Below are 115,343 nucleotides of genomic sequence, written 5' to 3' on the forward strand. Positions count from 1 at the left end.
TGACCGCGCTCGACTACTTGCACGGCGAGGGCCTGCTGTACTGCGACATGAAGCCGGACAACGTGATCCAGGGCGAGAAGCGGATCAAGGTCATCGATTTCGGTGCCATCCGGAAGATCTCGGACGACGAAAGCCCGGCCGTCGGAACCGAGCACTATCAGGTGACTCCACGAGAACGGGTGAAACAGGGGCTCACCGTCCGGTCCGACATCCACACCGTCGGCATGACGTTGCGGGAACTCTTCCAGGCCAGCGACGGCTGGTCGGTCACCCCCGATGCACGCGGCGTCCGGTTCGGCATCGAATCGTTCATCTGTGTCCTCGACCGCGCGACCGCTCCCTTCGAGCAGCGATTCGCGACCGCGCGCGAGATGCTCGTCCAGCTCGACGGTGTGCTCAGCGAGATTCTTTCCTTGCGGGACAGACTGTCCCGGCCCCCGGGATCGTCGTTGTTCACCGAAGGGGCGGTACTGCTCGACGCGGGACTCGGCCAGGCGCCACCACTGGAGCACTGGACACGGAGGACACGCGTCTCGCTCGGCGAACGACCGGCCGCCGCGGAGATCGCTGTCGGCCTGCCGCTGCCGCGTGAGGATCCGGAAGACCCGCAGGCTAACTTTCTCCGCGCGGTCCGTGCCCCTGACGCGGCGCGATTGCTGAAGAAACTCGACAAGGTGCCCGGTTCGGTCGAGGTCGAGTTCCGCCGGTGCCGAGCGCGCCTGGAACTCGGGGCGACCATCGAAGGCGCGTTGGCGGTGGCGGAGGCCGAACGCCTGCTCGGCGAGCGTGCCGCGCACGACTGGCGAGTGACATGGCACCGGGGTCTGATCGCGCTGGGCACGGGTGACTTCGCCGCGGCCAAGGAGAAATTCGCCGCCGTGTACCGCGACATCCCCGGTGAGGAACCGCCGAAACTCGCCTTGGGCCTCTGCGAGGAGCACCTCAACGGCGCGGCCGCCGCCGAGCGGTACTACGACGCCTTGTGGGCGCGGGACCGGTCCCAGGTCAGCGCGGCGTTCGGGCTCGCGCGGGTCCGGCTGCTGCGGGGCAACCGCGCCGCCGCCGTCGAAATCCTCGACCAGGTTCCGGAATTCTCGCGCTACGACGAGGCCGCGCGGATCGCCGGCGCGCGGGTGCTGTCCTCGCCGATGCCGGGGACCGGCGACCTCCCGTCGTCGGCCGAACTCGATGACGCGGTCGTCCGGCTGTCCGCTTTGGACCTCGACGGCGACAGCCTCGACAGGCTGGTGACGGCCGTGCGCGAGACCGCGCTGGCGGCGGTGCTCACCGGACAGGACGGGATCACCGACGGCGAGATCCTGCGGTCCACCGAGACGGGTGCCCGCACGCTCCTGGACAAGTCGTACCGGCGGCTCGCCCATCACGCGCCGGCGCCCGGACCGCACGACGTCCTGATCGATCTCGCCAACTCGGTGAGACCGGTGACGCTGGTGTGAAAAGGGAGCGAGCGATGAGTGGGGAGCCGACCCTCGGCCTCGAGGTGCACCAGAACAAGTTGCTGGCCGTGGGGGACCGGGCGATGACCGCGATCGTCCGGGTCGTCTCACGCGGCGGCGAAGCGACCGTCACCAGGACGGCCGCCGAGGTCCTGATGATCGACTGCTCCAGTTCGATGCGCTTCCCCAGCACCAAGATCGGCGAGGCCCGGCGAGCCGCCGCGGCCGCCATCGACGTCCTCCCCGATGGTGTTCGCTTCGCCGTCATCCAGGGGACCGACCGGGCGACGATGCTCTACCCGGCCGCGGACGGCCTGGTGACCGCTTCCGAACAGACCCGGGCGGAGGCACGCGCCGTGGTCGAGCACCTCGCGGCGGTCGGTGGCACCGCGATGGGGGCCTGGCTCGCCAAAGCGCGCGACCTCTTCGAAGGCGTCCCCGACGCCGTCCGTCACGCGATCCTCCTTACTGACGGCCGCAACGATTCGCAGACCAGGGCCGACCTGATGAGCGTGCTGAACAGTTGCGAGGGCCGGTTCGTCTGCGACGCCAGGGGAATCGGCGACGGCTGGGAGCCAGCCGAACTCACCCAGATCGGCCGGGTGCTGCGCGGGAACGTCGACTCCGTCGTCGAGGACGCCAGGCTCACCGAGGACTTCCGGCGCCTCGTCGAGAACGCGATGACGAAGGTGCTGCCCGAGGTCCGGCTGCGCGTCGGCACCATGCCGTTCAGCAGGCTGCGGTCGGTCAAGCAGGTGTTCCCGGACGAGTACGATCTCACCGACCGGTGCCAGGAGATCGCCGTCCGCGAGGTGGAGCTCTCGCTCGGTTCGTTCGCGAGCGACGAGACGCGGGACTACCAGCTGATCCTGGACCTCGATCCCGATCTCGAACCCAGCCACGGACAGGACCGTCAGCTGGCGTGGACCGAACTCGTGCCCGTTCCCGGGGCCACGACGGAGGAGGACGCGCTGGCCATCGCGGGGCGGTGGACACACGACCCGATCCCACCGACGCTGATTCACCCGATGGTCTCGAAGTACGCCGCGCAGGCCGATCTCGGCGAGGCGTTGACCGCCGGCGGCGACGCCTACGCGGCTGGTGACCGGGACGGGGCCGAACGGGAGTGGGGCCGGGCGGCCGCCTTGGCCGGCGCCGCGGGTGACGAGGAGACGCTCGGCCGCCTCGCGGGAGTCGTGGAGATCGTCGACGTGGAGAAGGGCGTCGTGCGCCTGCGCCCGGACGCGACCCGCAGCCACGCGTTGCACGTCGTCATCCCCTCGAGGGTTTCGGAAATCGCTCCTCGGCAGGAAGATCAGCCGATGCTCGAACCCGATGGCGCGCCGCCGGTCGCCTGTCCCGTCTGTCCCGCGCTGTCTCCCGCCGGGGCGAACTTCTGCGTCGGCTGTGGAAGACCGTTCGACGGGGCGGATTCGTGACGGCGACCCGGGTGCGGCTGGTCCGGCTCCGCACCGCCCTGCTGGCGCTCACCCTCGCGGTGCTGGTGCTCTCACTGTGGGCGTTCCACAGTGTCCAGAGCACCGCGGAGACCGTCCGCGACCGGACGTCGCAGGCGGTGCTCGAAGTGACCGCCGCGCGGGCCGCGCTGGTGGCCGCCGACGCCGCCGCGATCACCAGTTTCGCCTCCGGTGAGGCGAAACTCGTCGGGCCGGGCCAGGAGTACGCGAACCAGTTGGCTCTGGCGAGCCAGAGCCTCGCGCGGGTCGCGGAGTTCAACCAGGCGGGCGAGTCCGGCGGCAACGCGTTACAAGTGGTGGAAAGCCAGGTCGCGGCCTACTCGGGGTCCATCGGGCAGGCCGACGTGCACATCCGCCAGCCGGACGCTCCTGTGCTGGGTGCGGTCGACCTCTGGACCGCCTCACGGCTCCTGCACGCCCCTGGCGGAGCCCTTGACGAGCTGGAATCGTTGCAGGCCGGGCAACGTGAGGCGCTGAACCGGCAGCTGTCGTCCACCGGGGTGAGTCTCGCGACGCTCCCACTGTGGCTTCTGCCCGTCCTCGCCCTCCTGGTGCTGCTGGTTCTCACCCAGCTGTATCTGAAGAAGCGCTTTCGCCGCGTGGCGAACCTCCCGCTGCTCGCGGCGACCGTGCTGGTCGCCGCCGTCGGGGTGGCCTTGGTGTTCACCCTGGTCAGCCGCGACCGGCTGGACTCGGTCGGGGAGCGGCTCGACGGCGTCGCCGCGGCCCGGGGCGCGCAGATCCAGGCGGCCGACGACGCGGGCCAGCGACGGCTCGCCGACCTGCTGACCGAGTACTGCGACGAGGAGCAGGGATGCGGTGTGACCGCCGACGAATTCCGGGCGAGGGCACGACAGACCTCCACGGTGGCGACCGGCAACACCCCGGTGGCCACGGCGGGGGTGAAGGCCGTGGCAGCCGACGCCGTCGGTGCGGCCGAATCCGGCGGAAGGGAGTTCCTGATCCCGGCGGGCACCCTGCTCGCGGGCGGACTCATCCTGCTCGGACTGCACGCCCGTATCGAGGAATACCGGTACCGCCCGTGAACCGGCTGCTGGCGTTGCTGATGACGTTGTCGCTGGCCGTGGGCGGTTGTTCAGTGTCAGCGGACGGCGGAACGGTCGTTTTGCTCGGGCCGTGGACCGGGGACGAGGCGAACGCGTTCCGGCAGGTGCTAGACGCCTTCACCGCCGACACCGGGATCAAGCACCTCTATCAGGGCACTCGCGCCGCCGATCAGGTGCTCGCCGCGGACGTCCAGCGTGGTACGCCGCCGGACGTCGCCGTCCTGTCCAGCGCCGGAGTGCTGGCGAAATACCAGAAGACGGGAGATCTGCTGCCCCTCGCCGACGACCTCTCCGCGACAATGGCGGGTTCTTTCAGCCCGCAATGGGTCGCCCTGCAGAAGATCGGCACCGACAAGCTGTACACGGTCACCGTGAAGGCCGATCTCAAGAGCGTGATCTGGTACAACCCGGCCAGGCTGACCGGGATCCGCCCGACGACGTTCGACGGTCTCCGCACGTACTCCGCCGGGCTGACGGCCGCGGGCGGCACGCCGTGGTGTGTCGGGATGGGCGCCCCACCCACCTCGGGCTGGCCGGGAACCGACTGGATCGAGGACATCCTGCTGCATTCGGCGGGGCCGGAGAAGTACTGGCGGTGGGCGTCCGGGAGTCTGAAGTGGACATCACCGGAGGTCAAACAAGCATGGCTGGACTGGGGTTCTCTGCTCGAGCCCGCCGGGATCCGCGGCGGCACCGCGGCCGCGCTGCTGACCGACTTCGGTGACGCGGGCAAACCGATGTTCACCGAGCCGCCGGGCTGTGTGCTCGAACACCAGCCGTCGTTCATCGTGAGCCGGTATCAGAATTTCAAGCGGGCTGACGGCACGTCGCCGAGACCGGGCCTCGATTTCGATTTCCTCGACTTCCCGGGGCGCGACGTCTCGGAGGTCGCCGCCGACCTCGCCGGGATGTTCCGGGACACCCCACAGTCGCGGAAGCTGATCGAATATCTGGCTTCGGAAAAAGCCCAGCGGATCTGGCCGTCCATTTCCCGCGCGAACGCGTTCTCCGCCAATCGGAAGCTCGGCCTCGACGTTTATCCGGACCAGGTGAGCAGGAGGATCGCGGACACGATCACCTCGGCTCCAGCCTTGTGTTTCGACGCCTCCGACCTGATGCCGCCGACGATGACCGGCGCGTTCTACCGCGCCGTCCTGGAATACCTGAGCAACCGGGACCGGCTGGACATCCTGTTGAAGCAGCTCGACGACGTCCAGAAGAGCATCCAGCCCGGCGAGTGGTTGAAGATCCAATGTGGACAGTGAAGGAGTACCGGTGAACGACCTGGCGCGGTTCCCGCTCGAAGGCGGCGGTTCGGTGGTCGTCGAGATCGACCCGGTCCCCGGCACCTCCCGGGTCTCCCGGCGTGACGACCTGGTCGAGGACGCCAAAGGCTCGTTCGAGGCGGCGCTGGCGAACGTGAAGGACGCGGCCGCGGCGGCACTCGACACCTTCCGGTCGATGACGAGGGGACCGGACGAGGTCGAGCTCAAATTCGGCGTCAAGCTGACCGCGCAGGCGGGCGCCGTGATCGCGAAAACGGGGCTGGAAGGGAACTTCGAGGTCAAGCTGAAGTGGGTCCGGGACCCGGAGACCCGCTAGCGGCCGAGGCCCCGGATCAGCACCATCACCGATTCCCGGACATCGGCCCGTGTCCGCTTCGGCTGGAACACCTGCCAGTCCAGCGCGACCACCAGCATCGTGCCGAACAACCCGGCCGCGGCCGTCTGGATCTGGACGCCGTCGGGCAGCCGCCCGGCGGCGTCCAGCCGGTGGAGTTGATCGCGCACGATCGAGATGATCTCCTCGCGCAGCAACGTCAGCGTCTCGTGCCACGTGCCGGGCGTCCGCCACATCTCGCTCACCAGGATTTGCGAAAAACCGGGGTATTCGGCGATGAACTCCAGCGCACCGTCCACTTGGGACTCGATGACGTCCATCGGGTCGCCGTCGCCGGTGGCCGCGCGCAGGCGGTCCGCGAGCACCCCGACGCCGTAGCGCAGCAGTGCGTCGACGAGACCGTCTTTGCTGCCGAAGTTGTAGTAGACGGTGCCCTTGGCGACCTTCGCCTCGGCCGCGATGTCGTCCACCGTCAGCCCGACGAGGCCGCGGCTGGCGGACAGCCGCAGCGTCGCCTCGAACAACTTCTGCTTCGTCGCCTCACCCCGGGTGGTCACAACGCCAGCTCGGGTTTCAGCGCCGAAACCGTCCAGGTGCGCCGTTTCCGCGCGGCCAGCGTCGAAACCAGGATCGCGCCGACGAGGTACGCGACCAGGACACCGATGTCACCGAGGATCTTCATCGACGCGCCACTGTAGAGCAGGTGCCGGAACCCGTCGATCGCGTAACCCATCGGCAGCACGATGTGCAACGGGTACAGCGCGTCCGGGATCGTCTGCCACGGGAACGTGCCGCCCGCGCTGACCAGCTGCAGCACCAGCAGCACCAGGCCGAGGAACTTCCCGACGGCGCCGAAGAAGGCGTTGAGCGCGTGCACCACGGCGGTGAAGGTGAGCGACACCAGCACGGCGAACCCGATCGCGCCCAGCGGATGCGCGACGTCGATGCCGACCAGCCAGGTCACCGCGCCGAACAGCACGATCACCTGCGCGATCCCCAGCAGGGCCGAGGCGAGCCAGCCGCCGAGCGCGACCTTGAACGGTGACGCGCCCGCGGTTAGCGCGCGGGTGGAAAGCGGGCGCAGCAACAGGAACAGCACGAACGCGCCGATCCAGGTGGCGAGCGAGATGAAGAACGGGGCGAGGCCCGCGCCGTAGGTCCCGGCCGAGGCGACGCCGGACGAGCTGACCGCGACCGGGTCGGCGATCGTGTTGGCGGTGGCCGCGCGAGTGGGGTCGTCGGGGTTCGGGATCTCCTTGAGCCCGGCGGCGAGGCCGTCACGCAGCTGGACCGCGCCGTCGGCGAGCTGGTTCGTGCCGGTGACCGCGGACTTCTCGCCGTCGTTCAGCTTCGCCGCGCCGTCACGGATCTGGTTCGACGCGTCGGCCGCCTGTGCGATCCCGCTGGTGAGCTGCGGCGTCGCCGAGGCCAGCTGGTGCGCGCCGTCGGACACCTGGCGCGCGCCGGACGCGAGCTGGGTGACCTGGCTGTTCGCGCTCTGGATCTTCGTGTTCGCCTGGTCGACGGGCGACCGGAGGGTGTCGAGGCGGCTCAGGATCTCCTGGACCTTCGCCTCCGGGATCTCGGCGTTCCGCAGGTCCTGCGCGAGCTGGGTGCGGTAGCCGTCGAGCTTGGTCTGGATGTCCCCGGACGCCGTCGCCGCGAGCGAGGCCGCGTCGGCGACCTTCTGGTTCCCGTCGGCGACCTGACCGGCGCCGTCGGCGAGTTTCTGCGTCTGGGCGGGCAGCTGGGCGGTACTGGATTTCAGGGTGCCGAGCCCGGTCGCGAGCTGGGAGCTGCCGGAGGCGAGCTGGGACGCGCCGTCGGCGAGCTGCTGCTGGCCCGATTTGAGCTTGCCCGCGCCGTCGGCGAGCTGCGAGGCGCCCGTCGACGCCTCCTGGATCTTGCCGTAGATCGTGGAGAAGCCGACCAGGAACTTGTCGGCCGCCTCGCTGCCGACCTTTTCCGCGATCGTCTTGCGGACCTGTTCGGCCACCTGTTTCGCGATGGTGCCCGACAGATAGTTGTTGGCGTCGTTCGTGGTCAGCGTGATCGTCGCCTGCTGGGGCTGGAAGTTGCCCGAGGACAGCAGCGCCGTGGAGAAGTCGCGCGGGATGCCGATGGCGAACGAGTAGGTGTCGTCGCGGACGCCCTTGGCGGCCTCCTCCGGGGAGACCTCGTGCCACTGGAACGTGCCGGACTTGACCAGCTCGTCGGTGACTTCGCGGCCGACGTTGCGTTCCGCTCCGGCCGAGTCCTTCGCACCGGCGTCGGAGGTGAAGACGGCGGCGGGCAGCTTGTCGAGGCGCGAGTACGGGTCGAAGTTCGCGTAGAGGTAGAAGGACGCGTAGAGCAGCGGCACCAGGACGAGCGCGGCCATGGCGAGCTTCGGCAGGGTGCCGCTGCTCAGCCGGCGCAGCTCGTTGGCGGCGATCCGGACGGGGTTCATTCCTGGTCTCCTGAAGTCTTTTCAGTCTCTTCGGTTTCGTCCGGCTCCGCCTCTGGTTCGAGAGGCGCGCAGCGCACGGGGTCGGGCTGCTCGAGGGCGCCGCAGAGGGCGGGCGTCTCCGGCAGGGCCGAAACCGGGGTGGTGGCGGTCAGCACGATGACGGCGAGGCCGCGTTCGGCGTGCTCGCGGGCGAGCCGGGCCCAGCTGTCGACGTCGCTGGTGTGCCTGTCGGGGGTGTCGAGCACGAGGACACCGACGTCCTTGCGGCCCGCGGCGAGCGCGGTGAGCAGCCGGGTGCGCGTCACCGCGGCGATGTTTTCGAAGCGGGTGGTGGCGAACGCGGCGGCGTCGTGCTCGGCCAGCCAGCTCGCGACGGCGGCCTTGTTCGACGGCCGCTTCGCCAGTTCGAGTTCCTCCCCGACGACGACCTGCAGCGACAGCGCGCCGTCCGGCTCGCTCACGCCGGGCGCGTCGACGACCGCCACGACCTTGTGCGGGTCGCCGCCCTCGACGGTCACCGTCCCGGTGGCGGGCTTCAATCTGCCTGCCAGCGCCAGCCCGAAGGCCGTGACGCCCACTCCTGGCTCGCCGTGCACGATCGCCAGCTCACCACCCGAAACGGTGAGTGAAGTAGGCGACAGCAACGTGCCGTGGGGTCCGGTGACGGACACCCTGTCGGCTTGAACCCGCACGAAGAACTCCCAGGTCGGTGACTCGCGGAACTTTTGAACTGACTGGTCAGTTCAAAAGTTAGCCCTGACCTGGGAGGTGCACAACCGTGCGGGGCCCACGTCACACGCAAGGGTGACGAAACCACCGCAAACCGGACGGTTATCGCAGGGCCGAAGCGGGGTGGACCTCCCAGGACGTCCACAGTGGACGATAACCCTGCCGGTGCCAGAACACCGAAGAAAGCGGGTTGGTCGGGTTGTAGTAGAGGTAGGTGCCGTCCGCGCCGTCGGCGGAGAACTCTGTGTGCACCACGGACATCAAGGTCCGCCCGAGTCCGTTCCCGCGCAGGCCGGGCACGGTGACGACGTTGTTGACGTAGCCCCAGCGGCCGTAGGGGAGGAGTTCCGCCTCGGCCGACCCCGGTGACGACGTGATCCAGGCGGCGTGCGCGAACGCGACGGTCGCCCCCTCCCGCTCGGCGAGCCACAGCAGCGGGGTGTCCTTGCCGAGGGCCCGTTCCAGGGCCGGGGCGAGCAGTTCGGCGGCGTTCGAGCGCTGCCGGGTGGCGACCTGGCCGATGTAGTCGTGCGTCGACACGGCCATCGCGAGCACTTCCTCGAAGTCCTCCGTCCGTGCCCGGCGGATGGCCACCCTGTCGTCGGCCGCGGCGTCGGGATGGCAGCCGGTGCGTACGGCGAGCGCGGACATCGGCACCAGCCCGTGGTCGAGGAAGGCGCGGATCGCCTCGGCGTCCCGGCTCGGCCAATTGACCACGCAGGACGAATCCTCACCGGGGGATTCGGCGTCCATCCACGTCCGCCACGCGCGCAGCAGCACGTCCATGCCCTCGGTACCGGTGTTCCCGATGAACGGGAACAGCTGGCGCACGTCGGCGGCGGACCAGAGCAGGGGGATGTCGTCCGGGCCGTGCAGCTGCCGCTGGACCACGCCGGTGACCTGGACACCCGCCGCCGTGGCGGCGTCCACCCGCTCGCCGGCGATCGGGGCGGGGGCGGCTTCGGGCAGCAGCCGGTCGACCACCGCGAACCGTGCCCGGTGCGCGTCGAACAGCGTCTTTTCGATTTCCATCCCGCCCCCAGGGTCGACCGCGCCGGTCACCGCTACCGCAGGGCACTGGCGGGGCTCGCCGCCCACGTCGTCCACAGAGGACGATAACCCTGCCGGTGCCAGAACACCGGGGAAAGCGGATTGGCCGGATTGTACGAGACGAAGGTACCGCGCGACGACGGAGAGAACAGCTCGTCGTGTGCCACGGCGGTCAGCGCGCGCCCGATCCCGCGCCCCCGCGCGGCGGCGGTGACCGCGAGCGTGCCGACGTAGCCCCACTCGCCGGGCGGCAGCCGTCCCGCGAGCGCGTCGCCCGCTGCCGGGGAGCGCTTTCCGCCGGTCACCATCCCCACCGTGACGCCTTCCTCTTCGGCGATCCAGACGCGGCCGCCGAACTGCAGCCCGCGCCGGACCTCCTCGGCGAGCAGGGCCCTGGCCCCGGGGCGGACGACGCCGTGGCCGACGAACGAGGTGTAGCGAAGTTCTTCGAACCGCAGCGCGACGATCTCCTCCAGATCGCCGCCGGAGGATTCCCGGACGGTCACGCCGGGCACGGCGTGCGCCTCGCCCAGCGCGGGCGCGCGGACGGCCAGCGCCAGTTGCGGCGCGAGCCCGTGGTCGAGCAGGGCCCGCGTGACCACGACGTCACGGCTGGGCCAGGTGACCGTGCACGACGAATCGGGTTCGGGGTCGGCGAGCGCGATCCGCTCGCGCCAGGCGGAGAGCAGCGCGCTCATGCCCGCGCCGGCGTCGCGGGGAAGGATCGCGGTGAGGATCTGCAGGTGCGCCGGGCTCCAGAGCCGTTGCCAGGAGCCCGTCGCGAACCGCACGTGCGCGATCGTCCCGGCGGCGCCACCTGCTTCGACGGGCTCGCCGGGAGGGAGCGGCGGCGGCGACGGGAGCAGCGGGTCGAGCGCGGCGAACCGCGCCCGCTGCAGCGCCGCCGTCGAGGTCATCCCCGCTGGGTGCAGAAGATCGCGGTACCGGGGAAGAGCTTGCCGCGCAGCGGGCTCCACTGCCCCCACGTGCGGGAGTGGCCCTCCGGCCAGGCGGGCTCGATGAGATCCGTCAGCGCGAAACCGGCGTCGGCTAGCGCGCGGACGTAGTCGCCGAGAGTGCGGTGGTACTCGACGTAGGTCGCGACGCCCTCCTCGTCGACCTCGACGTAGGGCGTGCGGTCGAAATACGGCTGGGTGACGGTGAGGCCCTGCGGCCCGGGGTCGTCGGGGAAGATCCAGCGCATCGGATGGGTCACCGAGAACACCCAGCGGGAACCCGGCCGGAGCACCCGGTGGACTTCGGCGAACACGACGTCCACCGACGCCACGAACGGGATCGCGCCGAAGGCCGAGCACGCCGCGTCGAAGCTCGCGTCGGCGAAGGGGAGCGACTCCGCCGTCGCCTGCACGAGCGGGACGGCGAGACCGGTCCGCTCGTTGCCCTCCCTCGCGTGGCGGAGCATGCCCGCCGACAGGTCGGTCGCCACCGCTTCGGCGCCCTGCGCGGCGAGCCAGCGCGAGGACGCCGCCTGTCCACAACCGACCTCGAGGATCCGCTTGCCGCCGACTTCACCCAGGAGTGCGACATCGGCCTCGCGGACGCCCTCCGGGCACCAGACGAAGTCCGCGTCGCCGAGGAACCCGCCGTGGGTCGCTTGGTAGTCGTCGGCGTCGGCGTCCCACCACGCCAGGTTCGCGGCCGTCGCCTCGGGCGCCGAGACCGCCCGATAGGCGACCCCCGCGGTGCCGAGCCGCTCCTCGGCCTGCGCGTGCCTTTCGGCCTCCGGCTGCTGCTCGGTGGCGGACTGCTGACTCAAACCGATATCCTTTCCCCAGGTCAGGGCTTCGCAGGACAGCTTATCCGCCCGGCGTGATCGCGGTAGCGACCCTGATTGTGCCGTGTACAGGGGGCCGCGTAGGATATCTGTTAGCGCAGTGGGTTCGCGCTACTCTTTCCCCCGGTTCGCTCAGCGTCCGGGTCAGGGGGTCGCGTACCGGATGCGGTGATGCTCGCGGTCGTTCCCTGTGGACGTTTGCAGATGTGGTCGCCTCATGCCGGAAGAGCCCATGGTGCCCTAACCGCAAACCCACTACTTCCCATCCACCGGAGCAACCCGCCTAATGACGACCGACACCGCCACCGCCCCGACCGCCCCCACTGGGGCCCCGCAGGTCGCTATCAACGACATCGGGTCGGAGGAAGATTTCCTCGCAGCGATCGACAAGACGATCAAGTACTTCAACGATGGCGACATCGTCGAAGGAACCATCGTCAAGGTTGACCGTGACGAGGTCCTGCTCGACATCGGCTACAAGACCGAGGGTGTCATCCCCTCGCGTGAGCTCTCCATCAAGCACGATGTCGACCCGGCTGAGGTTGTCACCGTCGGCGATGAGGTCGAAGCCCTGGTCCTCCAGAAGGAGGACAAGGAAGGCCGTCTGATCCTGTCCAAGAAGCGTGCGCAGTACGAGCGCGCCTGGGGCACGATCGAGGAGCTCAAGGAGAAGGACGAGCCCGTCAAGGGCACCGTCATCGAGGTCGTCAAGGGCGGCCTCATCCTGGACATCGGCCTCCGTGGCTTCCTGCCCGCGTCGCTGGTCGAGATGCGCCGTGTGCGCGACCTGCAGCCGTACGTGGGCCGTGAGCTCGAGGCGAAGATCATCGAGCTGGACAAGAACCGCAACAACGTGGTCCTGTCCCGCCGTGCCTACCTGGAGCAGACCCAGTCCGAGGTGCGCAGCGAGTTCCTCAACGCGCTCGCCAAGGGCCAGGTCCGCAAGGGCGTCGTGTCGTCCATCGTCAACTTCGGTGCCTTCGTGGACCTGGGTGGCGTCGACGGCCTGGTGCACGTCTCCGAGCTGTCCTGGAAGCACATCGACCACCCCTCCGAGGTCGTCGAGGTCGGCCAGGAGGTCACGGTCGAGGTTCTGGACGTCGACATGGACCGCGAGCGCGTCTCGCTGTCGCTGAAGGCGACCCAGGAAGACCCGTGGCGTCAGTTCGCCCGCACCCACGCGATCGGCCAGATCGTGCCGGGCAAGGTCACCAAGCTCGTTCCGTTCGGTGCGTTCGTGCGCGTCGAAGAGGGCATCGAGGGCCTGGTGCACATCTCCGAGCTGGCCGAGCGCCACGTGGAGATCCCGGAGCAGGTCGTCCAGGTCAACGGCGACGTGATGGTCAAGGTCATCGACATCGACCTCGAGCGTCGTCGCATCTCGCTGTCGCTGAAGCAGGCGAACGAGGGCGTCACGCCGGAGACCGAGTTCGACCCCACTCAGTACGGCATGGCCGCCGAGTACGACACCGAGGGGAACTACATCTACCCCGAGGGCTTCGACCCGGACACGCAGGAGTGGCAGGACGGCTTCGACAAGCAGCGTGAGGAGTGGGAGCGTCAGTACGCCGAGGCTCACACCCGCTACGAGGCTCACATGAAGCAGGTCGTCAAGGCCGCCGAGGCCGACGCCGAGGCAGCCGCCGACGCCGCGACCGGTGTCACCAGCAGCAGCAGCGACTCGGGCGAGCAGAGCTACACCTCCGCTCCGGCCGAGGCTAAGAGCGGTGGCACGCTGGCCAGCGACGAGCAGCTCGCGGCTCTCCGCGAGAAGCTGTCGGGCGGCGCGTGATCCAGGCGCTCAGCCACTAGCTGACAGACAGCGGCCCCGGTCCATCACGGACCGGGGCCGCTGTCTTTTCCGCGTTTCGTCCTCTGGTTGCGGTCCTTGCACGCGCAACTACCGCAAGTAGAGGACTACTTGCGGTGCGGGTGGGACGGGGGTCAGGAGGTGGCGGGCCGGACGGCCGGCACCCAGATGCGTTCGAGGGCCGCGGCGCGCGCCCTGCGGCGGAGTCCGGCGAAACTGTGCCTGGCGGGGACCATGAGCGCGCTCAGCCAGGTGCGCCGGTATTCAGTGAGGGCCTCGGCCACGGGACGATGGAGGACACAGTGCACCAGGCCCGGCGATCCGAGCCGGTGCCTTCCAGCGTGCTTGCCGTCTGCCATCGTTCCTCCGTGTGGGCTACCTTCGCCGCGCACGGTACGCAATCGAGCCCCCAAATCCGCGTAACCGACCGGCGTGTCACTCGAAATGGTTGAGTCGCGCGTCACGATGATCTTGCCTTTTGCACCCTTCTGTGCCGGACGTGCCGTCTTGGTGACCCTGCGCGGTCGTGCCTGGCAGCGCCACTAGGCTGATCGACATGCTGCGTGTGGGCCTGACCGGCGGGATCGGCGCCGGAAAATCGACGGTGGCGAACCGGCTTTCCGAGCACGGCGCCGTCCTCATCGACTCCGACAAGATCGCCAGGGAGGTCGTCGAACCGGGGACACCCGGGCTCGCCGAGCTCGTCGAAGCGTTCGGGGACGACATCCTCGCGTCCGACGGTTCGCTCGATCGTGCCGCGCTCGCCGCCAAGGCGTTCGCCGACGAGGAGTCCCGCAAGCGGCTGAACTCGATCGTCCACCCGAGGGTCGGCGCCCGCACGGCCGAGTTGATGGCGGGAGCGGCGCCGGACGCGATCATCGTCCATGACATCCCGCTGCTGGTCGAAGGCGGCCTCGCGCCGATGTACCACCTCGTCGTGATGGTCGACGCGCCGGAAGAGGTCCGGGTCCGCCGCCTGGTCGAGGCGCGGGGGATGGCCGAGACCGACGCGCGCGCCAGGATCAAGGCGCAGGCCACGACCGATCAGCGCCGGGCGGTGGCCGACGTCTGGTTCGACAACAGCGGAGCGCCCGACATCGTGCTCGCCGACGTCGACGCGCTGTGGGCGGACAGGCTGACCCCGTTCGAGGCGAACGTGCGGCTACGCAAACCGCGAGCGCCGATGTCGCCGAAGATCGCCCAGTACGACCAGACGTGGTCCGCGCAGGCCGAACGGGCACTCGCGCGGATCCGCGTGGTGGTGGGGGACAACGCCGTCCGGGTCGACCACATCGGTTCGACGTCGGTGCCGGGGCTGCCCGCCAAGGACATCCTCGACCTCCAGCTGACCGTGTCCACCTTGGACAAGGCCGACGAGCTGTCCGAAGCGCTGTCCGACGCCGGATTCCCGCGCGCGGAAGGCGAGTGGCTCGACGACGCACACGGCGAAGAAGGGACCTGGCCGAAACGGTTCCACTTCGGTGGCGACCCGCGCCGTCCGGTCAACCTGCACGTCCGCTCCCAGGAGACGCCGGCCTGGCGGCTCGCGCTGCTGTTCCCGGAGTGGCTGCGCCGCAACTCCGACGAGCGTGACGCCTACGCCGCGGTCAAGAACGCCATGGCCGCGAAGCACGCCGGCGACGGGACCGTCGAGCGGTACACCGACGAGAAGCAGGTCTGGGTCGACGCGGCCTTCGCGCGGGCCGACGCGTGGGCCGGGTCGGTGGGTTGGAAGCCGTAGGTCACACGCGGAATTCCCGCAGGCCGGGCCACGCCGTCGCCCAGGATTCGGTGTGGCCGGTGACCAGCCAGATCGGCATCCCGCGGCTCACGTTGGGGACACCGAGCTCGTTGTCGACGTGGGAAACGATCCGGGCTTCGGTGAACGAACGCAGCAGCCGCGCCGGATCGGGTCCGACGAACAGTACGCTGTCCGCGGTTTCGGGCGGGCGGCCGAAGTACCAGAAGCCCCGGCTGGGGCTGTACACGGCGGGCAGTCCGTAGTCGGCGCCGTACCGGTCCAGCGCCCCGGCCTGCCAGTACCCGGCCGTGACGAGCGTGGTGCGCGCTCGCTGCTCCGGGGGGAGCCGATGATAGGCGTCCGCGACCGAACGGGCGAGGTCCGGCCAGCCGATCTCCTCCAGCGCGTACGCCGGACGCGGGACCTCGCGGCCTTCCGCGAGCCAGGCGGCGGGCCAGACCGGCAGTGCGTACGGAAGGGTGTACAGCGCGGAAAGCAGGAACACCGGCCAGGTCGGGATCCAGCGGAACCACGCGGATGGTTTCAACTGTCCGAAGTGGACGGCCGCACCCGCCCACAGGACGCCGAACATGCCCGCCGCGTAGTAGTACCGGCCGTTGGACAGGATGAACAGCGCGATCACCCCGACGGCGGTCCAGCCGAGGAAACGGTACTCGCGCGACTTGGCCGAGAACAGCAGCACCCACAGTCCATAAAGGACGCCCACGACACCGATGCCGAGCCCGGCCCCGGTCAGCAGGGCGGGCAGGAACCCGGCGCGGCCGCTCCAGCCGCCGGTGGTCTCGTGCGCGATGACGTCGCCCATCTCCAGTTGCGGCCAGCCGTTCGCGGCCTGCCACCACAGCGTGGGCGCGAGCGACAACGCGGCGATTCCCGCGCCGATCCAAAGTTTCGGCCTGCGCAAGAGATCCCGGGGCCCGAAGACGAGGATCGCGACCCCGGCGGCGACCCAGAACGTCGCGACGAGGAGCTTGACGTTCAGCGCGACGGCGGTGGCCACGCCCAGCCACAGCAACAGGTTGTCGTCACGCGTCCGCATCCACCGCACGAGCAGCCATGCGATGAGCGTCCACAAGGCCGGGTCGATCGTCGAGGTCGCCAGGTAGTGCCCGCTCCCGATGAACTGGCCGCAGATCGCGTACGCGGCGGCCGCACGGGTCTGCGCCCGGCGGTCGCCGCCCATCTCGTAGGCGATGAGCCCGGTGAACACGACCCCCGCGGCCGTCGCGAGGACGGCGGGGAGCCGGAACACGAAGACGTTGCCCGGCGCGAGCCAGTCCATCAGCATCGCCAGGAAGGGGAGCACCGGTGGCTGATCGGCGTAACCCCAGGCCAGCCGCTTGCCCGCGGAGCGGAAGTACAGTTCGTCGCCGAAGTAGCCGTACCGCCACGCCGTCGCCAGCAGGACCGCCGCGGTCGCGGCGGCGAGCAGCGCCACCGGGAGCCGGGCGAACGCCGTGCCGGACGCGGTCGGTGTTTCGGCCGCGCTGGCGGCTTCCATCCATTCCTCGCAGATCCTTCGGGTGCCGGTCCTCTCGCACCCTAGCCGCCACCGGCGTGGCTCGTCGGTCGTGAGAGGACCGGTGAGGCTCAGAATCCCCAGTCCGTGAGTCTCGGCCACACCTCGTCCCAAGCCCCGTTCCGTCCCGTGGCCAGCCAGATCTTCATGCCCTGACTCGAATTCGGCACCCCGGCACGGTTGTCGAGCGCACCGACCTCACGCACCTGCGTGAAGTACGGCACAAGCACGGAAGCGTCGTTCCCGACGAACAGGACGTCCCGTGCCGATTCCGGCGGCCTCGGGAACGTCACGTAGCCGCGGTTGGGGCTCGACGGCGACGGAAGCCCCAGCTCCGGTCCATAGTGGTCGATCGCACTGGCCTGCCAGTACTTCGCCGCGATGACACCCGTACGGGACGGATCGGGAACGGCGCGGTACGCCCGCGCCACCGACTCCGTGATCTCCCGCCAGCCGATCTCCTCGTCGGCGAGCATCGGCCGCGCCCAGGCCGGGGTGCTCGCGACCGACGACAGCGGGAGGATCGGCAGCGTCTGCGGGATCGTGAGCACCGCCGCCAGGACATAGACCGGCCAGGTGGCGATCCAGCGCCAGTACTTCGACGCCTGACCCGCTTCGATCTCCACCGCGGCGGCCGCGAACAGCGGGGCGAACATCCCCGCCGCGTAGTAGTAACGCCCGTTCGCCAGCAGGAACAGGGCGAGTACGCCGAGCGCGGTCCACCCCAGGAACCGGTATGACCGCAGGCTTTCGGAGCGCAGCAGCCGCCACAGCCCGTAGCAGACGAGGACCATCCCCACCGGGACGCCCGCGCTCATCACCAGCGTCGGAACGAACGTGGCCCGCCCGCCCCAGCCTGCCGAGACCTCCTGGGAGATCGCCGCGCCCATCGTCAGCTGCGGCCAGCCGTTCGCGGCCTGCCAGACGAGCGTGGGGGTGATCATCGCGACGGCGATCAGCGCGCCGAACCAGAGCGCCGGACGGCGGAGGAGATCACGCGGCCCGAAGACCACCGCGGCGGCCAGCGCGACGACCCAGAACGCCCCGACGAGGAACTTCGTGTTCAGCGCGAACCCGGTCACCACGCCGCTCCAGAGCAGGAGCCCGTCCGCGCGGGTCCGCACCCACCGGACGAGCAGCCAGATCAGCAGCGTCCACAGGAACGGGTCGAGGGTGCTGGTCGCCAGGTAGTGCCCACCGCCGAGCATCTGGACGGACACCGCGAAGGTCGCCGCCGCGATCACCTGCGCCTTGCGGCCGCCGCCCAGTTCCCTGGCGATCAACGCGGTCAGCACGACTCCGGCGACCATCGCCAGCGTCGCCGGGATCCGCAGGACGAAGGGTGAATCGGCGCCGAACGTGTCCATCAGCCGGGCCAGGAGCGGCAACAGCGGCGGCTGGTCGGCATACCCCCAGTCCAGATGCCGGCCCGCCGCCAGGAAGTACAGCTCGTCGCCGAAGTAGCCGTAGCGACCGGCCGTCGCCGTGAGTACCGCCCCCATCGCCCCGGCGATCGCGAGCACCGGCTTCCTGGCGAACGGCGCGACCTCCGTGCGTTCTCGTTCCCTGTACCGCTCTCGGAGTCCCTCGGCCTCGACGACCACGGGTATCCGCCCCCTCTCGATCGGTTTCGCTCGTGATCGAGGGTCCCGTGAGGCAACTCCTCCGGTAATCGTCCGGCTGGTCAGGGTCCGTTCATCCTAGGGATGAGTCAGGATCAACCGATCGGTGGATGTGGACCGGTCAATGCCGCCGCCAGCCGAGCGTGATGTCCTTTGTGGACAGCCAGTGGCGCAGGTCGTGACCGTGGGCGGCCAGCCCGTCCACGGTCCTGTGGCTGACACCGAGCGCGCGTTCGCCGTCGTCGGCGGAGAGCAGCCCGGTGGTGACCGCGGCGAGGAGTTCGTCGGTGTCGATCACCTCGACGGACTTCTTGTCCCGCAGGACGAGGTCGAGATAGAGGTCGGTGGCGACCCAGACGCCGTCTTCACGACGGATGTCGACGACGTCGAGGTAGAAGTCCTGATCGCGTTCGTGGCCGGGGTTGAACCAGAAGTCGGTGATCCGCAGGCCGAGATCCGGCAGCAGCCAGGACTCGAGGTAGCGGAACTGCTTCCGCCCCGGAGCCGGTCGCGCCATGTAGAGGCCGAAGGGCTCCTCGCGGTATTCCTCGACGTCCCTCACGACGCCCTTGGGATCCGTGTTGGTCTTCGCGGCCGGATCGAAGTACTCGACCTTGGGCGGGTGCAGCGCGGTCATGCGCCCATCTTGGAAGGCCCCGGCGCCCGCGGCCACCACCCAACCGGGTGGACGATCACGGTTTCGTGGTTTCCCCGGAGTAAGGCGCCGGGGCCGGATAGGGTGCGCTGGTTCCGCCATAGGGGTGAGTGGGAGACAACGCATGTTCGGGATCATCAGGCCGTGCCGCCATCGGCTTTCCGCGGGTCTGCACGCGGATTGGCTCGCTCATCTCTGCGGTCTTTGCCTGGCGTTGCGCGACGAACACGGACAACTCGCCCGAATGGTGACGAACTATGACGGCTTGATCATCTCGGCGCTCGTCGAAGCCCAGTCACCGCGTGCGGAGGGACGGCGCGACGCCGGTCCTTGCCCGCTTCGGGCGATGAAGGGAACGTCGGTCGCGAAGGGGGACGGCGCCCAGCTCGCGGCGGCGGTCTCCCTGGTGCTGGCTTCGGCCAAGATCAGTGACCACGTCGAGGACCGTGACGGCGCCTTCGCACGACGCTCCGTCGCTCTCGCGGCGAGGCGGGTGGCGACGCGCTGGGCGGACCAGGGGAGCCGCACGGGCATCAGGGTCGGGTTCGACACGGCGGTCCTCACCGAGGCCGTCGACAGGCAGGGCGAGATCGAACGCGCCGTCAGTCTCGGTGATTCGGCCGTGCTCGCCACCGAACCCGCCGAGTTGGCGACGTCGGCCGCGTTCGCGCACACCGCCGTGCTGGCAGGCCGTCCGGAGAACGCCGCGCCGCTGGCCGAGGCCGGACGCTTGTTCGGCAGGGCCGCGCATCTGCTCGACGCCGTCGAAGACCTCGCCGTGGACGAGGCCGCCGGCGCCTGGAACCCGCTGACGGCCACCGGGACCGGGCTCGCCGAGGCGCGGCGGCTATGCGACGACGCCGTGTTCGGTGTCGAACTCGCCCTTCGCGAGGTGAGGTTCGATCAGCCCAAGCTGGTGCACGCGTTGCTGGTGCACGAACTGCGTCAGGCGGTGCGGCGGGCCTTCGGGCATGGATCCCAGCAGCCCCCGCCGGGGTGGATCGGTCCCGGACCTCAGCCGCAACAGCACCCCCACCAGCCGTACCCGGCTCACCAGGGCGGTTACCAGCCGCCGCCTCCGCCGCCGGGCGCTCCCGGTGGTGGAGGCCCACCGCAGGAACCGCCGAAGAAGCGGAAGCACGGCGGCCCGCCGACCGACGGCCAGGGTGGTTGCTGCTGGACGCCGAAGTTCCGGGTGCCCGCCCAGCCGAGAGGGTTCTTCTTCGGCTGCGCGGTGGCGACCTACATGTGCTGCTCGTGCCAGTTCTGCTGCCGGGACCCCTTCCCGGGGGCGTGGAGCGGGAAGCCGCACGAGGCCTGGTGCAACAACTGTGACGGTTGTGACTGCTGCAACTGCTGTGACTGTTCCTGTTGAGCCGACCAGGCGAAACGGAAACTGTCGGACCCAGCGCCTACTCTGGTCCTCGTGGCTTTCGCAACCGAACACCCCGTACTCGCCCAGTCGGACCACCGGCCCGTCACGGACATCCCCCGGACCGGCGGCCGGTTCGAGGTCGTCAGTGACTACAAGCCCGCCGGTGACCAGCCGGCGGCCATCGACGAGCTCGAACGCCGGGTCAACTCGGGCGAGCGGGACGTCGTGCTGCTGGGCGCGACGGGTACCGGTAAGTCGGCGACGACGGCCTGGCTGATCGAGCGCGTCCAGCGCCCGACGCTGGTGATGGCGCCGAACAAGACGCTCGCCGCGCAGCTGGCGAACGAGCTGAGGGAGCTGTTCCCGCACAACGCGGTCGAGTACTTCGTCAGTTACTACGACTACTACCAGCCCGAGGCGTACATCGCGCAGACGGACACCTACATCGAGAAGGACTCGTCGATCAACGACGACGTCGAGCGGCTGCGGCACTCGGCGACGATGAACCTGCTGTCGCGGCGCGACGTCATCGTGGTCGCGAGTGTCTCGTGCATCTACGGCCTCGGTACGCCCCAGTCGTATCTGGACCGGTCCTCGGAGCTGAAGGTCGGCGAGCAGCTCGACCGGGACGTCTTCCTCCGCGCACTGGTGGACGTGCAGTACACCCGCAACGACATCGCCTTCGCCCGCGGCACCTTCCGCGCCCGCGGCGACACGGTCGAGATCATCCCGGCGTACGAGGAGCTGGCGATCCGCGTCGAGTTTTTCGGCGACGAGATCGAGAAGCTGTACTACCTGCACCCGCTCACCGGCGACATCGTGAAAGAGGTCGACGAGGTCCGCATCTTCCCGGCCACGCACTACGTCGCGGGCCCGGAGCGGATGGAGAAGGCCATCCACGGCATCGAGGCCGAGCTGGAGCAGCGGCTGGCCGAGCTGGAGAAGCAGGGCAAGCTGCTCGAGGCGCAGCGGCTGCGGATGCGTACCGCGTACGACATCGAGATGATGCGCCAGGTCGGGTTCTGCTCCGGCATCGAGAACTATTCGCGGCATATCGACGGCCGCGAGGCGGGGACGGCGCCCGCCACGCTGATCGACTACTTCCCGGACGACTTCCTGCTGGTCATCGACGAGTCGCACCAGACCGTTCCGCAGATCGGCGGCATGTTCGAAGGCGACATGTCGCGGAAGCGGAACCTGGTCGAATTCGGGTTCCGGCTGCCCAGCGCGGTCGACAACCGGCCGTTGACCTGGGAGGAGTTCACCGACCGGATCGGGCAGACGGTGTACCTGTCGGCGACGCCGGGGCCGTACGAGATGGGGCAGGCGGGCGGCGAGTTCGTCGAGCAGGTCATCCGGCCGACCGGCCTGGTCGACCCGAAGGTGGTCGTGAAGCCCACCGAAGGCCAGATCGACGACCTGGTGCACCAGATCCGCGAGCGGGCCGAGAAGGACGAGCGCGTCCTGGTCACCACGCTCACCAAGAAGATGTCCGAGGACCTCACCGACTACCTGCTGGAGCTGGGTATCCGGGTGCGGTACCTGCACTCCGAGGTGGACACCCTGCGCCGGATCGAGCTGCTGCGGCAGTTGCGGGCGGGCGACTTCGACGTGCTGGTCGGCATCAACCTGCTCCGTGAGGGCCTCGACCTCCCCGAGGTTTCGCTGGTCGCTATCCTCGACGCGGACAAGGAAGGCTTCCTCCGCAGCGGCACGTCGCTGATCCAGACGATCGGCCGTGCGGCGCGAAACGTGTCGGGCGAAGTCCACATGTACGCGGACAAGATCACCGACTCGATGCGGCACGCCATCGACGAGACCGATCGCCGCCGCGAGAAGCAGGTCGCCTACAACGAGGAACGCGGCGTCGACCCGCAGCCGCTGCGGAAGAAGATCGCCGACATCCTCGACCGCGTCTACAGCGAGGCCGAGGACTCGGAGGAGACGGTCGCGGTCGGCGGTTCGGGCCGGAACGCGTCGCGCGGCAAGAAGCCCGAGCAGGGCGACAGGGTGCGCAGCTCCGGGATGCTCGTCGACAAGGACGTCTCCGGGATGCCGCGCGCCCAGCTGGCCGACCTCATCCAGCAGATGACCGAGCAGATGATGCAGGCCGCGCGCGACCTGCAGTTCGAACTGGCGGCCCGGCTGCGGGACGAGGTCTCGGACCTGAAGAAGGAGCTGCGCGGCATGGACGCGGCCGGCATCAAGTAGCCGCGACCAGAGGACCGAACGAGAGGGACCACGTGGTGGTGCCGAAGGCCGATGGGAAGGCGTTCGCGTTCATCGGCCAGGAGCACCCGGTCTCGGTCGCGGTGAAGTGCGGCCGTCGTCGCGAAGCTCCCGAAGGTCGGGCGCCCCACGTGACGCGACAGGCACGTGGTCATTCGCCGTCGACTCTGAACACCATGTCGATCAAGGCGGGCGGTCGTCCGCGGAGAACCCAGAGGGTGAGCGAAACCGCCGCGACATAGCGGGGAATCCGCCATCTGTGGCTGCCGTGTCGCGAATATTCCGGCCTGGGGACGGCAGGTGCGGTGACCGGATTCGCGCTTTCTTATTTCCCTCGTCCATCGGAAACGGGAAACCGTGGGCATGATCGCTGCGCTGAGGCGAGGTTCGTCGATATCGTATGGCCCTGGGGTTTCCAACGTTGGATGCGTGGCAGGCCGAGGCGATTCGGTCCTGATCTGGTACTGGGGTTTCCGCCGTACTTCCGGCGGTTCGGCGCCGCGCGATGACCGCGGCTGACAACAAGGTGGTCAGGTGACGCTCGTCGACGGCTACGGTCCGATCTCCGAATTCGGGTGGAAACGACTGGGTACCGACATCGTGCACAAGAATCGATGGTTCGAGGTTCGAGCGGACGACGTGATCCGTCCGGACGGGGGCCGTGACGTCTACTCGCATGTGGTCGCGCCGAATTCGGTGACCGTATTGGCGCTCGACGGCGCGGATCGGGTGGTACTCACCAGACAGTGGATCTACACGCACGGTTCGGTCCAATGGCGGCTGCCGGGAGGAGGGGTCGAGCGGGACGACGCCGGTCCGCTCGCCGCCGCTCGCCGCGAACTCGCCGAGGAGACCGGATTGCGGGCGTCCTCTTGGGAACCGCTGGGCTTGATCCACAGCGCTGACTCGTTGAGCAATCATGTCGATCGGATCTTCCTCGCGACCGGATTGACCTGCCATGGGCAATCTCTCGGGCCGGGCGAGGCGGATCTGATCGTGACGAGGCTGCCTTTCGGAGAAGTACTCGATCTAGTCGGATCGGGTCAGTTGCCGCACGCGGGGAGCGCGCACGCGGTGCTGGCCATGGCGCTGCGGATGTCGCGGTGACGTTTCCCGTTGTCCTGGCCGGTTGCCACGGGGAAGCCCGTTCTGCCCCTCGTCCCGGCATGTCATCGTCGAATGACAGATCGAGTCATCGAGAGAGGTGCAGGCGATGCGTTCGTTCCTTACCTTGGCCGTGGCGGTCAGGATCGCTGTAGCGTGCTTGCTGGTCGGGTTCATTCTGGGCATCTATGCCGGCGGGGTTCCGGTCGGGCCGCGTTGACCGGAGGAGAGGTCGGATCTTGGGAACGGCGATGGCACGCCAAGTCGTCCGCGCGGGCACCGTCCTGTGGCGGGTGCACGACCGGGACACCTCGGCGGAGAACCTGCCAGCCGAAGGCGCGGTGTTTTCGGCGGATCGAGGCTGCGCGGTGATCCAAAGCCTGCTCCCGGACCCGAAGTTCACCTCGGAAGGGCGCCGTGTCCTGTCCGGAAGGGATCTCGACGGGAAGGTCCTGTCCGCCGTCAAGACGACTCGAGAGCTTCTCGTCTCCTTGACGGAGTCTCCGGTGCTCGATCTCGGACTCGTCCGCGACGACGTGGACGGTGCGAGATGGCCGTCTTCGCAGGCCTGGCCGGAACATGAGTTGTGGTTGTCCGGCGTGCGGACGAAGGCGGGGACGTTCTCGGGTCTGCCGGACGACTCGTTCGGTCTGGACACACCGGATGGCGTGCGGCGGTTGAAGGAACTGCTGACGCCGTACCGGATCCGCGTTCACGCCCGCGCCTCCAAACCGATCGTGTTCATCAACTACCGGACCGCCGGTGGCACCGAGGAGATCATGCGTCTCGACGACGAACTCCGCGGCCGCCTCGGTGACGACGCGGTGTTCCGGGACCATCGGAGCCTGACCGCGGGCGACGATTACGCGGGCAAACTGATCGAGTGCGTCCGGGCGGCGCGGGTCCTGCTGGCCGTCATCGGCAGGCGATGGGAGAACACGTATGACGCGGACGGGCGGAGACTGGTCGATGACAGCAGTGACTGGGTCCGCCGAGAGATCGCCGAAGCCTTCCGGGTCGGTGTCTTCGTGGTTCCGGTCATCGTCGGAGTGCGTGACGGCCTGATCCGGGAGGAACTGCCGGAGGAGATCCGGCGGCTCGCCGACTTGCAGTTCATGCACTTGCGGCATCGCAGTACGGATGCGGACGTCAAGAACTTCGTCGACGACCTGTTCGAACAGGTGCCGATCCTGAAGAGGAGGTGAGCAGTGCCGGGAGAACCGGGTTTCGGCGCTGAACTGCGCAGGCGGCGGGAGGCGGAAGGGATCTCCCTCACCGAGTTGGGGGTTCGGGTCCACTACAGCAAAGGCCACTTGAGCAAGATCGAATCCGGGCAGAAGGCGCCGACCGTTCAATTGGCGCGTTTGTGCGACGCGGCGGTGGGCGCGGAGGGCGAACTGCTCCGGCTCGTGGCGGACGGCGTCGCGGCACCCGTCAGGGAACTCGACGCGGTGGAGCGAGATGGCTGGACCTTGGGTGTGACGCCAGGAGGCGCGGGCTTCTTCGTACCGGGAGGAGGACAGGTACCGAAGGAAACCGAGTTCGGTATGACCTTCGGCGACCGGGCCACCTACAGCGGGGATGTGACCACGCTCGCCGAAATGTTCTGGAGCCGGTTCGAGACCGCGCGCCGCCTCGGCCAGGTGGCCGGCCCCGCGGTCGTACTTCCCGGTGTCATCGCCGATACCCAGACCCTGCGGAGCCTGGCGGGCAATGCCTCGAGAGAGGATCGCCCGGTGCTCTGGCGGCTGGCGGCGCGCTACGCCGAATTCGCCGGTTGGATGACACAGGAGGCAGGCGACGACCGGATGGCGCTCTGGTGGACCGAGACCGCGGTGCGGATGGCCGGGCTCGGTGGTGATCACTCGCTCTCCACTTACGCGCTGGTTCGGCAAGCCGACGTCGCGTTGCACGCCGCGGACGCGCTGGCCACGATCTCCCTTGCCCGTCAGGCCCAGCTCGACGAGCGGATCCCGTCACGTATTCGCGGTTTGGCCGCGCAGCGGGAGGCACAGGGACACGCGCTGGCCGGGGACCACGCGGCCTGCCGTCGCGCGCTGGACGTGTCCGCCGAATTGCTCGGTGCCGCCGAGGCGCGGGACGGCACTCCCGAACTGGGAACCACGCATACGCCGGACCTGAGTGTTCTGGTGGGGGGCTGGTGTCTCTACGATCTCGGACTCCCGGCGGAAGCGGCTGAAGTGCTCGATCGAGGAGTGACGCGCTTCGCCCCCGATGCGCATCGCAGCCGCGCACGCTACGTCACCCGTGCCGCCCTCGCCTACGGCACGGCGGGAGAACTCGACCGGGCCTGTGAGCTCATGACCTCCGTGCTCGATCACCTGCACCTAATCGACTCGGCCACGATCCGGCATGATCTCAGGCAGCTGACCCAGGTGCTGGCTCGACGGCAGAATCACGCGGTGGCGAGAGAAGTACGACAGCGGCTGGTGACTGTGCTGCGGGCGCCGGGCGGTACGCCCGCGAGGTGACGGCCGAGCGTTGCCGAGGACAGGCGTGAGGCGGTTCAAAGCCAGCCGTGTTTCGCCGCCGCGACTCCGGCCGCGAAACGGTTGCCGACGCCGAACTTTTCGTAGATCGCCTTCACGTGCCGCCGGACCGTCGTGGCGCTGATTCCGAGCAGCCGGGCGATCGCCTCGTCACCGTGTTCCGGCAGCAGACCGAGGATCCGACGCTGGATCAGGGTCAGCGGGCCCGAAGGCTTGCTTGCCGACCAGAGCAGGTCGAACCACTCCGCGAGCAACTCGAGCAGGAGCGGCGATTGGATGACGAAGGCAGCGGGGGCACCCTGCCCGACTGCGGAAAGCGCCGCGATCCGGTCGTCAATGTGAATCATTCGAAAAGGAAGGTGTTCGCGAACGCGGAATTCTCCTGAGGGGTTGGCCAGGTGCAAGCGCATCGCCACCTCGCCGCCGTCCCGCACAAGAGTCTGGTGTCGAATGCGGGCGGCGTTGTCCGACGGGAAGAAAACGGATTCCCCTGGTGACACGATGCGCACTCGACGCTCGGCCTGACGGTGAAGTTCGGCGAATGTCGCGTCGATTTCGGTGCTGTCGGCGAGTCCTCGCAGGTCGTCGGGGTCGATGGGCCTGTGGGGCATGGTGGCGGCCGATCTTGTCGCGGTCACTACGGACTCCTGGTGGGGGTTTGAGGTCCGCGGCCCCCCTCCCTGGGCCGCGGACATCCTCAGCATCGCGCACTCGGGGCGCGCTGAGCGCGGTTTTCTGTTTCCCCTGCGGCGGGCGACAGGAAACGATCTTCGGCAGGCTCGGACGGCGGTAGTCTGCTACCACAAAAGCCCGGTCGGGGGAATGGTAATTACTTGTCATCGAGGCGTTTTGATTGGCGATACGTCAACACGGCGATGGCTTCGGTATTCGGGTAAGGCGAAATCCGGCAGGCTTCCGCTGAGCGGTAACGTGTCGCGGCAGTCAGCGACTTGGAATGCTGAAAGGTCTGATCGCGAGGGAAGAAAGGGGCGACCGGCGTGAGTGACGCGGGTGTGGACGAAGTGGCAGAGGACGTGGTGGCCGATGCCGAGGAGGGCCTGCCCGGTGCCGAGCGCGAACCCGCGGATCTGGCCAGGCTGGTCGATGTCGTTTCCCGGCTGGGGACGGAGATCGAAGCCCATCACGCCCGTGCGGCGGCTCGTGAACGGGTCATCGACCAGCTGCACGCCGAGGTCGAACGTCTTCGTGTCGGGGAGCAGGGAGTCCTGTTGCGGCCGGCGATCACCGATCTCCAGAATCTGCGGGCCGATCTCCTGCGGCAGGTGCGTACCCTGCCCGCGGAGTTGAGCAGGGAACAAGTGATCCAGTTGCTGGAATCCTTCGCGTTGACCACGGAACTGGCCTTGGAACGGTGCGGTAGCGAACCATTCAGACCGGAAACCGGGGCGAAGTTCTCGCCGCGTGAACATCGCGCCGTACGGGTGGTGACGGCGTCGAGCGCCGATGAGGACGGGACCATCGCCGAGGTCATCGCGGACGGTTATCGCGATCTGGCGAACGACAGGGTGTCCACCGCGGCGAAGGTGCACGTCCGCCGCTGGGAACCCTCGGAGGATCAGGCCGACGGAGCGGAAAAGGCCGGCAAGGCGAACGAGAACGAACTGGAAGGAAGCATGGATGTCTGACGGGAGCCTCCGGGTCTTCGGCATCGACCTCGGAACCACCTACTCGGCGATCGCCTACGTCGACGAGAGCGGCCGGACGACGGTGTGCCGTAACACGGACAACCTCGAAACCATCCCCTCGGTGGTGTATTTCGAGAACGAATCGAACGTGGTCGTCGGCTCTGTCGCCAAGGAGTCCGCGGTCACCCAGCCGGATCGGGTCGTCTCGCTCGTCAAGCGCGAGATGGGGACCAAGGCGGTGTTCGACTTCGACGGCAAGTCGCACACGCCCGAGTCGATCTCGGCGTTGATCCTCAAGCAACTGGCACAGGACGGCGCCGAGTACAGCGGCGGCGAGGTGGACAAGGTCGTCATCACGGTTCCGGCCTACTTCGGCATGCTGGAACGGGATGCCACCAAGAACGCCGGGAAGATCGCCGGTCTCGACGTGATCGGCATCGTTCCCGAACCGGTCGCGGCGGCGCTGCACTACGAGGCGACGACCGGAGCGCGGGACAAGACGGTCCTGGTCTACGACCTCGGTGGTGGAACGTTCGACACGACGGTCATCCGTGTCTCGTCCGACGAGATCGAGGTGATCTGCACGGACGGGGACGACCGGCTCGGCGGCGCCGACTGGGACGCGCGGTTGCGGGACCACCTGCTGACTTCGTTCGCCGAACAGGTCCCTCCCGGCATCGACCCGGAGGACGACGAGGAATTCCTCCAGTCGCTGTCCACACTGGCGGAGAACACCAAGAAGCAGCTGTCCAAAGTGGATTCCAGGCCGGTGGCGCTTCGCGGTGCCGGTGCCAGCGCCAGGATCGACGTCACGCGTGCTCAGTTCGAAGAGATGACCAAGGATCTTCTGGACAAGAGTGTCGACATCGTCCGGCGCACGCTGGACACCTTGCAGGACAAGGCTCCTGGAGCGAAGGTCGACGAGGTTCTGCTGGTCGGCGGTTCGACCAGCATGCCCGCGGTCGCCGAACGGCTGCGCGCGGAGTTCGGCTGGGAAGCGAAACTGCACGATCCCCACCTCGCGGTGGCGAAGGGCGCGGCTCTCTACGCACTCGGCCGGGTCGTCCACAAGGAACAGGAAGAGGCACGCGAGAAGGCGAGTTCGGCCGCCGACGCGGATGACCGGGCCGCTGACGTGGTGAGTGATCTCGAAAGCCGCACCGGTATCGCCGCGGGGACGCTGACCAGCCTGGCGGACAAGCAGACCCGGAACGTCCTCCCGAAGGCGTTCGGCGTCAAGCTCCTGGACACCGGCGACCCGGACTGGGAACGCAAACCCGAACGCTTCTACGTCGAGCATCTGGTGCACGCCAACGACGCGTTGCCGACCGGGCCGCAGACACTCTCGGCGCGCACGGTCGTCGAAGGCCAGCAGGAAATCGAGGTCGAACTCTACGAGCAGTCCGGCGCACGGCCCGGTCCCGAGATGGAAGAGAACAAATTCCTCAACGAGGGCAAGGGGAGCATCACCGGGCTCCCGCCGTTGCCGAAAGCCTCGCCGCTCGAGATCGAGATGAAGGTCGACGAGGAGGGCTTGCTCGAGGTGAACGCCACCGAACCGAGCACAGGAAAATCCCTGCGTATCGAAGTCAGGGTGAGTGTGCTCTCCGAAGAAGAGGTCCGCGAAGCGACCAGCACCGTGTCGGCTCTCACGGTCTCCAGCTGAGATGGCCGCGCCGTTCGATCCCAAGGCCTACGAACAGGCCGTCGTCAAACCGCTGCGCGGATGGTCGGGACGGGAGTTGCCGGATGATCTCCTCGCCCGGTACGCGATCGATCTCGGGATGTCCGACCAGGAGGTGGAGCGGCGGCTGCGTGAGGTGCGGTCCCGGTGGAACAAGGGACTCAGCAGCGCCGGGTTCTCACAGAAGGTCTACCGCGCGTTTCTGAAGGCCGACGAGAAACTCCAGCAGGAGCACGGTGCGAAGTTCTCGCGGATCGCGTGGTGGCAGACGTATGCGGCGGACCGGCAAGGCGCGAACCAGGAACAGGTCGACGATCTCGCCAGGACGTTGCGGGAGCACGTCGGCGACCTCGGGTTGATCGCGCCGGGTCAGCTCGACGCGACCGTGCGCGCGGCCTACGCCTCCCTGTCGCCGGACGAAGTCGACGAGGCGGTGGCGAAGGCGGGCGTGCGCCGCAGTACGCCGGTCGAACTGCCGAAAGCGAGCGGACTGCTCGACACGACCTATCGGCATCTCAAGGATCACTTGATCGACGCGGCCAAGAGCAGCGTGGTGGAGCTGCTGCACGATGACGCCTCGCCTTTCCGCTTGCTCGACGAGCCGGTGGATCTGTCGATCGCCGTGGTGAACCGGGCGGTCGAGCGGGAGAACAAGCGGGCGGGAAACCAGGGCGCGCGGCAGGCGCTCGGGATCCTCGCCACCGCCGCCAAGGACGGCGACCTGCGGAAGCTGGCGCTTTTCCACCTCGTCGACGACGTCCGGCGGCAGCACGGGCACGGCGTGCCGCCCAGCGCCTTGCTAAAGCAGCTGCTGCAGACGCGCTGGGATCGCGACGAAGCGCGCCTTGCCTTGTTCAGCGTGCTCAACGAATCGGCTCGGGCGCCGTCGGGAAACCTCGGCTCGATCCGCGAGTTGCTGGAGCAGGGCAGGTTGCTCGCGGCCCAGCAGATGCTCTCCTCCCTCTCCGGCGCGGAGGACGCGGCGGCGGCCACCACCCTGGTCGAGCGGCAACTCGGCAAGGTGCGGGAACTGGTGGCCGGAGCGCGTGACGCCTTGCGTGAGGGTGCCGAGGCGGACGCGGTTCACCGGCTGCGGCAAGCTGTCGCGCTAGCGAGTGACGACGAGGACCTGCGCGCGGAACTGCGCCGTATCCCGCCGGAACCGGTTCTCGGCATAACGGCCCGCGAAGACGGCGTGACGCTTCGGGTCTCGTGGCGTCCCGCCGCGAGCCACGGCGAGGGGACCCGCTACCGGCTCGTCCGCAAGGAAGGGCGGGTACCCACGGATCCCGACGACGGCGTGGTCATCGCGGTCGAGGCAGGCAGGACGGTCGCGGTCGATCGGAAGGCTCCCGCGGGAGTGCCGGTCGGATACGCCGTGTTCGCTTCGACCGAAGGAAGCCCGTGGTCCCGGCCTGCCGGCGTGGCGGCCGAGGTTCTCCCCGGTGTCGGTGATGTCGGGTTGTCGTTTTCGGACGGCGTGGTCGAAGGCCGATGGATCGTCCACCCCGACGCCGTCGGAGTGGACGTACTTCGCGGTGACGGCGTCGCCATCGTCACCACTGGACGGACTCAGTTCCGGGACCGGACCGCGCCGGAGGGGCGAGAGCAGGTCTACACCCTCGTCGCCCGCTACCGCCGCGGTGACGGCACCGAGGCCGTGTCGGCTCCGGTGCGGGTTCGCACGACGGCCGACGGCCGCCCGCTTCCGGTACGGGCGCTGAGTATTCAGGCGGCCGAGGGTGGGACGGGCCCGCGGGTGAAGCTGGCCTGGAAAACCCAAGCGGACACCGAAGTCATGATCCGCCGGGCGGTCGCGCCGTGCCGATGGCAGTTCGGCGACATCGTTCCTTTGGCGGATCTCGACGACTACGGCGAAGAGGTCGTCGGCAGCCGCGACGAGAACGACGGCTGGCAGCTGCTCGTCGCCGATGTTCCGACCGGCCGCTTCCACTATGTCGCGTTCACCATCGCGCCGGGTGGCGCCATCCGCGGGCACGACGAGGCGCTGGGGATAGCGCTGCCCGTCTCCGGCTTGCAGCACCAGCGGCTCGGTGACGCTGTCCTCTTCGCCTGGGAATGGCCGGAGCAGGTCGGCACCGCGGAGGTTCGCTGGCTGGCCGGTGAGGAGTCCGGGAAGCAGTTGCTGACCCGGCAGCAGTATCAGACCGGCGGGGGCTGCCGGGTCCCGTGCGGGCCGGTCGAGGTGCGGGTGAAGGTCCGCACGAAGGTGCTGACCGAGGGCGGCGAGTGCACCTCGGCGGCCGTCGAACTGGTCGTGCCCGCTCGTCCTCCGACGGTGCGCTACACCGTCGACATGACCAGAAAGCCCCTCGTCGGCGGGGGAACGGTGAAGGTGCTGCTGCGGTCCGATCAGGAGATTTCGCGGTGCACGGTGATCGTCGTCGCCGCGGAGGGCCCGGTGATGCCGAGACGTCCGGCGGACGGTCGTGAGCTCATCCGCGGCGAGCGAGCGCTCTCCCCGGATCACGACGTCGATCTGATCACCGCACTGCCGCGGTTGCGGAAGCCTTACTGGGTTCGCTGTTTCGTCGACACCGCCGGTGTCCACATCGTCGATCCTCCCGTCAAGCAGCTGAAGGTGTCCTGATGTCCAAAGTGGCCTGCCCCTACTGCTACCACCGGATCGATCTCGGCAAGTTGAGGTTCCAGTGCACCGGCCGGGCCTCGCCGGGCCGCGATCGCTGCAAACGTGTCGTCGACCAGGACCGGCAACAGCTCACCGGGTTCGGCTCGGCTTCGCTGCCGACCTTCCCGCCGCCCGAATCGCGCAATCCGATCCCCGCGCGGACCGCCCCCTGCCCGGACTGCGGAACTTCGACCGGGATCAGAGCTTGCCCGGTGTGCCGGACGCCGTTGCCCGCGAACTTCGCGGACAGCCGTAGTCCCCTGATCGGCATGGTGGGCGGCAAGAACGCGGGGAAGACCGTGTACACCACGGTGCTCGCGCACGAGTTGCGGAACAACATCCGGCGCAGGTTCGCCGCGGACATCTGGTTCGCGGGCGATCAGCAGGGCGGTATCGGTTCGGTGAGCGACTGGCTCGCCGACTACGAGCAGGCCTTGTTCGGTGACAGCAGGCTGTTCGAGTCGACGGCCAGCGCGGCCGACGGGATCAAGGTGCCGCTGGTCTTGCAGTGGCGTCAGCCGAGACGCAGCTTCGGCCGCGAGGTGCACAACACGACGACCCTGTCGTTCTACGACGCGGCAGGCGAGGACATGACGACCCAGGAGTTCGTGAACGCGCAGGCGTACCTGACCTCCGCGGACGGTCTCATCGTCCTTCTCGATCCGTTCCAGCTCAAGGGCTCGCTCGACCGGATCGCCGTGCCCGACGCCAGCAGGCGGGACACCGAGCCGCCGATCAACGTCCTCACCCGCATCACCGAACTGCTGCGCAGCAGTCAAGGGGTGAGCGCACGCCGGAAGATCACCACCCCGATCGCGGTGGTGTTCTCGAAGTTCGACGCCTTCTTCCCGATGCTCGGTGAAGGACATCCGCTGCTGTCGGTGCCGCCTCCCGGCGCGAGGTACGACGAAGCGCACGGCAAGGACACCGACGAACATCTGCGTGCCCTGCTGACCGACCTCGACGCGGACGACATCGACGCCCATCTTCGTTCCCACTACAAGAAATACCGCTACTTCGCGGTTTCTTCGCTCGGCGCCGAGCCGGACTACGACCACAACCGGGTCGATCCGCGCGGCGTGCGCCCGTTCCGTGTCGACGAGCCGTTGTTGTGGCTTCTCGGGCTGTTCAAGGTCGTCGAACGGAGTACCTCTTGAACGAGACTGAGCCGAGCCGGTTCGACTCGCTGTACTACACCGACTGCGTCCCAGGACAAGGATTGCGCGGTGGCGCCGGATTCCAGTTCCAGGCGGTGTCACCTGGTGTGTCACACGACACGATGTCGTTGGTCCAGCGCACTTCGCTCTACGAGGCGCCGGTCGCGTGGATGCGCGAGCAGCGGGATGTCGCGGACTACCCACCCTCGCTGACCCACGTTCACGCCGACGGCGTGTACGCGACCGCGCGGGGACGCTATCTGGGGACGGAGGCGAACGGGGTCCGCGAGGGCAATCAGTTCACGCACGCCGTCGCGACGACCGACCCGGACACCTACGGGCTGGTCCGGCCGGCGCAGCTGTGGGAAGCGTCCTGGTGGGCGGAAAAGCCCGCGCCGACCACGAAATGCGAACCGGTGGCGGCGGACCCGGAGGCCGGGCACTGGGGGATAGACGCGCTCCGTGAATGGGTACTCGGCCGTCCTGACGGAGAGGAGCGGCTGCTGGCGGTCCACTCCGCGTTCGACCTCGTTCACGAGCCCGGTGGGCGGCGTGTCCTTTTCGTCGGCGCGGACGTGACGGAGGTCGTCGGCTGGATCGCCGCAGGCACCGTGCTCATGGCGCAGCGACGCGCGCTGAGGCTCGGGTTTCGGGTGTTCGCGACGAATCCACGCCAAAGCAGGCACGATGTGCTGGCGGTTCACGACGACTGGGCCGGTTCGTTCGGCGATCCCGCACGGGACAACGGTTTCGCCGTTTTCAATCTCACCACCGGTCGCCATTCCGAGATCGAGCCCACCGAGAGCGCCCGGTTCTGGGTACCGCGTTTCCTGCGGGAAGACCCGTATGACGTGGTCGACGCGATCGAACTGGCCCAGCGCTTCGCCGTCAAGGAGGCGCGACCGTCCACTTCGGACCGGCTGGTCGCGGTGATCGCGGCACTCGGCGAAACAGCGGCGGGCGAGGGCCGTGCGGGCGATCTCGTGCGCTGGCTGGCCGACTGTCCGCTGCCACAACCGGAGGAGGTCGTCCAGCCGGTCGTCGAGGCCGTCCTCGCGGCCGAGCCGGACATCACCGCGCTGCGCGCGCTGCCCGAAGCGACGGAGTGGCACGGAGTCGGACGTGAGCTCGCCGACCGCGGGGTACGCGCGCTTTTCCAAGCCGAACTGACCCAGATCACCGGTGTGCCCGTCGGCGGCGAGGACGCCGGTTCGCCGACGGCGATCGCCGAAGCGGCCGCGAACATCGTCGGGCCCGAGCGAATGAACGAACTGCTGCTGCTCTGCACCCGATTCGACGTGACGCCCAACGTCGGCGGCTTCGTCGAGAGTGCCCGCCGATTCACCAAATGGTGGTTGGGGCACAAAGAGTCCCGGATCGACCCGCACCGGTGGTCCTGCGGTGAGCAGATGGTCGATCTGCTGCGCGACGAACTGGCGGCCCGGCTGGAGGAAGCCGACGGGACCTACTATCGCGACGACATCAAGCAGGTCTGGTGGGAGATCCTGGTGGAGACCGTGACCGAGGTCTCCACGACATTGGACAGCGAGATCACCGCTTCGGCCATCGCGGAGACGGTGGATCCCGACTATCGCACGAGAATGATCGCTTACGTGTTGAACAGTCTCCGGACCGCGGAGCCGGACACGCGAGGGCATCTGATGTGGCGAGCGACCTTCGCCTACACGCTTCCCACGATCACGGAGCTGTCCTCTCTGCTGAAGATGCTCGCGCCCGGGCCGTTGGCAGGGTGGCTCGGGGAAGCGGTCGGGGAAGCGCTCGACGACGTGGTCCGTTCACCGCCTTCGGCCGCGGAATTGGACGTCCTCGCGCTCGCCTATGCACACGGTGACCTTCCCGGGCGCGGCCAGTTCGCCGATTTCGCCAGGCAGGACAAGGGATTGAAGGACTGGCTGGCGGTCGTTTCCAGCGGCCGTCCGCCACGAGCTTCGGGTCTACGGCAGGTCACCGAACCGATACTGACCGCCCGCGCCGACGAGATCGCCGCCGTGTTCCTCGACCGTTTGCCGATAGGTGAAGCGGGCAAACTCCTCGAGCGGACCGGCGGCGCACTCTCCGCGGTGCTTCTGCGTGAACTGCCCCGCCATTGGTACGGCCCGGACGAGGCGCGCCACGCGGACACCGCCGTGGCCCTCACCTTCGTGGCCGCCGGGGCGTCCGGTACGAACGAGCTACTGGCCGTCAAGACCGAACGCGCGTTGCGGGGATGGCTCAAACGAGCCGAAAAGCGACGCCTCACCGAGGTGGGCCGCCTGCTCGATGCCGTCGACCAGCGGGTCGCGGGGGAATGGCGCCAGTTCACCGGGGTCAAGGTGGTCAAGCCGACCGGGCAGACCCCTCGCGCGAAACAGCGGAGCGCGGAGACGGTCAGGGATGAGAAAGAAAAGAAGCCCGAGAAGCCGGCTTGGTGGGCACGCCGCTCGAACAAGGACAGGTGAGTCGTGCAGTACCTGATCGGTTTCGCGCTCGCGCTGGTCGCGCTCTATTTCGTCATCTGGCTCGTCGTCGCCGGTTTCCTCTGGTTCCTGCTGCCCGGCCTGATCTTCGCCGTACCCGCGATGATCGGCATCGGCGCGCTGACGGCGGTGGGGTCCGCGATTCTCACCCTCACCGGCCGGAGCGGCGGCCCGCGGCTGATCACACCGGATGATGTCCTGGGGGACGAGGGTGCGCTCCCGAAGTGGCGCGGTGACACCGCGTTCGAACGGGACTGGGCGTGGCCAACCTATTTCGCCGCACAGGCTCGAACCGACCTCGCCCGGGTGTGGCGGGCGGATGCCGAACTGCTCGGCCGAGGCTGGAAATGGATCCGGTGGACGGCCGCGGGCTCGTGGCCGGGGCGGATCGGGGCCGCGCTGCTGTTCGTCCCGCTCTGGTCCGGAGTGAGCGTCGGAGCGTTGGCGGCCACGACCGCGATCCTCCTCGTCTGCGGGCTCGCGTTGTTCGTGACCTGGATCGCCTGGGGAGTGCCGTCCGGTCTGCTGCGCGTGACCGACCAGCTGATCCGCCGTCAGCGGAAGGCGAGTGGCAGCTGCCAAACCTGCTACTACGTGACCCCGCTGCCCACCTTCGCCTGCCCTGGGTGCGGGAAGCCGCAGCGTGACATCCGGCCCGGCAGGCTCGGCGGGATCCGGCGCCGGTGCGGCTGTGGCCAGGTGATGCCGACCTCGGTGATGCGGATGGCAGGGAAGGCGCCACCCTGTTGCCCGCGGTGCGGGGAAACACTGCGGAGCGGCGCCGCGATCGTGACGGACGTGCGGCTGCCGGTGTTCGGCCCGGTTTCGGCAGGCAAGACCCGGCTGGTGTACACCGGCCTGCTCGCCATCCGAGACGGAGTCGCCGCGAACGGCGGCGTCATGGACTTCGTCGACGAGGACAGCGAGCAGGCTTTCGACGCCGCGGTGTCCTTGATCGGTGCCGGTGGGGACACGGTCAAGACGCCGTTCGGTGAGCTGCCGCGTGCCGTCACCGCGCGGTACACCGCGGGCAGGCGCCGGGCCCTGCTGCACCTGTTCGACGCGGCGGGAGAGTTCTACGCCGATCGTGACGACAACACCGATCTCGAGTTCCTCGACCACGCGCAAGGCCTGGTGTTCGTGATCGATCCGTTCTCGATCCCTTGGGTGCGTGACCAACTCGGTGCCACGTCCGAGATCGTTTCACGAGCGGCTCCGGCATCGGAAGCACCCGAGCGGGTCTACCACGTGACCGCGAAAAGGCTGCTGGACTACGGGGTCGCCACCTCGAAACGCAGGCTCGCGGTGGCGGTCGTGAAAGCCGACCTGCTCGCGGACCTGCCGCTGGCCGCCGGGCTGGAACCCGGCAACGTCCGCTCATGGCTGGAGCGGGCGGGGCTGGACAACCTCGTCCTTTCCGCGGAACGAGAGTTCGGCGACGTCGAGTACTTCCTGGTTTCGTCCCTCACCGGGATCCCGGTGAGGGACCCGCGTTCACCGGCCGGTCCGCTCGCGTGGGTCATCGCCGGTTCGGGTCTTCAGCTGTGGCCTGACCCGGTCTCGGGACGCGCGCGTCCCGAGACCGCCGAAAGAGAGCCGGAGGAAGCGGTATGACCGCGCGTACGACCGTCCCGCCCGGTTACCTCGGCTACCGGATCGTGGTGATCGCGATCGTCGTCCTGCTGCTGGCGGCCGCCGGTCTCGGTGTCGCCGCCTGGTACCCGGAAATCGGGGAATTCGTCCTGTCCTTGGCGAATGGTGTCCGGACGGCCTGGACCGAGATGAACTGGCAGGCAGTGTGATCATCGGTATCGATCTCGGGACGACCTACTCGGCCGTGGCCGCCTTGACCGCGAACGGGGAGCCTGCCGTGCTGCCGAACCGGGTGGACGAGTTGATCACGCCGTCGGTGGTGTACTTCGAGTCGGCGTCGTCCGCCTTGGTCGGCACCGCCGCGCGCGAGTCCGGCACCGTGGACCCGGACAACGCGGTGTCGTTGATCAAACGGCGGATGGGCACCGAATTCGAACTGTTCTTCCACGGGGTGGCCCACACCCCGGAGTCGATCTCGGCGCTGATCCTGCGGAGCATGGTCGAAGACGCACAGGCTCATCTCGGCAGGGAGGGTGAGCCGGTCCGCGCGGTCATCACGGTGCCCGCCTACTTCGGTGTCCGCGAACGGGAATCGACGTATCAGGCGGCACGGCTGGCCGGGATCGACGTCCTCGAACTGCTCAGCGAGCCGGTCGCGGCGGCACTGCACTACGGCGTCACGGCGAGGAAAGGCGACGTCGTGCTGGTCTACGACCTCGGTGGCGGGACCTTCGACACCACCGTGCTGCGGATTACGCGCGACGGTGCGGAGGTGGTCGCGACGGACGGTGACAGCAGGCTCGGCGGCGCCGACTGGGACGAGCGGATCGCGGACCTCCTGGTCGAGAGTTTCGTCAGTGCGGTACCCGACGCCGACCCGTTCGACGACGAGGAATTCCTTCATGAAACGAGGCTTCTCGCCGAGACCGCCAAGAAGGACCTGAGCGGCCGGGTCTCACGACCGGTCACGGTGCGGCTCGGCACGGACCGGGTGACCGTGCCGTTCGACCGGACGATCCTCGAGCGGATCGGCGCGGATCTGGTCGAACGGACCCTGTCGGTGGTCACCCGGCTGCTGGCCGACGTGTCCGGCAAGGGTGTACTGCGGGTGCACGAGGTGATCCTGGTCGGCGGTTCGACGAGAATGCCCGCGATCGCCGCCGCCGTGGAGGAAAGGCTGCGGCGCTCGCCACGGTTGTTGGATCCCGACCACGCCGTGGTCCGGGGTGCGGCGATCCGCGCCGGCCAGCTGGCGTCCGCGGCGCGTGAGCGGTCGTCGACACGGTCGGTGGTGCCGCGCAGCTTCGGAGTTCTCATCGAGGACAGCCACGATCCCGACGGCACCCGGCAGATGGTCGTCCACACCGTGCACCGGAACGATCCGCTTCCGGCGAGCCGGACCACGGCTTTCCGCACCGTGCTGGATGGACAGGACACGGTGCGGATCCAGATCTACGAGCAGGCGGGCGAACTGCCGTCGGAGGAGGTCGAGGACAACCGCCGCGTCCTCGACGGCGAATTGACCGGGTTACCCCCGTTGCCCGCCGGTTCCTTGATCGAGGTGACCTTGAGGGTGACCGAGGACGGCCTGCTGGGTGTCACCGCACGAGAACCGGGTACCGGAACCGCGCTGGCGCTCGAGGCATACATGGATGGCGTCGTCGACGCCGAAACCACCCGGCGCCTGGCGGGTTCGCTCGGCGCCATCACGGTCCGGCGATGAGTTCGGAGGACGTATGAGTAGCTGGGTGCGCAAGCGATTCGAGGGCGCCGGCCTGACCCAGTCCCCGCCAGGACCGCATTTCGATGTTCTGCGAGCGAAGTATCGCGGAACCGTGCTTTTGTGCATCGACGTGAGCGGTTCGATGTACGGGGATCCGTTGCTACAGGCCATCGAGGGCGGTACCTCGTTTCTGAACGAGGCCTTCGACGCGGGATACGACTGCGGTCTCGTCCTCTGGCACCACGACGTCGAGGCGTACGTCCCGCCCGGGAGCGCTCGTTCGGCGCTGACGGAACGGCTCGCCGCCGCCACTTCGACCGGTGGCAACGATCTGCTGCCGACGCTGCGGATCGCGAAAGAAGATCTCGCGCCGCTGACCGGCGATCGTGTCCTTTGCGTGTTCGGTGACGGCGACGTCGGCAACCGGCCGGCCGCGGTCGCCGCGGCAAGGGAGTTGTGCGCGCTCGGTGTGCGGATCGTCGTGCGTGGGCTGGGGCATGGCGCGACGGAACAGCTGTCGGCCCTGGTGTGCCCTGGCCAGCAGGACGAGGATCGGCTCATCGAGGACGTGCGTTCGATCAGCGCGGGGATCGCTTCGATGGCCAAAGGCCTGACCGTCTCCCGCAAGTCGGCAAGGGAAAGGGGATGACCGGTGCCGGACTTCCACCGGCCGCATGAAGACGACAGACCCGCCGGCGTCACTTCCTGACTTTCGGCGGCATGATGCGCGCCCGGTATTCGACCAGGACGCCGTTCAGCCAAGTCGCGCCGAACTCGTCGTCGAGGTTCACCTCGAACAACGGATCGGGCTCCAGCACCGCGGAATCGCACCGGTCCCCGAACAGGACCACCGCCCGCCGCTCCGGACCGCCCCGGGGTGGCCAGATGAACCCTTCCGCCCATTCCGCGTTGGCTCGGATCCACCGGGCCCATCGGCGTACTCGTGGATCGTGGCAGTCGTCGCTGTGGATCAGCCAGAGATCCTGCCCGACCGCGTTGAGGTCGATGGCGTCGCAAAGGCTCACCAGGTTCAGCTCGGCGGAGGTGGCGACCACGCTCACCTGTTGGCGCGCGACGGCGACTCTGCGCACCGTACGGAACTCGGTGTAGGGCGCCGGAATACCGTTCAGGAGGATGTTCGCCACGGCGGTGGAGGCCTCGAGTCCGGCGTTGTACGCGTCGTACGGCTCCTCGTGTGTGCCGTCGAACCGGCCGGCGCCCGCGCCCGGCCGTCGGCTACAGGGAGTGAACTCGGCGGGTTTCCGGCTCTGCGGGTGGATGTGCCAGAGCGGGGTGCCCGCGGACAGCAGGAACCGGTTCGGGGAACCGGAGTAGTGCTCCGGGGGGTCGTAGTCCGGCATGGTTCAGGCCTCCGCCCGCTCGGTCCTGGCGGCTTCCAGCAACACCTGGTCGTCTACTTCGCCGAGCAGCGCCGCCGGGACGCCACCCAGCCGGGAATGGCTTCCCAGCCACCAGTCCGCGGCGCCCCAAGGGTCATCCGCCGCGTCCAGGATCCCGTTGATCTCCTTGATCAGATCGGCCCGTTCGCCGAACTGGAAGGCAGGCCACCGTGTCCGGCCGTCGGGGCCTTCCAGCTGGATGAGATCCAGCGCGGCGGGATCCGCGCCTCGTCCGAGGAGTTCGCGCTCCGACAGGGAATCCGCGGCCAGCAGCCAGGCCGCGGCCTCTCGCTGGACTTCTTCTGTCGTCACTCGCCTGATACCCGATCTCATGGTCAGGTCCAGCAGGAGCTCGCGGGTACTGAACCAGTCCGCCAACGCCGCCGCGTCCGGATCGGATCGCAGGAAGCGAGTCCCTCCTTCGATAAGCGCCATCCGGAACGGGTGCGCCGGCGGCAGTTCGTTCCCGATCAGGACGCAGAGCCGTCCGGCTTTGCCGGTGATGAGTTCGGGTATCGGCTCGGAAGCGAGATCGGCGACCTGGTCCTGAACGAGCTCACGGGTCCGGCGGGTCAGCCGTTTGCTGATGCCGCGCCAGTCCCGGACGAGTATCTCGATCGCTTCGGATGTCCCCATTTCCGCCTCTCAGTCTCGTACCACGTGACGGGCGATATCGGTCCGCGCGGCCGCCACGGCCGCTTGGTTCATGGCGCCGATCTGAAGTTCGAACCGGACTTCGGCACCGGAGGACGGTTCCTCGGCGTGCACTGTCAGCTTGCCGGTCTCGGACATGAGGAACGTGACGTCGAACGGTGATCCCGCCGGGCGGGGCGGGAGGTTGCGGAGCAGGCCCCGGCCGATCCGGACGTTGTCGGAGGGCTCTTCCGACTCGAATTCGCTGGTCTGCTCCCACACCTCGATCTCCACCATCCGCTGCTTGTCCACGGCCACGGCGAACGGATAGGGGCCGGTGTCCGCCGGCAGCGGTGTGTTGGCCGGGATCAGGTGCACGACCATCTTGCGGGCGTGCAACGGATCGGTCAGCGCCAACGGGTCGCGGGTGTCGACGGCGATCACCCCGAACGCCTTCGAAGCCACCGTGGTGACCTGTTTGGCGGCCAGTGCTTCGACCTGTTCCGCGCTCATTCCCAGTTGCCCGGCGACCTGATTCGCCGCCACACCACTCTTGACCTGGTTCAGCAGCGCGTACAGCGCGGCTCCCTTGGCGACGGCCAGGTCGGGCTCGTGGTGCCGCCCACGGAGTTCCAGACGTCGTTCGAGCCGTTCGGCGACGGCCGGCATCTTCGACATCCCGCCGACCAGCACGACGTCGTCGAAGCGATCGACTCCCTTGGCCTTCGCGGTTTCGACGGTCTGCTCGGCGACCCGGACGACCCGGTCGAGCAGATCGGAGGTGAGTTCTTCGAGCTTCTCCCTGGTCAGCTCCACCCGGGTCACGGCGCCGCCGAAATGCAACGCGGTCCGACGGGCCTCGGTCTTGCTGAGATCCTTTTTCAGCTGTTCGGCGGTGGTCGCCAGGTCCTGCAAGAAGGCTTCGTCCTTGGTCGGGTCCAAATGCGGATGCTGTTCGGTGAAGCAGCCGAGAAGATGGGTGCGGACCCGCTCGTCCCAGTCGGCGCCGCCCAGCCGTCCATCACCCCCGGTGCACAGCACCCGGACGTCGTCTCCTTCGAGCCGGATCACGGTCGTGTCGAAGGTTCCGCCACCGAGGTCGCAGACGAGCAGATGCCGGGTTCCCGTACCGGTGTCGAGGGTCTGGTAGTGCAGCGCCGCGGCGACCGGTTCCGGCAAGACCTCCAGCACCCGGAGCCCGGCTATCTCGCCCGCCCGCCGGGTGGCCTCTTTCTGCGCCACACCGAAATACGCGGGCACGGTGATCACCACGTCCTCGACCACTTGACCGGTGGTCTCCTTGGTCGCGCGAACGAGCTCACGCAGGATCAGCGCGCCGATCTCCTCCGGGGAGTAGTCCTTTCCGTGGTAGTGTCCCGCGATCTTTTGCTCTCCGATGAGCCGTTTGGTCAGCTGGGCCACCAAATGCGGGGCGAGCACGGCGGCGTTCTTCGCGCTGGTCCCGACAGTGGCCTGCGCAGGCGCCTCGAAATAGACCACCGAAGGCGTGGTCTCCTCGCCGAGGACGTTCCTGATCACCGCGGCTTTCCCCGCGTCGTCGACCGAGGCGATACAAGAGTGTGTCGTGCCGAGGTCGATTCCGAACGTCGTCTTCGCGGGCATTTCGAGGTGCCTTTCTCGGGTTTGTCGGTCAGCGGCCTTGATAGGTGAACGCCGCCCAGTGGTTCATCGTTTCAAGGTCGGGTCGTTTTTCCGTTCCTGCCAACAGTCCCGTGACCCAGTCCGGGAGTTCCCGGTTCGGGTCGAGCATCCAGAGCTGGGCCGCGCGCAACGCGGTCGGCGGTGCCGGGTATCCCGAGTTGAGGTAGTGGTGGAACATGATCATGAACAGGGCCGTCGGAAGATCGGCCACTGGCCAGCGGGTGCCCACCGCCCCGGCCGCTCCACCGGCGAGGAACGCGGTCGCCAAGGTCAGTGCCTCGTCCTGGGACGTTTCGGTCAGGTCGCTGGCGCACGCGGCGAGGACGACGAGCCCGCCGTCGGCGTCCGCCGGTCGCTGGGCCGCCTGGCGAAGGATGTCGCGCACATACAGCTTGGTGTTGCCGGCGAGCACCAGATAGGAGTCCAGCGGCGGATCGGTCCGCACGGCGTGGCAGCTCAGGTGCAGCAGGGAAGCTCCCGGTCCTCCTTTGTGCGGCAGGAGCCGCCGTACGACGGCCTGACGTGGCCAGCCGACGCCCGCCCCCGGATAGAACCGTTCGAGGGCGGCGATTTCGGCCTCGACCCAGATGAGGTGATCCTCGAGCGACGTCGATCCCGCCACCCCGACCAGCGCGGGTTCTTTCGCCCAGCCCCGCCGCCCGCGGCCGGAGGCGTCGACGAACTGCCTCGCGGACGCCGCGTAGCTGACGATCGCGTCTTGGCAGGCATAACGGAGACCGCCGGTGACCGGACGTCTCGCGGCGTGCCAAGGTACGCAGCCGAGACGACCCACCGGGATGAGGACGAGCCTTGGCACGCCACGATGCCCTTGGGAGCGGACGTGGTCGAGGAGAGGGCCCATCGCGGCCTGCCATGCCCAGTCGCTGAGCGCTTCGGCCGCTTTCGTCCAACGCTTCCTCGCCTGATCGGCGTCGTCACCGGAGCGAGCGCGTTGAACATCGCGTTGCGCGTCCTCGAACCTGTCGATCGGCCCGCCCGCGGTCACCGAGAGGCGGGGGAGCGGGATTTCGGTGGTGGATCCGTCGGAAGAGACGATGACGGCGAAGCCGGCTTTCCCTTCGTCCTGGAGAACCAGATAGACCATCGCCACCGCGTCAGCCTGCTTGAGTGTGGCGGCGATTTGAGCGACAGACGGCGGTGACAGCAGGCGTTGTTCGGTTTCGGTGCCCTCGATCGCGAGCAGGACGTCTCGGCGCAGAGTGCTCGGCATCCTGGCTGTGACGATCGGCCCGTCGAGACCCGCAGCCTGGTCTTGACCGACCTGCTCCTCCCAGCCCGCGGCCAGGTCCGGACGCCCGCTCGCGCGGAGCAGGCCCGGGGTGTCGGCATCGACGGTCGCGGAGTGCAGGACCATCGCCCTGCCGAGTTCCAGCGCTCGCACGGCGGAATCGTGGTCGCCCGCACCGACACACCAGCGCGCGACGTCCGCCGCCTCGCCTTCGGCGTGCTGTGCCGCGCCGAGCGCCCGGCTCGCACCGGTTTGGATCATCACTTCCTTCATCCGTGCTCTGAGCCCGTCGAGACCGGCCGTGACGGCGCGCGTCTGGTCTCGGCGGTTGGTGTCGCCGCGGGCGAAGTAGCACTCGCCCAGCTGGTTGAAAATCGGTGCGGTGTCGGGCAACCCAGGCTCACGGAGCGCGAAGAGCCGGGCTTCTTCCAATCGGTTGATCGCGTTGTCGAGGTCCTGAGCCTGCCGCCAGATCATGTTTCTCATCCGGAAGGCGAGACCCAGCTGGCCGAGCATCACAAGTCTTTCGTGGGTGAATTCGGAGGGCTTGGCGTACTCCCTCGTCAACTTGGCTATGCCCTCGTCCAGCCGGTCGCGATTGCGGGACGCGAAAGCTTCGCCGATCAGCAGGGCCGTGTCCTCATAGGTCCAGTCGAGTAACGAGGGAGCCTCGGCGTCCCGGTGGGCGAAGCTTTCGACGGCTTCTCGGAAAGCCGTCAGGCGTGGTCCCGACCGGGGGAAATCCGCCCCGGTTTCGTCGTGGGATGCCTGGAGCATGTCCACTATTCCCCGCAGTCGATCCCAGCCGCCCGTGGTCCGATCTTCGACGGGAATGAGGGTCAAGGTGTCTTCGAGTTCGGTCCTGAACTCGTTGATCCTGCCGGGGGACAACCGATCGCCCCGTGCCAGGGCGGTGATGAATTTCAGCAGGCGGGGCATCCAGACCGCGGCCGCGGCCGCCCGGGTAGGAGGTTCCTCGTCGCCACTGGACGACGCCACAGGCCGGTCGAGGTCGACGATCGCGTCGAGGTCCGCCAGATCCCGCGTCATGCTGTATCGCTGGGCGAGCATCGCGTAAATCAGTGGAGCCAGCAGAGGACGGAGCTCGTCGTCTTCGGGAAGACGCTCGGCGGCCTCCTGGACCAGTTCGATCGCCGCGCTTATCCGATCAGTGTCATTGTCGAACCGGCTGCGTTCCGCTTCGGTCAAGCCCATGAGCAGCGCGAGGATCGCGTCGTTCCGCGACGACGTGTCAGGGCGTCCACGGCTCTTGGCCAGCAGACTGTGGATCCGGACCACCGCGTCGGGCGATTTGCTGTCGTTGGCCTGTTTGATCGCGAGGATGGAGAGTTTGGCCAGCGCGCTCGAACGCGCGGGGTGGTCGTCCAGTTCGAGCAGGGCCCGCTCAAGTCGTTCCAACGGGTGGCTGACGTCACTTCGCAGAAGGGACTCGGCGTCCGGCGCGGTCGCGACCAGTCCGAGGAGATGGCGGGTGAATGACTCCGCCGGATGGTCGCCGTGCCGGGCCAGGACGTCCACCAACGCGTCCATCGGCTCCGTCGAGTGCCAGTTGTCGTCACCTTCGAGCCTCGCCAGCTGGGTTTCGAGAGAGACTCGCATACCCGTCAGGAGGCCGAATTCCATCGAGTCGGAGGCCTCGTCCTTCTGCGCGTCGGCGAGGGCGTCCCGTACCGAGCGGAGGTTGTCCACGGAAATCTCGGCAGGATCTTGGAGCATCCTCGTCAAGGCCTGGAACATCGAGACTGTGCTTCCGAACGTGTTGTCCTGCGCCGAGATGGCGCTTAAATGGTGCAGCACGGTGTCGGCCGTGGCCTGATCGTCGAGTTCGAAAGGATTCTTGAGCTCGTCGAGTACTTTCACGGTCAGGCTGTCGGCACCCCGGCGCAAGTCGGCAGGCGCCGATCCGGAGAGCCTGAGCAGGGCGAGACCGAAATGGGCGGAATCGACGATTTCGCGGGGTGAGGCAGGATCGTCGATGATCCGGGCCAGTTCTTCGGTTGCGCGGTTTCGGTCGTCCTGGCCCCCACCCGCCCGGAGAAAACGGGTCGCGAACAGGGACCCCAGACTTTGCCTCGCCAGGCGGACCGTGTCCGGCTCGAAGACCTCGGACGCGGCGAGCGCGGCCGTCAGTGAATCGATCGCCTCGGACAGATCTGGCGGTGGCGTCGCGCTTTGCCGGAGAATTCGATGAGCGAGCGTCATTCCGAGGCGCAGGGTGGCTTCGAGGCAGACTGGGTTCTCCGGGGGATGAGAGTTCCCGACCTCCCTGAATGCCTCTATGGCGCGATCGCGGTCTTCCTCGTCCGGCGAATCGGGGTTCGCTGTCCACGTTTCTTCGAAACGCTGCAGATAGGCCAGACCTTGCAGATAGCGCACGTAGACACGATCGAGTGGTTCAGCGTCGTCGTCGCGTCGGAGCAGCGTCTCGCCGAGTTCCACGACCTCGGTGAGGGCCCCGACCGAACCCGCTGACGCGCGTGACACCGCGTCGTCGAAGGCCGCGCACAGCTCATCGAACGCGGTAGCGCTGGAATCGTCGCCCTCGTCAGTCCCCTCCGACATCGCTGGCAACCCTAGCGTCGGGAAAGGAGGGGCGGAAGTGACGAGAAGTTGTCACTTCCGCCCCTGCCGTGGTGCCGAAACGCGGGGTGTCAGAGACGCGGGCGGTGAAGCAGGGTCAGGTCCGCGTCGAAGTCCGGGAACCCGGCGGGCACCGAACGCGTGGTCACCCCGGGCGAGACCGGAGGCAGCCCCGCCCACCGCCGCACGGTGTTCGTCGCTTCGGCGGCCTGTGCGGCCGGAAGCTGCGTGATCCGGGCGCCGTGATTCCCGCCCGCGACGGTGTAGCTGTAGGAGTCCTTTGTGCCGAAGCCGAGCTTGAACGGCTCCGCGCCCCACGGGTCGTTCCCGCCGTAGACGAACAGCAGCCGCTTGCCCTGCGTCTTCACCCAGAAGTCGACGTCCGGCATCGCCAGGTGATCGAACCGCGGGATGTCGACGGACTTCGGCACGAACGACCGGGCGGTGTTCCGGCCCGGATAGCGCAGCAGGTCCCGGAGGTAGTCCTCGTAGGACTCCGGAGCGCCGAGCTGGTACGCCGCCTGGAAGTAGTAGGGGACGTAGGCCCCGAGGTCCTGGTCGGAGTACGTGTTGAGGCTTTCGACGCGTTCGAACCAGGCGTAGACCTCGGCCGCCGGAGCGCCGGCCTTCGGGACCGTCGCGCAGTCCGCCTGCTTCTGGTACTGCCAGAAGGCGAAGTACGAGTCGATCACCGAGATCTCCAGCGACACGTCGGCCGAGCCGACGATCGAGAACGTGTAGCCGTTCTTGGCCGCGTCGGCGGCGGCGAGCGCCGCGAACTCCGAGCGCCGCGTCAGCACGTCGCGCTGGATCGCCTTCAGCGCCGACCGGCAGGCCGGGTCGTCGCCGACGTTCGCCAGGAAACGGTTGTAGCGGTCGTGCGAATTGATGACGTCGTTGGGCGCGACGTAGGGGATCGTCGCGTCGACGTCGTTCGGGAAGAACCTACGGAAGTAGGTCGCCGTCATGCCGCCCTTGCTGCCGCCGGTAGCGAGCCACTTGCCGGGATAGATCCGCTTGAACGCCTCGACCGCGCGGTGCTGGTCGGCGGCGGCCTGCCAGATCGTCAGCTGCTTGCCCCAGTCCGGCCGCTCCGGCCGCGACGGGGTGAAGAACCGGTACTCCATCGACAGCTGGTTGCCGTCGACGATCTGCGTCGGCTCCGAGCGGTTGGGTGATTCGCCCACGTTGTACCCGCTCGTGTACACCACGGTCGGCGAGCGGAATTCCTTGTGCAGCAAGGTGAATCGCTGCTGGAAGGTGGCTGCGGACGGCCTGCGGTGATCGACGGGCTGGGCGTAGGCGAGCTTGAAGAACCGGTATCCGGTCGGCGCCGGGTTCTCCGAGACGACGGTCAGTCCGGGGGTCCGGCCGAGCGCCTCTTTGATGTCTTCGGGTGCCGCCTGCGCGGCCGGGGTCAGCCCGGCCAGTGCGAGAACCGTGATCGCCAGAACCGACCACGCGGCCGTGAGCTTCCGCATGCATGCCCTCCCCATCGCCGACCTTCGAGCGGTCGGATACTCACAGAGTCCGCGCCGGTGGGCAATCGGCTATCCGGTCGAGCCCGACGTCAGGCCCGCCCGCCCAGCACCCGGTCGACATAGGCCTTGACGGCCGCGAGTGCCTCGGGTGAGCTCCACAGTTCGAGGACGTGGGCGTCGTCGCCGGTGCGGTGCTCGGCGATCCGCTCGTGGAACGGCCGATGCAGCTGGGCCTTCGTGTGCGCGTACGCGGCCGCGGGGATCTCGGAGAGTTTCCTGGCCACCTCGATCGCGCGCGGCAGCACGGACTCGGGCGCGGTCACCTCGTCCACCAGCCCGAGCCGGAGCGCGTCCTCCGGCAGGTGGGTCTCGCCGAGGAACGCGAGTTCGGCGAGGATGTCGGCGCCGAACCCGGAACGCAGGATCTCCAGCGCCGCCAACGGGAACGGGACGCCGACGAGCAGTTCGGTGATCCCGATCCGGCCAGGGCCGTCGGCGAGGACGCGGCGGTCGCAGGCGGCGGCGAGCACCGCCCCGCCGGCGATCGCGTGCCCGTTGACGGCCGCGACCACCGGGCCGGGGAAGCCGAACACCGAGAGGAACGCGTCCGACAGCGCGGGCAGGAAGTCCTCGACGTAGTCCGCGCCGCCGTCGTGCACTCGCCGCAGGTCGACGCCCGCCGAGAAGACGCCGCCGGTACCGGTCAGCACGACCCCGCGACAGCCGCCGAGCTGGACGTCTTCGAGCCGGACGGCCAGCTCCTGGCAGAATTCCGTGTCGAGGGTGTTCGCCTTGCCGTGCTGGAGGGTGACGACGGCGATCCCGCCTTCGTCGTCCACGCGGATCGAAGAGGTGGCCATGGGCCGACCGTACCCGAGCCCGCGGAGATCTACAGTGGACCGGTCAGTCCGCGAGGCGCACGGTGATCGTCGGGCTGAAGGAACGCTTGCGGTTCCAGCCGGATTCCGCGCCGATGCTCAGCTGGATCGCCCGGTCGGAGGGCGACCAGTAGCCGGTGCGGACGAAGTACGCGTCCATCGCGCACAGCCTGCTGCACGACTTGCGGTTGCAGATGGTCTCCCAGCCCCACTGCCTGCCGCTCTCCTCGACGCCGTTGCGGCGGACGAACAGATGCGGGTTGCCGATGTCGCGGCAGTAGGCGCTGCCCTCGGAGATGTAGAGGACCCCGTCGATCTTGTAGAAACGCTTGTTGTCGAGAAGTGTCACCTGACCGGAAGCGGCGAATCCGACTCTGCCGCCCTTGTCGGCGGTCATGGTCCAAGCAAGGGAGAATTCTTGGACCGGGATCTCCAGTGACTGGGTCATGGTCACGTCCCCGCTTTCTGCTCGCGTCGGCACCTTTCCCCTGAAGATAAGGATTTCCCGGAGGCCGCCGAAGCTGAACGGTAACTTTTCACCCAATGAGTCGATGATCGGAAAATCGATGGTCTCATGCGCATGAAACACCGATTACCGGCGCTAATGGGTGAAGGTCACCACGGCCAGTGAAAACCGGGGCCCACCAGGGAAGCGATTTTCGTCTTCCCGGTGGGCCCCGGTGGTTTTCGAGTAAAGAAACGCTCTCAGCTGGTGATGTCCTTCGTCGCGAACCGGCGACCGGCCAGGAGGAAGAACACCGTGCCGTACAACGCCGCCGACAGCATGCCGTTGGCCATGTTCGTCCAGTCGATGTCGGTCGAGATCAGATCCATCCACGAGAACGCGAAATGCGTCGGCAGATAGTCCCGCAGCCCTTCCAGCGCGGTGATCTGGTCGAGGATCTGCGAAACGATCGCGACGATCACCGCGCCGCCGACAGCGCCCAGCGGGGCGTCGGTGGCGACCGAGAGGAGCATCGCCAGACCGGCCACCCACGCCAGCTGCAGGATGATGTAGATCGTCGCCAGACCCATGGCCACGAGGCTGTCGCTGAACGACACCGCGTCCCCGGTCGGGCTGATCGCGTCGCCCGCCCCGTACCAGATGACGCCGACTATCAGCGCCACCAGCGGCAACAGGATCAGCGCGATCGCGGACAGGATGCCGGAGACGATCGCCTTCTGCCGCAGCACCCGATGCCGGGGGACCGGCATCGCGAGCAGGTATTTCAGGCTCGACCACGACGCCTCGCTCGCGATCGTGTCGCCGTAGAACAGCGCCACGATCATCGGGAGCAGGAACGTCCCGGAGACGAACAGCGCGAGCACCACGAAGTTCGGCGCGCTCGCGGTGGCGAGGTCGACGAACCCGCCGCTGCGGCGGTTGGGGTTGGCCTGCCCGATCTCGAACGCGATCACCAGAATGAACGGCAGCAGCGCGACGAACCCCAGCATGAGCTGGGTCCGCCGCCGTTTGAGCTGCCGTTTCAGTTCGACGCCGAGCCGCAGCGTCCGGTCGGCGCGGTAACCCGCCACCGCCCCGTCCGGGCCGACCTCGGTGCGTTCGTGCGAAGCGACCTCGGTCAGCTCCAGCAGGGCCGCCGGATCGGTGTGCACGCCGTGATCCGCCCGGGTCACCGGGCTGGAACCATTGGTCTTACTCACCCTTCGAGTCCTCTCCGACCAGCTGCAGGAACGCGTCTTCCAGACGGCGCCGCGGCCCGGCCTGCTCGACCGCGACCCCGGCACGCACGAGGGCGGCGACCGCCTCGGCGCGCGCGAGACCGTCGAGATCCGCGTGGACCAGTTCCCCGTCGACGTCGACGCCGGAAACGCCCCCGACCTTCCGCAGCGCTTCGGCCGCTTCGGCGGGCTTGTCGACCCGGAAGGTCGCCTCGCCGCTGGACGCGGCCAGTTCGCCGACCTCACCCGAAGCGACCAGCATGCCGCGGTGCATCACGACCACGTGCGTACAGGTCTGCTCGACCTCGGCCAGCAGGTGGCTCGAGACCACCACGGTGCGCCCCGTCGCCGCGTAGCGCTGGAGCACCTCGCGCATCTGGTGGATCTGTGGCGGGTCGAGTCCGTTGGTCGGTTCGTCGAGCACCATGAGCTCCGGCAGGCCGAGCATCGCCTGCGCGATCGCGAGCCGCTGCCGCATGCCCTGGCTGTAGGTGCGGACCCGCCGGTTCACCGCGTCGCCGAGCCCGGCGATCTCCAGTGCCTCGGCGAAATGCGCCCTCTCCTTCGGCCGGCCCGTACTCGCCCAGTACAGCTCCAGGTTCTCCTTGCCGGACAGGTGCGGCAGGAAGCCCGAACCCTCCACAAAGGACCCGATCCGGGACAGCACCGGCGCGCCGGGAGCGATCAGGTGGCCGAACACGCGGATGTGGCCCGCAGTCGGCGTGATCAGCCCCATCAGCATGCGCAGCGTCGTCGTCTTGCCCGCGCCGTTCGGCCCGAGCAGCCCGAGCACCTGGCCGGGTTCGACCCGGAACGACAGGTCCTTCACCGCGACGAAACCGCCCGCGTAGGACTTGTGGAGGCCTTCGATCACCAGCGGCGTCTTCGAGAGGCTCTCGTCGACGTCGTGGGCGCGGCGGCGGCGGAACGCGGCGATCACCGTGATCGCGATACCCGCGAGCAGGGTTCCGCCGATCCCGAGCAGCTGCGCGACGGGCGCTCCCGCGCCGACCGACGTGCCGTGGACGACCGGGACTCCCAGCGCTCCGCCGTCCGCCAGCCCGATGCGGAACACCGCGGGTTCGACCGGGGTGGCGAACGCCTGATCCGTCGTGCCGACGACCAGCCGGAGCGTGTGCCCGGCCTCCAGCGGCCGCACGATGCCCGGCAGGGTCACCGTCACCTCGACCGGGCTGCCGTCGGCGGGCAGTCCGGAGACGCGGAAGGGGGCGACGGCATTGGCCGGAAGCGTGCGGACGCCCTCCGAGTTGACGTCGTAGAGCTTCGCGAACAGGACGGCTTCCTTCTGCGCCGGCGCGGCGGAAGGATCCGCGGACACCTGCAGCCGGACCGTGGAGGAACCGGCCACGATCGTCTGCTCACCGAGCGGCGCCGTCGCGAACTGCGCGGCCTGCCCGGGCGGGTCGATGCTGAACAGCCCGGAAAGCCGGGACGAGCCCGCGACCGCTCCGTTCAAACCGGGGATCCCGCTCACCGCGGCGGGGTTGCCGCCCGCGGGCCGGACGACCGGCTGGGCCGGGCCCTCCAGCGCGAATCGTCGCCGCTCGGTGGCGTCCCCGGTGGCTCCCGGGTACGCGGGCGCGGTGACGGTCCGGACCGAGGGGGCGCCGTTGGCCCGCAGAGTGCCCTGGATGTCGTAGCTGAACCCGGTGCCGGGATCGGTGCCCTGGCCGGTCAGCGAGAACTTGAGGAAATCGGCGATCTGCGCCCGGACCTTCTGCCCGGGCTTCCCGCCGTCATGGCCGCCGGTGTACCAGATCGTGCGGACCTTGCCGCCCGCCGCGGCGATCTGCCGGGCGGTCGCGTCGGACTGGTCCAATCCGAACAGAGTGTCGCTTTCACCCTGCACCAGCAGGGTCGGCACGGTGATCTTGTCCGTCACGGACGCGGGGGACACGCGGCGAAGCAGGTCGACGGTGCGCTGGCTCGCCTTACCGGTGGTCGCGAGTTCGGTGTAGGCCTGGCAGACGTCGGCGGTGAACCGTCCACACGGGTCGGCGGGACCGGGCGTCGGCCGCTGTCCGTTCGGGCCGCCGAGCGGAAGGGACTGCGCTGCCGCACCGGCCGCACCCTGGGATGCTCCGGCTTCACTGGTCTCGTCACCGGCCTCGGGCGCGTCGTTGGAAGGCGACCCACCCTGAGCCGCACCGGAACCGGCGGAGAAGAAGATGCCTGCCCACGACCTCTTGAAGACACCGTCCGAAGTGAACGCTCCGGCGGCGGGAGTGGTGGCGTTCGGCGCCGCCGGGGCGGCGGCGTTCGGGAAGAGTCCCTGCGCCAGGTCGTTGTAGGTGATCACCGGTGCGATCGCGTCGACCCGCTTGTCGGTCCCGGCGAGCAGCAGCGAAAGCGCGCCGCCGTACGAAGCGCCGGACACGGCCACCTTCGGATCGCCGTTCTCGCTGAGGACTTCGGGCCGCGCGGCCAGGTCGTCGATCAGCTTCCGGGCGTCGGCGACTTCACGGTCGGGGTCGTTGAGCGCGATCTTCCCGGTGCTGCGGCCGAAACCGCGCGCGGACCAGGCGAGGACGACGAAACCCTTCTCGGCGAGTTCGCGGGCTTCGGTGGCGACGCTGTTCTTGTCACCGCCGAAACCGTGGGCGAGCAGGACGGCGGGCGCCGGGGTCTGCTCGGGAAGGTACGTGGTCGTGTCGATCTTGACGACTTCGGACGAGCCGGGGACTTCCGGCAGGTCGAGGGTCGCTTCCTGGGTTTTGACCGTGGACGGAGCGGGATCGCTGTTCGTCCACACGACGGCCGCGGCGGCCAGGACCACCACGACCGCGGCGAGCGCGATGAGCTTCGCGCCTCGCGTACGAGGGAGCGGGATTCGGGGCACGGAATGACCGTATTCGCCCGAAGCTGAGAACGCCTCGTCGAGCTAACACGGACCACACAGGCGTGGGTTGCCCCGCCATCAGAACGGGTACTAGAAGAGCAAGGAGAGATAAGTGTGACGGGAGTTACGCCATCATCTTGGTGACAAGGGCAACCTTAACTGGCGTCATGCGTACAGACAGGTCAAACTGGACCAGCTGTGAGGGGAGTATTCCTTCGCGGCGGTGTCGTCAGCACGGTGGTCTTCGCAGGCCCCCGGCACCGTCGGCCGGTCTCGTACCGGCGGAAGAGACCTCCGGTTAGTTGCTGCTGTGCACTATCCGGAGGGTTGGTTACATGTCTGTTCCCCTGTGGCTATGGATCGCCACGGTCGGTGGTCTGCTCGCGCTGATCGCACTCGACCTGGTCATCGTCGATCGCAAGCCGCACGAGGTCACCACCGGCGAAGCCGCGCGGTGGGTCATCTTCTACGTCGCCGTGGCCGTCGCTTTCGGCATCGGTGTCTGGATCTTCGGGGGACACGACCCCGGCGTCGAATTCTTCACCGGGTACATCACCGAGTACTCGCTGAGCGTCGACAACTTGTTCATCTTCATGATCATCATGACGTCGTTCAAGGTGCCCGCGATCCACCAGCACCGCGTGCTGCTGATCGGCATCCTGCTCGCGCTCGCCATGCGCAGTGTGTTCATCGCCGTGGGCGCCGCGCTGATCGCGCAGTTCGTCTGGGTCTTCTTCCTCTTCGGCGCCGTGCTCATCTGGACCGCGGTCAGCATGGTCCGCAACAAGGACGAGGACGAGGAATACGAGGAGAACGCGCTCACCCGCTGGGTGCGCAAGCTCTTCCCGGTCACCAACGAGTGGCACGGCCACAAGTCGTTCGTGAAGAAGGACGGCAAGCGCTGGATCACCCCGATGTTCCTGGTGATCGTCGCGATCGGCAGCGCGGACCTGCTGTTCGCCGTCGACTCGATCCCGGCGATCTTCGGTATCACGCAGGAGGCCTTCCTGGTCTTCACCGCCAACGCGTTCGCGCTGATGGGCCTGCGCCAGCTGTACTTCCTGCTCGGTGGCCTGGTCACCAAGCTGGTGTACCTGTCCTACGGCCTCGCGGTGATCCTCGCCTTCATCGGCGCCAAGCTGTTCCTGCACGCGCTGCACGAGTACCACGTCGTGCCGGACTGGCTGGACATCAACAACTGGGTCTCCCTGGGTGTCATCGTCGTGGTCCTGACCGTGACGACGGTGGCCAGCCTGTCGAAAGCGAAGAAGCTGGAAGCCGCTGAGCGGGAGTCTTCAATCAGTAGTTAGAGCTGCTAAGGATCGGGTACCGTCGGGGCTGTGCGTCCCGTTGACATCGAAGCCCTGACGGTCCCCGGCATCCCCGCGCTGCGCGGCGACCTGCTGCTCACCGCGGTGAGCAGGCCTGATCTGAAGACGAACAGCTACCGCGGCGGCCTGCGCAGGGTCGATCCGCGCGGTGGCGGGGAAGGGCCCTGGACCCACGGGACCAAGGACTCCGCCCCCGTCATCTCCCCGGACGGCCGGTGGGTCGCCTTCCTCCGGGCGGGGGATGGCTCCGGGCGCGAGGCCAAGCCGCAGGTGCACGTGATCGCGGCGACCGGCGGTGACGCGAAGCGGATCACCGACCTGCCCCTCGGCGCGGGAGCCCCGGTCTGGGCGCCCGATTCCCGCCGGATCGCCTTCGTCGCCCGGGTGCCCGAGCCGGGCCGCTACGGCACGGAGAACGCGGACGGCGAAACCCCGGAGCCCGCCGAAGAAGCGCCGCGGCACATCACGAATCTCTTCTACCGGGTCGACGACGTCGGTTTCCTCAACGACCGTCCACAACGTCTGTTCGTCGTGGACGCCGTCGCCGCGCTGGACGAAGCCGCGCCCGCCGACCTCACGCCGCTGACCGACGACCGCGCCGACGTCGAGCATCCTTCATGGACGGTCGACGGCGAGTTCGTCCTCGTCGTCGCGCCCCGTGACTGGGCGGTCGAAGACACCGTCCGCTCGGACGTCTACGCCGTGCCCGCTGGAGGTGGCGAGCCCCGGCTGCTGGTCAGGACCCCGGGCAGCGCGGCCAGTCCGGTGTCCACTCCGGATGGTGCGATCCTGTTCTACGGCACCGAATTCCCCGGCATGGAGGAGATCGCCCGCAACACCGGGCTCTGGCACGCGCCGTGGCCTTCCGGTGACGAGCCGTCGTCCGCGCGCCGGCTGACCGACGTCGAAACGGTGGACTGCGACAACGCGGCCGGCCCGCCCGCCGTCCTCGGCGACGAGGTGCTCGTCGTGGTCCGCACCCGCGGCGCCGCCGAGTTGCGCGCCGTTCCGCTCGACGCCGAACTGGCCGAGCTGAAGTCGTTGCGGTACCTGGCGGGCGAATTCGCCGCGGTGAAGTCGTTCGTCGTCGACGGCGCGCGGATCGCCGCGGTGATCGGGACGCCCGAGAGCTCCGGCGACGTCGTGCTCCTGTCGGACGAGGAACCCCGTGTACTCACGGACTACTCGAAAGCGTTGCGGGACATCGGGATCCGGCCGCTGGAGGAGCTGGACGCGACCGGGTCCGACGGCTATCCGGTGCACGGTTGGATCGTCCGGCCCGAGGGCGACGGACCGCATCCTGTCGTGCTGATGATCCACGGTGGCCCGTTCGCGCCGTACGAATGGAAGGTCTTCGACGAGGCGCAGGTGCTCGCCGCGGCGGGTTACGCCGTCGTCCTGGGGAACCCGCGCGGTTCCGCGGGCTACGGCGAGAGCCACGGTCGCAGCATCGTCCGCGGCTTCGGCACCGTGGACGCGCAGGATCTGCTGACACTGCTGGACGAAGCGCTCAAGATGTCCAATTTGGACAGTGATCGCGTCGGTGTGATGGGTGGTTCGTACGGCGGCTTCATGACCAGCTGGCTCGCCGCGCACCACGGCGGCCGGTTCCGGGCGGCGTGGAGCGAGCGCGCCGTCAACGCCCACGACTCGTTCGTCGGCAGCTCGGACATCGGCTGGTTCTTCGCCGGAGGCTACATCGGCGACGATGTCGAAGAGCAGCGCAACCGCAGCCCGCTGACCTACGCGGAAAAGATCGACATCCCGTTCATGGTCGCGCACTCCGAGCAGGACTGGCGGTGCCCGCTGGAGCAGGCGCAGCGGATGTACGTGGCGCTGCGGCGCGGCGGGGCCCCCGCCGAGTTCCTGTTGTTCCCGGGCGAGGGGCACGAACTCACGCGTTCGGGTCAGCCGCGGCACCGGGTGCAGCGGTTCGACGCGGTGCTGGAGTGGTGGGCCCGTCACCTCTGATCTTCGGGTCACCGAATGCTATGAAAGGCCCGTTACTTGCAAAATTTGCAAGTAACGGGCCTTTCATAGCATCGCGGTCAGCTCAACAGCGTGTAGTTCAGCTCTTCGCACACCCGGCCCAGCGGGACGTCGAGCCCCGGGTGGTCCAGCGGGAGCAGCACGTCCGGCGCGACCGGCAGCGAGTTCCCCGCCGGGGGGTCCCACAGCGCGAGCGCGGGCCCGCCGGAGTCCATGGACGACCGGTACCAGACGCCGTCGAGGTCGCCGAAGGCCGCGCGGATGGCGCGAGCCCAAGCCTGGGTGATCTTCTTCGGCCCGCTCGAGATCTCCTGCGAGGCGCCGACCCGGGTCGGCCATAGGCCGGCGAGGTCGAGCAGCCGCAGCGTGCGGGTCGGCCGGACGACGACGAGGCGCGGGCCGCGGGATTTGCGGTCGACCGTCGACGTGGTCTGGAAGACCTCCGCGATGCTGGTGCGCACGGTGAGGCCGAAGTACAGAACACCGTTCCCGGGGTCGGTGACCGGGCGCCCGCCGCGACCTGGGGTCTGCGGGTCGAAGCGGCCATGGGGGAGCGGGCCGCTGTAGCGGAACGAATTCCACTGCTGGGGGTGGTTGCCGTGCGCGGTGAAGATCCTGACCAGCCTGGTGCCGGGATGCACCGTCACCACGTCATTGGTGCGGTGCAGCTCCTTGACCAGGACAGAGCGTGCGGGCGGCAGGGGGAGCCGGGCCATACCTCGGGAGTCGTCCGTCCTTGTCGGGTGATCTTGCTCGGTGGGGTCAGCCTACGGCCTACCCCCGACTGAAATTTTCCGTCGTCGGGCAAAACCTCAGAACGGGGAACCGAGAGTGGCCACCAGCCTCGCGACATGTTCGGGGTCGCCGCCGGAGAGCAGCCATTGGCGTGGGGTGGCGGGGTGTTCGTTGATCACCAGATCGGACTGCGGGGTACTCATGAACGCGGCGACGACGAGCGCGGGCTGGTCCTCGGGGACGGCGCGCAGCACGACCTCCAGGCCGGGCAGCACCCCGGAGCCGGTGAACTGCCAGGCGGGCAGCCGCCAGCCCTGGTCCTTCCAGCCGGTGAGCCTGCCCTCCTTCAAGCGGTGGCGGATGCGGCTGTCGTCCACGCCCAGTGCTTTCGCCGCTTCCAGCACACTCAGTGCCGAATCGGCGAGGACGGCGTGCGCGGCGACCGTGCGGGCACGGAAGTCCGGTTCGTCCTCGCTGCGGGGGGAGATGTCCAGGCCGACGTCGGTGAGCGCGGCACGTTGATCCGCCGAGAAGTAATGTGATGGATCGGGGTTCGGCGGGGAAAGCCTCCGCGCCGCGTCCTCGACGAGGTTCAGGAACTCGTTGGCGTCGACCTTCAGGCCCGCCTTGGCGAGAACGTTCTCGAGCGCAATGGACATAGCGCCTAGGGTAACGCGTCTGTGCGGGTTCGTGCGGTCTCATCTCGGTTTCGTGGGGGAATTCACCAGAAACGAACACAGAGCGCACGGGATCACACACGCGCAGTAGGCAATATCGGAACAGTGTGCCCGGATCGGGCGACCTTGTCCAGGGATCCCGGCTTGACAGGTCGTAGGGGGGAACTTACCTTCCGAAAGGTAATCGATTTCTTCCCACCGCTTCGGAGAACCCGGCTGGTATGGGGCCGGCTTGGGGGAACAAGGGGGTGGGGCGTTCCTGGGCGGCCGGCGCGAACCGGTCGCCCAGGCACGTCGTTCATCCGGGATCTCCGGCTTCTCCAGGGTCAGCCGCGCCGTGAGCTCCGGCGCACGATCAGCTTCGCCTGCAGCGTGGTCGTCGTGGCCTTGCGCGTGCTGTCGCCGATCCGGGCGAGCAGCAGCTCGGCGGCGACCTTGCCCACCTCGTTCGCGGGCTGGGCGACCACCGTCAGCGGCGGATCGATCAGCGTCGTCCACGGCGCGTCGTCGAAGGACACGATCCCCACGTCCTGTCCCGACCGCAGGCCGCGCGAGGCCAGCGCTTCCAGGACGCCGATCGCCATCGTGCTGTTGCCGACCAGCAGCGCGTCCGGCGGCTCCGGCTCGTCGAGCAGGCTGAGCGCGGCGAGCCTGCCGCCCTCGGCGCGGAACTCGGCACGCCGGGTGAGCGCGTTCTCCACGCCGACGGCGTCGGTGTACCCGGCCAGCCGGTCTTCGGCCGTGCGCACGCCGGGCGGCCCGCTGACACAGGCGACCCGCCGGTAGCCGCCGTCGATCAGGTGGCGTGTCGCGTCGCGCGCGGCGAGCCGCGTGTCGACGAGCACCTGGTCGCCGGTGTTCTCCAGCAGTGGCCGGTCGACGGCGACGACGGGCGTGCCGCGCTGGGTCAGCCTGTCGACGTTGGTGGCCCGGCCGGTGGGGGAGAGCACCACGCCGGCGACCCGTTCCTGGAGGGCGACGTCGATGTAGCGCCGCTCCTTCTCCTCGTTGTCGTCGGCGTTGCACAGCACCACCGAATAGCCCGCCGTCTGCGCGATGTCCTCCACGCCGCGGGCGATCGCGGTGAAGAACGGGTTCTCCACGTCGGAGATGATGAGCGCGAGCACCGCGGTTTCCTGACGGCGCAGGTTCCTCGCGAGCCCGTTCGGGTGATATCCCAACTCCGCGGCGGCGGCCTGTACCCGCGCCGCGAGTATCGGGTCCACAGTGGACTTCCCGTTGAGCGTTCTCGACACGGTCGCCGTCGAAACCCCGGCCTTCGCCGCCACGTCGTTGATGGTGGCCACCGTGACCTCCCCTTCTGCAGGTGTCTTGACACCTTCGCACGGGAAGAATAGCTTGACCGACAATCGTTACCATCCGCTGATCGCGCTACTCGCGCTCGAAAGTTCGCGCTGGGACTCCGGAGGTGCCGTGGGGGACCCGGGCCTGGTGCTCGGCATCGACATCGGCACCTCGAGTTCCAAAGGTGTCCTCGTCGATTCCCGGGGAACCGTGGTGGCACGAGCATTCCGGCGGCACGACACCTCCCGGCCTTGTCCCGGCTGGTTCGAACATGACGCCGAAACCGTGTGGTGGCAGGATTTTCTCGTCCTGGCCAGGGAACTCTCGGCAGGAGCCGGGGATCATCCCATCATCGGAGTGTCGGTCAGCGGGATCGGGCCGGTGCTCCTTCCGGCGGACGCCGCCGGGAAACCGTTGCGCCCGGCGATCCTTTACGGCGTCGACACCCGCGCGCATGACGAAATCCGTGAGCTGAACCGGGAATTCGGTGAAGAATCCATTGTGGAACGCGGTGGCAGCGCGCTCGGCTCGCAGGCCGTCGGGCCGAAGTGGCGCTGGCTGGCCAAGAACGAACCGGACGTGTTCGAAAGCGCGAAGCTGTTCCTGATGGCGAGTTCGTTCCTCGTGCTGCGGCTGACCGGTGAGTACGTCCTCGACCACCATTCCGCGAGCCAGTGCGACCCGATGTACGACCTGCGCGAGGAGCGGTGGGCACCGGACCGGGTCGCCGCGATCGCGCCGGGCATCGAGCTGCCCAGGCTCGCGTGGCCGACCGAGGTGGTCGGTTCGGTCACCGCCGAGGCGGCCGCGGAAACCGGGCTGCCGCAAGGGATCCCGGTGACGGCGGGCACGATCGACGCCTGGGCGGAGGCGACGGGCGCGGGCGTCACCTCGCCCGGGGACACGATGCTGATGTACGGCACCACGATGTTCCTGCTCCAGGTGCTCGCCGATCCCCGTCCCGGCCAGGGGTTGTGGACGACCCGCGGCGCGTTCCCCGGCACCTATTCACTCGCGGCGGGCATGGCCACGTCCGGCGCGATCACCGACTGGCTGCGCGATCTCACCGGCGGCGAGTTCGGGGAACTGGCCGCCGCGGCGGGCGAGGTCCCGGCCGGCAGCCGAGGATTGCTGATGCTGCCGTACTTCGCCGGAGAACGGACACCGATACCGGATCCGGACGCACGCGGCATCATCGCCGGGCTCACCACTTCCCACGGCCGCGCCGATCTCTACCGCGCGGCGCTGGAGGGCACGGCGTACGGAGTGCGGCACAATCTCGAAGCCATGCGGGAAGCCGGTGGCGGCACACGGCGGTTCGTCGCCGTCGGCGGCGGGACGCGGGGCGGTGTGTGGACGCGGATCGTCAGCGACGTCGCGCGGATCGACCAGGAGATCCCCGCGGAGACCATCGGTGCCGCGTTCGGCGACGCCGTCCTCGCGTCCGTCGCCCTGGGCCGGGAACCGGATGTCGAAGCCTGGAACCCGGTCGCGGAGGTCGTCCGCCCTGGCGCGGACGCCGAGGTCTACGACGAGTTCTATCCGCACTATCGCGCGCTTTATGAGTCCACAGTGGACATCGCTCACTTTTTGGCGCGGAAGAACTCCCTCGCCTGAACCCCGGCGAACTCGCGGCAATCCCGGCTCAGGTGGGCTTGATCGGCGTAGCCCGCCGAGAACGCCAGCGAGGCGAGATCCGGCGCTGTCCCGGCGAGTCCGATGGCGCGCTGGAACCGCGTGACACGCAGATATGTCGCCGGGCCGTAGCCGACCGCGAGGGTGAACCGCCGCCGCAGCTGCCGTTCCCCGGTGGTGAACCTCTGCAGCGCGACGGAAACCCGGGAGACGCCGCCGTCGAGCCTGGCGATCAGCTCCGCGATCTCCCGGTCGCCTCGTCCGATCCGGTGCTCCGCGACGACGTCGGTGAGCGAGGCGGCACCGCAGAGCACACGCTCGGTGAGCAGTGCGCCTTCCTTGCCCCAGAGGTCGACGAGGGGGACGCGCTGATCACGCAGCTCGTCGGCGCCCAGCCCCAGGACGTCGCCAGCCCTGCCCGGCGCGAACCGCACGCCGCGCGCCCGGACGCCGGACGGCGTGTCCCAGGTCCAGGCCGTGGTGTCCGGTCCGGCGACGAAGACCTCGCCCCCGCTCGCGACCAGGTCGACGCAGCCGTCGGGCACGATCCGCTTCGGCGCCCGGCCCGCGTCTTCCCACAGGCAACGCACCACGCCGCCCAGCCCGGCGGGTGCCGTCGTCTCCCGGTACACGGTCGCCATGATGCCCCGGGGGTGCGACAGGAATCGAGCCAGGCATATCACTCAAAGTGAGCTATCCGGCTCACCGTGTTTACGCCAATCGTCCGATGACCAGGTACTCCGCTGTTTCTAGGGCACCCAAAAGGGTGAATATCGGGTTTCTTCCCGATAACGGCTAACGCGGAGTCACCTTGGAGCGAGAAAGAAAGCGACGCACTCGTTGGAAGTGCGCTCGGACGAGAGAAGACCTCTCCATGGGTGTTCCCACCGCGACCCCTTCGGCATCGGCGCCGGGACAGGGTGCCCCGAGCAGGCTGAAGCCGCTCGGGTCCATCGTGGTCGTGCTGGGCGTGATGGCCGTCGCCGTCACCCTGACCAGTTATGTGCTGCCGAAGGCGTCCAAGCCGGTGCAGAACCCGCCCGCGCCGCAGGTCGAACAGGCCGCGGCCGCCGTGCGCACCGTGACGCACTCGGTCGTCTACGAGCTTTCCGGTGCGAAGGGCGCCCAGAACGTCACGTACGTCGCGCAGGGCTCCGAGCTCATGCAGAAGACCGAAGTGACGGCGCCGTGGAGCACCACCTTCGAGCGCGTCGGCCAGGAAGGCCGCGACGAGTTCTACAGTCTCTCCGCGCAGGGCACGGGCAGCGGCGCGCTGCGGTGCCGGATCCTCGTCGACGGCGAGGTCGTCAGCGAACGCGCCGCCCCCGCCGCGGGCGCGCCGGTGACCTGCACGTCCTGAGCGCCTGGCCGCGGCGGGCAGGATCAGCCGAAAGGCGACTGAAGATGCGAAGTGTCGTTGAACCGCCGCACCATCCAGTTGTCGCCCGACACCACCAGGTGTGAGATCGAGCCGTTGTCCGCCCCGAGGAACGCGAACCGGTTCTTCGCGGCACTGGCCTGCGCGAAAACCTCACCGATGACGCCGCCGTGGGTGAACACGGCGATCCTCCGGTCCGGGTTGGCCGCGGCGAGCCTGCCGATGGCCGCCCTGAGCCTGCCGCCGAACGCCTCCATCGTCTCCGCGCCGGGAATGACGTCCCAGCGCTGTTCCTGCCACAGCTTCTCGACGATCGGGTGACCTTCGTGGGTGTAGCGGCGGAAGAGCCCGTTCTCCCAGTCGCCGAGGTGGATCTCCCTCAGGTCGGCTTCGACCTCCGGCGTGAACCCGAGCTTCGCCGCCAGCGGCGCCGCGGTCTGCGACGTCCGGCGCAGCGTCGTCACGTACAGCGCGGAGATCCGCTCGTCCGCCAGGCGGCGCCCGACCCGTTCGGCGTGGTCCCTGCCCTCCGGCGCGAGGTCCGGATCGGCCTGCCCGTCGACGAGGTCGAACGGCTCGCTGCCCTTCGCCGGGGCCGATTCACCGTGGCGGACGAGGAAGATCTCGGTCGATCCCGGCGGGGGCGAGAACCGGTGCTGGCGGTATTCGATCTCCTGCTCTGGGGTGCTCATGCATCGGACGATACCGAGCTAACCCAGCTGTTTGTCGACGAAACACCAGCGCCAGGTCTCCCCGGGCTCGTGGCTGCGCATCACCGGATGCAGGGTGTCGTGGAAGTGCTCGGTCGCGTGTTTGCCCGGTGAGGAGTCGCAGCAGGCGACGTTCCCGCATTTGACGCATTCGCGCAGGTGCACCCAGGTCATCCCGTTTTCGACGCAGACGGCGCACACGTCCGGCGAGCCGGGTTCGACAGCGGGCCAGTCCTTCGTCAGATGCTTGCAGGATCCCGCCGTCGCGGCGGGGGTGCGCAGTTCCCGATCGGAGTCCGGCACGGTCTCCTCCTCCCTGTCCAACATGGATTCCTCGATGTCGAGGCGTTCGAGGATCCGGCGCAGGACATCGTCATCGGCCATCCCCGAGTCGCGCGCCTCCAGGAACTTCTCCCGCTCGACTTCGAGCAGTCTCAACCGCAGGCGGCGATAGGCGTCGCTCGGCGTTTCGGTCAGCGCGCTCTGCCTGCCGAGCTCTTCCCACGCCGAGTCGGAGCGGTGCTGGAGCCTGCTGCGCAGCCGCTCGACGATGTCGTCCGGATCCTCGGGGGTCCGGATCTTCTCCAGCTCCTGGAGCGCCGCCCGAGTCATGTCGTTGAGGACGGCGGCCTCCTGCAGCGCGTCCTCGGCGGGATCGGGCGGGGGCAGTTTCAGACGCCGGACCAGGACCGGAAGCGTCGTGCCGTGCAGCAGCAGGGTCCCCGCCACCACGACGAACGCGACCAAGACCAGCACGGCCCGTTGCGGGGTGTCCGCCGGCAGCACGAACGCCGCCGCGAGCGTGACGACCCCGCGCATCCCCGCCCAGGCGATCACCGTCGAGTACCGCCAAGGCCAGGCGTGACGGCGGAACACCCGACGCGCCAGGCCGATGCCGATCATCCAGACGACGCGGGTGAGGATCGTCGCGGCGAGCGTGGCGAGGCAGATCAGGACGAGCTGGAGCGCGCTCAGCCCGCTGTCGCCGACCTCGGTCATGATCCGGCGGACCTGCAGCCCGATCAGCAGGAAGACGATGTTCTCCAGCAGGAACTGGATGGTCTGCCAGTTCAGCCTGCTCGCCAGCCGGGAGCGGCCCGAGAGCATGCTGGGCGCCTTGTGCCCGAGGATCAGGCCCGCGACGACCACGGCGATCACCCCGGAACCGTGGATCGCCTCGGCGGCCAGATAGGCGACGAAGGGGACCACCAGCGAAAGCGCGGTGTCGCTGACCGGATCCTCGAGCCGCGTGCGGATCATCGCGGCGAGCGCGCCGACGGCGAACCCGATCACCAGACCGCCGCCCGCGGCGAGCAGGAAGTCCCCGCCCACCTGCAGCAGGCTGACCGAACCGGCGATGGCCGCGATGGCCGTCCTCAACGCGACCAGCGCGGCCGCGTCGTTGAAGAGGCTTTCGCCCTCCAGCAGCCGGGTCAGCTTGCGCGGCATCCCGACCTTGCGGGCGACGGCGGTGGCCGCGACCGCGTCGGGCGGGGCGACCACCGCGCCGATCGCGAGCCCGGCGGCGAGCGGCAGGCCGGGGATCACCAGCCACGCCACGACGCCGACCGCGACCGTGGTGAAGATGACGAGTCCCACCGACAGCAGCAGGATCGGCCCGCGGTTGCGGCGGAAGTCGATCAGCGAAGTCCGGATCGCGGTCGCGTACAGCAACGGGGGCAGCAGCCCCAGCAGGACGACCTCCGGGTCCAGTTCGTACTCCGGGACACCGGGGACGTACGAGGCGACGACCCCGACCGCGATCAGGCACAGGGGCGCCGACCAGTCGAGTTTCCGCGCCGCGGCGGTGACCAGGAGGACGGCCACCACCAGTGCCACGAGTTCTACCGCGATCTCCACGCCGCTCATCATCACCCGAAAGGCCCGGAGCGCGCGCACCGAGGCCCGGCTACCGCTGTTCGATACGCACCAGGGTGCCCGCCGGGTCACGGAAAGCGCAGTCGCGGACGCCCCAGGGCTGGTCGAGCGGTTCTTGGACGACGTCCGCCCCGGTCGCCTGGATCCGGTCGAACGTCGCCGTCAGGTCCCGCGTGGCGAGCACGATGGTCGCGTAGCTGCCCTTCGCCATCAACTCGGCGATCGTGGCGCGTTCCTCGCCGGTGACCTCCGTGTCTGCGGCCGGGGGCTGGAGCACGATCGACGTCCCCGGCTGGCCCGGTGGCCCGACGGTCACCCGCAGCGCGCCTTCGTCACGCACTTCGAAGCCCAAGATGTCGCGATAGAAGGAAAGCGAGGTCTCGAGATCGTCGGCGGGGAGGAAGGACGCGTGAATCGAGAGGGTCATGCGGTCAAGGTAGGTCGGGGCGCGGGGAAGCCGCTTCTTTATTCCTGATCGGCCGCATGACCTGTTTGACGACGCAGCCGGGCATGCCGCGGCCTTCTTCCACCGCCTGCTTGCGATAGACACTCGGCGAGATGCCGACCAGTTCGGAGAACCGGGTGCTGAAGGTGCCCAGCGACGAGAAGCCGACGTCGAAACAGACCTCGGTGACCGACATGTCCCCGCGCCGCAGCAGCATCATCGCGCGCTCGATCCGGCGGGTCATCAGGTAGCTGTAGGGCGATTCGCCGTACGCGGCCCGGAACTCCCGGCTCAGGTGCCCGGCGGAGACGTGCACGCCGCGCGCCAGCGCCTCGACGTCCAGCGGCTGCGCGTAGTCGCGATCGATCCGGTCGCGGACGCGTCGCAGCATGGCGAGGTCGCGCAGGCGCGGGCCTGGGTCACGCTGTCCGGTCACCCGGAAAGCGTAACCCACGCCGGGACGCCCAAGGCCCCCTTCGCCGGGCGGCGAAGGGGGCCTCGGGCGGTTTCCGTACTAGAGGGTGATCTTGTCCACGTTGGGACCGCCGTTCGCCGTGGTGGCGACGGCCCTGATCTTGTTCACCCCCGCGGCCAGCGTCACCTTGACGGTCTTCGTCGTCCAGTTCGGCCAGGCCCCGGTGCCGCCGAAGCCGACACCCGACGCGCTGACCGTGCCGTTGACGGAGAAGTCCAGCGGCCGGTTCGCCGTGGTGCCGTTGGCGTACCGGACGACGACGTCGTAGGTGCCCGCGGCGGGCGCCGTGACCGTCCACTCGACCGAGCTGCCCGCCACGTTGTCGTAGTTGACGAACCCGGTGCCGGTGAACCCGGCGTGGTTGGACTCCACCGCGCCGTCGACGACCGTGGCGTCCTCCGCCTGGTAGTCGACCGGGTTGTTCGGGCCGGGGCCGGAGCCGTCGGCGGGAACGGTCTGCGTCCCGGTGTTCCAGCCGGAGACCCGCACCGAAGGCTTGGAGCCCTTGAGGTCGGAGGTGCGGTACTTCGCGGTCAGCGTGGTCGTTTCACCCGGCCACAGGCTCACCGCGTTGTCGTTCCATTCCACCGGGAGCACCGGTTTGCCCGCGGAGTCCACGACCTTCGAGTCGACGTAGAACGCCGGGAGCTTGCCGCCCGAGGTGTTCTTCAGCGTCACGGTCGTCGTGGTGGTGCCGTCGGATCCGGCGACCGACTTGGCCGTCGCGCCGACGGCCGACTGGCCGAGGTTCTTCAGGCCGGACAGATCGGCGTAGGCCGACTGGGGCGTGTAGTACCAGTCACTGCCGGCCCAGTTCAGCGTGTCCGCCTTGGTGGAGAGCCAGTACACGTTCCGGCTGACCTCCTTGCCGGAGGAGTCGGTGAGCACCAGCTTCGCCAGGTAGGTCGTCGACAGCCCGCTCACCGCCGGGACGGTGACCGCGGTGGCCTTGGCGCCCAGCGCCCCGACCGACACGCCGGTCTTGGTGTTGCTGTACTTCTCCGTGCCGTCGAGGTTGTACAGCTTCGTGGTCGCCGTCAGCCCGCTCACCGCGTTCGACGTCTGGTTGATCACCACGACCGAACGATTGTCGTGCGAATACTGGATGTGCAGGGGCTCGTTGGCCTTCTTCGCGCCGTAGTAAGCGCCGTTCTGGTCCATGTAGGCGTCGAACAGCTGCCAGTGCAACGAGGTCCACGGGCTGTTGAGCATCCAGTAGATCAACCCGGTCGAGGGGTTGGTCGAGTCGGTGTAGTTGCGCGAGTGCGACTCGAACTCCGCACGCACGTTCTCGTACTGCGCGAGCTGGGACTTCCGCACGAAGTCGGTCAGGTCCGCCGGCGCCCCGTAGCGCTTGGTGAGCGCGTTGCCGAACAGCTTCAGATTCGCGAACGTCGTCGACGAGGAACGGTGGTACTGCGGAGCCGACGGGTCCTTCCACATCGTTTCCAGCTCGCTCGGCGACATCATGCGCTTCAGCGTGTCCATCGTCGGGATGTCGACGCCGGCACTGGTCTCCGAGTTGAAGTTCCAGGCGCCACCACGGTCCTTTTGCGACTTGTCGTACCAGTAGACCGGCGGGACGTAGTCGTACGGGCCGTTCATCTTCATCCCGGAGGCGCCCGTGATCGGGGACGGCCGCTTCGACGCCGACGGGATCACCGGGAGGGTGAAGTCGGCGGCCTTCATCGCGTCGAGGTAACCCTGCTCGATCCGCTTGTCCGGCGCGAAGTCGCTGCCGATGTGGAAGGAGACGACGCTCGGGTGATCACGCAGGCGCTCGGCTTCGGAGAACATCGAAGCCTTGGCGATCGGGTAGTCCGATTCGACCCAGGGCTCGCCCTTTTCCTCGCCGTTGACGTGGCCTTCCCATTTGTCGCAGCATTCCCAGCCGGGCATGGTCAGCACGCCGAGGTCGTCGGCGAGGTCGAAGAACTCGTCCGGCTCGATGTGGCCTTCCAACCGGACCGTGTTGAGCCCGAGGTTCAGCACGTACTTGAGCTTGTCGGCCGCCGCGGTCTCGTTCCAGCGCAGGAACAGGTCCGGCGTGTAGCCGCCGCCCCTGATCAGCAGTGGCTTGCCGTTGACGCTGTACTGCCGTCCGCCGCTGGAGTTCAGCGGCGCCTTGACGTCGCGGACCCCGAACTTCGACTTCGAGGTGTCCGACGGCGCGCCGCCGACACTCGCCGTCAGGTCGAGGGCGTAGCGGTGCTGGCCGCCCATCCCGGCGGGCCACCAGAGGTTGGGGTTGTCGAGACCGACCACGCCGAAGGTGACGGTCTTGCGCTCCTTGGCGGCAAGCGAGACGGTCTGGCTGACCGGCTTGCCCGCGACCGTCCCGGCGACGGTGGCCTGCACCGCGTTCGCCGAGTCGTTGCGGACGTCGGCCTTCACCGTGAGGTCCGCGTGGTCGAGCGAGGAGTTCAGCTTCTGGACCACGTGCGCGCTGCGCAGCGCGACCGGTCCGCCGCGGCGGACGAGGACGTCACGCACGATGCCCATGTTCTGGTCCGGCGGGGTCTGCGCCCAGTCGATCCAGCCCATCGAGAGGTCGTTGTTGGGGTCGTTGGGGTAGACCTTGAACGCGACGCTGTTGACGCCCGCGCGGACGTGCGCGGTGATGTCCAGGTCGTGGCGGGTGTAGGCGCCGTTGACCTGGTCCTTCGTCGCGATCTTGGTGCCGTTGACCCAGACGTCGGCCTTCGAGAGCACGCCGCTGAAGTCGAGATAGGTGCGCGACGACGTGTCTTCGACGTTCAGGTCGGTGCGGTACCACCACGGCACGGAGAACTGCGCCGCCGGGACGTTCTTCATGTTCGTGGAATAGAAGGGGTCGGCGTACTTGCCGTTCTGCAGCAGCCCGGCGTAGACCGTCGACCGCGACGACACCGGGTACCAGCCGGAGGTCGGGAAGCCCGGCTTCGACACCGCCGAGTCATCGCTGACCTGTGCCGAGGACTGGATCACGAAGCCGGGGATCGGGGTGGCGTTGCCCGCGGCGGCGCCGACGGACAGCGGTACGGCCACTTCGGCGCCGGTGGCGGCGGGAGCGGCCGTCACCCCGCAGACCGCGGCGGCCAGCGCGGTGACGGTCAAGGCCAGTAACGGGATCCGGGTTCTCTTCTGCCGAAAACTCACGAGCGCGCCTCCTTGGGCACACGGCGGCGGACCTGGGCGGAAATCGTTAAGAAAGTTCCCTAACAATGTTGGGGGAGATAGTAGCCGCCACTTCACGCGGGGAACAGACCCTTGCATCGGGTTCGTCAGCGATGCCGGTGAGCCGGGTAGTGTCCCGGCCGTGGAGCTGCTCCCGTTCGACGAGTACGTACGGTCCCTGAACCGGAAGCGGATGGCCGCCGGTGTCCTGTTCCGCGACGACGCCGACCGGGTCCTGATCGTGGAGACGTCCTACAAGGAGGACTGGGAAATCCCAGGTGGCGCCTGTGACGAAGACGAACCGCCGTGGCGCACCGCGGAGCGGGAGATCGGCGAAGAACTCGGCATCGCCCGCCCGCCGGGCCGGCTGATCGCCATCGACTACCTTCCCTCCGACGAGCGGATGCCCGAAGGCCTCACGTTCGTCTTCGACGGTGGGGTGATCACGGACGAGGACCTCGCCGGGTTCGTCTTCGCGGACTCCGAAATCGTGTCGGCGGCCTTGGTGTCCTTGCCGGAGGCGGCGCTGAAATTGAGCCCTCGTCTCGCGCGGCGGGTCTCCGCGGCACTCGGCGCCGTCCGGTCCGGTGGTCTCGCCATCTGCGAAGGTGGCCGCCCCGTCAGCTGACGGGTGCCACGTAGCTCCACTGTCCGTCGACGCGGACGAAGGCGCTGTTCTCGTGCATGCTGCCGGGACGGCGATCCTGCCGGTAGTGGGCCCGGAACTCCACGGTGCCCTCGGCCTCGAGCAGGCCGCCGCCGGTCTTGCCGAGGATCTCCAGGAACGTCCAGCGCTGTCCCGGGTCGAGCTCGAGATCGGCGGGGCAGGTCTTCGGATACCAGGTCTTCGTGAGGTAGTCCGTGTCGCCGACGGCGAACGCGCTGAACCGCGACCGCATCAGGAGTTCGGCTGTCGGCGCTGTCGCGGTTCCCCGGTGGAAGCGGCCGCAGCAAGCGCCATAGGGCTCGCCGAGGCCGCACGGGCAACGGGATTCATCGGTGATCGCGGGCACGTCCGCGATTGTGTCATCGCGGCGCGGTGGCGCTTTCGAGGTCCCGTGCCTGCTTGAGCCAGCCGGTGAACAGCTCGGCGTCGATGTCGTCGGCCGAGCGCAGCTTGACGTGCGCCATCTCCCGGGCGCTCGCCTCGAGCCTGCCGGACGGGTCGTCGACGAGCTGTCCCTTCCAAAGGGCGAAAGTGACGTACGACGAGTACGCCTTCATCAGGCAGACGAGGTTCTTCCCTGCGGCTTCGCCCGCGCTCCAGGTCGGGGAGGCGTGGTACATCGCCTCGATGGAGCCCGGCAGGGCGGCGTTGACGATCGGGCGCAGCGCGATGGCGACCTCACGCAGGTTCTCGGGCAGGGCGGCGATGTAGTCGTCGACGTTCGCGAACTTGGCCATGACTTGATCCCTTCGGTCGGTGTGCGCCCAGCTAACCGTCCGAAGGTTCGAGTTGTCAAGACAAAAAAATTATTCGGTGGGTTCCTTGTCGTCGAGCACGCCCCACCAGAGGAAGTCGCGGGCACGGGTCGCCGCGACCAGATGCTGCCTGCCGCGAAGCTCGCGGCGTTCCTCCTCGGCCTGCGGCCCGGTCACGCTTTCGCGGGTGTTCTCCAGCACCAGCACGGCCTCGAAGTCGAGCCCCTTGGCCCGGTGCACGGTGCCGACCTTGAGCTTGCCGTCGGCCTCGCCGGTGTAGTTCTCCAGCGCCAGCGTGGGGATCCCCGCCGCCCGCAGGATCTCGTTGCACCGGACCAGATCCTTGTGCTGGAAGACGATCAGCGCCGAATGATCGCGGCGGACCGGCAACCCGCGGACGGCGTCGACCAGCGCGACGGGAAGCTCGCGCGAGGTGCCACGCCAGGTGTCGGTGGTACCGCCCGCGCTGGCCGATTCGGCCGCGCGCAAGGCGACCCCGTCCGCGCCGTCGAGGTCGTCCACCCGGTTCGTTGCGTCGAAGCGCTGCGCGAAGCCCAGCACCTCGGCACGGTTGCGGTAGTTGACCTTCAGGATCTCGCCACGGCCCTGGATCGGGATCCCGGCGTCGGACAGCCGCCAGCCACCGGGATACACCTGCTGCTGTCCGTCGCCCACCAGCAGGAGCTTGTTCGGGCCGTCGCCCGCCAGCTCGCGCAACAACCGCAGACCGGTCAACGGGATGTCCTGGACCTCGTCGACGACGACCGCCGCGTACGGCGTTTCGAGTGGTCGCCTCAGGAGTTCGGCGCGGCCCAGCTCGATCAGGTCGTTGTGGTCGTGCGCGCCGTTGTCCGAGAGCCTGCGCTGGTAATGCTCGTACAAGCCCCAGACGAGTTCCTTCTGGTTCGCGTTGAGGGGCAGGATCCGGCCGCGGCGGAGGATCGCGAGGTAGCCGTCGAACGTCGTGATCCCGCGGCCCTTGATCACCCTGTCCAGTTCCGTGCGCCAGTAATCGGGGTGCGGTTCGATGGACTCGAGCCGTTCACGGAAGGCGATCCACGCGAAGCTGAACGCGTTCTCGATCTGGGTCCGGTCCACGTTCACGCGGACCTCCCGCCCGGCGAGGAACCGGCGGACCCAGGCGTGCAGATTCGTGAACTCGGCGCGCCCTTCCAGCTCCGGGGCCAGCCGGTCGAAGGCCGTCTTGATCACCGGCGGCAACGAGTGCACGTAGGTGGTGAACAGCAGCGGACCGGTGCTGAGCCGGGCCAGATGCCTGAGCCGGTGCAGGGCGACGACCGTCTTGCCGGTCCCCGCCGGCCCACTGATCCGCGCGGGACCCGAGTAATCGCGCTTGACGATGGCATTTTGCTGCGGATGCAGGAAGGTGAGCCAGGAGTCGAACGGCCGTCGCTGCGCCGCACCGAGCTGGTCCTCGATCAGCTCGGCCGCGTCCAGCAGTCCCGCGGAGTCCGGGGCACGATCCGGCTGTTCGACCGCCAGCGGACGGTAGGCGCGCAGGCGTCGTTCCGCCTGGTCGGCGATGAGAGCGACCAGCCTCCTGTCGAGGTGGAGCGCGTCACGCCGGAAGATACGGTCGAGGCTGGCCTCGGTCAGCGACCAGTAGACGCCGTCCTGGCGGGGCTTGCCCGCACCCGAGCCGATCACCACGAGGTGGATTGCGCTTTCGGCCAGGGACCGGCCCTGTGGTCCGGGGATCCCGGCGAAGCGCTCCTTCGCGTGGCGCAAGACCTGGTGCGCGGTCTCGTCGTCCGGGCCCTTGTCGGCGATCAGGAGGGCGAGGACGCCGGTGCGCCCGATCAGGAACGCGTCCGCGCTCCGGCTGTCGTCCGACGGCAGCACGGCCTTGACCAGCAGCCGCCAGCCGGCGCCCGTCCTGCTGAGCAGGGCGGTGAGGACGTTGCGATGCAGCGAATCGAGGTCGGTGAAGGTTCTTTCGAGAAGCTGCCTCGCTTGGGCTTCGAGTCGCCTTCTGGAGTGTTCGCTCCTGCTCAAAGTGCGTTCCGTTCCGTTGAGGGCAGGGTCAAGGGGCGGGGAATTCAACGGCGATTTCGACGGCGGTCTCCAGCGTCGCTTTGCTCGGCCGTCCCGCCGCGGGCGCGGACTCGGCGATCACGACCAGCTTCTTACGCAGTCGTGAGTCGTAGTTCTCGCCGGTGAAGCGGCCTCCGTGCTCTTTCTCGCCGAGGAGCGCGACATTGCCGGTGCCGTCCTTGTCGATGAGCCTTTTCAGCTCGCTCGCTTCGCTCGCCTTCGGCATCTTCACCCACGCTACGGACACGGCGATGGTGTTCCCGGATCCGTCGTCGATGGTGACGATCAGGCGATCGAGGTCGACACACGGGTGACGCAGGAAGAATCGCTGGGCTTCACCGAAGGAATGCGGTCCGCACTTCAGTTCCCGTTTCGCGGTTCTCTTGAGCTGACGCCAGCCCAAGCGCTGCCATGCTTCGGAATGGCGGCCCTTTTGGGTGGACTGCTTGCTGGAGGATTTGCCTTTGAGGGCTTGGCCTGCGGCGGAGTCCAGAGAGGCGGCGGAGCCGCCGCCACCTGCGCCGATGCCGACGCCACCGATCGCGACGACACTCGCGGTGGCCACTGCCGCGAGACCGCCGCGACTGGTAAAGCGTCCCTTTTCGTCGCGCGGTGGCAAATTGCTCATACGGTTCCGTCCCCTCCCAAGTCCGGAACGGCCGATCTTGCTCCGGACGCCGAGAAGGGACCGAGGACTTCAGTGCGAATACGCCCGAATGGAGCAGTGGGTCTTCGGGTTTCCGCCGGTACTGAACAGTTCCGAGCATGCCGAGGGGCCCGTCGCCGGTGTGGCTGGCGGGCTTCTCGGTTCACACATGGGTGTTGCGTCGGGATCTTCGTAGTGGATCCAGATACTGGGGTGGGGTGAACTCCGGTAGTCCGTCGGTTGCCATGCGGGCTTCCCAGTCCCCGTGGTGGATCAGGCGATGGTGGAAGCCGCAGAGCAGGACGAGGTTCCGGAGATCGGTGGGTCCTCCGTCTGCCCAGTGGTGAATGTGGTGGGCGTGACAGTTCTTCGGGTTGCGATGACACCCGGGGAACGCGCAGCCCCGGTCACGGATGTTTAAAGCTCGGCGTTGGCCGGGGGTGACGAACCTTCTCAGTCGTCCCACGTCGAGGGGTTCCCCGGCGGCGTTGAGGACGACGGGGAGCATGAGGCAGTCGCAGGCGGCCATGCGGGCTTCGCGGGCGGTCATCTTTCCGATGAAGTCCACGCATGCGGTGCCGAGTCCGGTTTTCAGTTCGTCGAGGCCGATGGTGACGTGGATCAACGTCCGGTAGCCGCTCGTCCCGGGCTGGTCCGGGCACGCGATCGCCAAATCCACTAGCTCAGCCCAGGCGTCACCCTGACGCTCGGCCTTCGAGCGCAGATCCGCTTGGCCGAACTCGTCCACCGGACGCGGCTTCGCATACGCCTCAAGCACAGCCGCGGTGCGGGCACCCAACTCGTCATCCAGCAGACCATTCAGCTTCCAGAACCCGTCTTTGCGGCGTTCCAAGGTCAGCTCGCGGCGAGGCTGGGCGGGTTCGGGATCCTTCGGTTCTTTGCCGTCCGGGTCGAGCCAGCCCAGCAATTGCTCCCCGAGGTCCGATACCTGCTGGGGTCCCGCCTTCCGGGCGAGGTCGGCGAGGGTTGTCTCCGCGTGTTCCCGATCCTCGACCGATACCTCGGCGGGGATTTTCCGCAGGATCTCCACGATCTGCTTGATCCGTTCCTCGCCGATCGCGCCGTCCGCCGCCGCAACAGCGGTCGCCGGTGCGAAGGCCGGGATCTCCGTGCCGTCCAAAGCGCGCGTCGGATTCAGATCGAGAGCGCGATTCACATACGGCCGCGCCTCGCCCTGGCTCAGCCCCGCGACATCAGCGAACCACGCCAACGTCGTCCCATAACCGTACAAGTCTTTCGCGCCACGAGAATCAATCTCCGCCAGATACCGCCCCAGGCCGGCGGAGGCGACCCGCATCACCTGCAGGAACTGTTGCACGCCATGGGCAAGTTCCAGCTTGCCAGCGCGCCACAACTCCTGCGGCAACTCGGGAAGGATCGTCTGGGACACACCACAAGAATACCGAAATCAGTCGAACAAATGTTCGTAATTTTAAGCAACATTGAATCGGTACGTTTGCCACTGACGGGTGATTCCATCAGAACGGTGCCACTACCTAAAGCGACGCCGAACGTTGACAACCGCATTTAGTCGACTAAATGCGTGCGGAGCGAAGCAGGTCGCCTAACATCGGCAAACATGACGACAGTGGCTCGACGTCGTGTGGTGGCGGTCTTCCGAGGACTTCGCCGCGTCGCGCGAGAAGGGGGCCAACCTGGCGGGGGTCAAGGCCTTCTTCGCGCCCATCGCCGAGTTGGTCTCCGCCGAAGAAGGCGCCACCCAGGACTACCGGGCCTAGAGCCCGCCCACATGCCGGGACAGGAAATAACGCCGCTCCCAGTCCGTTGACCTGGGAGAACGAGCAAGGTCACGGAAGGAATCGGCGATGACCACAAGCCTGGACACTTTCACGCAGGACTGGCGAGGCTGGAAGGCCCAGCGCGAGCGCGATCTCGCCGACCCGCTCGGCTGGCTCGCCCTGGTCTCGCTCGACTGGCTCGAGGACAAACCGCGCGCGTACGACGGGCTGCCCGGCGTGTGGTGGCAGGACGCCGACGCGGCATACCTCGACCCGCAGGGCGCGGACCTCTCTTACGACGGCGAGCGGGTCGCCGGCGTCCGCCGCTTCGAGCTGGTCAACAGCGGTGCGACCACCCGGGTCGTCGCCGGGGGCATCGAGATCGAGGTGGCGCGCCGCGGCGGGTACCTGATCCGCGCGCACGACCCGAAAGCGCCGGTGCTGAACGCTTTCCGCGGCGTCCCGGCTTACGAGCCCGACGCGGCCTGGGTGCTATCCGGCAGCTTCGAGCCCTTCGACGAGCCACGGCCGACCACGGTCGGCGCGGTCGTCGAAGGGCTCAGCCACGTCTATGTCTCCCCGGGCATCGTGCGTTTCGAACACGACGGCGTGGAGCACACGCTCACCGCGTTCAACGGCAAGAAGGACGGCCTGCTCATCCTGTTCACCGACGCCACGAGCGGAGTGACCACGTACGCGGCGAACCGGTCGCTCGAAGTGGCCGCTCCCGCCGAGGACGGGTCCGTCGTCCTCGACTTCACCCGCGCGCTGAACCTGCCGTGCGCGTTCACCGACTTCGCGACCTGCCCTCTGCCGCCGGCGGGCAACGAACTGTCGTTCGCGGTGGAAGCGGGGGAGAAGCTGCCTTACGAGCGGCTGGGCTGAACCGTCGCGAGTGCCGTCATCGCCTCCTGTTCGCGCTGAGCCAGTTCGGACAGGATGGCGGAGGCGTCGGTCAGGTGCCGGGTGTCGCCGGTTTCCCCGGCCCGCGTGCACAATCGCGCGACCTCGGTCCACAGTGGAGTGATCTCGCGGTACTTCTCACCGGCCACCCGGAGACCGGCGTCGTCGACGAGTGCCGCGCACTCTTCGAGGAAGTCGCGGTAGATCCGGCGGAAGAGCGCGCCGCCGGTCCCCGCCCGTTCCATCAGGACGGCGGCCTGCGGGAGGTCGCGGGCTGGATCGCTGCTGCGGTCCAGCCATTTCTTCACCTGCACGGCGGCCTTGCCGATCCCGCGATAGCCGAGGTTGGCGATGGGCGGGTTCAGGAACTCCGCCGCGTTGGCCCGCACGGCCGTGCGAACGATGTCGGAAAGCGGTTTGGGAGGCGCGTCGGCGGTGATGGTGAACGAGCGGTTCTTCGCCGTCATGGGGCCTTTCTCGCCGCGAGCGCGCTCCAGGCTGGCCAAGGACGTCGACACCGCACCACCCTGCTGTGCGGTGTCGACCAGGAAGGCACGTTCCTCGTCGTAGCCGTACAACGCGGCGAAGTGCCCTCCAAAGTGGACTTTCGACGTGAAGTACTCGAGATGGTACGAGTCGAGCTGCAAGCCGACCGGGGCACCGGCGTCGAGCTGCTCGGCCACGTTCCGCCAAGCCGTGCGCGCCGACGTGGTCTCCTTGACACGCAAGGTCAGTCCGAGATGTCCGGTCAGTTTCCCCGTGATCTCGGCGGGTTTGCTGCGCCCGCCGAGGAAGGGGAACGGCAGGTTCTTCCCGTCCCAGTAGATGAAGCCGAGACCCTCGCCGAGCCCGAACAGCATCGGCTCGGACAGCTCGATCCCGGCGTGCCGCAGGAGGACGTCGAGAGTGCTGGTCTCGCAGTGCTCGCCGCCCGTGGTCTTGATGTCGTCGAGGATCACGCGGTCACCGGCCAGGCGATCTCGGTGCGGTAGGACTCGGGCGCGACCGACGGTCCGGGCGCCACCAGGTACAGCTCCTCGGCAGGCCCGGCCGGGACGCGGTCGCGTTCGGCGATCCAGCGGCCCAGCGAGCGGTAGGCCGTTTCGACATCGTCGTAGGCACCCTCGTGGATCGTCGCCGCGAGCAGGCCGCCGGGGAGCTCGGCGGATTCGATCTCGCCGTCGTCGCGCGCGGGCCCGTCCACCGGAACGAACAGTTCGACGGTCAACTCGTCGGGATCTTCGGTGAGGTAACGGGTCCCGGGCGGCCCGGACAGGGTGACGCCTTGTGCGTCGACCGCCGCGAACAGCCGCGCGTACGCGGGACCGATCAGTTCGGCGAGACCGCTCAGTGGGGTCCGGATGCGCAGGCGGGCGATCGGCTGTGGTGCGCGCACACGCTCGTAGACATGCAGCCACCGCGTCGGCTCGGCGAGGACGGAGTCGAGTTCGCCGCAGATCGCCGCGAGTTCCGCGGCCCGCGCCGCCACCCGGTCGTGATGCCGCTTGATCGCGGCCTTCACGTCGTCCGGGGTGCCCGCGGCGAGGATCTCGGCGATCTCCGCCAGCGGCACCTCCAGTTCCCGCAGCCGCCGGATCAGGCTCGCGGCGGCGAACTGTTCGAGCGAGTACCGGCGGTATCCGCTGCCGGGGTCGATCCGAGCGGGTACCAGCAGCCCGAGCCGGTCGTAGTTCCGCAACGCGCGGACCGACAGCCGGGTGGCGTGCGCGAACACGCCGATCGGCATCAAGGTCGTCATGGGACCAGCCTGAACCCTCTCCCGAGGAGAGGGTCAAGCCGGTTCCTCACCCCAGTGACAACCGATCGAGATCCGGGGCGGACGCGTGGTCGTTGGCCAGTTCGATCGTGTTCGCCCCCGCTCGCAGTTCGACCGGCAACGACGTCGTGAGCTGGGTGTTGTTGCCCGCGCCGTCGACCTTCACCTCGACCGGCGCGCCGCCGTTCACCGATACGAAGTACGACCGCGGTCCGTTCACGGTGAAGTCGATATAGAGGGTGTAGCGCCTCGTCTCGGGCACGGTGACGTTCTCGAACGCCACGGACGAGTCCGGGTCGCCGCCGATGTTGCGGACCTTCTGACCGCCCGAGCACACCCCGCAGTTCGTGACCCCCGCGCTGCCGACGTCGTTCGCCGAGTCCTCGGCCTCCCGCATGAAGACGCGGTCCGCCGGTAGCGGGCTCACGCGCACCGGCTTGCTCACCGATTTCGCCCGTCCGAGCAGGTCGAACGACGCGGTGACCGGGATGTCCGCCGCGGCGACGCCTTCGGGGGAGACCAGTGTCCACGAGGCTTCGAGTTCGTTCCCGACTCGCATGGACGTCGCGGCGGCCGGATCGCCCTGCACCGTCCAGCCCGCCGGGACGACCGGCGCCATGGTGACCCGGTCGATCGTGTCGTCGGCGTCGAGCCGCAGTTTCGCGGTCACTCGCAGGGATTGCCGCCCCGGCGCAAGCCATTGGACGCCGCCGGGTTCGACGGCCAGGGTCGTTTTCGGCGTGTAGGACGGAGGCGGCAGGGGAGCGACCGCGATCCGGTCGAGGCCCGGTCCCGCGGTGGCGTTGCTGAAGACCTTGACGGAGTTGGCTCCGGCCTTCAGTGAGACGGGGATCGCCGTCGAGGTCACGACGCCCGGTGTGCCGGCGCCGATCGCGGTCTCGACGGGAGCACCGCCGTTGACACTCACCGCGACCGACGTCGCGGACCCGCCCGTGGTGTCGAGCTGCAGCCGGTGACTCCCGGCTTCCGCGACCGTCACTCCCGGATAGGTGACCGAGTTGCGCGGACCGCCGCCGAGCCCGGTGACCTGGAACGATCCGGAGCAGGAGGAGCACCAGCCCAGCCGGGCACGGCCGTCGTTGTCGTTGCGGAAAGCCTCGGCCTCCAGCGGGACCTGCGCGCCGAAGACCGAGTTCGGGTGGCCGTACGCCACCTTGATCTCGTCGATGGCCAATTGCCGGTAGAAGGGCTTCGCCTGCGGGCCTGACCAGGTGTTCAGTACCTCGAGTTTGATGAACCGGGTCTGCCGTTCGCCGAGATCGATGAACTGCACGCCGCGGGCGCTCGGCATCGCGCCGGTGCGGATCGGCTCGCCCCAGTGCTTGCCGTCATCGCTGACGTAGACGCGATAGTCCTTGATCCGGGACGAATCCTCCGGCCTGCCGAACGATTCGCGCGCGTGCGTCGGCGACATCTCGCGCTGGTTCACCGCGAGAGAGGTCGCCGGTCGTCGCTTGCCGAGGTCCAAGGTCAGGGAGACCGGTTGCTTGCCGTCGGCGTCCCAGTAGTTCTCGAAGTTCCCGTCGACGAGGTTCGATGCCGGATGCCCCGCACGCGAGGACGATGCGGTCGCCTTGATCGTGCGAGAGTCGTGGAAGTACTGTTGCCCGGCCGTTTCCACTTTGAACACCGTGTCGTAGGTGTCCCAGTCCTCGATGTCCACAAGGGTCAGATAACCGGCGGATTGGCTGAACCGCAGCGCTTTCCCCGTGCGGACGTCGGACACCTTCGTCACCTTGTATCCGTTGTCGCGCAAGCGCAGCAGGTCGGTGCGCGGCCGGGTGACCACGTGGAGGTACTGCGTCCGGGCGCCGGGCTCGACGGTGATGACGCCGTGCGCGCCGTCGTTCCAGAATCCGGGCTGCATCCCGCCGTACAGATAGCCGCCGCCCTCTTTGCCCTGAAGCGAGGACTTGATCGGCGGCACCCAGCTCGCCATGAAGTTGTTGTACGCCTCCTGCTGTGGCGGGAACTTCCCGTTCACCATCGGGGTTTCGGCCATCAGCGACTTCATCGACGAACCGGCGTTGGTGATGTAGCGCCCGGTGGACAGCCGGAAGTCGACGGCCTGATCGGTGCCGTCGTACCACCAGCCGCCGTTGGTCGGCAGCTTGTAGTCGGCCTCGGTGAGCCGCGGCATCGGGGTGAACGCGGCCTGCGGGTAGTCGTACGGCGGAGTGATGCCGGTCTTCTGCTCGTTGCTGACGGTGTCCATGATCGGCGTGTCCTCGTTGTTGTTGCTCAGCAACCAGGACGGCCGCTTCTCGCGGATCTGTTCGTAGAGCTTGTTCTTCTCCCAGTAGTCGTTGTCGTTGTCGATCCAGAACCCGGCGAGGTCCGAGTAGCGGTCCATGACCTCGTGGAAGAGGTCGTAGCTGTACTCGCCGAACCCGGGCCGTGTGGTCAGGTCGACCTGCTTGCCCTTGTAGGCGGAGTACGCGGCGGAATCCAGCGACTCGACGCCGGTTTCCTTGTGCCACTGGGGATCGTCGGTCATGTACAGGATCGTCCGGACGCCCTTGGCGTTGCCCGCTTTGACGAGTTCGCCGAGGAGGTCCCGGTGCGTGGCGCAGCTGCCCGGGATCTTCGACGGCCATGGTCGTGCGTAACCCAGCCTGCTGTGGAAGGTGGCGAGCACGATGTAGGAGGCGCCGAGTTTGCGGGCCTCGTCCACCCAGTACTCGGCGCTCCAGCCGCCATCGGTGACGGCGCGTTCCCAAGCGGCGCAGTCGGTCTGGCGTGGTGCGGTGAACATGCCCCAGTGGAGGAAGAGACCCGCGGTCGCCTCGCGCAGCCACTGCTGGCGGGGATGGTGTACCTCCGCGCTCGCCGTCGTCGTGGTGAGCAGGCCGGCCAGCAAGGCGAGGACCAAGGCGAGCCAGGCGGTGCGTTGCGCTCGAACTCTCATGACCATCCGCTCTCATCCAGGGCGTGGTTACCGAGAGATCCGATGATTGCGGCAGATATCTGAGTGGTCAAGACCCGATGAGCGGGACAGCTGCTCAGTCATCCGAGGTTTAACGAGCGAAGGCCCCCTCGCCGCAGGGCGAGAGGGCCTTCGGAACAGGGACGGAGTCAGCCGCGCAGGACGTTCAGCGTGGCTCCCGCGGTGACGCTGTCGATCGTCACCGCGTAGAGGTGCTCGCCGCCGGGCCCCCAGGCGAGACCGCCAGGAGCGAGCAGTGTCTTGTCCGTCGCCAGCCGGGTGAAGTCGTACTGGCGGCTCGGGGTGCGGCTCCCGTCGCGGAAGATGTACACGGCCGGTCCGAAGGCGATGTCGACCCCGCCTGCCAGGACGTACGCGTCCCGGCTGACCGCGAGGGAGTTCGGGTAGGCGTCGGTCTCGTAACCGGCTTGCGGCACCAGGCCTTCCGTCGTGTAGACCCGCACGTCGTAGGGAGAACCGGAACCCACGGAGTGGAAGTAAGCGCCATCGTTGGACAGCTCGATGTCCTTCACGTAGTCGCCGACCCAGGCGGAGGCCTGCTCGACCAGGCCGGTGCCGGTGTCACGGAAGATCCGGGCCGTGGACGGCGAAACACCCGTGACGGCTGTCGCGATCAGGTCCGGGCGCCCCGGTGACGTGGCCAGCAGCGGGGCGCCGTACTCGTCGGGACCCAGGAGGTCCAGGCGGACATCGCCGAACGTGGAGCCGATGGTCGCGCTGCCGAAGTTGGCGCTTCCGGTGCGGCAGGCGTACCCGAAGTAGATCTTGTTCCCGGAGACGGCCAGTTCGCTCGGGCAGAGTACGCCGTCGCCGACCCGGTGCCGGGCGGTTTCCGCGAGGGTGAGCGTGTCGATCGCCGAGATCGCGCTACCTCGGGAAAGCGCGACGAACAGCGTGCCGCCGTCGGCGCTGAGCGCGAGGCCCGAGGCGCCGGGCTGATTGTCGAGCCTGCTCACCACGGTGCCGGAGAGATCGGTGACCACCACGGCGTTGTCAGCGCGGTTGCTGACGAAAACGTGCCCGCGGCCGGGATCGACCAGGATGTCGGTGAATCCCGTCAGCGGTAGGTTCACCGCCTTGTGGTCCTCCGCCGCGGTGGCGGGCAGGGCGGCGCCCACGAGTGTGGTGACCGCCAAAAGGGCAGCAAAGACAGACCTTCGTAATGAACGCATTCCGAAGTATTCCTCCCAGTAACGAGCCCGATCAGGGGCTCGTGGAAGAAACGCTAGCGGATCTCGTTGTCGGCCCGGACTCCGGGCGGGCGCCCGCCCGGAGTCCGATCAGCCCCGTTCAGATGTTGAAACCGGGGTGGGTCGCGAAGGCGTTGTCGATCACGAGATTCCCCCGCTGGCGGGCTCGTTCACGCAGCGCCGACGTCGTGCGGGCGCCCTGGGCGAAGAACCACCACAGGTAGAGCGCGCCGTACATCCACGCACCCTCGTAGCCCCAGGTCGAGTCGGCGCCGCTCTTGCCGGCGCCGAACACCGAACCCGCCGGGAAGTTCGCGTTGTGCGGCTTCCCGCCCTGATGGCGTGACTCGTGGATCAACGTCTCGGCGCGGCCGGGAACGTCCTTGGAGTACCAGAATCCCAGGTACAACTCGATCCGGTCGTCGACGAACGCTCCTTTGAACGACGTGGCGATGGCACTGCCGTCACCGCAAAGCGAGCGGAGGTCGTCGCAGTTGTCACGGACATAGCGGCGCGCCCAGTTCAGCATCGCGCCGGAATAGGCGTCGTTCTCGTAATCTTGCGCCGAATAGGTCAGCAGGTAACACGCGTTGAACGTCCGCGCCAGCGGCTTGTCGGTGTTGCACGCGTCTTCCCAGCCGAAGCCTTCGTCCCAGTAGTCCTTGTTGCCGGCGAAGCCGTAGGTGTTCCAGAAATAGTCGATGTAGGTCTGATTGCAGAGCGAGGCACCGTAGAAATTGTCCCCGGTCACATTCTTGTCCGGCACGGTGTAGCTGCAAGTGGCCATCGGAGATCACCTGTCTGTAGAAGGAATTTCGTTCGGTTCAGGAGCGTGGGGGCTCCGGCGGGGGCACGTCGTCGGTCCGCATGTCCTTCACGTACCGGCCGCCGACGGCCTGCGGGACGGCACGGACGTCGACTCGTCGGATGCCCAGCAGGCGCTCGTCTTCGGTGCCGCTGAGCGCCTCGCGCACCTGGGTGGTGAGGTCGGTGTCACCGGTCTCGGCGATGGCCTGGACCGCCGCGCGCCGCACCGTGAACACCTCGTGCCGGGTCTGCCGCAGCAACAGTTCCTTTGCCGCGTCGTCTCCGGCGGATGCCAGTCGTGCCAACGCTTCCACGGCGGTGGTACGGATGATCACCTCTTCGCCGACGGTGCTGAACCCGTGTGCCGGGTCCTCGGAACGCTCCGGCGGGATCGGCTGGCGCAGCACGTTTTCGAGCACCGGGACGGCGGTCGCGTGCCGCAGGTCGGTGAGCAGCTGGACCAGGCCCCAGCGCTCGAGGTACTGATCCTCGGACAGGGCGCCGTACTGCTCGCCGAGTGCCGGGACGACCTCGTCCGCACGCTCGCGAAGCCTGTCGAGGCTCCGCTGGTAATTGCGTTCGGCGTCCTCTCCGGACGCGGCCATGGTTTCGGCGGCCTGGGTCACCAGCTCGCCGATTTCGCTGTTCGAGAAGCTTCCGAGACCCGAGCTGCTCGGGCCCGCTTCGAGATTGTCTCCGCCCGGGCCCAATGAAGGGGTGTCGGGATTGCGTGGGGTCGGCATGAGGTTCTCCTTCGCAGCGGCGTGATGCTGACGGAAGGAAGGAACGCGATACCGAACCGCAGATACCTGTTTTTCCGAAAATTCGCCCCTTGGGGCAGTTCGGGATTTTCACCGCGGGAATCCGAAAAGGATTTTGATCACCGAAGTCGTCCGGTGGCCGAAAAGCGTTCACGGATTCCCGCTCGTGATCAATGACGGACGTCGATGACGACACGGTTCGGTGAGGCCAGGGTGAACACGCTGACCGCTGTCCTCGACCGGACGCCGAGTCCGATGGACAAGGTGGCTTCGTAGTCGCCGGTGACCGCGACCGCCATGACGTTGCGCAGATCGCGGGTCCGGAACTTCTGCGGGCCGGGATAAGTCGGGTTGCCCGCGTCGTTGTGCGCGGCCGCCGGAGTGGCGGTGACGGCGATGAAGTGCTCGCCTGTCAACCAGACGATCTCGCCCGAGCCGTCGGCGATCAACTCGTCGACGAGGTCGTACCGGACGGTCGGCGCCGGACCCGCGGTCAGGTCCAGCACGATCCGGTCGAAGCCGGGGTTCTGGCCGGTACGGATCCCCGTCATCGTGGGGATCGCTTGTGCCGCTACGGAAGCCGGTGCGACAGCGGCGATTGCACCGGTCAGCATGAGCGAGGTGGCGGCGAGCGCCCCGAGGGCGCGCCGGAGAGAGATGGTCATTGCGGTGACCTCCTGCCGGAGAGTTGGTTCCGGAAAGACGTCCGTGACGGTGCGGGGGTTGTATTCTTCGCGCTATCGTTACTGATCGCGGAATAGGTGTCGAGTGATCTCGAAATCAGCGGGGAAATGGTTTCTGGCGGACGCGATGACATCCGGTGATGGTCGAGTCGCGGAGTGGAACTTGCCCTTGTCGAATCCCTCGCGGAGGTGTACTAGTACACCATAGGCGCGACGGCCGGCGGACCTCGCCGGTGCTGATCTTTCACGGTCGGGAGGAGTTTCTTGTCGTCGAGGGCGGCTCTCCGATCACCGGCCATTGTCCTGCCGCGCCGCGCATTGTCGATCATCGCCACGAATCGTGGAGGGCGTCTTGACGATCCAGGTGGAGTGGGAGCGTTTTTCCTGTTCAGTGGCCGCGGTCGAAGCCGCTCTGCGCTGGCTTGCGGTCCGCAAGGACGGCGGGCCACTCGGGTTCCTGCGCTACGCGATCGAAGACCCGGCGAGCGAATCGGCCGCCGCCCTCGGCGCGCTGGTCCGGCCGACGGAGTCGATGACCACGGCGACTCCGGAGGTACGGGCGCTCGCGGTCTGGGGGCTGATCCTCGACGAGATCAGCCGGATGGGCCCGACCGGGAGATCGACGGGCCGCGACATTCTGAACGCCGCGTTCCGGCTCGGCGGGGTGGTGTGGGAGCCGACCCTCGACGACCGTTTCGGGCAGTTGAGGAACCTTCCCGGCGTGTTCGAAGTTCCGCCGCCGACCACGACGACGCCCATGCACAAGGCCTGGCGGCGCGCGGTGAATGGCAAGCTTTCCCCTTGCCTGGCAAGGAAACTGGAAGTGCTCGCGCGCGACGGTGAAGCGTGGCGAACCTATGTGCAGATCGCTCGGAACTCCTTTTCGGGACCTCCGGTGTCCGGTCCCCGGACGCCCTCGGGCGGGGTGCAACCCGTTTTCCTGGAACGTCAGCTGGTGGCCGTGGAAATGCGGCACAGGACCGCATATCGCCGGCTGACGGTGAGGAACGCCGTCGCCTGTGAGAACGGTGTCGACGGTTACATGGCGCGGGCTCGGACCGGGTGGGCCGGCGCGCTGGCGTCCACGCCCGTCAAAGGGATCTTCGGCTGCCGTGCCGAGACCCGGCCAGGTGTGCAACCAGGCGAGCCGCTGACCGTGGACCTGCGCTTCCCGAAACCGCTGCGAGAAGGCGAGCGTCACGAGTTCATTTCCCTCGCTTGCGACGACGACCTCGACGAGGTGCGGCACTGGGTCAACGTCGAAGTCGACCATCATGGAATCGCGCCGCGCGTGGTCGACGGCGAGGGCAAGGTGACCGGAGGCCTGAGCGTCAGCATCACCTTCGACGATTGCGTTCCCGAGGCTTGTTGGTGGTACGCGGAGCAGACCGATTTCGAGCGCCAGGTCCGGCCGCCCGCCGGTGATCGGCGACTGCTCGAGATCCGGCGAAGCATCGTCGAGCACACCTTCCAGGGACCCTGTCGGCCTCGGGAGGAGTACGGGATCGCTTTTCATTGGCCGACGAGTCAGTAAGCCCATTCCCAGCCGTGCGCGCCGGGTCCCAGAGCTCCCGTGCCGTCGGTGAGCTGAAGGGTCCCGGTCGTTGCGGTCGTGGCGATCGCGATCTGACCGGTGTAGGTGCGATTGGGCGCGTAGGCGGAGGGCAAGGCCTTCGGGACAACGCAAGTGTCCGTCTCCGCCTGGTCCGTGACACCGTTGCCGCCGGTCGTCGAGAAAGAGTAGGGATTGATCAAGCTCGGCAAGATGTTGAACGCGCCGAGACCATTGCCCTCGTCTTTATCGGTCTGCGTCTTGATCGTCACGTCCAGCAGCAGTGTGTGCTTCCCAGGCTGACGCGACATGTACTGGCTGCACTTCGGGTCGACGGTGATCTTCGTGACCCAGAACTCGACGGCCGGAGTGCCATCAGGGTTCGTCACGCCTGCTCGCTCTCCGACCTTCTTCGCGATGTACCCCGTGGCCGTCGAGGCGGTCGACGGTGTCGTAGACGGAGAAGGAGTAGTCGCAACACTGGCAGGTGCTGCCGGGCCGGACACCGCGGCGGGCCCAACTGGGGTTGGTGGCGCCTCGTTGCCGCAGGCGGTCAGACCGGCAACGGCGAACGCCGTCGAGGCGAAGAGGATTGCGAACTTGCGCATGCGGTAACCCCTCGAAAGTGTGTGATCGGGAGTCGTGCACTATCCGCATAGCGTTACGCGCTCGGCAACTTTCTGTAACTGCCGAGCGCGCATCGAGCGCTCACCGGCCGCCTTTGCTTGCATGTATAGGGCGACGAGTGAGCGCTGAGCGATCAGCGAAATGATCGCTCAGCGTAGTTGCTGCCTATTTGTCAGGCAGCCCCGTCCAGGCACGTCGTCAGCTCACCAGCCGCGTGCGCGCCACTCCGCCACGTGCGGACGCTGTTCACCCAGCGTCGAGTCGTCCCCGTGCCCCGGGTAGAACCACGTCTCATCCGGCAGTTGGTCGAACAGACGCGAAGAGACGTCGTCGACCAGCGACTTGAACTCCTCCGGCGAGTTCGTCTTCCCAACCCCACCCGGGAACAGCGAGTCGCCGGTGAACAGGTGCGGGTGCCCGGCCGGGTCGCGGTACAGCAGCGCGATCGAGCCCGGGGTGTGGCCGCGCAGGTGGATCACCTCGAGGGTGATCTGCCCGACCTTGACCGTGTCGCCGTGTTCGACGAGGAAGTCCGGCGGGATCGGCAGCGGCTCTGCGTCCAGCGGGTGGGCGGCGGTGTTCGAGCCGTTCGCGCCGGCGACGGCGCCGAGGGCCTGCCAGTGGTCCTGGTGCTGGTGGGTGGTCACGACGGTCTTCAGCGCGGGCCGGTCGGGTCCGTGGCCGATGAGGTCGGAGATCCGTTCCGGGTCGTTCGCGGCGTCGATCAGCAGCGCCTCGTTCTCGGCGCGGCAGACGAGCAGATAGGCGTTGTTGTCCATCGGACCGACCGACAGCTTCGTGATGGTCAGCGCGTCCAAGGTGCGACGGGCGGCGTCACCGCCGGGCTCGACGTGCCCGGTGTAGGTCTCGACGATGTTCACACCGCACACGGTAGTCCTTGCCCCGCAATCGGTTCCACCCGCACAGGCGACGCACAGGCGTGGCCCGTAGGCTCGCGTCGCCCTGCCAGCCGAACCACAGGACACCCGTGCCCGACGCCTCACCGCACGTTCCGCGCAAGATCAGCTGGGACGTTCTTCGCGTTGTCGCCGTCTTCGCGGTGATACTCGGGCATGTCACCCATCAGGGTGCTCTGCTTCACCCGGAACTGGTGGGTTACCCCTTCAGGGTCACCGCACAGTTCGGTGCCGCCATCCTTTTGGTGATTTCCGCCTTCTTCGTGTGCGCGAGCCTTCGAAAGGGTGAACCTCGGCGGTGGCTGTGGAACCGGGTGGCGCGGTTGGTGCCCGCGTACCTGGTCGCGGTGGCCGTCACCTACGTCGTCGCCCGGTACGCGACGATCCGGTTCAGCGGCCTGCCGTTCCCGCCGGGCCTCACCGGTTTCCTCTTCGGGATCCCGCAGGGTCCGCCGTCGGATCCGTCGCCCTGGTACGTCCCCAGCGGCTCCGATCTGCTCGCCAACCTGGGCATGGTCCAGGAGTGGGGCTGGCGGTACGAACTCTTCTACTACCTCGATGGCGCCTACTGGACGCTTCCGGTCCAGCTCATCGCGTTCACCGCCGCGGCCCTGCTGTGGCCACGCCGGTGGCGCACCCACCGGCTGACCGTCGGACTGCTCTGGGCGCTGATCCTGGTCCCGCTCTTCCTCCGGTTCGTCGTGTTCGACCCGGTTTCCACTTCGAAGCTCGCGGAGACCTTCTTCTACGGCCTGGGCCTGCACCGCGTCCATGTCTTCGCCATCGGGATCGCGATCTGGCTGTGGGCGAAACGACGGCTGGAGCACTGGCATCTCGTGCTCTTCCTGCTCGCCGCCTGTGCCGCGCAGGACCTGCAGGTCTTCCCGTTCCACCAGGCCCTGCCCACCGATCCCGAGCGCTGGCCGTCGCTCGCCGGTTTCGCGATCATGCTGTTGGCCGTCTGTCTCGCGGCACGGGGGCCGGACTGGCGGTTGCCCGGGCTCGCCCGGGTCGCCCCGGCTGTCACCTGGCTCGCGGGCATCTCGTATGGTCTTTATCTGGTGCACCAGGAACTCGGTTACATCCTGGCCCGTGCCCTGCTGAACGTCGGCGTCCCCGGCTGGCTGCGTCTCCCGATCGTGCTGGCCGCCGCCGTAATCGGGGGCTGGGTGATCACCGCGGGCGTGGAACGGCCGGTCCACCGGTGGCTCACCGCTCGCCGGGATCGACGCGAAAAGCCTGGAAAACCGCAGGTCAAGGACTCGAAGCCGGTTTCTGTCGGTGGTGCCTCGTAGCATGGACGCGGCCGCCCGTGCAGCTATCGACCGGGCCGGCGACCGCAGCTGAGAATGAAACCTGAAGGGACCCTGGCGTGGCTGATCGCCTCGTTGTTCGCGGCGCCCGCGAGCACAACCTCCGCGGTGTGGATCTCGACCTGCCCCGCGACAGCCTGATCGTGTTCACCGGTCTGTCCGGGTCCGGAAAGTCGAGCCTCGCCTTCGACACCATCTTCGCGGAGGGGCAGCGTCGTTACGTCGAGTCGCTGTCGGCGTACGCGCGCCAGTTCCTCGGCCAGATGGACAAACCGGACGTCGACTTCATCGAGGGCCTTTCGCCCGCGGTGTCGATCGACCAGAAGTCCACCTCGCGCAACCCGCGTTCGACCGTGGGCACCATCACCGAGGTCTACGACTACCTGCGCCTGCTCTACGCCCGCGCCGGAAAGGCGCACTGCCCGAAGTGCGGCGAGGCGATCAGCAAGCAGACCCCGCAGCAGATCGTCGACCAGGTCCTCGCCATGGAGGAGGGCACCCGCTTCCAGGTGCTCGCGCCGGTCGTACGCGGGCGCAAGGGCGAGTACCTCGACCTCTTCGAGAACCTGCAGCAGCAGGGCTACGCGCGTGTCGTGGTCGACGGGACGATCCACCCGCTCACCGAGCCGCCGAAGCTGAAGAAGCAGGAAAAGCACCAGATCGCCGTCATCATCGACAGGCTCTCGGTGAAGACGAGCTCGCGGCAGCGGCTCACCGACTCGGTCGAGACCGCACTCCGGCTGGCCGACGGCCTGATCGAGCTGGAGTTCGTCGACCTGCCGGAGAACGACCCGCATCGCGTGCGCGGGTTCTCCGAGAACCTGGCTTGTCCCAACGGCCACCCGCTGGCGATCGAGGACCTCGAGCCGCGGTCGTTCTCCTTCAACGCGCCCTACGGCGCCTGCCCCGAATGCTCCGGTATCGGCGTCCGCAAGGAGGTCGACCCGGAACTCGTGGTCCCGGACGACGAGCTGTCCCTCGGCGAGGGCGCCATCGCACCGTGGGCGGGCGGCCAGAGCGCGGACTACTTCATCCGCCTGCTGGAGTCGCTTTCGGAGACCGTCGGCTTCCGGATGGACACGCCATGGCGCAAGCTGCCGGCGAAGGTCCAGAAGGCCGTCCTGCACGGTGTCGACGAGCAGGTCCACGTCCGCTACAAGAACCGCTACGGCCGTCAGCGTTCGTACTACGCGGCCTTCGAGGGAGTCATCCCGTTCCTCGAGCGGCGCCAGGAGCAGACGGAATCCGAGTACATGCGTGAGCGGTACGAGGGCTACATGCGCGAGGTGCCGTGCCCGGCCTGTCAGGGCACGCGGCTCAAGCCGGAGATCCTCGCGGTCACCCTCGAGCACAAGACGCAGGGCGACCGGTCGATCGCGGAGGTCTGCGCGCTTTCGATCGCCGAGGCCTCGCAGTTCCTCGACGAGCTGGAACTCGGCAAGCGCGAGACGGTGATCGCCGGGGCGGTGCTCAAGGAGATCCAGGCGCGGCTGCGCTTCCTCCTCGACGTGGGGCTCAATTACCTCTCGCTCGACCGCGCCTCCGGGACGCTGTCCGGCGGCGAGGCGCAGCGCATCCGGCTCGCCACGCAGATCGGCTCCGGTCTGGTCGGCGTCCTGTACGTGCTGGACGAGCCGTCGATCGGGCTGCACCAGCGGGACAACCACCGGCTGATCGAGACGCTGGTCCGGCTGCGCGACCTCGGCAACACGCTGATCGTCGTCGAGCACGACGAGGACACCATCCGCTCCAGCGACTGGGTGGTCGACATCGGCCCCGGCGCGGGCGAGCACGGTGGCCACATCGTCCACAGTGGACCGTACAAGAAGATCCTGAAGAACAAGGAATCCATCACCGGCGCGTACCTTTCTGGCCGCAGCAAGATCGAGGTGCCGGCGATCCGGCGCCCGATCGACAAGAAACGTCAGCTGACCGTCGTCGGCGCCCGCGAGCACAACCTGCGCGGCCTCGACGTGTCGTTCCCGCTCGGCTGCCTCGTGTCGGTCACCGGTGTCTCGGGTTCCGGGAAATCGACGCTGGTCAACGACATCCTCGCGACCGTGCTGGCGAACAAGCTCAACGGCGCCCGCCAGGTTCCGGGGCGGCACACGCGCGTGAACGGTCTCGCCGGCGTCGACAAACTGGTCCGCGTCGACCAGTCGCCGATCGGCCGCACCCCGCGGTCCAACCCGGCGACGTACACGGGCGTCTGGGACCACGTGCGCAAGCTGTTCGCCGCGACCACCGAGGCGAAGGTGCGCGGCTACCAGCAGGGCCGGTTCTCCTTCAACGTCAAGGGCGGCCGGTGCGAGGCCTGCGCCGGTGACGGCACGATCAAGATCGAGATGAACTTCCTGCCGGACGTCTACGTCCCGTGTGAGGTGTGCAAGGGCGACCGGTACAACCGGGAGACCCTGGAAGTGCACTACAAGGGCAAGACCGTCTCCGACGTGCTGAACATGCCGATCGAAGAGGCGGCCGAGTTCTTCGAGCCGATCAAGGCGATCCACCGGCACCTGGCCACCCTCGTCGACGTCGGCCTCGGCTACGTCCGGCTCGGGCAGCCCGCGCCGACGCTGTCGGGCGGTGAGGCGCAGCGCGTCAAGCTCGCCAGCGAACTGCAGAAGCGGTCCACCGGCAAGACGGTCTACATCCTCGACGAGCCGACCACCGGTCTGCACTTCGAGGACATCAGCAAGCTGATCGGCGTGATCAACGGGCTGGTGGACAAGGGCAACACGGTGATCGTCATCGAGCACAACCTCGACGTCATCAAGACCTCGGACTGGGTCATCGACATGGGGCCCGAGGGTGGTTCCGGTGGTGGCACGGTCATCGCCGAGGGCACCCCGGAGCATATCGCTTCGGTGGAGGAGAGCTACACCGGCGAGTTCCTGAAGACCGTTCTCGCCTAGGGCCTCGTGAGTGGTAAGGACGGTTCTAACCGTCCTTACCACTCACGAGATCCAGAACCGGCGAAGCGGGTCCGTAGTAGAAGGCGCGCAGCCGGTACGAGGCTCCCGCTTCGCCCGGCATCGAAGCGAGACCGGCCGACGTCGTCCCCGGATCCGACATCTCGATCGGCACGAAGTCCGGCGCGCCGGGTTTCTTGATCTCCAGGAGGAATCCGTCCTCGTCGCTGGAGCGGTCGGCCCAGCTGAACCGCACCATCTCCTCCGCGGCGGGCTCCGCGCGGAACGCCGCCGGAGCGGCCGCCTGGCCACCCGTGCGGAGCGAGACTGCAGGTCCCGGGTCGGAGACCGAAGGACCGGAGACGGTGACAGCCTCCGACGCGGCGCCGTAGAAAGGCCGGATCCGGTAGTAGAACCGTGTTTCCGGAATCAGGTCCGGATGCCGGTAGGTGGTCTGCCTCGGCGGCACGAACTGCAGGATCGTGTACTCGCCGTGCGGGTCGGTGGTGTATTCGACGATCCGGCCCGCGACGTTCGGATCGTCGTCGGGCCAGCTCAGGTCGACGTTCACCGGATCCGTCAGCGTCGCGGTGAAACCGGGTTCCGCGGCGCATCCCGCCGCGATGGCCACCACCAGCAGCACGGCCGCGAGTTTCCTTGGCACGCCTCGTCCCTCCCGGGAATCAGGCGGCGGAGTCCGGAGGCGTCAGCATACGAGCGCCTCCGGTGATCGACAAGACCCGGTTGAACCGTTCGGCGGCGACGCCCGTGTGGGAGGCAAGAGGAGGCGGCCATGGAGAACCGAGGAGAGGCCGGTGCCGATGCACAGTTCGATCGCGGCGCGCGCCGAACGATCCACTCTGCCCCCGCGGGTTGCAGTACTGTCCTCGCCGACCCAGAAGACCGTCGGGAGGACACGAGTGGCGATCGGAGGCTGGCGGCCCAAAAAGGCCAAAGGCGAGGACTTGGTCCGGCACTTGTACGCCGAACACGGGCGAAGCCTGCTGGCGTACGCGACGAGGCTGACCGGGGATCGCGCGGCCGCGGAGGACGTCGTGCAGGAGACCTTGGTCCGGGCCTGGAAACATGCCGAAGACCTGGAGAACGACGCGAAGGGATCGGTGCGGGGCTGGCTGCTCACGGTCGCCCGGAACATCATCACCGACCGCGCCCGGGCCAGGGCGGCGCGGCCGCCGGAAGTGGCGGAGCCCGAGGAAGGCATGCCGACCCCCGCGGTGTCGAAGGACCACGCGCAGGGTGTCGTGGATTCCATGGCGGTGCTCGGGGCGATGGACGGCCTGTCCACGGAACATCGTGAGGTCCTGGTGGAGATCTACTACCGGGGCCGGACGGTGGCCGAAGCGGCGAGATCCCTGGGCGTGGCCCCGGGTACCGTTAAGTCGAGATCTTATTACGCGTTACGGGCGCTCAGAGCCGTGATGTCGGGAACCGGGAAGGAGGTAGCGCGATGAGTGCGGTGGGACACGACCAGGGCCAGCTCGCCGCCTACGTCCTCGGCGGGCTGACCCCGGCGGAAGCGGCCACGTTCGAAACACATCTGGCGAACTGCCCCACGTGCCGTCGTGAGGTGCGTGAGCTGGGCGAGCTGCGGTATCACCTCGACGAGGTGCCGCCGGAAGCGTTCCTCGAAGGACCTCCTGACGGGGGCGACCTGCTTCTTCAGCGCACGCTGCGTCAGGTCCGCGACGAAGAAGGCGCCCAGGAGCGCAAACCGAGGCGGCTCCTCGCCGTCGCCGGTGCGGCCGTGCTGGTCGTCGTGGCGCTGGGCGCGGGCGTGCTGGTCGGACGGCAGACGTCGCCCGAACCGTCGACGGTGGCCTTGCCGGTGCCGACGGCGACCGCCCAGGTGCCCGGCACCCGCGATCTCGCGGCCACCGACCGCGACACGGGGACGCAGCTGGCGGTCCGGGTCGTCCCGGCGGCGGGCTGGGTCCGGCTCCACGCGAAGGCGGAAGGTGTCCGGGAGGGCGAGAAGTGTCAGCTCGTCGTGGTGACCAAGAGCGGTGAACGCGTCAACGCGGGCAGCTGGCTGGTCTCGGCCAAGGGCGAGAAGGAAGGCACCGGGATCGACGGTTCCGCTTTGGTCGCTCCCGGCGATGTGGCCTCGGTCGACGTCGTGACCATGGACGGCCGGAACCTGGTGTCGGCGCGGGTATGACGGGTTCGCTCGCGGGTCGCGGAGGCGGTCGGTACCGCTTCCGCGACACGTGGGTGCTTCCGGCCTCGCCCAAGGCGGTCTTCGACGCCGTCGTCGACCTCGCCGCGTATCCGTTGTGGTGGCGTGACGTCCGTTCGGTCAGCCAGGTCGACGAGGACACCGCCGAACTCGTCTGCCGGTCCAGGCTGCCGTACGCGTTGACCGTGCGGATGCACCGCGATCGGCAGGACGAGCACGAGGGCCGGGTCCGGGTCCTGCTCAGCGGCGATCTGGAAGGGATGCTGGCGGGCTCCCTGACCCCGGTGGACAGCGGCACCAGGCTGGAGATCACGCAGGAGGTCGAGGCGCGGAAACCGTTGCTGCGCAAGCTCGATCGTGTCGCCAGGCCGATTTTCCGGATCAACCACGCGCTCATGATGCGACGCGGGCAACACGGATTGCAGGGGTATCTGGGGGCTGGTTCGGGTTAGAGTCCGGCCATGCGTGTCGCCACCGTGCAGCCGTTCACCGTCCCCGCGGGCCTTTCCGCGAACATCGCCGAACACGCGAGGCTCCTCCGGATCGCGGAAGCGGACCTCTGTGTCTTCCCCGAACTTTCCCTGACCGGCTTGGAGTTCGAGGCGCTCGCCGTCGATCCGGGACTCTGGTTGGCACAGGACGACCCGCGCCTCGAACCGCTCCGCGAGGCTTGCCGAGCTCGCGGCCTTCACGCAGTCATCGGGCTTCCGCTAGTGGAGGACGGCCGCAGGTACATCGGTTCGCTCGTGCTCGGACCGGACGGCGAAACCGTTGCCACGTACGCGAAACGCAACCTGCACAACAGCGAGGAAGAGCTGTTCGACGCCGGCGGGCGCCAGGTGATCATCGACGTCGGCGGCAGGCGACTCGGCCTCGCGATCTGTCTCGACGCCGCCGACCCGGACCACTCCAGGGAACTCGCCGAAGCCGGCGCCGAGGTCTACGTCCTCAGCGCGCTTTTCAGCGAGGGCCAGGAGCAGCGGCTTCTCGACCAGGTCGGCGTCGCGGCCGGGCACGGGATGTGGGTGGTGCTTTCCCAGTATTCCGGCAAGACCGGCGGGATGGCCGCGTTCGGCGGCAGCGGGGTCTGGAAACCCGGAGGCGCCGCCGAGGTGCGGCTCGGCGGCGAAGTCTCCGAATGGGCTTACGCGACGATCGCCTCCTGAGCCTTCCGGTCACGCAGGACCACGGCAGCGACGAAGACGGCGAGAGCGAGCAGCCCCGCGCTCAACGCGTACGCGGTCTGGTAGCCACCAGTGAGTGCTTCGGGCACCGCCACGCCTTCGGCCAGCAGAGAGCCAGTCCGGGACGCGGCGGCGGTCGCGAGCACCGCGGTACCGATCGCCGCGCCGATCTGCTGTGTCGTGTTGATCAGACCGGAGGCGACCCCGGCGTCGGCCGGGACGACGCCGGACATCGCCTGCCCCATCAGCGCGGGCATCGCCGCGCCGAACCCGATGCCCATCAGGACGAGCGCGGGCAGGACGTCCGTCGCGTAGTTCCCGTCCGCCTCGACCATGGCGAGGAGACCGAGCGCCAGCGCGACCAGCGAAAGCCCGGTCACGAGCACCGTTCGCGCGCCGAAGCGGTGGTTCAGCCGCTCGGCGAAGACCAGCGACATCACCGCGATCGAGACCGGGGCGGGCAGGAAGGCGAACCCGGTGCTCAGCGCGTCGAGCAGGAGGACCCGCTGCAGATAGAGCGCGGTGACGAACTGGAAGCCGAACAGCCCGGCGACCATCAGGACCATCACCGCGTTCGCCCCGGACACCGCCCGGCCGCGGAAGATCCTCAGCGGCAGCAACGGGTTCCGCGCTTTGGCCTGCCGGAGCACGAATCCGGCGAGCAGCAGCAGCGACACCGCGAGCAGCCCGTGTGCGCGCATATCCGCCCAGGTGTACTCCTCGGCCTTGACGATCGTGTAGACCAGCAGCATCAGCCCGCCGGTGACCAGTGCGGCGCCGGCGAGGTCGGTGCCGCCGCGCGGTCCCGGCCCTCGGTCGTCCGCGAGCAACCGGGCGGCCATCACCAGGGCGAGGGCGCCGATCGGCAGGTTGACGAAGAACGTCCAGTGCCAGTCGAGCAGCTGGGTGAGCATGCCGCCCGCGATGAGCCCGATCGACGCTCCCGCGGCCTGGGTGAAGCTGTAGACGCCGATGGCCTTCGCCCGCGCCCGCGGTTCCGGGTAGAGGGTGGTGATCATGCCGAGCACGACGGCCGACGCGAGCGCGCCGCCCGCGCCCTGCAGGAAGCGGAACGCGACGAGCTGCGTCTGGTCCTGCGCGATCCCGCACAGCAAGGACGCGAGGGTGAAGACGCCGAGTCCGGTCAGGAAGACCCGCTTCCGGCCGATCAGGTCGCCCAGCCTGCCGGACAACAGGAGCAGCCCGGCGAAGGCGATCAGGTAGGCGTTGACCACCCAGGCCAGGGTGGACGGGGTGAAGCCGAGGTCGTTCTGGATCGCGGGCAGCGCGACGGCGACGATCGAGCCGTCGAGGACGACCATCAGCGAGACGGCGCAGAGCACGGCGAGGGCGAGAGCGCGCTGTGGCATGGTAAATCCTTTGATATCCCCAGGTGATGCCTTGGTGCATCACTTGTAACAGCACCCATCTTGTGTGACTCTGTTCCCTGCCGGAAGGAGGCACTTCCATGTCCCAGGGGAACACCGATGTGACCGCGCAGGCCAGGGTGGTCGACCCGGAGAAACTCGAGGTGTGCACCGTGCTCGAGGTGATCAACCGGATCAGCGGGAAGTGGGCGATCGGCATCCTGCTGGAGGCCACGCGCGGTCCCGTGCGGTTCACCGAACTGGAGCGGTCGGTCGAGGGGATCAGCCGCCGGATGCTCACGCTGACGTTGCGGAACCTCGAGCGTGACGGCCTGCTCGTCCGCACCGTGTACCCGACAGTGCCGCCGAAGGTGGAATACGAGGCCACGGCGATGGCGAAGGAGCTGTACGCGTCGCTGACCGGCCTGCTGCACTGGGCGGAACGCCATCGCGACTCGATCGCCGCGTCCCGTGTCGTCTACGACGAGAAGGTCAGCGCCTGACGGCTGCCGCGTGCACGGCTCGCTGGACGTGCGAGCACAGCAGGTCGAAGTACCACTTGTGGAACGGCAGGTCCGTGCCGTTGGCCGCGGACCAGCTTTCCCAGAGGCCGCCCGGTCGCAGGTAGCGCGCCGTGTACGCCGTGGTGAGGTCGGCGTCGACGTGGTGCAGGGCCGCGAGCGCCCATTCCTGGTCGTAGCGCAGGTCCGGCCGGGCGAGGTAGTGGTCCAGATAGGACACGAGGATCTCGGCGTCGGCGAGGGTGCCGAACCGGGCCAGCGCGAAGCAGTAGCCCTGCCCGGCGAAGACCATCCCGCTCTCCAGGAGGAGTTCGCGGAGGCGTCCGCGCCACGCGGTGCGGCGATCGGTGCCGATCAGCCAGGCGGCGGTGATCCGCTCCCGCCAGCCGGCGTCGAAAAGGGACTCCAAGTCCTCGTCGGTGATCCGGGAGGCGTCCTCGGCCAGGGCCAGCAGGAAGGTCTCGCGTTCGGGGCCGCTCATCATCCCGGCGAAGTTGCCGTGCAAGAGCTTCGAGTACCGCTCGGGCACGTAGCGGTCGATGGCGTCCGACATGTCCCACAGCTTCCCAGAAACGAAGAACCGCGGTGCGAGGACGGGGGACCCTCGCACCGCGGTTTCACTCATGCCGCGCGCTAGGCGTGCGCGACGGCTTTCTCCCTGTCGCCGTCAGGGTCCTTGGAGGTGTCGGGGTGGTCGTCGATCAGGGTGGCTTCGTCGAACGGGGCCTGACCGCTGAAGACCCGGTTGGCCTGGTCGCGGTCGAACTCCTTGGTCCACGTGCCGACCAGGACGGTCGCGACGGCGTTGCCCGCGAAGTTGGTCAGCGCGCGGGCCTCGGACATGAACCGGTCGATCCCGAGGATGAAGCCGACGCCGTCGACCAGTTCCGGCCGGTGCGACTGGAGCCCGCCCGCGAGGGTCGCGATCCCGGCGCCGCTCACGCCCGCCGCGCCCTTCGACGCGATGATCATGAACAGCAGCAAGGAGATCTGCTCGCCGATGCCCAGCGGCTGGTCCTGCGCGCTGGCGATGAACAGCGTCGCCATCGTCAGGTAGATGGCCGTGCCGTCGAGGTTGAACGAGTACCCGGTGGGCACGGTGATGCCGACGACCGGCTTGGAAACCCCGAGGTGCTCCATCTTCGCGATCAGCCGCGGCAGGGCCGATTCGGACGACGACGTCGACAGGATCAGCAGGAACTCACGGCCGAGGTACCGCAGCAGGGTGAAGATGTTGACCCGCGCGCCGAGCCACAGCACCGTGCCGAGCACGCCGAACACGAACACCAGGCAGGTCAGGTAGAAGCCGATCATGATGACGGCGAGGCTGCGCAGCGCGCCCCAGCCGGTTTCGCCGACCACCGCGGCGATCGCGCCGAACGCGCCCACCGGGGCCGCCCACATGATCATCGCGAGGATCCGGAACACGAGCCGCTGGATGTGCTCGATGCCGCGGCGGATCGGTTCGCCCTTGGTGCCGAGCTTCTGCACGGCGAACCCGGCGAGCAGCGCGACCAGCAGCGTCTGCAGCACCTGGCCTTCGGTGAACGCGGAACCGAAGCTGGTCGGGATGATGCCGAGCAGGAAGTCGACGGTTCCTTCGGCGCCCTCGGCCTGTGTGTGCGCCTTCGCGGCGGCCGCGGGGTCGAGGTGCAGGCCCTCGCCCGGGTGCAGGAGGTTGCCGACGACGAGGCCGATCGCGAGCGCGAAGGTCGACATCATCAGGAAGTAGCCGAGCGACAGCAACCCGACCTTGCCGACCTTCGCGGCCTTCGCCACCGATCCGATGCCGAGCACGATGGTGCAGAAGATGATGGGGGAGATCATCATCTTGATCAGGTTGACGAATCCGGTGCCGAGCGGCTTGAGTTCCTTGGCCAGACCCGGCGCGGCGAACCCGACGATGACGCCGAGGACGACCGCCGCGATCACGGCCAGGTACAGGTAGTGCATCTTGTCTCGGCGACGCGGCGCCGCTTCGGGCGTTGTAGGCACCTTTGCCTCCAGCTCAGGGGGTGTTCGGGATTGCCGGTCACTATCACCCGGGCAGGTGAGCTGGGTCACGGTTGTGTTCATTGAGTTCGCGCGAGTGGTTTCCGGGGAATTCCGGCCGGGCGGACTGAGCGGCTGGTTCGCCGGTGTGCTGGTATGGGCTCGTGCCCTCGACGACGCGGATCCGGACCAGGCGCGGTTCTCTCGCCCGCCAACTGCTGATTCTGCAGCTCGTGGTGCTTTTCGTGCTCGTCGCGGCGGGGGTGGCCTTCGCCTATCTCGATTCCGTCCGGGCCACCGAAGACCGGGCGCGGGACAAGGTGACCGCGGTCGCCGAAGCGGTGGCGGACGCGCCCGGCGTGCTGGCCGCACTGTCCACATCGGAGCCCAGCCGGACACTGCAGCCGTTCGCGCAGAGTGTCCGGGCGGACACGGAAGTGGATTTCGTGACCATCATGGACACGGACGGGATCCGCTACACCCACCCGAATCCGGAGCTGATCGGGCAGCTGTTCATCGGGAACATCGGCGAGGCGCAACGCGGCGGCAAGGTCCTCGAGACCTACTCCGGTTCGCTCGGCCCGTCCGAACGCGTCGTGGTCCCGGTGCTCGGCACCGGAGGACAGGTCGTCGCGCTGGTCTCGGTCGGCATCACCGTCGAGGCGATCGACGCCGAACTCCGCGAACGCCTGTGGCCGCTGATCGGGGTCGCGGTGGCGGTGCTGGTGGTCGGCGGGATCGGCAGCTATCTGGTCAGCGCCCGGCTCCGGCGGCAGACCAGGGGGATCGCACCCGAGGAACTGAGCAACCTGTTCGAGTACCACGAAGCCGTCCTGCACTCCATGCGCGAGGGGCTGCTGCTCGTCGGCGGTGACGGGCGGGTGGTGCTGTGCAACGACGGCGCCCGTGCGCTGCTGGGCGTCGACGGCGATCCGGTCGGCCGGGAACTGTCCGCAGTGGACATTCCCGAAGATCTCGTCGATGCCTTCACGTCGGGGGAGGAGCGCACCGACGAACTCCACCTCACCGAAGCGAGGGTGCTGGTCGTCAGCACGGCGCCCGTGCGGTCACGAGGAGAGGCGATGGGCACCGTCGTGATCCTGCGCGATCACACGGAACTCCAGGCGCTGACCGGTGAACTGACCACGGTGCGCGGACTGGCCGAGGCACTGCGGTCGCAGGCGCACGAAGCGGCGAATCGGCTGCACACCGTCGTTTCGCTGGTCGAGATCGGCCGTCCCGAACAGGCCGTGGAGTTCGCGACCGAGGAACTCGCGCTCGCGCAGGAACTCACCGACCGAGTGGTCGGCGCGGTCGCCGAACCGGTGCTCGCGGCGCTGCTGCTGGGCAAGGCGGCGGAGGCGAGCGAACGCGGCGTCGAATTCACGATCACGCCCGACACCGTCATGGAGGATTCGGCCACCGGGGTCCCGCCGCGAGATCTGGTGACCATCCTCGGCAACCTGATCGACAACGGGATCGACGCGGCGGCGGGGAACGCCGGCGACGGCGGACGGCCCGGGGTCGAGGTCACCGTGCGGTCCGGCGCCGAGGGGCTGCTGCTGCGGGTCGCCGACACCGGCCCCGGCGTGGACGACGTCGAGGACGTCTTCCGGCGCGGCTGGTCCACCAAACCCGAGGACGGCCACGGGCTCGGCTTGGCACTGGTGGGTCAGGCGGTGCGGCGGCACGGTGGGACCATCGACGTCGGCAGGGAAGAGGGCGCGGTGTTCACCGTGCGCTTGCCGCTGAAGACGCCGCCGAAGGAGCCGACACGATGATCAAGGTGCTGGTCGTCGAGGACGAACCGGTCGCCGCCGACGCGCACCGGGTGTACGTCGAGAGAATGCCCGGCTTCTCCGTGTCCGGCGTCGTGCATTCGGGCGGCGACGCGTTGCGGTTCTGCGAACGCGAGCCTGTCGACCTGGTGCTGCTGGACTTCTACCTCCCGGACACGCACGGGCTCGCGGTCTGCCGGTCGCTGCGCGCGGCCGGGCTCCCGATCGACGTCATCGCGGTGACCTCGGCGCGTGACCTGGCGCTGGTCAAGGCCGCCGTGTCGGTCGGCGTCGTGCAATACCTGCTGAAACCGTTCACTTTCGCCTCCCTGCGGGAGAAACTCGAGCGCTACGCCGAGTTCCACGGCGCTTCGGGCGAGGTCACCGGACAGGCCGAGATCGACCGCGCGCTCGGCACCTTGCGCACCACCGAGCGGCAGGCGCTGCCGAAGGGGATGAGCGGGCAGACGCTCGAGGCGATCACCGACGTCCTCGCCTCGGCCGCGGACGGCCTGTCCGCCGGGGCGGCCGCGACCGCGATCGGCGCCTCCCGGGTCACCGCGCGGCGCTACCTCGAATACCTGGCCGACAACGGCCTCGCCCAGCGTGAGCCACGCTACGGCCAGGTCGGCCGCCCCGAGGTCTGGTACAAACCGAAAACCGTATAACGACCTATACCGCGTCCCGGTGGCTACCGTGGGCAAGGTGAAGATCGGCGAACTCGCGCGGAAGACCGGGGTCAGCGTCCGCGCGCTGCGCTACTACGAGGAAGAGGGCCTGATCCGGCCCGGTCGCGAAGGCAACGGCTACCGCGACTTCTGTCCCGGTTCGGTCGAGGCCGTACTGCAGATCCGCGGAATGCTCGACGCCGGATTGCCGACCAGGCTGATCCGCGAGATCCTGCCGTACCTCGACGATCCTGCCGAAGTCCGGCCGAAGGTGCCGTGTGAGTACATGATCGACGAGGTCGCGCGGCAGCGGGAAGTGCTCGATCGCCGGATCGCGCTCATGACCCGCAATCGCGACGCGCTCGACGCGTACCTCCGCGACTTGACCCTGCCACAAACGTGAGGGTTTTAGCGTGCGGACATGACTTCGATGCGCGCCCTGCGACAGGACTCCGCGAACGGTCCTGAAGATCTCCGCCTGATCGCCGACGCCCCCGTTCCGGTCCCGGGACCAGGCGAAATCCTGGTCAAGGTCACCGCCGCCGGTGTCAATTTCGCCGACGTCATGCAGACCCGGGGCACTTACGAAGGCGGCCCGGCGGCGCCGTATGTCGCGGGGTTCGAAGCCGCCGGTGAGGTCGTCGGCCTGGGGGAGGACGTGACTTCGCCGCGCCTCGGCGAGCACGTCGTCGGGACGGGCAGCGGCGCCTTCGCCGAGTACATGGTCATGTCCGCGGCCGGCGCGGTCCCGGTGCCGGAAGGCTGGTCGGACGAGCAGGCTCCCGGGCTGATCCTGAACTGGGCCACGGCGCTCGCCGCGCTCAAACCGCTGGGGCGTCTCGCTTCCGGCGAGACCGTGCTGGTGCAGGCGGCGGCCGGTGGGGTCGGCCAGGCCGCGGTCCGGCTGGCGAAGCACTACGGCGCGACCGTCATCGGCACCGCGTCGCCGGGCAAACACGACCTGGTGCGGGCGCTGGGCGCCGACCGCGTCCTCGACTACGGCGTCGCGGCGGGAGAGGTGGACCTCGTGCTCGAATCGGTCGGTGGGGCGACTTTCGCCGCGAGCCTCGCCGCCGCCAAACGGGTCACCGGGCGGGTCGTGGTCTACGGGGTCGCCGGGGGAGAGGTCGCGATCACCAACCGGGACTTGAACTTCCGGCATCAGATCCACGTCATCGGCCTGCATCTCAGCGTCCTGATCGAGCACGCGCCCGAGATCTTCGCGGACTTGGTGGGCGAACTGCACGCTCTCATCGCCGCGGGCGTCTGCGCACCGGGCGAGCCGACGGTGTACGACCTCGCGGACGGCCCGAAAGCGCTCGCGGAACTGGAAGCGCGATCGACCGTCGGCAAGCTCGTGCTGCGGCCCTGAGCGCGGCATCTTCGTATGCGGACATGCGCATGTCAATAGGTCGAAAGTGTTGGTAAATCACCAGCTGGCTGACGCGACGAAAGTTGGTGCCCAGTCGCGGCGGAGGCTCCTAAATTCACCAACCATTCCGTTGTCCTCACAAGGAGTGGGTCCATGGCAAGGAAGTTCTTCGTCTCCGCGTCCGTGAGCTTGGCGCTGCTCGCCGTCCCCGTCACCGCGGGCCAGGCCACGGCCGCGGTCCAGCCCGCTCAGCAGACCGTGGCGGCGACCACGGTCTACTACGACGCCTCGGGAGCGCCCAGCTTCCGTGCCGCCATCCAGGCGGGCGCGGCGAACTGGAACAACTCGGTGTCCAACGTGAAGCTGCAGGAGAGCTCGTCGGGAGCCACCCTGCGCTACACCGAGGGCAACGACCCCCGGGGTTCGTACGCCCAGACCGACGGCCACGGCCGCGGCACCATCTTCATCGACTACTCGCAGGCACAGCAGTACGACCAGACGCGGATCGCCGCGCACGAGACCGGACACGCGCTCGGCCTGCCGGACAACTACCAGGGTCCGTGCTCCGAGCTGATGTCCGGTGGCGGCCCCGGCCCGTCCTGCACCAACGCGAAGCCGAACTCCCAGGAGGTCTCCCGGGTGAACTCGCTGTGGGCCAACGGCATGCTGTCGGCCGGCACCATGCAGCGCATCTACAACTACTGACGGTTTCCGCTCCGTGAAGGCCTCCTTCCCTACTCTCAAAGTAGGGAAGGAGGCCTTCACGGCGTTCTAGGGCGTGTTTCATAAGCCATGTTCGCGGTCTTCGCGCCCAGGTGGCCCTGACGGCACGGGCGGACGCGGCCGAGTACGACCCGGTACGAGGCCGATCCGCCCGCACCGTCAGGAACCACCTGGATCACGAAGCCCATCGAACAGACTTATGAAACACGCCCTAGCCCTGGAACTCGTAGGCACCCGCGTCGACCCGGGCTCCGGCGTACACCGGATTCCCGTCGACGTCGCGATCGTCGTACTTCGTGGTGCCGAGGTCGATCGCCGGGCTCCCCGCCTTGAGGGCGAGGTTCGTCGCCGACGTGAACTTCGGGTCGGCCACCTTGTCCGTCGACCCCGCCGTGAACTGCCGGAGTCCGCCGAAGTAGACGTTGTGGTCTGTCGCGGTGAAGGTCGTGTCCGCGTAGCCGACCTTGTACGCCGCCTGGACGACGTTCTGCGTCATCTTCAGCACCTGGTTCGTGCAGCCGCCGTAGCAGACGAAACCCTCCGACTCGGCGTTCGAGAGCCTGAGCGAGTTGTTGCGGAACAGGGTCCCCAGCACCGGCCCGTTGCCGTCCCCCGCGCCGCGCGTGATGATGCCGCCGCGTGTCTTGGCGCCGAAGATCGCGTTGTACTCGAAGACGTTGCCGGTCGAGACGCCGTCGGGATCCTTCGCGTCGGTGCCGAGTTCGGTGAAGGTCTCGTTGTCCTCGGAGATGTTGTGGTGGATGACGTTGCGGGAGCCGTAGAAGATTTCGACAGCGGCGCCGTCGAGACCGCCGAAGTCGTCGGACTTCGCGATCGAGCCGCTGATCCGGTTCCAGCCGATGTCGGAGTCGTTGCCCTGGACCAGCACGGCGAACGCGCCGGAGTCGTCGTTGCCGCCGGGCGTCACGACGGTCATGTGGTTGTTGTCGACGAGGTCGTTCTGCGTGACTTCGGTGTGGTCGGCCGACGGCGCGATGTAGACGCCCGCGCCGGCGCCGGTGATGAGGTTCGACAGCACCTTGTTGCGGTCGCCGGAGACCTTCACGCCTGCCCACGAGCAGCGGCCCGCGTCGGCAGCGACGCCGATCTGGAGGTCCCGCACCACGTTGTCGTTGCCGGGCAGGTCGACGCACGCTTCGGTATCGCCCTTGACGATCGGACGGGCGCCGGTGCCGTACGCCCCGATGGTGACGCCGGAGCCCTTCACGGCGAGGCCGCTGGGCCAGTTGCCGCCTCGCTTCAGCAGCACGGTGTCGCCGGGTGCCAGCGTGGTCGTGGAGACCTTCGTCAGTGACTTCCAAGCGGTCTGCTGCGAAGTGCCGCTCGCGGTGTCACTGCCGGAGAGTTGATCGACGTAGTAGGTCTTCGAAGCGGCTTCGGCCGTAGTGAATCCGGTGCACGCGAGGGCGGCGAGCACGCTGACGGAAAGCAGTTTCCAGGACATTCCGCGGACCGTAACCACCCGTCGCACAAGGGTCGTACAAAGACGCCGTCGGCTCTAGCATGATCCGATGCGCAGGCCCTCGCGGATTCTCGTAGTGGCCGCATTGCTGCTCAGCGCCGTTGTCGCGAGCAGCGGCGTCGCGCCCGCGCCGCGGCCTGTGGTTCCGTCCGCGGGGTTGAACGAACTCTGGAACAGCTACGGCGATCAGGGCGGGCACTGGACCGGCGGAGATCGCACGGTTTCGGTCCCGCTGCCGGACGGCCGCACCGCGTGGCTGTTCTCGGACACGTTCCTGGGCAGGGTGAACCCGGACCACAGCCGCCCGCCGGACAGCCCGATCGCCCGCAACACCCTGGTCGTCCAGCGGCCCGACGGCACGCTGGGGGAGACGCTGCACGGTGGCACCGCCGACGACCCGGAGCCCCTGATCGCAATCCCGGGCTCGGACGAGCATTACTGGGTTGGTGACGGCGCCGTCGAAGGCGATGTCCTGCGGGTGCTCTACAACCGGTACAGGACGACGGGGCCCGGCGGACTCGACTTCCGGAGAACCGGGACCTCTCTGGTCACCTTCCGGTTGCCCGCGCTGACGCCGTCCGAGGTGCTGGTGATCCCGGTGAGCGATCGGGTCGCGTGGGGATCGGAGCTGCTCGAAGACGGCGGTCACACCTACGTCTACGGCGCCGAACAGGGACGTCTCAGGCTCGCCCGGGTGCCCATCGGGGGTCTTCGCGGGCCGTGGCAGTTCTGGACCGGCGCCGGCTGGTCGTCCCACGAAGAGGACGCCCTCCGGATGCTGGCCGGGATCGGGACGGCGTTCTCGGTGACCCGGATCGGTGCCGAGTACGTGCTGATCACCATGGACACCAGCCCCGGCTTCAGCCCGGTGATGCTCGCCTACACCGCGAGTTCGCCGACCGGCCCGTTCGGTGCTCCGGTCGTCCTCCACCGGGCACCCGAAGCGAATGAGCGGCGGATCGTCTACGACGCGACGGCACATCCGCAGCTGAGCCGTCCGGGGAAGCTCACTGTGTCGTACAACGTGAACAGCCTCGATCACGGCGACAACTTCGCGGACGCGCGGATCTACCGGCCGCGGTTCGTGGAGGTGGACTGGCTACCCGTTCTGGGGAGATCGTGAGTGGTAAGGACGGTTCTATATAACCGTCCTTACCACTCACGAGCCCGACCCGCGCTCAGTCGAGAACGCGGTCGTCCCGCGGCGATTCGATGGTCAAGGGGAGCGAAGCGCCGTCGGTGAGCTGATTCAGCTGGGTCATGGTCCGGTCCAGCTGCTCCGCCAGACGCGGGATCGTGCTCGACGGCAGGTAGGCCTCGGCCCCGGCGTCGAGAAGGCGGCGGACCGGGCCTTCGAACTTGACGCCGAGTTCGGCGTCCTCGATCTCCGTGATCACGATCCGGGCCTTCGGGTAGAGCGCTCGGAAGTTGCCGATCAGCTGCGGGCTGGCAGGCGGCACCAGGAGGACGTCGACGGTCGGGGGAGCCGAATGCAGGTCCAGGACGAGGTAGCCGGGGCCGAGCCGCTCGGACAACGAGTCCCGCGCGGAAGCCGACAGCTTCATGGCGGTGGCCACGACCGTGACCTCGTCGGAGTCCGCCGTAGCGAACCGCTCTTCGGGAAAAGAGCCGGAAATCGTCCCGATCGTCTCGCCGTTCCGGGTGATGGGCAGCTCTTCGCCGGGGCGGAGGGTGTCGATGAGCGCCACGAGTTCTTCAGGAAGCTGGGTGGCGTCGACCCACCGCTCGGACTGATCACTCATCACCCCATGATGGCCCCCTTCCTCGCCCGGAGAGCAAGGAAGGGGGCCATCACGAACTTCTAGCGCGGTCGCCCGGGCACGCCGGGACGTGTCTGCCAGGGATGCGGGCCCTCCAGCGGCCGGTATTCGACGCCCAGCGCGTCGAGCCGGGGCAGGTGGTGGTCCCGCAGGCGCGGCAGGAACTCCGCGTAGTCCCGGCCCTCCGGACTGCTCCACGCCACCTCGGCGAAAGCGCTCAGCCGGGGGAAAGCGACGTAGTCGACGCGGCGTGCGGTGTCCAGGTGCTCGGCCCACACCTGCGCCTGGGTACCGAGAATCGTCCGGTCGGCGGGGAAATCCGAGGGCACCGGCTCGTAGCCGTAGATGTCCTCCAGCGTCCGCAGGTAGCCGACGGGGATCGGTTCGTCGGGGTGATCCGACTGCCGGTGGTCCAGGTACACGTGGTCCTCGGGGCACATGACGACGTCGTGACCGGCAGCGGCGGCACGGGCACCGGCCGCCTCGCTCTGCCACGAGCCGATGACCATCGGCGGCAGGTCACTCGCTTCGAGCACCTCGTCCCAGCCGAGCGGACGACGTCCCCGTTCGACCAGGTGCTGGGCGATCTCGCGGACGAACCGGCCGTGTTCCTCGGTCGCGCCGGGTACTTCGTCACCGCCGAGCGCGATGACCTCCGACGGGAAGATCTCCAGCACGTGGTCGAAGACGCCCTTGAAGAAGTCCACAGTGGACTTTTCGGTGTTCAGCAGGGACGTGCTGATGCCCCAGCTCGTCCAGACCTCCCACGGTTCGGCGGTTTCCGGGCCGAGTTCGGGATAGGCGGTGATGGCGGCCCGCGCGTGCCCGGGGATGTCGACTTCCGGGACCACGGTCACCGAGCGCGAGGCGGCGTACGCGACGATCTCCCGGAGATCATCGGTCGAGTAGAACCCGCCGTGCGGGCGTCCATCCCGCTCCGGCCCGTCGTGCCGCCCCACCATGGACGATTTCCGCCAGCCGCCGACCTCGGTCAGCTTCGGGAACTCGGGGACCTCGATCCGCCAGCCCTGGTCGTCGGTCAGGTGCAGGTTGAGCACGTTGAGCTTGTGCGCCGCGAGCAGGTCGATGAACCGCAGTACCTCGGCCTTGGTCCGGAAATGCCTCGCCACGTCGAGTAAACAGCCACGCCAGCCGAAGCGCGGGTGGTCGGTCACCACTCCGCAGGGGATCGTGGCTTGTCCACTGTGGATGGACGCGGCACGGAACGCGTCCGGCCCGATCAGCTGCCGGAGCGTCTGGCGGCCGTAGAACTCGCCCGCCGCGTCGGCCGCGTGCAGGGTCACGCCGGACGGGTCGATCTCCAGCCGGTAGCCCTCGGCGGGCAGTCCGGCATCGGTGCGGAAGTCCACTTCGGACGGTACGGAACACTGGCCGGGCAGCGGTTCCACCGAGACGGGACGGGGGAGCAGAGTTTCGAAGCCAGGCATGTCAGCCCTTCACCGCGCCGCCCATGACGGACACGAGTCGTCGTTGCACGAGAATGAAGAACACCAGCACCGGGATGGTCATCAGGGTCGAGCCCGCCATCACCGCGCCCCAGTCGGTGTCCTCCGGTTTGAAGAACACGAGGATCGCCAGCGGGAGCGTCTGGTTCTCGGTGTTGGAGATGATGAACGTCTTGGCGAACAGGAAGTCGTTCCAGGCGTGGATGAACGCCAGCACACTGATCGCCACCAGCCCGGGCGCCACCAGCGGGAAGAGGATCTGCCAGGTGAACCGCATCCGGCTCGCCCCGTCGATCTTCGACGCTTCTTCCAGCTCTTGCGGCACCGCGGCGACGAAACCGCGCAGCATCCAGATCGCGAACGGCAGGCTGAACGCCAGGTGCACCAGGATCAGCGAGCCGAGGTGGTTGGTGCCGAACGCCGGCGCGACGTCGCCGACCGACCGCATCAGGAAGAACAGCGGAATGGTCAGCGCCTCGACGGGCACCATCTGCGCCACCAGCACCATCACCAGCAGGACGGTCTTGCCCTTGAAGTTGAACCTGGTCAGCGCCACCGCCGAAAGGAACGACAGCAGGAGCGACAGTGCCACCACCACGACGGCGACGATCACGCTGTTCAGGAAGAAAAGGGCGAATCCCTCGCCGCTGAGCACCCGCTCGAAGTGCTCCAAGGTCGGCGTGAGGGTCCACGGCCGCGGGTTCTCTGCCTGGATCTGCCCGGTGGGCTTGAACGCCGAAAGCACCATCCAGTACACCGGGAACGCGACCATCCCGGCGATCACCACGCAGATGATCTCGGCGATCAGCCTGCCGGGCTTCTTGACCCGGCGGGTCTTCGGCGCTGTCGTCACACCCATCCCGCGCTCCGGCGTTGCGACCGGACGTACAGCCCGGTGATGGACAGCAGCAGCAAGGTCATCACGACTCCGAGCGCCGCGCCGAGACCGTATTCCTGTCCGGCGAAGGCCTGTTGATAGGCGAAGACGTTGAGCACGAGGTTGCGCCCGGCCACGCCGCCGCCGTTGGTCATCACGTAGATCTGGGTGAAGATCTTGAAGTCCCAGATGATCGACTGGATCGTGGCGATGGTCAGCAGCGGCCGCACCATCGGCAGCGTGATCGACCACGTGGTGCGCCAGGTCGACGCGCCGTCGAGGTACGCGGCCTCGATGACCTCTTCCGGCACTCCCTTGAGCCCCGCGTACATCGTCACCATGACGAACGGGAACGAGCACCAGATGACTTCGGCGGCCACCAGCCCGAACGTGCTGTAAGTGTCGAAGGTCCAGGAGTGGTTCGCCATCCCGGTGAACCCGAGGCCCGAGAGCACCTCGTTCACCAGGCCGAAGTCCGAGTCGAACAGGAACAGCCAGACGTACGAGCCCGCCATCGCCGGCGTCGCCCAGGCGGCCAGTGCCGCCAGGAACAGCGGGACCCGCGCCCACGAGCGGACCCGGGTGGCCAGCACGGCCAGCCCCGTCCCGAGCGCGAGGCTGCCGACGACACAGACCGCGGTGAAGCCGAGGGTCTTGGCCAGCACCTCCCAGAACTGCACGTTCTCCAGCAGGTCGGTGTAGTTCTGGAAGCCGAGGAACACCAGCGGCGCGTTGCCGACGGCCTGCGGCTGGCCGTAGTCGTAGAACGAGATCAGGACGAGCTGGTAGATCGGGTACACCAGCATCGCCAGCAGCAGGATGCCGCCGGGAGCCAGGTAGAGCAGGGCGGCCCGCCCGTCCCGGCGACGGCGGGGGGACCGCCGTGCCGGGACGGCCGGAGCCGTGGTGCGGGGAATGTCTTTTGTGACCACTTAGCCGAACGCCTTGTTCATCTCGGCGGCCGCGGTGGCGAGTGCGGCCGCGGGGTCCTTGCCGCCGGTCGCGATCTGCTGGATCGCGGTCGGCAGCACGTTCTGCGCGTCGATCTTCGACCACGCCGCGGTGGCGGGGACGAACTTCGTGCCCGCGGTGAGCGTGTCGACGAACGGCTTGACCGACGGGTCGCTCGCGGCGACCTTCTGCTGGACACTGCCGAGCGTCGGCAGGTTGCCCATGGCGATGTACATCTTCTCCTGGTACTTGGCGCCACCGAGCAGTTCGGTGAACTCGACCGCGAGGCTCTTGCGCTTGGTCGCGTTGAACACGCCGAGCAGGTTCCCGCCCGCGAACGCCGGGGCGACCTTGCCCGCCTCGGTGCCCGGGATCGGGATGATCGCGTACTTCCCCTTCACCTGACCGGCTTCGACGGCCTTGCGGTTGAAGTCACCACCGATCGACATGCCTGCCTTGCCACCCGCGAACGCCGTGATGCTCTGCGTCCCGGTGAGGTTGGCGCACTGCTCGGGCGGGCAGATGTCCGCCTTCAGCAGGTTCGCGTACGCCGCCACGCCTGCCTTGGACTGTTCGGAGTCCACAGTGGACTTCCACTTGTCGCCGTCCTGCTTGGCGATCTCGCCACCGTGCGCCCACAGGAACGGCAGCATCGCGTAGGTGTACTTGCCACCGACGGAGATGCCGTACAGCTCGGGCTTCTTGGCGCGGATGGTCTTCGCGGTCTCGGTCAGTTCCGCCAGCGTCGTGGGCGGCTTGAGGCCGAGTTCGGCGAAGAGGTCCGTGCGGTAGTACAACGCGCGGATACCGGTGAACCACGGCAGGCCGTAGGTCTTGCCGCCGGACTTCGCCGTCTCCAAGACCGCGGGCAGGATGTCGGCGCCTTCCTTCCACGACGAGAGATCGCCGGTCAGGTCGGCCAGCGCGCCGGTGGCGGCGTAACTGGAGACGTCGGTGTTGCCGAACTCGGCGACGTCCGGCGCGCTCGCCGGGTCGTTGAAGGCGCCGGAGAACTTGTCCGCGCGGCCTTCCACCGGGATCCACTGGACGTCGACCTCGACGCCCGAGTGTGCCGCCTTGAACTCGGCGATGGCCTCCTTGACCGCGGCCTCCTTGGGGGCGCGGTTGGCCTCGTCGAACAGCCAGACCCGGACCGTGCCGGACTTTTCGTCACCGCCGCTCGCGGCCGGTGTGTTCTGGGCAGGCGAACAGCCCGCGACGAGCCCGAGCGCCGCGAGGCCCGCGATGAGGACGCGAGTTCTCATGGGATTTTCTCCTTAAGCGAATAAGACGGAATTGACCTGGGGGAGCGCCAGTTTCCCGGCGACGGCCCCCGGGAGACCGGTGGCGGGATCGCGCGGCAGCCAGCTGAGCGTGCCGGACTTGTCGCTGGAGACGTAGAACCAGCTTTCGGTCGGATCCAGGGTGAGGTGGCGCGGGTAGACGCCCCCGACGGGCGCGTTGCCCAGCAGGGTCAAGGACTTGCCGTCCTCGCCGACGCCGAACGACGCGATCGTGTCCGAACCGCGCACGGACGCGTAGACGAACCTGCCGTCCTTGGACGTGGTGATCTCGCCCGGATACTGCGCGCCGGGCGTGCCCGCCGGAACGGCCGGGACGACCTGCCCGGCGGTCAGTTTCCCGGTGGCCGGGTTCCACGCCGCGATCGTGACTTCGGCACGCAGTTCGCCGAGGATGTAGGCGTACCTGCCGTTCGGGTGGAAGGCGAGGTGTCGGGGCCCGGCACCCGACGGGAGCTTCAGCTGCTGGTTCAGCTTCAGTTTCCCGGTGGTGACGTCGAGTTTGTAGACGTAGACCGAGTCCGCGCCGAGGTCGACCGAGAGCACCCACTTGCCGGTGGGATCGTTGACGACCTGGTGCGCGTGCGCGGCCCGCTCGGCGCCCTTGTGCTGGGCCAGATCGACGACGTCGCCGAGTTTCCCGCCCGCGAGGATCGGGAGGACGACGACGCTGCCGCTGCTGTAGTTCGCGGCCAGCACGTACTTCTGGCTCGAGTGGACACTCAGATGCGTGGGGTGCTGGCCCTTGGCGGATTTCTTGTTGAGCAGCTTGGGTTTCGCCGGATCGGCCAGGCTCAGCGCGGAGATCTGACCGTTCTCGTCCTCGTTGGTCACGTAGAGCGTCTTGCGGTCCGCGCTGATGTCGAACCAGGAGGCGTTGCTGATCCCCGGAATCGTCCGGTCGACGACCAGCGCGTTGGTCGCCGCGTCCCGGTGAGCGACATCGAGCCCGTGCCCGGAACTGGTGTAGCTGCTGACGTAGATGGCCCCGGTTCCCTTCGGTCCGCAGGTCTGTTCGGAAGCGTTCGCGAGGTGGGAACCGAGAACGGTGGTGAGTCCAGCCGCTCCGACGGCGCCGAGGAAGGTGCGTCGATCGAGTCCGGTCATCGTGATCTCTCCCAGCTTTCAGGTGGTTTAAACCACTGCCATGAGCAATGCTGCCACGCCGAAACCGGAAACGGAAAGGACGGTTTCCAATACGGTCCAGGTTTTCAACGTCTGCGGCACGGTCATGTTGAAGTACCGCGAGATGATCCAGAACCCGCCGTCGTTCACGTGCGAAGCGATGATCGACCCGGCCGAAATCGCCACGACCAGCAGCGCGAGCTGGATCTGCGAGTAGCCCAGCGTCGCCACCGTCGGCGCGACGATGCCGCTCGTGGTCACGATCGCGACCGTCGCCGAACCCTGCGCGATCCGCATGCCGCAGCTGATCACGTAGGCCGCCAGGATGACCGGGAGACCGGCGTTGTCCAGGGAACCCGCGACGGCCTTGCCGATACCGGTCGCGGACAGGACGGCACCGAAGAACGCGCCCGCGCCGACCACCAGCAGGATCATCGCGACCGGGCGGAGCGACTTCGCCGAAAGCTCGCTCAAGTCCTTGCCCGTCAAGCCGCGGCGCAGGCCCAGCAGCCATGACGCGAGCAGCACCGAGATCGTCAGCGCGACCGCGGGGGTGCCGATGAACGCGGCGACACCGGCCGGAGCGGAGTTCTTCGGGAGCCAGATGCTGCCGAAGGTTCCGGCGAGGATCAGCACCAGCGGGACCGCGATGATCGCCGCCACCAGCTTGAGCGACGGCGGGTTCTCCTCCTTCTCGCCTTCGTCTTCCGCGACCAGGAATTCCTCGGGAACCGGCACGTCGATGCGCTTGCCGATCCAGGTCGAGTACGCGACGCCGCCGACCAGGAACGCCGGGATACCGCAGACCAGGCCCATCAGGATGATCCAGCCGAGTTCCACGTGCAGCAGGCCTGCCGCGGCCACCGGGCCGGGGTGCGGCGGAAGGAACGCGTGCGTGATGGAAAGACCGGCGAGCAGCGGCAACGCGTACAGCACCAGCGAACGGCCGCCCTGTTTGGCGGCGACGTAGACCAGCGGCGCCAGCACGAAGATGCCGATGTCGAAGAAGACCGGGATACCGAAGACGAAGCCCGCCAGGCCCATCGCGAGCGGGGCCCGCTTCTCGCCGATGGCCCGCAGCAGCGCGCTGGTGAGCACCTTCGCGCCACCGGAGCGCTCCAAAATGGACCCGAGGATCGTGCCGAGCCCGATGATCGCGGCGATATGCCCGAGGATCCCGCCGAAACCCTTTTCCAGCAGGGAATCCGACGCCTTCTGCGCGGAGCCGACGATCTGCCCGACCGGCAGGCCCGCGGCGAGCGCGGTCAGCAGGCCGACCACGATCAGCGCGATGAAGGGTTCGATCTTGACCTTGATGATGAGGAACAGCAAGACCGCGATCGAGACGGCGGCGAGGGTCAGGAGACCTCCCGTCGAATGTTGGAGCCAGTCGATCATCGGGCACTCCCGGGATTCCGCAGTGAATGGCCGGCGAGGGCGCCGGTCGGTTGACCATCGTCGATGGCGGCGACACCGTTGACGAAGACATAGGGGATACCGGCGGCCTGCTGCCGCGGCTCGTCGAACGTGGCGGTGTCGGCGACGGTTTCCGGGTCGAACAGCACGAGATCCGCCGCGTACCCCGCGCGGACGAGACCCCGGTCGGTCAGCCGCAGGCGTTCCGCCGCGCGGCCGGTGAGGTGGGAGACGCATTCGGCGAGGTCGAGGACGCCGAGCTCGCGGACGTAGCGAGCGAGGTACCGCGGGAACGTGCCCCAGGCGCGGGGATGCGGCCGGGCGCCGACGAGGAGCCCGTCGCTGCCGCCGGTGTGCGTGCGGTGCCGCATGATCGCCTGGACGTTCTCCTCGTGCCCGACGTGCATCAGGCAGGACGTGCCGAGCTTCTCCGAGAGCAGGACGTCGAAGTACAGCTCCGCGGCCGGTTTCCCGGCCCGCTGTGCCGAAGCGGCGACGGAATGCCCGACGAGGTGCGAGTTCTCGTCCCGGCGGACGCCGTTGATCTCGATGGCTTCCCAGTCGATCGGCACGCCGTGCGCGCCGTCCGACCCGGTCTCTTCGATCTCGGCACGGATCCGCTCACGCGTGTCCACATCGGACAGCCGGGCCAAAGTGGCATCGAGGCCGCCTTCGGTGGACCAGCTGGGCAGCAGCGCGGAAAGGTACGTGGCGCCGGGAAGATAGGGATAGGTGTCCAGCGTGATGTCGCAGCCGTCGTCGAGCGCCTTGTCGAGCAGTTCCAGCAGCTGGGGCGCCTTGCCCTTGTTCACCGAGAAGTTCATCGTGGCGTGCGCGAGGTGCAGCGGGCAGCCCGAGCTGCGGGAGACGTCGACCATCTCGCCGAACGCCTCGAGCGCGCCCTTGCCGTAGCTGCGGTGGTGCGGACTGTAGAAACCGCCGCGCTCGCCGACGACCCGGCACAGCTCGACGAGTTCCTCGGTGGTCGTGTACATGCCCGGCGTGTAGGTGAGGCCGGACGACATGCCCATCGCGCCCTCGGCGAGCCCGGTCGCGATGAGTTCCTTCATCGCGTTCATCTCGGCTTCGGTCGCGGGCCGGTCTTCCCAACCGACGGTGAGCATGCGGACGGTGCCCTGTGGCACCAGGTAGGCCGCGTTGACCGCGACCCCGGCGTCGAGCCGGTCGAGGTACTCGCCGACCGAGCGCCAGTTCCAGTCGAATCCGGCGGGATCGTCGTTCCACCCGGCGAGCTGCTGGCGCAGCGCCCCGAGGACGTCGTCGTTCACGGGCGCGTAGGAGAGCCCGTCCTGCCCGAGGACCTCGGTCGTGACGCCCTGCGAGAGCTTCGCGAGGTGATCCGGATTGGCGAGCAGCTGGAGGTCCGAGTGCGAATGCATGTCGATGAACCCGGGCGCGAGCACGAGTCCTTCGGCGTCGATGGTGCGGCGGCCCGCGAGCGAGCCGGGTTCGGCGACACTGGCGATCCGGCCGTCGGTGATGCCCACGTCGTGCCTGGTGAGCGG

98 protein-coding genes and 1 pseudogene (2 of these 99 running past the window's edge) are annotated in these 115,343 nt (G+C 68.2%); 43 read left to right on the top strand and 56 right to left on the bottom strand.

All coding sequences use genetic code 11. The features are described from left to right. The 5 genes in view from ACZ5IK_RS29635 to ACZ5IK_RS29655 are tightly spaced (at most 14 nt apart) and all read left to right on the top strand, a layout consistent with a single transcriptional unit that may run on beyond the window. A protein-coding gene (locus ACZ5IK_RS29635; RefSeq protein WP_465490703.1) for a tetratricopeptide repeat protein crosses the window boundary here: on the top strand, positions 1-1,457 show its 3' portion. 787 nt of this gene lie to the left of the window's left edge; 1,457 of the gene's 2,244 nt are visible here — the last part of the coding sequence; the start codon falls outside the window, past its left edge; its stop codon occupies positions 1,455-1,457. A gap of 14 nt (positions 1,458-1,471) precedes the next feature. Then, positions 1,472-2,896, top strand: coding sequence for a VWA domain-containing protein (locus tag ACZ5IK_RS29640; protein WP_465490704.1), 1,425 nt, complete (start codon positions 1,472-1,474; stop codon positions 2,894-2,896). Beyond that, positions 2,893-3,981 (top strand): hypothetical protein, encoded by a 1,089-nt coding sequence (locus tag ACZ5IK_RS29645; protein ID WP_465490705.1) that lies wholly within the window; start codon positions 2,893-2,895, stop codon positions 3,979-3,981. The genes ACZ5IK_RS29640 and ACZ5IK_RS29645 overlap by 4 nt, the downstream gene beginning before the upstream one ends. After that, on the top strand, positions 3,978-5,267 hold the full coding sequence (locus tag ACZ5IK_RS29650; RefSeq protein ID WP_465490706.1) for an ABC transporter substrate-binding protein: 1,290 nt from the start codon (positions 3,978-3,980) through the stop codon (positions 5,265-5,267). The genes ACZ5IK_RS29645 and ACZ5IK_RS29650 overlap by 4 nt, the downstream gene beginning before the upstream one ends. A 10-nt stretch (positions 5,268-5,277) precedes the next feature. Continuing rightward, positions 5,278-5,604, top strand: coding sequence for a CU044_2847 family protein (locus ACZ5IK_RS29655; RefSeq protein WP_101613301.1), 327 nt, complete (start codon positions 5,278-5,280; stop codon positions 5,602-5,604). Here the strand turns inward: ACZ5IK_RS29655 and ACZ5IK_RS29660 are convergent. From ACZ5IK_RS29660 to ACZ5IK_RS29685, 6 genes are all read right to left on the bottom strand, one after another. Beyond that, complete coding sequence (locus ACZ5IK_RS29660; protein WP_465490707.1) at positions 5,601-6,179, bottom strand: TetR/AcrR family transcriptional regulator; 579 nt, start codon at positions 6,177-6,179, stop codon at positions 5,601-5,603. The two genes, ACZ5IK_RS29655 and ACZ5IK_RS29660, sit on opposite strands and share 4 nt — an antisense overlap. After that, positions 6,176-8,071 carry a YhgE/Pip family protein gene (locus tag ACZ5IK_RS29665; protein ID WP_465490708.1) on the bottom strand — a complete coding sequence of 632 codons (1,896 nt, stop codon included), beginning with the start codon at positions 8,069-8,071 and terminating at the stop codon, positions 6,176-6,178. Before ACZ5IK_RS29665 ends, ACZ5IK_RS29660 begins: the two co-directional genes overlap by 4 nt. After that, a complete protein-coding gene (locus ACZ5IK_RS29670; protein WP_465490709.1) occupies positions 8,068-8,763 on the bottom strand; it encodes an ATP-binding cassette domain-containing protein in 696 nt (231 codons plus the stop codon). Before ACZ5IK_RS29670 ends, ACZ5IK_RS29665 begins: the two co-directional genes overlap by 4 nt. Before the next feature lie 139 nt (positions 8,764-8,902). Then, complete coding sequence (locus ACZ5IK_RS29675; RefSeq protein WP_465490710.1) at positions 8,903-9,832, bottom strand: GNAT family N-acetyltransferase; 930 nt, start codon at positions 9,830-9,832, stop codon at positions 8,903-8,905. 32 nt (positions 9,833-9,864) lie between these two features. After that, the gene (locus ACZ5IK_RS29680; protein WP_465490711.1) at positions 9,865-10,767 is read right to left on the bottom strand and encodes a GNAT family N-acetyltransferase; all 903 of its coding nucleotides are present in this window, start codon (positions 10,765-10,767) and stop codon (positions 9,865-9,867) included. After that, positions 10,764-11,627, bottom strand: a complete 864-nt coding sequence (locus ACZ5IK_RS29685; RefSeq protein ID WP_465490712.1) for a class I SAM-dependent methyltransferase — start codon at positions 11,625-11,627, stop codon at positions 10,764-10,766. Before ACZ5IK_RS29685 ends, ACZ5IK_RS29680 begins: the two co-directional genes overlap by 4 nt. Positions 11,628-11,931: 304 nt before the next feature. On the opposite strand from ACZ5IK_RS29685, the gene rpsA reads away from it, so the two are divergent. Further along, complete coding sequence (gene rpsA, locus ACZ5IK_RS29690; protein ID WP_101608826.1) at positions 11,932-13,437, top strand: 30S ribosomal protein S1; 1,506 nt, start codon at positions 11,932-11,934, stop codon at positions 13,435-13,437. Between the two features lie 152 nt (positions 13,438-13,589). Here the strand turns inward: rpsA and ACZ5IK_RS29695 are convergent, their stop codons facing one another. Beyond that, positions 13,590-13,814 carry a hypothetical protein gene (locus tag ACZ5IK_RS29695; protein WP_465490713.1) on the bottom strand — a complete coding sequence of 75 codons (225 nt, stop codon included), beginning with the start codon at positions 13,812-13,814 and terminating at the stop codon, positions 13,590-13,592. A 197-nt stretch (positions 13,815-14,011) separates the two neighbouring features. Here ACZ5IK_RS29695 and coaE point away from each other — a divergent pair, with 197 nt between their 5' ends. Beyond that, entirely contained in the window at positions 14,012-15,196 is a 1,185-nt protein-coding gene (gene coaE, locus ACZ5IK_RS29700; protein ID WP_465490714.1) for a dephospho-CoA kinase, read from the top strand. Position 15,197: 1 nt separating this feature from the next. On the opposite strand, the gene ACZ5IK_RS29705 is transcribed toward coaE, so the two are convergent. From ACZ5IK_RS29705 to ACZ5IK_RS29715, 3 genes are all read right to left on the bottom strand, one after another. Next, positions 15,198-16,718 (bottom strand): ArnT family glycosyltransferase, encoded by a 1,521-nt coding sequence (locus tag ACZ5IK_RS29705; RefSeq protein ID WP_465490715.1) that lies wholly within the window; start codon positions 16,716-16,718, stop codon positions 15,198-15,200. Positions 16,719-16,807: 89 nt separating this feature from the next. Beyond that, complete coding sequence (locus ACZ5IK_RS29710; protein WP_465490716.1) at positions 16,808-18,340, bottom strand: ArnT family glycosyltransferase; 1,533 nt, start codon at positions 18,338-18,340, stop codon at positions 16,808-16,810. Between the two features lie 139 nt (positions 18,341-18,479). Further along, on the bottom strand, positions 18,480-18,995 hold the full coding sequence (locus tag ACZ5IK_RS29715) for a ribonuclease FAU-1 family protein (RefSeq protein ID WP_465490717.1): 516 nt from the start codon (positions 18,993-18,995) through the stop codon (positions 18,480-18,482). Positions 18,996-19,137: 142 nt separating this feature from the next. Between ACZ5IK_RS29715 and ACZ5IK_RS29720 the strand changes: the two genes are divergently transcribed. From ACZ5IK_RS29720 to ACZ5IK_RS29740, 5 genes are all read left to right on the top strand, one after another. Further along, positions 19,138-20,388, top strand: coding sequence for a DUF5685 family protein (locus ACZ5IK_RS29720; protein ID WP_465490718.1), 1,251 nt, complete (start codon positions 19,138-19,140; stop codon positions 20,386-20,388). Positions 20,389-20,439: 51 nt separating this feature from the next. Next, positions 20,440-22,599, top strand: a complete 2,160-nt coding sequence (gene uvrB, locus ACZ5IK_RS29725; RefSeq protein ID WP_465490719.1) for an excinuclease ABC subunit UvrB — start codon at positions 20,440-20,442, stop codon at positions 22,597-22,599. 552 nt (positions 22,600-23,151) lie between these two features. Continuing rightward, complete coding sequence (locus ACZ5IK_RS29730) at positions 23,152-23,724, top strand: NUDIX domain-containing protein (RefSeq protein WP_465490720.1); 573 nt, start codon at positions 23,152-23,154, stop codon at positions 23,722-23,724. Positions 23,725-23,972: 248 nt separating this feature from the next. Further along, a complete protein-coding gene (locus ACZ5IK_RS29735; RefSeq protein WP_465490721.1) occupies positions 23,973-24,926 on the top strand; it encodes a hypothetical protein in 954 nt (317 codons plus the stop codon). 3 nt (positions 24,927-24,929) lie between these two features. Continuing rightward, positions 24,930-26,213 (top strand): helix-turn-helix domain-containing protein, encoded by a 1,284-nt coding sequence (locus tag ACZ5IK_RS29740; RefSeq protein ID WP_465490722.1) that lies wholly within the window; start codon positions 24,930-24,932, stop codon positions 26,211-26,213. Between the two features lie 35 nt (positions 26,214-26,248). Here the strand turns inward: ACZ5IK_RS29740 and ACZ5IK_RS29745 are convergent, their stop codons facing one another. After that, a complete protein-coding gene (locus tag ACZ5IK_RS29745) occupies positions 26,249-26,926 on the bottom strand; it encodes a helix-turn-helix transcriptional regulator (RefSeq protein ID WP_465490723.1) in 678 nt (225 codons plus the stop codon). Positions 26,927-27,229: 303 nt separating this feature from the next. Here ACZ5IK_RS29745 and grpE point away from each other — a divergent pair, with 303 nt between their 5' ends. The 10 genes and pseudogenes from grpE (at position 27,230) to ACZ5IK_RS29795 (ending at position 39,810) form a co-directional block, all read left to right on the top strand. Next, complete coding sequence (gene grpE / locus ACZ5IK_RS29750; RefSeq protein ID WP_465490724.1) at positions 27,230-27,877, top strand: nucleotide exchange factor GrpE; 648 nt, start codon at positions 27,230-27,232, stop codon at positions 27,875-27,877. Further along, a pseudogene (locus tag ACZ5IK_RS29755) lies at positions 27,870-28,916 on the top strand (Hsp70 family protein); the annotation flags it as partial. The gene grpE and the pseudogene ACZ5IK_RS29755, both read left to right, overlap by 8 nt. 264 nt (positions 28,917-29,180) lie before the next feature. After that, positions 29,181-29,543 carry an Hsp70 family protein gene (locus ACZ5IK_RS29760; protein WP_465490810.1) on the top strand — a complete coding sequence of 121 codons (363 nt, stop codon included), beginning with the start codon at positions 29,181-29,183 and terminating at the stop codon, positions 29,541-29,543. A gap of 1 nt (position 29,544) precedes the next feature. Beyond that, entirely contained in the window at positions 29,545-32,172 is a 2,628-nt protein-coding gene (locus ACZ5IK_RS29765) for a SaeA-related protein (protein WP_465490725.1), read from the top strand. Beyond that, entirely contained in the window at positions 32,172-33,368 is a 1,197-nt protein-coding gene (locus ACZ5IK_RS29770) for a zinc ribbon domain-containing protein (protein ID WP_465490726.1), read from the top strand. The genes ACZ5IK_RS29765 and ACZ5IK_RS29770 overlap by 1 nt, the downstream gene beginning before the upstream one ends. After that, on the top strand, positions 33,365-35,827 hold the full coding sequence (locus ACZ5IK_RS29775) for a GTPase-associated protein 1-related protein (protein WP_465490727.1): 2,463 nt from the start codon (positions 33,365-33,367) through the stop codon (positions 35,825-35,827). Before ACZ5IK_RS29770 ends, ACZ5IK_RS29775 begins: the two co-directional genes overlap by 4 nt. Before the next feature lie 3 nt (positions 35,828-35,830). Further along, positions 35,831-37,459 carry a TRAFAC clade GTPase domain-containing protein gene (locus ACZ5IK_RS29780; RefSeq protein ID WP_465490728.1) on the top strand — a complete coding sequence of 543 codons (1,629 nt, stop codon included), beginning with the start codon at positions 35,831-35,833 and terminating at the stop codon, positions 37,457-37,459. Further along, a complete protein-coding gene (locus ACZ5IK_RS29785; RefSeq protein ID WP_465490729.1) occupies positions 37,456-37,647 on the top strand; it encodes a hypothetical protein in 192 nt (63 codons plus the stop codon). The genes ACZ5IK_RS29780 and ACZ5IK_RS29785 overlap by 4 nt, the downstream gene beginning before the upstream one ends. After that, positions 37,644-39,161, top strand: coding sequence for an Hsp70 family protein (locus ACZ5IK_RS29790; protein ID WP_465490730.1), 1,518 nt, complete (start codon positions 37,644-37,646; stop codon positions 39,159-39,161). The genes ACZ5IK_RS29785 and ACZ5IK_RS29790 overlap by 4 nt, the downstream gene beginning before the upstream one ends. A 13-nt stretch (positions 39,162-39,174) precedes the next feature. Continuing rightward, entirely contained in the window at positions 39,175-39,810 is a 636-nt protein-coding gene (locus ACZ5IK_RS29795) for a vWA domain-containing protein (RefSeq protein WP_465490731.1), read from the top strand. A 49-nt stretch (positions 39,811-39,859) separates the two neighbouring features. Here the strand turns inward: ACZ5IK_RS29795 and ACZ5IK_RS29800 are convergent, their stop codons facing one another. The 9 genes from ACZ5IK_RS29800 to ACZ5IK_RS29840 form a co-directional block, all read right to left on the bottom strand. Next, positions 39,860-40,522: an RES family NAD+ phosphorylase gene (locus tag ACZ5IK_RS29800; protein WP_465490732.1), complete on the bottom strand. Its 663-nt coding sequence runs from the start codon at positions 40,520-40,522 to the stop codon at positions 39,860-39,862. 3 nt (positions 40,523-40,525) lie between these two features. Then, entirely contained in the window at positions 40,526-41,197 is a 672-nt protein-coding gene (locus ACZ5IK_RS29805) for a hypothetical protein (protein ID WP_465490733.1), read from the bottom strand. A gap of 9 nt (positions 41,198-41,206) precedes the next feature. Then, complete coding sequence (locus ACZ5IK_RS29810) at positions 41,207-42,817, bottom strand: Hsp70 family protein (protein ID WP_465490734.1); 1,611 nt, start codon at positions 42,815-42,817, stop codon at positions 41,207-41,209. A 28-nt stretch (positions 42,818-42,845) separates the two neighbouring features. After that, positions 42,846-46,688 (bottom strand): CHAT domain-containing protein, encoded by a 3,843-nt coding sequence (locus ACZ5IK_RS29815; RefSeq protein ID WP_465490735.1) that lies wholly within the window; start codon positions 46,686-46,688, stop codon positions 42,846-42,848. An 89-nt stretch (positions 46,689-46,777) separates the two neighbouring features. Next, the gene (locus ACZ5IK_RS29820) at positions 46,778-48,187 is read right to left on the bottom strand and encodes a S28 family serine protease (protein ID WP_465490736.1); all 1,410 of its coding nucleotides are present in this window, start codon (positions 48,185-48,187) and stop codon (positions 46,778-46,780) included. A gap of 89 nt (positions 48,188-48,276) precedes the next feature. Then, positions 48,277-49,047, bottom strand: coding sequence for an enoyl-CoA hydratase/isomerase family protein (locus ACZ5IK_RS29825; RefSeq protein ID WP_465490737.1), 771 nt, complete (start codon positions 49,045-49,047; stop codon positions 48,277-48,279). Positions 49,048-49,090: 43 nt separating this feature from the next. After that, entirely contained in the window at positions 49,091-49,513 is a 423-nt protein-coding gene (locus ACZ5IK_RS29830) for a hypothetical protein (protein ID WP_101613300.1), read from the bottom strand. Positions 49,514-49,770: 257 nt separating this feature from the next. Continuing rightward, positions 49,771-50,730: an ABC transporter permease gene (locus tag ACZ5IK_RS29835; RefSeq protein WP_465490738.1), complete on the bottom strand. Its 960-nt coding sequence runs from the start codon at positions 50,728-50,730 to the stop codon at positions 49,771-49,773. Continuing rightward, on the bottom strand, positions 50,723-53,608 hold the full coding sequence (locus ACZ5IK_RS29840) for an alpha/beta fold hydrolase (protein ID WP_465490739.1): 2,886 nt from the start codon (positions 53,606-53,608) through the stop codon (positions 50,723-50,725). Before ACZ5IK_RS29840 ends, ACZ5IK_RS29835 begins: the two co-directional genes overlap by 8 nt. A 335-nt stretch (positions 53,609-53,943) precedes the next feature. Between ACZ5IK_RS29840 and ACZ5IK_RS29845 the strand changes: the two genes are divergently transcribed. Both ACZ5IK_RS29845 and ACZ5IK_RS29850 read left to right on the top strand, forming a co-directional pair. Then, complete coding sequence (locus ACZ5IK_RS29845) at positions 53,944-54,918, top strand: TerC family protein (protein WP_101608814.1); 975 nt, start codon at positions 53,944-53,946, stop codon at positions 54,916-54,918. 30 nt (positions 54,919-54,948) lie between these two features. Beyond that, the gene (locus ACZ5IK_RS29850) at positions 54,949-56,910 is read left to right on the top strand and encodes a S9 family peptidase (RefSeq protein WP_465490740.1); all 1,962 of its coding nucleotides are present in this window, start codon (positions 54,949-54,951) and stop codon (positions 56,908-56,910) included. 77 nt (positions 56,911-56,987) lie between these two features. Here the strand turns inward: ACZ5IK_RS29850 and ACZ5IK_RS29855 are convergent, their stop codons facing one another. The 3 genes from ACZ5IK_RS29855 to ACZ5IK_RS29865 all read right to left on the bottom strand — a co-directional run bounded on the left by ACZ5IK_RS29855 (position 56,988) and on the right by ACZ5IK_RS29865 (position 59,647). Continuing rightward, positions 56,988-57,644, bottom strand: a complete 657-nt coding sequence (locus tag ACZ5IK_RS29855) for an RES family NAD+ phosphorylase (protein ID WP_007028108.1) — start codon at positions 57,642-57,644, stop codon at positions 56,988-56,990. 96 nt (positions 57,645-57,740) lie between these two features. Then, positions 57,741-58,322 (bottom strand): DNA-binding protein, encoded by a 582-nt coding sequence (locus ACZ5IK_RS29860; protein ID WP_410599192.1) that lies wholly within the window; start codon positions 58,320-58,322, stop codon positions 57,741-57,743. Positions 58,323-58,666: 344 nt separating this feature from the next. Beyond that, a complete protein-coding gene (locus ACZ5IK_RS29865) occupies positions 58,667-59,647 on the bottom strand; it encodes a LacI family DNA-binding transcriptional regulator (RefSeq protein ID WP_410599191.1) in 981 nt (326 codons plus the stop codon). A 127-nt stretch (positions 59,648-59,774) separates the two neighbouring features. Here ACZ5IK_RS29865 and ACZ5IK_RS29870 point away from each other — a divergent pair, with 127 nt between their 5' ends. Continuing rightward, the gene (locus ACZ5IK_RS29870) at positions 59,775-61,262 is read left to right on the top strand and encodes an FGGY-family carbohydrate kinase (protein WP_465490811.1); all 1,488 of its coding nucleotides are present in this window, start codon (positions 59,775-59,777) and stop codon (positions 61,260-61,262) included. Here ACZ5IK_RS29870 and ACZ5IK_RS29875 read toward each other — a convergent pair. Then, positions 61,229-61,921, bottom strand: coding sequence for a DUF6597 domain-containing transcriptional factor (locus ACZ5IK_RS29875; protein WP_465490741.1), 693 nt, complete (start codon positions 61,919-61,921; stop codon positions 61,229-61,231). The two genes, ACZ5IK_RS29870 and ACZ5IK_RS29875, sit on opposite strands and share 34 nt — an antisense overlap. Before the next feature lie 233 nt (positions 61,922-62,154). On the opposite strand from ACZ5IK_RS29875, the gene ACZ5IK_RS29880 reads away from it, so the two are divergent. Then, positions 62,155-62,640, top strand: coding sequence for an MmpS family transport accessory protein (locus ACZ5IK_RS29880; RefSeq protein WP_465490742.1), 486 nt, complete (start codon positions 62,155-62,157; stop codon positions 62,638-62,640). A gap of 23 nt (positions 62,641-62,663) precedes the next feature. On the opposite strand, the gene ACZ5IK_RS29885 is transcribed toward ACZ5IK_RS29880, so the two are convergent. Genes ACZ5IK_RS29885 through ACZ5IK_RS29905 form a run of 5 tightly spaced genes read right to left on the bottom strand, consistent with a single transcriptional unit; the run spans position 62,664 to position 69,304 of the window. Then, a complete protein-coding gene (locus tag ACZ5IK_RS29885) occupies positions 62,664-63,350 on the bottom strand; it encodes a histidine phosphatase family protein (RefSeq protein ID WP_465490743.1) in 687 nt (228 codons plus the stop codon). A gap of 18 nt (positions 63,351-63,368) precedes the next feature. Next, entirely contained in the window at positions 63,369-65,237 is a 1,869-nt protein-coding gene (locus tag ACZ5IK_RS29890) for a Na+/H+ antiporter (protein ID WP_465490744.1), read from the bottom strand. A 40-nt stretch (positions 65,238-65,277) separates the two neighbouring features. Further along, positions 65,278-65,673, bottom strand: coding sequence for a VOC family protein (locus tag ACZ5IK_RS29895; protein ID WP_465490745.1), 396 nt, complete (start codon positions 65,671-65,673; stop codon positions 65,278-65,280). 4 nt (positions 65,674-65,677) lie between these two features. Continuing rightward, positions 65,678-66,145, bottom strand: a complete 468-nt coding sequence (locus ACZ5IK_RS29900; protein ID WP_465490746.1) for a helix-turn-helix transcriptional regulator — start codon at positions 66,143-66,145, stop codon at positions 65,678-65,680. Positions 66,146-66,205: 60 nt separating this feature from the next. Next, entirely contained in the window at positions 66,206-69,304 is a 3,099-nt protein-coding gene (locus ACZ5IK_RS29905; RefSeq protein ID WP_465490747.1) for a glycosyl hydrolase 2 galactose-binding domain-containing protein, read from the bottom strand. 160 nt (positions 69,305-69,464) lie between these two features. Between ACZ5IK_RS29905 and ACZ5IK_RS29910 the strand changes: the two genes are divergently transcribed. Next, positions 69,465-69,950 (top strand): NUDIX domain-containing protein, encoded by a 486-nt coding sequence (locus ACZ5IK_RS29910; protein WP_465490748.1) that lies wholly within the window; start codon positions 69,465-69,467, stop codon positions 69,948-69,950. Here ACZ5IK_RS29910 and ACZ5IK_RS29915 read toward each other — a convergent pair. The 5 genes from ACZ5IK_RS29915 to ACZ5IK_RS29935 form a co-directional block, all read right to left on the bottom strand. After that, entirely contained in the window at positions 69,943-70,335 is a 393-nt protein-coding gene (locus ACZ5IK_RS29915) for a YchJ family protein (RefSeq protein ID WP_465490749.1), read from the bottom strand. The genes ACZ5IK_RS29910 and ACZ5IK_RS29915 overlap by 8 nt on opposite strands. A gap of 13 nt (positions 70,336-70,348) precedes the next feature. After that, a complete protein-coding gene (locus tag ACZ5IK_RS29920) occupies positions 70,349-70,726 on the bottom strand; it encodes a DUF1801 domain-containing protein (protein ID WP_465490750.1) in 378 nt (125 codons plus the stop codon). 69 nt (positions 70,727-70,795) lie between these two features. Then, entirely contained in the window at positions 70,796-72,760 is a 1,965-nt protein-coding gene (locus ACZ5IK_RS29925) for a UvrD-helicase domain-containing protein (protein ID WP_465490751.1), read from the bottom strand. Between the two features lie 28 nt (positions 72,761-72,788). Further along, the gene (locus ACZ5IK_RS29930) at positions 72,789-73,427 is read right to left on the bottom strand and encodes a hypothetical protein (RefSeq protein ID WP_465490752.1); all 639 of its coding nucleotides are present in this window, start codon (positions 73,425-73,427) and stop codon (positions 72,789-72,791) included. A 181-nt stretch (positions 73,428-73,608) separates the two neighbouring features. Then, positions 73,609-74,856, bottom strand: coding sequence for an HNH endonuclease signature motif containing protein (locus ACZ5IK_RS29935; protein WP_465490753.1), 1,248 nt, complete (start codon positions 74,854-74,856; stop codon positions 73,609-73,611). A 211-nt stretch (positions 74,857-75,067) separates the two neighbouring features. Between ACZ5IK_RS29935 and ACZ5IK_RS29940 the strand changes: the two genes are divergently transcribed. Next, entirely contained in the window at positions 75,068-75,205 is a 138-nt protein-coding gene (locus ACZ5IK_RS29940) for a hypothetical protein (RefSeq protein ID WP_465490754.1), read from the top strand. An 87-nt stretch (positions 75,206-75,292) separates the two neighbouring features. Further along, entirely contained in the window at positions 75,293-76,090 is a 798-nt protein-coding gene (locus ACZ5IK_RS29945; protein WP_465490755.1) for a DUF1684 domain-containing protein, read from the top strand. Here the strand turns inward: ACZ5IK_RS29945 and ACZ5IK_RS29950 are convergent. The 7 genes from ACZ5IK_RS29950 to ACZ5IK_RS29980 all read right to left on the bottom strand — a co-directional run bounded on the left by ACZ5IK_RS29950 (position 76,072) and on the right by ACZ5IK_RS29980 (position 84,276). Then, positions 76,072-77,067: a BtrH N-terminal domain-containing protein gene (locus ACZ5IK_RS29950; RefSeq protein ID WP_465490756.1), complete on the bottom strand. Its 996-nt coding sequence runs from the start codon at positions 77,065-77,067 to the stop codon at positions 76,072-76,074. The genes ACZ5IK_RS29945 and ACZ5IK_RS29950 overlap by 19 nt on opposite strands. Then, the gene (locus ACZ5IK_RS29955; protein WP_465490757.1) at positions 77,064-77,867 is read right to left on the bottom strand and encodes a MerR family transcriptional regulator; all 804 of its coding nucleotides are present in this window, start codon (positions 77,865-77,867) and stop codon (positions 77,064-77,066) included. Before ACZ5IK_RS29955 ends, ACZ5IK_RS29950 begins: the two co-directional genes overlap by 4 nt. Positions 77,868-77,913: 46 nt before the next feature. Beyond that, positions 77,914-80,820, bottom strand: coding sequence for an alpha-L-fucosidase (locus ACZ5IK_RS29960; RefSeq protein WP_465490758.1), 2,907 nt, complete (start codon positions 80,818-80,820; stop codon positions 77,914-77,916). A 161-nt stretch (positions 80,821-80,981) separates the two neighbouring features. Beyond that, on the bottom strand, positions 80,982-81,989 hold the full coding sequence (locus ACZ5IK_RS29965) for a YncE family protein (RefSeq protein WP_465490759.1): 1,008 nt from the start codon (positions 81,987-81,989) through the stop codon (positions 80,982-80,984). A gap of 154 nt (positions 81,990-82,143) precedes the next feature. Then, on the bottom strand, positions 82,144-82,830 hold the full coding sequence (locus ACZ5IK_RS29970; protein WP_465490760.1) for a hypothetical protein: 687 nt from the start codon (positions 82,828-82,830) through the stop codon (positions 82,144-82,146). Between the two features lie 37 nt (positions 82,831-82,867). Beyond that, positions 82,868-83,593 carry a HEAT repeat domain-containing protein gene (locus tag ACZ5IK_RS29975; RefSeq protein ID WP_465490761.1) on the bottom strand — a complete coding sequence of 242 codons (726 nt, stop codon included), beginning with the start codon at positions 83,591-83,593 and terminating at the stop codon, positions 82,868-82,870. A gap of 188 nt (positions 83,594-83,781) precedes the next feature. Next, entirely contained in the window at positions 83,782-84,276 is a 495-nt protein-coding gene (locus ACZ5IK_RS29980; protein WP_465490762.1) for an AMIN-like domain-containing (lipo)protein, read from the bottom strand. Between the two features lie 370 nt (positions 84,277-84,646). On the opposite strand from ACZ5IK_RS29980, the gene ACZ5IK_RS29985 reads away from it, so the two are divergent. Continuing rightward, positions 84,647-85,828 (top strand): hypothetical protein, encoded by a 1,182-nt coding sequence (locus tag ACZ5IK_RS29985; protein ID WP_465490763.1) that lies wholly within the window; start codon positions 84,647-84,649, stop codon positions 85,826-85,828. Here the strand turns inward: ACZ5IK_RS29985 and ACZ5IK_RS29990 are convergent. Then, positions 85,822-86,454, bottom strand: a complete 633-nt coding sequence (locus ACZ5IK_RS29990; protein ID WP_465490764.1) for a hypothetical protein — start codon at positions 86,452-86,454, stop codon at positions 85,822-85,824. The genes ACZ5IK_RS29985 and ACZ5IK_RS29990 overlap by 7 nt on opposite strands. Positions 86,455-86,676: 222 nt before the next feature. Further along, complete coding sequence (locus tag ACZ5IK_RS29995) at positions 86,677-87,354, bottom strand: MBL fold metallo-hydrolase (protein WP_465490765.1); 678 nt, start codon at positions 87,352-87,354, stop codon at positions 86,677-86,679. 107 nt (positions 87,355-87,461) lie between these two features. Between ACZ5IK_RS29995 and ACZ5IK_RS30000 the strand changes: the two genes are divergently transcribed. Both ACZ5IK_RS30000 and uvrA read left to right on the top strand, forming a co-directional pair. After that, positions 87,462-88,685 carry an acyltransferase family protein gene (locus ACZ5IK_RS30000; protein ID WP_465490766.1) on the top strand — a complete coding sequence of 408 codons (1,224 nt, stop codon included), beginning with the start codon at positions 87,462-87,464 and terminating at the stop codon, positions 88,683-88,685. Between the two features lie 77 nt (positions 88,686-88,762). After that, complete coding sequence (gene uvrA, locus ACZ5IK_RS30005; RefSeq protein ID WP_465490767.1) at positions 88,763-91,618, top strand: excinuclease ABC subunit UvrA; 2,856 nt, start codon at positions 88,763-88,765, stop codon at positions 91,616-91,618. A gap of 25 nt (positions 91,619-91,643) precedes the next feature. On the opposite strand, the gene ACZ5IK_RS30010 is transcribed toward uvrA, so the two are convergent. Next, the gene (locus ACZ5IK_RS30010) at positions 91,644-92,279 is read right to left on the bottom strand and encodes a fibronectin type III domain-containing protein (protein WP_465490768.1); all 636 of its coding nucleotides are present in this window, start codon (positions 92,277-92,279) and stop codon (positions 91,644-91,646) included. A gap of 256 nt (positions 92,280-92,535) precedes the next feature. Here ACZ5IK_RS30010 and ACZ5IK_RS30015 point away from each other — a divergent pair, with 256 nt between their 5' ends. From ACZ5IK_RS30015 to ACZ5IK_RS30030, 4 genes are read left to right on the top strand one after another with little or no spacing between them, the layout of a single operon-like run. Continuing rightward, on the top strand, positions 92,536-93,087 hold the full coding sequence (locus tag ACZ5IK_RS30015) for a sigma-70 family RNA polymerase sigma factor (RefSeq protein WP_465490812.1): 552 nt from the start codon (positions 92,536-92,538) through the stop codon (positions 93,085-93,087). Beyond that, entirely contained in the window at positions 93,084-93,794 is a 711-nt protein-coding gene (locus tag ACZ5IK_RS30020; protein WP_465490769.1) for an anti-sigma factor family protein, read from the top strand. The genes ACZ5IK_RS30015 and ACZ5IK_RS30020 overlap by 4 nt, the downstream gene beginning before the upstream one ends. Beyond that, positions 93,791-94,264, top strand: coding sequence for an SRPBCC family protein (locus ACZ5IK_RS30025; RefSeq protein WP_101608790.1), 474 nt, complete (start codon positions 93,791-93,793; stop codon positions 94,262-94,264). Before ACZ5IK_RS30020 ends, ACZ5IK_RS30025 begins: the two co-directional genes overlap by 4 nt. Positions 94,265-94,273: 9 nt before the next feature. Next, entirely contained in the window at positions 94,274-94,978 is a 705-nt protein-coding gene (locus ACZ5IK_RS30030; protein ID WP_465490770.1) for a carbon-nitrogen hydrolase family protein, read from the top strand. On the opposite strand, the gene ACZ5IK_RS30035 is transcribed toward ACZ5IK_RS30030, so the two are convergent. Further along, a complete protein-coding gene (locus tag ACZ5IK_RS30035) occupies positions 94,957-96,366 on the bottom strand; it encodes an MFS transporter (RefSeq protein WP_465490771.1) in 1,410 nt (469 codons plus the stop codon). The two genes, ACZ5IK_RS30030 and ACZ5IK_RS30035, sit on opposite strands and share 22 nt — an antisense overlap. 98 nt (positions 96,367-96,464) lie before the next feature. Between ACZ5IK_RS30035 and ACZ5IK_RS30040 the strand changes: the two genes are divergently transcribed. After that, the gene (locus tag ACZ5IK_RS30040; RefSeq protein ID WP_465490772.1) at positions 96,465-96,866 is read left to right on the top strand and encodes a winged helix-turn-helix transcriptional regulator; all 402 of its coding nucleotides are present in this window, start codon (positions 96,465-96,467) and stop codon (positions 96,864-96,866) included. Here the strand turns inward: ACZ5IK_RS30040 and ACZ5IK_RS30045 are convergent. Further along, entirely contained in the window at positions 96,856-97,437 is a 582-nt protein-coding gene (locus ACZ5IK_RS30045) for a DUF6000 family protein (protein WP_465490773.1), read from the bottom strand. The two genes, ACZ5IK_RS30040 and ACZ5IK_RS30045, sit on opposite strands and share 11 nt — an antisense overlap. Positions 97,438-97,517: 80 nt before the next feature. Next, positions 97,518-98,837 (bottom strand): cation:dicarboxylate symporter family transporter, encoded by a 1,320-nt coding sequence (locus ACZ5IK_RS30050; RefSeq protein ID WP_465490813.1) that lies wholly within the window; start codon positions 98,835-98,837, stop codon positions 97,518-97,520. 203 nt (positions 98,838-99,040) lie between these two features. Here ACZ5IK_RS30050 and ACZ5IK_RS30055 point away from each other — a divergent pair, with 203 nt between their 5' ends. The 5 genes from ACZ5IK_RS30055 (at position 99,041) to ACZ5IK_RS30075 (ending at position 103,399) form a co-directional block, all read left to right on the top strand. Next, the gene (locus ACZ5IK_RS30055) at positions 99,041-100,657 is read left to right on the top strand and encodes an ATP-binding protein (protein WP_465490774.1); all 1,617 of its coding nucleotides are present in this window, start codon (positions 99,041-99,043) and stop codon (positions 100,655-100,657) included. Beyond that, positions 100,654-101,322: a response regulator gene (locus ACZ5IK_RS30060; protein WP_101608786.1), complete on the top strand. Its 669-nt coding sequence runs from the start codon at positions 100,654-100,656 to the stop codon at positions 101,320-101,322. Before ACZ5IK_RS30055 ends, ACZ5IK_RS30060 begins: the two co-directional genes overlap by 4 nt. A 37-nt stretch (positions 101,323-101,359) precedes the next feature. Beyond that, positions 101,360-101,725, top strand: coding sequence for a MerR family transcriptional regulator (locus ACZ5IK_RS30065; RefSeq protein WP_465490814.1), 366 nt, complete (start codon positions 101,360-101,362; stop codon positions 101,723-101,725). 18 nt (positions 101,726-101,743) lie between these two features. Beyond that, on the top strand, positions 101,744-102,694 hold the full coding sequence (locus tag ACZ5IK_RS30070) for an alcohol dehydrogenase catalytic domain-containing protein (RefSeq protein WP_465490775.1): 951 nt from the start codon (positions 101,744-101,746) through the stop codon (positions 102,692-102,694). Positions 102,695-102,847: 153 nt separating this feature from the next. Further along, a complete protein-coding gene (locus ACZ5IK_RS30075) occupies positions 102,848-103,399 on the top strand; it encodes a snapalysin family zinc-dependent metalloprotease (protein WP_101608784.1) in 552 nt (183 codons plus the stop codon). A gap of 229 nt (positions 103,400-103,628) precedes the next feature. Here ACZ5IK_RS30075 and ACZ5IK_RS30080 read toward each other — a convergent pair whose 3' ends face one another. After that, positions 103,629-104,882 carry a choice-of-anchor Q domain-containing protein gene (locus tag ACZ5IK_RS30080; protein WP_465490776.1) on the bottom strand — a complete coding sequence of 418 codons (1,254 nt, stop codon included), beginning with the start codon at positions 104,880-104,882 and terminating at the stop codon, positions 103,629-103,631. A gap of 67 nt (positions 104,883-104,949) precedes the next feature. Between ACZ5IK_RS30080 and ACZ5IK_RS30085 the strand changes: the two genes are divergently transcribed. Beyond that, complete coding sequence (locus ACZ5IK_RS30085) at positions 104,950-106,023, top strand: DUF5005 domain-containing protein (protein WP_465490777.1); 1,074 nt, start codon at positions 104,950-104,952, stop codon at positions 106,021-106,023. 55 nt (positions 106,024-106,078) lie between these two features. On the opposite strand, the gene ACZ5IK_RS30090 is transcribed toward ACZ5IK_RS30085, so the two are convergent. The 8 genes in view from ACZ5IK_RS30090 to ACZ5IK_RS30125 are tightly spaced (at most 59 nt apart) and all read right to left on the bottom strand, a layout consistent with a single transcriptional unit that may run on beyond the window. Continuing rightward, positions 106,079-106,663: a hypothetical protein gene (locus tag ACZ5IK_RS30090; RefSeq protein ID WP_465490778.1), complete on the bottom strand. Its 585-nt coding sequence runs from the start codon at positions 106,661-106,663 to the stop codon at positions 106,079-106,081. Between the two features lie 59 nt (positions 106,664-106,722). Continuing rightward, on the bottom strand, positions 106,723-108,129 hold the full coding sequence (locus ACZ5IK_RS30095) for a beta-N-acetylhexosaminidase (protein ID WP_465490779.1): 1,407 nt from the start codon (positions 108,127-108,129) through the stop codon (positions 106,723-106,725). A gap of 1 nt (position 108,130) precedes the next feature. After that, positions 108,131-109,006, bottom strand: coding sequence for a carbohydrate ABC transporter permease (locus ACZ5IK_RS30100; RefSeq protein ID WP_076157078.1), 876 nt, complete (start codon positions 109,004-109,006; stop codon positions 108,131-108,133). Next, entirely contained in the window at positions 108,997-109,956 is a 960-nt protein-coding gene (locus ACZ5IK_RS30105) for a carbohydrate ABC transporter permease (RefSeq protein WP_465490780.1), read from the bottom strand. The genes ACZ5IK_RS30100 and ACZ5IK_RS30105 overlap by 10 nt, the downstream gene beginning before the upstream one ends. Then, positions 109,957-111,240, bottom strand: a complete 1,284-nt coding sequence (locus tag ACZ5IK_RS30110) for an extracellular solute-binding protein (RefSeq protein WP_465490781.1) — start codon at positions 111,238-111,240, stop codon at positions 109,957-109,959. A 12-nt stretch (positions 111,241-111,252) separates the two neighbouring features. Continuing rightward, positions 111,253-112,383, bottom strand: coding sequence for a lactonase family protein (locus tag ACZ5IK_RS30115; protein ID WP_465490782.1), 1,131 nt, complete (start codon positions 112,381-112,383; stop codon positions 111,253-111,255). Between the two features lie 27 nt (positions 112,384-112,410). Continuing rightward, the gene (locus ACZ5IK_RS30120; RefSeq protein WP_465490783.1) at positions 112,411-113,799 is read right to left on the bottom strand and encodes a GntP family permease; all 1,389 of its coding nucleotides are present in this window, start codon (positions 113,797-113,799) and stop codon (positions 112,411-112,413) included. Further along, positions 113,796-115,343 carry the 3' portion of an N-acyl-D-amino-acid deacylase family protein gene (locus ACZ5IK_RS30125; RefSeq protein ID WP_465490784.1) on the bottom strand. The gene runs 48 nt beyond the window's last position, so 1,548 of the gene's 1,596 nt are visible here — the last part of the coding sequence; its start codon lies off the right edge, out of view — the gene reads right to left on this strand; its stop codon occupies positions 113,796-113,798. The genes ACZ5IK_RS30120 and ACZ5IK_RS30125 overlap by 4 nt, the downstream gene beginning before the upstream one ends.

This window comes from Amycolatopsis sp. NPDC031561, from assembly GCF_055580625.1.

What these genes read in the sequence shown, in the direction of transcription:
- ACZ5IK_RS29640 (WP_465490704.1), top strand. Translation starts at nt 1,472, where the DNA reads ATGAGTGGGGAGCCGACCCTCGGCCTCGAGGTGCACCAGAACAAGTTG.
- ACZ5IK_RS29665 (WP_465490708.1), bottom strand. Translation starts at nt 8,071, where the DNA reads ATGAACCCCGTCCGGATCGCCGCCAACGAGCTGCGCCGGCTGAGCAGC.
- ACZ5IK_RS29675 (WP_465490710.1), bottom strand. Translation starts at nt 9,832, where the DNA reads ATGGAAATCGAAAAGACGCTGTTCGACGCGCACCGGGCACGGTTCGCG.
- ACZ5IK_RS29680 (WP_465490711.1), bottom strand. Translation starts at nt 10,767, where the DNA reads ATGACCTCGACGGCGGCGCTGCAGCGGGCGCGGTTCGCCGCGCTCGAC.
- rpsA (WP_101608826.1), top strand. Translation starts at nt 11,932, where the DNA reads ATGACGACCGACACCGCCACCGCCCCGACCGCCCCCACTGGGGCCCCG.
- ACZ5IK_RS29695 (WP_465490713.1), bottom strand. Translation starts at nt 13,814, where the DNA reads ATGGCAGACGGCAAGCACGCTGGAAGGCACCGGCTCGGATCGCCGGGC.
- coaE (WP_465490714.1), top strand. Translation starts at nt 14,012, where the DNA reads ATGCTGCGTGTGGGCCTGACCGGCGGGATCGGCGCCGGAAAATCGACG.
- ACZ5IK_RS29705 (WP_465490715.1), bottom strand. Translation starts at nt 16,718, where the DNA reads ATGGAAGCCGCCAGCGCGGCCGAAACACCGACCGCGTCCGGCACGGCG.
- ACZ5IK_RS29715 (WP_465490717.1), bottom strand. Translation starts at nt 18,995, where the DNA reads ATGACCGCGCTGCACCCGCCCAAGGTCGAGTACTTCGATCCGGCCGCG.
- ACZ5IK_RS29720 (WP_465490718.1), top strand. Translation starts at nt 19,138, where the DNA reads ATGTTCGGGATCATCAGGCCGTGCCGCCATCGGCTTTCCGCGGGTCTG.
- ACZ5IK_RS29735 (WP_465490721.1), top strand. Translation starts at nt 23,973, where the DNA reads ATGGCACGCCAAGTCGTCCGCGCGGGCACCGTCCTGTGGCGGGTGCAC.
- ACZ5IK_RS29745 (WP_465490723.1), bottom strand. Translation starts at nt 26,926, where the DNA reads ATGTCCGCGGCCCAGGGAGGGGGGCCGCGGACCTCAAACCCCCACCAG.
- ACZ5IK_RS29765 (WP_465490725.1), top strand. Translation starts at nt 29,545, where the DNA reads ATGGCCGCGCCGTTCGATCCCAAGGCCTACGAACAGGCCGTCGTCAAA.
- ACZ5IK_RS29770 (WP_465490726.1), top strand. Translation starts at nt 32,172, where the DNA reads ATGTCCAAAGTGGCCTGCCCCTACTGCTACCACCGGATCGATCTCGGC.
- ACZ5IK_RS29785 (WP_465490729.1), top strand. Translation starts at nt 37,456, where the DNA reads ATGACCGCGCGTACGACCGTCCCGCCCGGTTACCTCGGCTACCGGATC.
- ACZ5IK_RS29795 (WP_465490731.1), top strand. Translation starts at nt 39,175, where the DNA reads ATGAGTAGCTGGGTGCGCAAGCGATTCGAGGGCGCCGGCCTGACCCAG.
- ACZ5IK_RS29800 (WP_465490732.1), bottom strand. Translation starts at nt 40,522, where the DNA reads ATGCCGGACTACGACCCCCCGGAGCACTACTCCGGTTCCCCGAACCGG.
- ACZ5IK_RS29805 (WP_465490733.1), bottom strand. Translation starts at nt 41,197, where the DNA reads ATGGGGACATCCGAAGCGATCGAGATACTCGTCCGGGACTGGCGCGGC.
- ACZ5IK_RS29810 (WP_465490734.1), bottom strand. Translation starts at nt 42,817, where the DNA reads ATGCCCGCGAAGACGACGTTCGGAATCGACCTCGGCACGACACACTCT.
- ACZ5IK_RS29815 (WP_465490735.1), bottom strand. Translation starts at nt 46,688, where the DNA reads ATGTCGGAGGGGACTGACGAGGGCGACGATTCCAGCGCTACCGCGTTC.
- ACZ5IK_RS29820 (WP_465490736.1), bottom strand. Translation starts at nt 48,187, where the DNA reads ATGCGGAAGCTCACGGCCGCGTGGTCGGTTCTGGCGATCACGGTTCTC.
- ACZ5IK_RS29825 (WP_465490737.1), bottom strand. Translation starts at nt 49,047, where the DNA reads ATGGCCACCTCTTCGATCCGCGTGGACGACGAAGGCGGGATCGCCGTC.
- ACZ5IK_RS29830 (WP_101613300.1), bottom strand. Translation starts at nt 49,513, where the DNA reads ATGACCCAGTCACTGGAGATCCCGGTCCAAGAATTCTCCCTTGCTTGG.
- ACZ5IK_RS29845 (WP_101608814.1), top strand. Translation starts at nt 53,944, where the DNA reads ATGTCTGTTCCCCTGTGGCTATGGATCGCCACGGTCGGTGGTCTGCTC.
- ACZ5IK_RS29855 (WP_007028108.1), bottom strand. Translation starts at nt 57,644, where the DNA reads ATGGCCCGGCTCCCCCTGCCGCCCGCACGCTCTGTCCTGGTCAAGGAG.
- ACZ5IK_RS29860 (WP_410599192.1), bottom strand. Translation starts at nt 58,322, where the DNA reads ATGTCCATTGCGCTCGAGAACGTTCTCGCCAAGGCGGGCCTGAAGGTC.
- ACZ5IK_RS29875 (WP_465490741.1), bottom strand. Translation starts at nt 61,921, where the DNA reads ATGGCGACCGTGTACCGGGAGACGACGGCACCCGCCGGGCTGGGCGGC.
- ACZ5IK_RS29880 (WP_465490742.1), top strand. Translation starts at nt 62,155, where the DNA reads ATGGGTGTTCCCACCGCGACCCCTTCGGCATCGGCGCCGGGACAGGGT.
- ACZ5IK_RS29885 (WP_465490743.1), bottom strand. Translation starts at nt 63,350, where the DNA reads ATGAGCACCCCAGAGCAGGAGATCGAATACCGCCAGCACCGGTTCTCG.
- ACZ5IK_RS29890 (WP_465490744.1), bottom strand. Translation starts at nt 65,237, where the DNA reads ATGAGCGGCGTGGAGATCGCGGTAGAACTCGTGGCACTGGTGGTGGCC.
- ACZ5IK_RS29895 (WP_465490745.1), bottom strand. Translation starts at nt 65,673, where the DNA reads ATGACCCTCTCGATTCACGCGTCCTTCCTCCCCGCCGACGATCTCGAG.
- ACZ5IK_RS29920 (WP_465490750.1), bottom strand. Translation starts at nt 70,726, where the DNA reads ATGGCCAAGTTCGCGAACGTCGACGACTACATCGCCGCCCTGCCCGAG.
- ACZ5IK_RS29930 (WP_465490752.1), bottom strand. Translation starts at nt 73,427, where the DNA reads ATGAGCAATTTGCCACCGCGCGACGAAAAGGGACGCTTTACCAGTCGC.
- ACZ5IK_RS29945 (WP_465490755.1), top strand. Translation starts at nt 75,293, where the DNA reads ATGACCACAAGCCTGGACACTTTCACGCAGGACTGGCGAGGCTGGAAG.
- ACZ5IK_RS29955 (WP_465490757.1), bottom strand. Translation starts at nt 77,867, where the DNA reads ATGACGACCTTGATGCCGATCGGCGTGTTCGCGCACGCCACCCGGCTG.
- ACZ5IK_RS29960 (WP_465490758.1), bottom strand. Translation starts at nt 80,820, where the DNA reads ATGGTCATGAGAGTTCGAGCGCAACGCACCGCCTGGCTCGCCTTGGTC.
- ACZ5IK_RS29970 (WP_465490760.1), bottom strand. Translation starts at nt 82,830, where the DNA reads ATGGCCACTTGCAGCTACACCGTGCCGGACAAGAATGTGACCGGGGAC.
- ACZ5IK_RS29975 (WP_465490761.1), bottom strand. Translation starts at nt 83,593, where the DNA reads ATGCCGACCCCACGCAATCCCGACACCCCTTCATTGGGCCCGGGCGGA.
- ACZ5IK_RS29980 (WP_465490762.1), bottom strand. Translation starts at nt 84,276, where the DNA reads ATGACCATCTCTCTCCGGCGCGCCCTCGGGGCGCTCGCCGCCACCTCG.
- ACZ5IK_RS29990 (WP_465490764.1), bottom strand. Translation starts at nt 86,454, where the DNA reads ATGCGCAAGTTCGCAATCCTCTTCGCCTCGACGGCGTTCGCCGTTGCC.
- ACZ5IK_RS30020 (WP_465490769.1), top strand. Translation starts at nt 93,084, where the DNA reads ATGAGTGCGGTGGGACACGACCAGGGCCAGCTCGCCGCCTACGTCCTC.
- ACZ5IK_RS30025 (WP_101608790.1), top strand. Translation starts at nt 93,791, where the DNA reads ATGACGGGTTCGCTCGCGGGTCGCGGAGGCGGTCGGTACCGCTTCCGC.
- ACZ5IK_RS30030 (WP_465490770.1), top strand. Translation starts at nt 94,274, where the DNA reads ATGCGTGTCGCCACCGTGCAGCCGTTCACCGTCCCCGCGGGCCTTTCC.
- ACZ5IK_RS30035 (WP_465490771.1), bottom strand. Translation starts at nt 96,366, where the DNA reads ATGCCACAGCGCGCTCTCGCCCTCGCCGTGCTCTGCGCCGTCTCGCTG.
- ACZ5IK_RS30040 (WP_465490772.1), top strand. Translation starts at nt 96,465, where the DNA reads ATGTCCCAGGGGAACACCGATGTGACCGCGCAGGCCAGGGTGGTCGAC.
- ACZ5IK_RS30045 (WP_465490773.1), bottom strand. Translation starts at nt 97,437, where the DNA reads ATGTCGGACGCCATCGACCGCTACGTGCCCGAGCGGTACTCGAAGCTC.
- ACZ5IK_RS30050 (WP_465490813.1), bottom strand. Translation starts at nt 98,837, where the DNA reads ATGCACTACCTGTACCTGGCCGTGATCGCGGCGGTCGTCCTCGGCGTC.
- ACZ5IK_RS30060 (WP_101608786.1), top strand. Translation starts at nt 100,654, where the DNA reads ATGATCAAGGTGCTGGTCGTCGAGGACGAACCGGTCGCCGCCGACGCG.
- ACZ5IK_RS30070 (WP_465490775.1), top strand. Translation starts at nt 101,744, where the DNA reads ATGACTTCGATGCGCGCCCTGCGACAGGACTCCGCGAACGGTCCTGAA.
- ACZ5IK_RS30075 (WP_101608784.1), top strand. Translation starts at nt 102,848, where the DNA reads ATGGCAAGGAAGTTCTTCGTCTCCGCGTCCGTGAGCTTGGCGCTGCTC.
- ACZ5IK_RS30080 (WP_465490776.1), bottom strand. Translation starts at nt 104,882, where the DNA reads ATGTCCTGGAAACTGCTTTCCGTCAGCGTGCTCGCCGCCCTCGCGTGC.
- ACZ5IK_RS30085 (WP_465490777.1), top strand. Translation starts at nt 104,950, where the DNA reads ATGCGCAGGCCCTCGCGGATTCTCGTAGTGGCCGCATTGCTGCTCAGC.
- ACZ5IK_RS30090 (WP_465490778.1), bottom strand. Translation starts at nt 106,663, where the DNA reads ATGAGTGATCAGTCCGAGCGGTGGGTCGACGCCACCCAGCTTCCTGAA.
- ACZ5IK_RS30095 (WP_465490779.1), bottom strand. Translation starts at nt 108,129, where the DNA reads ATGCCTGGCTTCGAAACTCTGCTCCCCCGTCCCGTCTCGGTGGAACCG.
- ACZ5IK_RS30100 (WP_076157078.1), bottom strand. Translation starts at nt 109,006, where the DNA reads ATGGGTGTGACGACAGCGCCGAAGACCCGCCGGGTCAAGAAGCCCGGC.
- ACZ5IK_RS30110 (WP_465490781.1), bottom strand. Translation starts at nt 111,240, where the DNA reads ATGAGAACTCGCGTCCTCATCGCGGGCCTCGCGGCGCTCGGGCTCGTC.
- ACZ5IK_RS30115 (WP_465490782.1), bottom strand. Translation starts at nt 112,383, where the DNA reads ATGACCGGACTCGATCGACGCACCTTCCTCGGCGCCGTCGGAGCGGCT.
- ACZ5IK_RS30120 (WP_465490783.1), bottom strand. Translation starts at nt 113,799, where the DNA reads ATGATCGACTGGCTCCAACATTCGACGGGAGGTCTCCTGACCCTCGCC.